The sequence below is a fragment of the Paraburkholderia sp. RL18-101-BIB-B genome, from assembly GCF_046026985.1.
GTDB lineage: Bacteria > Pseudomonadota > Gammaproteobacteria > Burkholderiales > Burkholderiaceae > Paraburkholderia.
The window spans coordinates 1-102,114 of the sequence record NZ_JARESV010000031.1 but is presented as its reverse complement, the minus strand read 5'-3'; the positions used below and the strand labels follow the sequence as shown (position 1 = coordinate 102,114).

General features: G+C 61.6%; 86 protein-coding genes and 2 pseudogenes. 29 read left to right on the top strand and 59 right to left on the bottom strand.

The genetic code is table 11. The features are described from left to right. Positions 1 to 567 (top strand): MBL fold metallo-hydrolase (locus P0D73_RS32030; RefSeq protein WP_408434491.1); only part of this gene is annotated, 567 nt, incomplete at its 5' end. Positions 568 to 965: 398 nt separating this feature from the next. On the opposite strand, the gene P0D73_RS32025 is transcribed toward P0D73_RS32030, so the two are convergent. Continuing rightward, positions 966 to 1,871, bottom strand: coding sequence for a LysR family transcriptional regulator (locus P0D73_RS32025; protein WP_408434488.1), 906 nt, complete (start codon positions 1,869 to 1,871; stop codon positions 966 to 968). Between the two features lie 112 nt (positions 1,872 to 1,983). Here P0D73_RS32025 and P0D73_RS32020 point away from each other — a divergent pair, with 112 nt between their 5' ends. The 3 genes from P0D73_RS32020 to P0D73_RS32010 are packed head-to-tail and all read left to right on the top strand — an operon-like array spanning position 1,984 to position 4,553. Beyond that, positions 1,984 to 3,054: an alkene reductase gene (locus P0D73_RS32020; protein WP_408315677.1), complete on the top strand. Its 1,071-nt coding sequence runs from the start codon at positions 1,984 to 1,986 to the stop codon at positions 3,052 to 3,054. A gap of 11 nt (positions 3,055 to 3,065) precedes the next feature. Next, entirely contained in the window at positions 3,066 to 3,893 is an 828-nt protein-coding gene (locus P0D73_RS32015) for a pirin family protein (protein ID WP_408434485.1), read from the top strand. A gap of 54 nt (positions 3,894 to 3,947) precedes the next feature. Next, entirely contained in the window at positions 3,948 to 4,553 is a 606-nt protein-coding gene (locus P0D73_RS32010; RefSeq protein WP_211701399.1) for an isochorismatase family protein, read from the top strand. Between the two features lie 338 nt (positions 4,554 to 4,891). Here P0D73_RS32010 and ald read toward each other — a convergent pair whose 3' ends face one another. After that, positions 4,892 to 6,010, bottom strand: coding sequence for an alanine dehydrogenase (gene ald / locus P0D73_RS32005; protein ID WP_408294429.1), 1,119 nt, complete (start codon positions 6,008 to 6,010; stop codon positions 4,892 to 4,894). Between the two features lie 625 nt (positions 6,011 to 6,635). Between ald and P0D73_RS32000 the strand changes: the two genes are divergently transcribed. The 4 genes from P0D73_RS32000 (at position 6,636) to P0D73_RS31985 (ending at position 8,805) form a co-directional block, all read left to right on the top strand. Further along, complete coding sequence (locus tag P0D73_RS32000) at positions 6,636 to 7,490, top strand: LysR family transcriptional regulator (protein WP_132381075.1); 855 nt, start codon at positions 6,636 to 6,638, stop codon at positions 7,488 to 7,490. A gap of 184 nt (positions 7,491 to 7,674) precedes the next feature. Continuing rightward, positions 7,675 to 7,998, top strand: coding sequence for a DUF4148 domain-containing protein (locus P0D73_RS31995; RefSeq protein WP_408294433.1), 324 nt, complete (start codon positions 7,675 to 7,677; stop codon positions 7,996 to 7,998). Positions 7,999 to 8,076: 78 nt separating this feature from the next. Next, a complete protein-coding gene (locus tag P0D73_RS31990; protein ID WP_408294436.1) occupies positions 8,077 to 8,274 on the top strand; it encodes a hypothetical protein in 198 nt (65 codons plus the stop codon). Between the two features lie 69 nt (positions 8,275 to 8,343). After that, the gene (locus tag P0D73_RS31985; protein ID WP_408294438.1) at positions 8,344 to 8,805 is read left to right on the top strand and encodes an ester cyclase; all 462 of its coding nucleotides are present in this window, start codon (positions 8,344 to 8,346) and stop codon (positions 8,803 to 8,805) included. 141 nt (positions 8,806 to 8,946) lie between these two features. On the opposite strand, the gene P0D73_RS31980 is transcribed toward P0D73_RS31985, so the two are convergent. From P0D73_RS31980 to P0D73_RS31940, 9 genes are all read right to left on the bottom strand, one after another. Then, on the bottom strand, positions 8,947 to 10,392 hold the full coding sequence (locus P0D73_RS31980) for an NAD-dependent succinate-semialdehyde dehydrogenase (RefSeq protein ID WP_408315574.1): 1,446 nt from the start codon (positions 10,390 to 10,392) through the stop codon (positions 8,947 to 8,949). A gap of 187 nt (positions 10,393 to 10,579) precedes the next feature. Next, positions 10,580 to 11,494: a LysR family transcriptional regulator gene (locus P0D73_RS31975; protein ID WP_408178227.1), complete on the bottom strand. Its 915-nt coding sequence runs from the start codon at positions 11,492 to 11,494 to the stop codon at positions 10,580 to 10,582. A gap of 9 nt (positions 11,495 to 11,503) precedes the next feature. Further along, entirely contained in the window at positions 11,504 to 11,839 is a 336-nt protein-coding gene (gene fdxA / locus P0D73_RS31970) for a ferredoxin (RefSeq protein WP_132381083.1), read from the bottom strand. After that, positions 11,839 to 12,612, bottom strand: a complete 774-nt coding sequence (locus P0D73_RS31965; RefSeq protein ID WP_408315576.1) for an enoyl-CoA hydratase-related protein — start codon at positions 12,610 to 12,612, stop codon at positions 11,839 to 11,841. The genes fdxA and P0D73_RS31965 overlap by 1 nt, the downstream gene beginning before the upstream one ends. After that, positions 12,609 to 13,790 (bottom strand): CaiB/BaiF CoA transferase family protein, encoded by a 1,182-nt coding sequence (locus P0D73_RS31960; protein WP_408293528.1) that lies wholly within the window; start codon positions 13,788 to 13,790, stop codon positions 12,609 to 12,611. Before P0D73_RS31960 ends, P0D73_RS31965 begins: the two co-directional genes overlap by 4 nt. Then, positions 13,787 to 15,172: an FAD-dependent oxidoreductase gene (locus tag P0D73_RS31955; RefSeq protein WP_408293525.1), complete on the bottom strand. Its 1,386-nt coding sequence runs from the start codon at positions 15,170 to 15,172 to the stop codon at positions 13,787 to 13,789. The genes P0D73_RS31960 and P0D73_RS31955 overlap by 4 nt, the downstream gene beginning before the upstream one ends. 37 nt (positions 15,173 to 15,209) lie before the next feature. After that, on the bottom strand, positions 15,210 to 16,049 hold the full coding sequence (locus P0D73_RS31950) for an ABC transporter permease (RefSeq protein ID WP_132381091.1): 840 nt from the start codon (positions 16,047 to 16,049) through the stop codon (positions 15,210 to 15,212). Further along, on the bottom strand, positions 16,049 to 16,882 hold the full coding sequence (locus P0D73_RS31945; RefSeq protein WP_132381093.1) for an ABC transporter ATP-binding protein: 834 nt from the start codon (positions 16,880 to 16,882) through the stop codon (positions 16,049 to 16,051). The genes P0D73_RS31950 and P0D73_RS31945 overlap by 1 nt, the downstream gene beginning before the upstream one ends. 3 nt (positions 16,883 to 16,885) lie before the next feature. After that, entirely contained in the window at positions 16,886 to 17,917 is a 1,032-nt protein-coding gene (locus P0D73_RS31940) for an ABC transporter substrate-binding protein (protein WP_408315679.1), read from the bottom strand. Positions 17,918 to 18,442: 525 nt separating this feature from the next. Here P0D73_RS31940 and P0D73_RS31935 point away from each other — a divergent pair. After that, positions 18,443 to 19,570 carry a porin gene (locus P0D73_RS31935; protein ID WP_408293535.1) on the top strand — a complete coding sequence of 376 codons (1,128 nt, stop codon included), beginning with the start codon at positions 18,443 to 18,445 and terminating at the stop codon, positions 19,568 to 19,570. A 139-nt stretch (positions 19,571 to 19,709) separates the two neighbouring features. Here P0D73_RS31935 and P0D73_RS31930 read toward each other — a convergent pair whose 3' ends face one another. Both P0D73_RS31930 and P0D73_RS31925 read right to left on the bottom strand, forming a co-directional pair. Beyond that, entirely contained in the window at positions 19,710 to 20,498 is a 789-nt protein-coding gene (locus P0D73_RS31930) for an enoyl-CoA hydratase/isomerase family protein (protein WP_408315582.1), read from the bottom strand. Positions 20,499 to 21,072: 574 nt separating this feature from the next. Continuing rightward, a complete protein-coding gene (locus P0D73_RS31925; RefSeq protein ID WP_408178233.1) occupies positions 21,073 to 21,981 on the bottom strand; it encodes a LysR family transcriptional regulator in 909 nt (302 codons plus the stop codon). Between the two features lie 482 nt (positions 21,982 to 22,463). On the opposite strand from P0D73_RS31925, the gene P0D73_RS31920 reads away from it, so the two are divergent. Continuing rightward, positions 22,464 to 23,453, top strand: a complete 990-nt coding sequence (locus tag P0D73_RS31920; protein ID WP_408315584.1) for a M35 family metallo-endopeptidase — start codon at positions 22,464 to 22,466, stop codon at positions 23,451 to 23,453. A gap of 232 nt (positions 23,454 to 23,685) precedes the next feature. Here the strand turns inward: P0D73_RS31920 and P0D73_RS31915 are convergent, their stop codons facing one another. Then, entirely contained in the window at positions 23,686 to 24,663 is a 978-nt protein-coding gene (locus P0D73_RS31915; RefSeq protein ID WP_408315586.1) for an SDR family NAD(P)-dependent oxidoreductase, read from the bottom strand. A 121-nt stretch (positions 24,664 to 24,784) separates the two neighbouring features. Here P0D73_RS31915 and P0D73_RS31910 point away from each other — a divergent pair, with 121 nt between their 5' ends. After that, positions 24,785 to 25,363, top strand: coding sequence for a TetR/AcrR family transcriptional regulator (locus P0D73_RS31910; protein WP_408293504.1), 579 nt, complete (start codon positions 24,785 to 24,787; stop codon positions 25,361 to 25,363). 202 nt (positions 25,364 to 25,565) lie between these two features. On the opposite strand, the gene P0D73_RS31905 is transcribed toward P0D73_RS31910, so the two are convergent. The 21 genes from P0D73_RS31905 to tssB form a co-directional block, all read right to left on the bottom strand. After that, positions 25,566 to 27,368 (bottom strand): hypothetical protein, encoded by a 1,803-nt coding sequence (locus P0D73_RS31905; RefSeq protein ID WP_408178236.1) that lies wholly within the window; start codon positions 27,366 to 27,368, stop codon positions 25,566 to 25,568. A gap of 115 nt (positions 27,369 to 27,483) precedes the next feature. Next, positions 27,484 to 28,617: a type VI secretion system protein TssA gene (gene tssA / locus P0D73_RS31900; protein ID WP_408315588.1), complete on the bottom strand. Its 1,134-nt coding sequence runs from the start codon at positions 28,615 to 28,617 to the stop codon at positions 27,484 to 27,486. Further along, a complete protein-coding gene (locus tag P0D73_RS31895; protein WP_408315590.1) occupies positions 28,614 to 32,804 on the bottom strand; it encodes a type VI secretion protein IcmF/TssM N-terminal domain-containing protein in 4,191 nt (1,396 codons plus the stop codon). The genes tssA and P0D73_RS31895 overlap by 4 nt, the downstream gene beginning before the upstream one ends. A 37-nt stretch (positions 32,805 to 32,841) precedes the next feature. Beyond that, a complete protein-coding gene (locus tag P0D73_RS31890; RefSeq protein WP_408178239.1) occupies positions 32,842 to 33,594 on the bottom strand; it encodes a DotU family type IV/VI secretion system protein in 753 nt (250 codons plus the stop codon). 26 nt (positions 33,595 to 33,620) lie between these two features. Beyond that, positions 33,621 to 34,955, bottom strand: coding sequence for a type VI secretion system baseplate subunit TssK (tssK, locus tag P0D73_RS31885; protein ID WP_408293490.1), 1,335 nt, complete (start codon positions 34,953 to 34,955; stop codon positions 33,621 to 33,623). Positions 34,956 to 35,028: 73 nt separating this feature from the next. Continuing rightward, positions 35,029 to 35,607 (bottom strand): hypothetical protein, encoded by a 579-nt coding sequence (locus P0D73_RS31880; protein WP_408315593.1) that lies wholly within the window; start codon positions 35,605 to 35,607, stop codon positions 35,029 to 35,031. Further along, entirely contained in the window at positions 35,604 to 37,025 is a 1,422-nt protein-coding gene (locus P0D73_RS31875; protein ID WP_408315595.1) for a dicarboxylate/amino acid:cation symporter, read from the bottom strand. Before P0D73_RS31875 ends, P0D73_RS31880 begins: the two co-directional genes overlap by 4 nt. Next, positions 37,022 to 37,732: a cysteate racemase gene (gene cuyB, locus P0D73_RS31870; protein ID WP_408315597.1), complete on the bottom strand. Its 711-nt coding sequence runs from the start codon at positions 37,730 to 37,732 to the stop codon at positions 37,022 to 37,024. Before cuyB ends, P0D73_RS31875 begins: the two co-directional genes overlap by 4 nt. 9 nt (positions 37,733 to 37,741) lie before the next feature. After that, complete coding sequence (locus tag P0D73_RS31865) at positions 37,742 to 39,016, bottom strand: dicarboxylate/amino acid:cation symporter (RefSeq protein WP_408178342.1); 1,275 nt, start codon at positions 39,014 to 39,016, stop codon at positions 37,742 to 37,744. Positions 39,017 to 39,036: 20 nt separating this feature from the next. Beyond that, entirely contained in the window at positions 39,037 to 40,011 is a 975-nt protein-coding gene (locus P0D73_RS31860) for an ABC transporter substrate-binding protein (RefSeq protein ID WP_408293480.1), read from the bottom strand. A 14-nt stretch (positions 40,012 to 40,025) separates the two neighbouring features. Next, positions 40,026 to 40,280: a hypothetical protein gene (locus P0D73_RS31855; protein WP_408293477.1), complete on the bottom strand. Its 255-nt coding sequence runs from the start codon at positions 40,278 to 40,280 to the stop codon at positions 40,026 to 40,028. Positions 40,281 to 40,292: 12 nt separating this feature from the next. Beyond that, positions 40,293 to 40,679, bottom strand: coding sequence for a DUF4280 domain-containing protein (locus tag P0D73_RS31850; RefSeq protein WP_408293474.1), 387 nt, complete (start codon positions 40,677 to 40,679; stop codon positions 40,293 to 40,295). A gap of 3 nt (positions 40,680 to 40,682) precedes the next feature. Then, positions 40,683 to 41,429 carry a toxin-antitoxin system YwqK family antitoxin gene (locus P0D73_RS31845; RefSeq protein ID WP_408315599.1) on the bottom strand — a complete coding sequence of 249 codons (747 nt, stop codon included), beginning with the start codon at positions 41,427 to 41,429 and terminating at the stop codon, positions 40,683 to 40,685. A gap of 26 nt (positions 41,430 to 41,455) precedes the next feature. Continuing rightward, a complete protein-coding gene (gene tssI, locus P0D73_RS31840) occupies positions 41,456 to 43,369 on the bottom strand; it encodes a type VI secretion system tip protein TssI/VgrG (RefSeq protein WP_408315601.1) in 1,914 nt (637 codons plus the stop codon). Between the two features lies 1 nt (position 43,370). Next, on the bottom strand, positions 43,371 to 46,061 hold the full coding sequence (gene tssH, locus P0D73_RS31835) for a type VI secretion system ATPase TssH (protein WP_408315603.1): 2,691 nt from the start codon (positions 46,059 to 46,061) through the stop codon (positions 43,371 to 43,373). Positions 46,062 to 46,082: 21 nt separating this feature from the next. After that, positions 46,083 to 47,228, bottom strand: a complete 1,146-nt coding sequence (gene tssG / locus P0D73_RS31830) for a type VI secretion system baseplate subunit TssG (RefSeq protein ID WP_408315605.1) — start codon at positions 47,226 to 47,228, stop codon at positions 46,083 to 46,085. Beyond that, positions 47,183 to 48,946 (bottom strand): type VI secretion system baseplate subunit TssF, encoded by a 1,764-nt coding sequence (tssF, locus tag P0D73_RS31825; RefSeq protein WP_408315607.1) that lies wholly within the window; start codon positions 48,944 to 48,946, stop codon positions 47,183 to 47,185. The genes tssG and tssF overlap by 46 nt, the downstream gene beginning before the upstream one ends. Before the next feature lies 1 nt (position 48,947). Further along, positions 48,948 to 49,403, bottom strand: coding sequence for a type VI secretion system baseplate subunit TssE (gene tssE, locus P0D73_RS31820; RefSeq protein ID WP_408183460.1), 456 nt, complete (start codon positions 49,401 to 49,403; stop codon positions 48,948 to 48,950). Positions 49,404 to 49,465: 62 nt separating this feature from the next. Further along, on the bottom strand, positions 49,466 to 49,957 hold the full coding sequence (locus P0D73_RS31815) for an Hcp family type VI secretion system effector (RefSeq protein WP_408183459.1): 492 nt from the start codon (positions 49,955 to 49,957) through the stop codon (positions 49,466 to 49,468). A gap of 70 nt (positions 49,958 to 50,027) precedes the next feature. Next, positions 50,028 to 51,524, bottom strand: a complete 1,497-nt coding sequence (gene tssC / locus P0D73_RS31810; protein WP_408183457.1) for a type VI secretion system contractile sheath large subunit — start codon at positions 51,522 to 51,524, stop codon at positions 50,028 to 50,030. A 51-nt stretch (positions 51,525 to 51,575) separates the two neighbouring features. After that, on the bottom strand, positions 51,576 to 52,139 hold the full coding sequence (tssB, locus tag P0D73_RS31805; protein WP_408183456.1) for a type VI secretion system contractile sheath small subunit: 564 nt from the start codon (positions 52,137 to 52,139) through the stop codon (positions 51,576 to 51,578). A gap of 433 nt (positions 52,140 to 52,572) precedes the next feature. Here tssB and P0D73_RS31800 point away from each other — a divergent pair, with 433 nt between their 5' ends. Next, positions 52,573 to 52,881 (top strand): hypothetical protein, encoded by a 309-nt coding sequence (locus P0D73_RS31800; protein WP_408315610.1) that lies wholly within the window; start codon positions 52,573 to 52,575, stop codon positions 52,879 to 52,881. 66 nt (positions 52,882 to 52,947) lie between these two features. On the opposite strand, the gene P0D73_RS31795 is transcribed toward P0D73_RS31800, so the two are convergent. Next, positions 52,948 to 53,514, bottom strand: coding sequence for an ureidoglycolate lyase (locus P0D73_RS31795; protein WP_408434480.1), 567 nt, complete (start codon positions 53,512 to 53,514; stop codon positions 52,948 to 52,950). Positions 53,515 to 53,562: 48 nt separating this feature from the next. Further along, entirely contained in the window at positions 53,563 to 54,507 is a 945-nt protein-coding gene (locus tag P0D73_RS31790) for a LysR family transcriptional regulator (protein WP_408315614.1), read from the bottom strand. Between the two features lie 296 nt (positions 54,508 to 54,803). Here P0D73_RS31790 and P0D73_RS31785 point away from each other — a divergent pair, with 296 nt between their 5' ends. Then, positions 54,804 to 55,958, top strand: a complete 1,155-nt coding sequence (locus tag P0D73_RS31785) for a branched-chain amino acid ABC transporter substrate-binding protein (RefSeq protein WP_408315616.1) — start codon at positions 54,804 to 54,806, stop codon at positions 55,956 to 55,958. A gap of 552 nt (positions 55,959 to 56,510) precedes the next feature. Here the strand turns inward: P0D73_RS31785 and P0D73_RS31780 are convergent. Beyond that, on the bottom strand, positions 56,511 to 57,887 hold the full coding sequence (locus tag P0D73_RS31780; protein WP_408315618.1) for a DUF1214 domain-containing protein: 1,377 nt from the start codon (positions 57,885 to 57,887) through the stop codon (positions 56,511 to 56,513). Between the two features lie 342 nt (positions 57,888 to 58,229). Between P0D73_RS31780 and P0D73_RS31775 the strand changes: the two genes are divergently transcribed. After that, the gene (locus P0D73_RS31775; RefSeq protein WP_408434477.1) at positions 58,230 to 59,855 is read left to right on the top strand and encodes a DUF1254 domain-containing protein; all 1,626 of its coding nucleotides are present in this window, start codon (positions 58,230 to 58,232) and stop codon (positions 59,853 to 59,855) included. A 599-nt stretch (positions 59,856 to 60,454) separates the two neighbouring features. Continuing rightward, complete coding sequence (locus P0D73_RS31770; protein ID WP_408315622.1) at positions 60,455 to 60,706, top strand: hypothetical protein; 252 nt, start codon at positions 60,455 to 60,457, stop codon at positions 60,704 to 60,706. Positions 60,707 to 60,944: 238 nt separating this feature from the next. Here the strand turns inward: P0D73_RS31770 and P0D73_RS31765 are convergent, their stop codons facing one another. Beyond that, a complete protein-coding gene (locus P0D73_RS31765) occupies positions 60,945 to 61,247 on the bottom strand; it encodes a VF_A0006 family four-cysteine protein (protein ID WP_408315623.1) in 303 nt (100 codons plus the stop codon). 364 nt (positions 61,248 to 61,611) lie between these two features. Here P0D73_RS31765 and P0D73_RS31760 point away from each other — a divergent pair, with 364 nt between their 5' ends. After that, positions 61,612 to 61,959 carry a BON domain-containing protein gene (locus P0D73_RS31760; protein WP_408315681.1) on the top strand — a complete coding sequence of 116 codons (348 nt, stop codon included), beginning with the start codon at positions 61,612 to 61,614 and terminating at the stop codon, positions 61,957 to 61,959. A gap of 317 nt (positions 61,960 to 62,276) precedes the next feature. Here the strand turns inward: P0D73_RS31760 and P0D73_RS31755 are convergent, their stop codons facing one another. Next, positions 62,277 to 62,915 carry a dihydrofolate reductase family protein gene (locus tag P0D73_RS31755; RefSeq protein ID WP_408315625.1) on the bottom strand — a complete coding sequence of 213 codons (639 nt, stop codon included), beginning with the start codon at positions 62,913 to 62,915 and terminating at the stop codon, positions 62,277 to 62,279. Positions 62,916 to 63,271: 356 nt separating this feature from the next. Further along, positions 63,272 to 63,775 (bottom strand): hypothetical protein, encoded by a 504-nt coding sequence (locus P0D73_RS31750; protein WP_132381140.1) that lies wholly within the window; start codon positions 63,773 to 63,775, stop codon positions 63,272 to 63,274. 239 nt (positions 63,776 to 64,014) lie between these two features. Between P0D73_RS31750 and P0D73_RS31745 the strand changes: the two are divergent. Both P0D73_RS31745 and P0D73_RS31740 read left to right on the top strand, forming a co-directional pair. Further along, positions 64,015 to 64,148 (top strand): annotated as a pseudogene (locus tag P0D73_RS31745) (divalent metal cation transporter); the annotation flags it as partial. A 167-nt stretch (positions 64,149 to 64,315) separates the two neighbouring features. Beyond that, a complete protein-coding gene (locus P0D73_RS31740) occupies positions 64,316 to 65,029 on the top strand; it encodes a phosphonate utilization associated transcriptional regulator (protein WP_408315683.1) in 714 nt (237 codons plus the stop codon). 19 nt (positions 65,030 to 65,048) lie between these two features. Here P0D73_RS31740 and P0D73_RS31735 read toward each other — a convergent pair whose 3' ends face one another. The 5 genes from P0D73_RS31735 to P0D73_RS31715 form a co-directional block, all read right to left on the bottom strand. Then, positions 65,049 to 66,437 (bottom strand): FAD-dependent oxidoreductase, encoded by a 1,389-nt coding sequence (locus P0D73_RS31735; protein WP_408179465.1) that lies wholly within the window; start codon positions 66,435 to 66,437, stop codon positions 65,049 to 65,051. Positions 66,438 to 66,531: 94 nt separating this feature from the next. Continuing rightward, positions 66,532 to 67,662: a 2-aminoethylphosphonate--pyruvate transaminase gene (locus P0D73_RS31730; protein ID WP_408315628.1), complete on the bottom strand. Its 1,131-nt coding sequence runs from the start codon at positions 67,660 to 67,662 to the stop codon at positions 66,532 to 66,534. 35 nt (positions 67,663 to 67,697) lie between these two features. Then, positions 67,698 to 69,425, bottom strand: a complete 1,728-nt coding sequence (locus P0D73_RS31725) for a putative 2-aminoethylphosphonate ABC transporter permease subunit (protein ID WP_408315629.1) — start codon at positions 69,423 to 69,425, stop codon at positions 67,698 to 67,700. Beyond that, the gene (locus P0D73_RS31720; RefSeq protein WP_408179468.1) at positions 69,422 to 70,513 is read right to left on the bottom strand and encodes a putative 2-aminoethylphosphonate ABC transporter ATP-binding protein; all 1,092 of its coding nucleotides are present in this window, start codon (positions 70,511 to 70,513) and stop codon (positions 69,422 to 69,424) included. The genes P0D73_RS31725 and P0D73_RS31720 overlap by 4 nt, the downstream gene beginning before the upstream one ends. A gap of 121 nt (positions 70,514 to 70,634) precedes the next feature. Continuing rightward, complete coding sequence (locus P0D73_RS31715; protein ID WP_132381150.1) at positions 70,635 to 71,690, bottom strand: putative 2-aminoethylphosphonate ABC transporter substrate-binding protein; 1,056 nt, start codon at positions 71,688 to 71,690, stop codon at positions 70,635 to 70,637. Positions 71,691 to 71,917: 227 nt separating this feature from the next. Here P0D73_RS31715 and phnA point away from each other — a divergent pair, with 227 nt between their 5' ends. From phnA to P0D73_RS31700, 3 genes are all read left to right on the top strand, one after another. After that, positions 71,918 to 73,153: a phosphonoacetate hydrolase gene (gene phnA / locus P0D73_RS31710; protein WP_408315632.1), complete on the top strand. Its 1,236-nt coding sequence runs from the start codon at positions 71,918 to 71,920 to the stop codon at positions 73,151 to 73,153. 14 nt (positions 73,154 to 73,167) lie between these two features. After that, entirely contained in the window at positions 73,168 to 74,622 is a 1,455-nt protein-coding gene (phnY, locus tag P0D73_RS31705; protein WP_408315633.1) for a phosphonoacetaldehyde dehydrogenase, read from the top strand. A 189-nt stretch (positions 74,623 to 74,811) separates the two neighbouring features. Further along, on the top strand, positions 74,812 to 75,306 hold the full coding sequence (locus tag P0D73_RS31700; RefSeq protein ID WP_408434473.1) for a LysR substrate-binding domain-containing protein: 495 nt from the start codon (positions 74,812 to 74,814) through the stop codon (positions 75,304 to 75,306). A 250-nt stretch (positions 75,307 to 75,556) separates the two neighbouring features. On the opposite strand, the gene P0D73_RS31695 is transcribed toward P0D73_RS31700, so the two are convergent. Further along, a complete protein-coding gene (locus P0D73_RS31695) occupies positions 75,557 to 75,733 on the bottom strand; it encodes a hypothetical protein (RefSeq protein ID WP_408315636.1) in 177 nt (58 codons plus the stop codon). A gap of 571 nt (positions 75,734 to 76,304) precedes the next feature. Between P0D73_RS31695 and P0D73_RS31690 the strand changes: the two genes are divergently transcribed. Further along, complete coding sequence (locus tag P0D73_RS31690) at positions 76,305 to 76,523, top strand: hypothetical protein (RefSeq protein WP_132381156.1); 219 nt, start codon at positions 76,305 to 76,307, stop codon at positions 76,521 to 76,523. A gap of 82 nt (positions 76,524 to 76,605) precedes the next feature. Here the strand turns inward: P0D73_RS31690 and P0D73_RS31685 are convergent, their stop codons facing one another. After that, a complete protein-coding gene (locus P0D73_RS31685) occupies positions 76,606 to 77,052 on the bottom strand; it encodes a VOC family protein (protein ID WP_408315638.1) in 447 nt (148 codons plus the stop codon). A 483-nt stretch (positions 77,053 to 77,535) separates the two neighbouring features. Beyond that, the gene (locus tag P0D73_RS31680; protein ID WP_408434470.1) at positions 77,536 to 77,724 is read right to left on the bottom strand and encodes a hypothetical protein; all 189 of its coding nucleotides are present in this window, start codon (positions 77,722 to 77,724) and stop codon (positions 77,536 to 77,538) included. A 393-nt stretch (positions 77,725 to 78,117) separates the two neighbouring features. Here P0D73_RS31680 and P0D73_RS31675 point away from each other — a divergent pair, with 393 nt between their 5' ends. Further along, entirely contained in the window at positions 78,118 to 80,331 is a 2,214-nt protein-coding gene (locus tag P0D73_RS31675; protein ID WP_408315640.1) for a beta-glucosidase family protein, read from the top strand. Between the two features lie 231 nt (positions 80,332 to 80,562). Here P0D73_RS31675 and P0D73_RS31670 read toward each other — a convergent pair whose 3' ends face one another. Further along, entirely contained in the window at positions 80,563 to 80,835 is a 273-nt protein-coding gene (locus tag P0D73_RS31670) for a TolC family protein (RefSeq protein WP_408434467.1), read from the bottom strand. A 175-nt stretch (positions 80,836 to 81,010) separates the two neighbouring features. Beyond that, on the bottom strand, positions 81,011 to 81,952 hold the full coding sequence (locus P0D73_RS31665; protein WP_408434464.1) for a LysR family transcriptional regulator: 942 nt from the start codon (positions 81,950 to 81,952) through the stop codon (positions 81,011 to 81,013). 103 nt (positions 81,953 to 82,055) lie between these two features. On the opposite strand from P0D73_RS31665, the gene P0D73_RS31660 reads away from it, so the two are divergent. From P0D73_RS31660 to P0D73_RS31645, 4 genes and pseudogenes are all read left to right on the top strand, one after another. Continuing rightward, positions 82,056 to 82,895, top strand: coding sequence for an SDR family oxidoreductase (locus tag P0D73_RS31660; RefSeq protein ID WP_408315645.1), 840 nt, complete (start codon positions 82,056 to 82,058; stop codon positions 82,893 to 82,895). A 57-nt stretch (positions 82,896 to 82,952) separates the two neighbouring features. Beyond that, positions 82,953 to 83,426, top strand: coding sequence for a (2Fe-2S)-binding protein (locus P0D73_RS31655; protein ID WP_408179482.1), 474 nt, complete (start codon positions 82,953 to 82,955; stop codon positions 83,424 to 83,426). A gap of 10 nt (positions 83,427 to 83,436) precedes the next feature. Next, the gene (locus P0D73_RS31650) at positions 83,437 to 85,683 is read left to right on the top strand and encodes a xanthine dehydrogenase family protein molybdopterin-binding subunit (protein ID WP_408315648.1); all 2,247 of its coding nucleotides are present in this window, start codon (positions 83,437 to 83,439) and stop codon (positions 85,681 to 85,683) included. A 21-nt stretch (positions 85,684 to 85,704) separates the two neighbouring features. Further along, positions 85,705 to 85,919, top strand: a pseudogene (locus tag P0D73_RS31645) (Crp/Fnr family transcriptional regulator); the annotation flags it as partial. A 411-nt stretch (positions 85,920 to 86,330) separates the two neighbouring features. On the opposite strand, the gene P0D73_RS31640 reads toward P0D73_RS31645, so the two are convergent. Next, complete coding sequence (locus tag P0D73_RS31640; RefSeq protein WP_408315650.1) at positions 86,331 to 88,106, bottom strand: SulP family inorganic anion transporter; 1,776 nt, start codon at positions 88,104 to 88,106, stop codon at positions 86,331 to 86,333. 672 nt (positions 88,107 to 88,778) lie between these two features. On the opposite strand from P0D73_RS31640, the gene P0D73_RS31635 reads away from it, so the two are divergent. Next, positions 88,779 to 89,252 (top strand): ferritin-like domain-containing protein, encoded by a 474-nt coding sequence (locus P0D73_RS31635; protein WP_408291805.1) that lies wholly within the window; start codon positions 88,779 to 88,781, stop codon positions 89,250 to 89,252. Positions 89,253 to 89,312: 60 nt separating this feature from the next. Here P0D73_RS31635 and P0D73_RS31630 read toward each other — a convergent pair whose 3' ends face one another. Then, positions 89,313 to 90,143 carry a 3-oxoadipate:acetyl-CoA acetyltransferase gene (locus tag P0D73_RS31630; RefSeq protein WP_408315652.1) on the bottom strand — a complete coding sequence of 277 codons (831 nt, stop codon included), beginning with the start codon at positions 90,141 to 90,143 and terminating at the stop codon, positions 89,313 to 89,315. An 818-nt stretch (positions 90,144 to 90,961) separates the two neighbouring features. After that, complete coding sequence (locus tag P0D73_RS31625) at positions 90,962 to 92,179, bottom strand: porin (RefSeq protein ID WP_408315654.1); 1,218 nt, start codon at positions 92,177 to 92,179, stop codon at positions 90,962 to 90,964. 1,246 nt (positions 92,180 to 93,425) lie between these two features. Between P0D73_RS31625 and P0D73_RS31620 the strand changes: the two genes are divergently transcribed. Next, on the top strand, positions 93,426 to 94,304 hold the full coding sequence (locus tag P0D73_RS31620) for an alpha/beta hydrolase (RefSeq protein ID WP_408434459.1): 879 nt from the start codon (positions 93,426 to 93,428) through the stop codon (positions 94,302 to 94,304). A 130-nt stretch (positions 94,305 to 94,434) separates the two neighbouring features. Here P0D73_RS31620 and P0D73_RS31615 read toward each other — a convergent pair whose 3' ends face one another. From P0D73_RS31615 to P0D73_RS31595, 5 genes are all read right to left on the bottom strand, one after another. Further along, a complete protein-coding gene (locus tag P0D73_RS31615; RefSeq protein WP_408315658.1) occupies positions 94,435 to 95,505 on the bottom strand; it encodes a porin in 1,071 nt (356 codons plus the stop codon). Positions 95,506 to 95,700: 195 nt separating this feature from the next. Then, positions 95,701 to 96,729, bottom strand: coding sequence for an ABC transporter permease (locus tag P0D73_RS31610; RefSeq protein ID WP_408179494.1), 1,029 nt, complete (start codon positions 96,727 to 96,729; stop codon positions 95,701 to 95,703). Further along, entirely contained in the window at positions 96,726 to 99,203 is a 2,478-nt protein-coding gene (locus tag P0D73_RS31605) for an ATP-binding cassette domain-containing protein (protein ID WP_408315661.1), read from the bottom strand. The genes P0D73_RS31610 and P0D73_RS31605 overlap by 4 nt, the downstream gene beginning before the upstream one ends. Before the next feature lie 74 nt (positions 99,204 to 99,277). Beyond that, a complete protein-coding gene (locus tag P0D73_RS31600) occupies positions 99,278 to 99,481 on the bottom strand; it encodes a hypothetical protein (protein WP_408315663.1) in 204 nt (67 codons plus the stop codon). Positions 99,482 to 100,721: 1,240 nt separating this feature from the next. Beyond that, positions 100,722 to 101,831, bottom strand: coding sequence for a Gfo/Idh/MocA family protein (locus tag P0D73_RS31595; RefSeq protein ID WP_408315665.1), 1,110 nt, complete (start codon positions 101,829 to 101,831; stop codon positions 100,722 to 100,724). Positions 101,832 to 102,114: the final 283 nt, after the last annotated feature.

Sequence of the window (102,114 nt, the reverse complement as noted above, 5' to 3'; positions counted from 1 at the left end):
ACCGCCGTTGCCACGCATACGCACTCGGATCATATCGGTGGACATCATGAGTTCGAGCACACGCTGGTTCACGAGTTGGAGGCAGAGAATCTGCGCTCGCCGCGTGAGCCAGGCACCCTTCTCGCGTCGGTATTGGGCGACGAAGCGATTCGCCGGTATCGCGAAGCAGGTTATCCGTTCGACGGCGATCTGATCACGGCCCTTCCCAGCGCAGATTACTCGATGTCCGACTATCGCGTGCGCGCCGCGACGGTCACGGAAATCGTCAAGGAAGGGAACATCGTCGATCTCGGCAACCGGCATTTTGAGGTCCTGCATCTACCCGGCCACTCGCCGGGTAGCATCGGCCTATGGGAAGCGGCATCCGGCACGCTGTTCTCGGGCGATGCGATCTACGATGGCCCGCTGCTGGACGAGATAGGCGGTGCTGATATTCCGACTTATGTGCGCACGATGAAGCGCTTGCGTGAATTGCCCGTGCAAGTCGTCCATGCTGGACACGACGGGAGCTTCGGGCGGGAACGACTGGTCGAGTTGGTCGATGCCTATCTGGCTAAACGCACCTGATCGTTGGCCGGGTCCGCCGTTCGGTGCGTTGCCGGCCGGACTTCGCGCGCAAAGGAAACCGTTGGCGTATGTCGGCCCAGTTTCGGACAATCGACCGCGGCCTATAGATCGTCGACAATTAACGCTCGCGACATAAGGGATACCGAGAAGGCGATTGACTGCTCAGGGTCTTGAGTGTGCCTTCGAATCAGCCGTGACCCTGACATCCTCACCGGCGGCGTCGCGAGCGACAGGTAAGAGGCGTGCAGCGGCCGCATCACGGTTGACTGTCGAACGGCAGGAAAGGCACCCCATCAGGGACATTCGCGGCAATCCATAGCGGACGCTCAAGTGGTCTTGCTGCGAACTTCGTTGGAAAGCGGCGTCGGGACCACCGCGATTCCAAGAATGGCCGCACTTCAATTTCGAAGCTTGCTGACAGGCACTCCTCCCCCTAGGTGCTCTCGCAGAAATTCAATAAAGCGCTGCGTCTTCGCTGGCAACAACCGTGTCTCGGTGATGGCGTACACGGGAATAGGTGGGGCCTGCCATGCTGGCATCACCCGGCGCAAGAGCCCAGTGGCAACATCATCGGCCGCGATTTCTTCCGACAGCACAACGATGCCCAGATCCAGGGTCGCGAGTCGCCGAACCATGCCGACGCTGTTGAGCAAGAACCGACCACCCACTGTGACCTCTGCCGTTTCACTTTCGCTGTGCAGCGTCCATCCGTTGACCTCTGCCGGACTGAGGCGCACGCACTCATGTCGCAAGAGGTCGGCCGGTTCGGCGGGCTCGCCATACTGTTCGATATAACGCGGCGATGCATAGAGATAACGCGGTAGTCGGGCAAGCTGTCGTGCGATCAGATTCGAACTAGGCGGCTCACCCATGCGGATCGCGACATCGAAGGGCTCAGCTACCAGATCGACGCGGCGCGGCGTCAGATCGAATTCGAAGGTGATGCCGGGATAGCGGCGAGCGAATTCCGCGAGCAGCGGCGCGAGGAAGATATCCGCAAAATCCACCGGCAACGACGCATGTAACACGCCAACTGGCTGGGCTAGCATCTCGCCGAGTTGCTCGTGCGCAAGCCGCGCTTCGTCCACGATGCGCCTCGCGCGCTCGAAATAGAGCTGGCCTGCTTCGGTCAGCTCGATCTTGCGGGTCGTGCGATGCAGAAGGCGCAAGCCGATTGCCTTCTCCAGCGCACTGATCCGGCGCGACAGCGTCGAGTTCGGCACTCCGATCGCCTCGGCCGCGCGGCGGAAACTTTTCGCCTTGACCACCTCCACGAACAACGCCATGTCGTTCAGGAACTCCATCCCACTGCTCCATAAATGGCCCAATGACTTCCATTTTGCCATCTTTATCCCGTCAGTGGTTTGCCGGATGATGACTCCATCTGATGAACACATCACCACTGAGGAGCACAACATGAGTCAGCTTTTCACCCCTGTTCGCATTGGCGGCCTGTCCCTTCCGAACCGGATGATCATGGCCCCGATGACCCGTTCGCGCGCCGATGATGCAGGCGTTCCAGACGACGTTGTCATCACGTACTACGCCCAGCGCAGCAGCGCGGGTCTGATCATTACCGAGGGCGTGTTTCCCTCCGCGACCGGTAAGGGCTATGTGCGTACGCCCGGTATCCACAGCGATGCACAGGTGAGCGTATGGAAGCGGGCCACCGAAGCCGTGCATGCCCGCGGCGGACGTATCTTCATGCAACTGATGCACAGCGGGCGTATCTCGCATCCGTCGCTGCAGCCGGATGGCGCGCTGCCGGTGGCACCGTCGGCCATCAAGCCGACGGGCGAGACCTGGACCGACAACGGCATGGAGAAATTCGTGACGCCGAGAGCGCTGCGCCTGGATGAGATCGCCGGTGTGGTTGATGAGTACCGTAGGGCGACGCGTCGCGCTCTGGAAGCCGGCTTCGATGGCGTCGAGTTGCATGCTGCTTCGGGCTATCTGCCTGAACAGTTCCTCTCGTCCGGCAGCAATCAGCGTGAGGATGAATACGGCGGTTCCGTTGCGAACCGTGCCCGTTTCGTTCTCGAAGTGCTGGAGGCGATGGTGGCAGAGGCCGGTGGTGAGCGGGTCGGCATCAAGATCTCGCCGGAGATGAACTTCAACGACATTTTCGACACTGCGCCGCAGGAAACCTACACGTATCTCGTCGACCATCTGCGCGGCACCAATCTCGCGTACCTGCACGTCGCCATGTTCGGTACGAGCGTCGATTACCACGCACTGTTGCGACCGCGTTTCGATGGCGCCTATCTGGTCGGAGGAGGACTCGACCAGGCCGCGGCTGAAAACCTGCTGGCAGAGGGACGCGCTGACGCCACGGTCTTCGGCGGTGCCTTCCTCGCCAACCCGGACCTGCCGGAGCGGTTTCGTGTGGGTGCGCCGCTCAATGCCCCCGACAAGAACACGTTCTACTCGCCCGGCGCACAGGGCTATATCGACTACCCCGTGCTGAGCCCAGCCGGTAACGCCTGAGGACTGCCGTCATGTCGACAGTCACTGCGCGCATGCAGCGCGCCAACCGGGGAAGCCATTTCCGCGCATACAGCCTGCACGGTTCCGATCCCTCGCAACTCGATCCTTTTACGGGCGTCGACCACGCCTGGATGAGCGCGCCAACGTTCCTACCGCATCCGCACGCCGGCTTCTCCGCGGTGACGTACCTGTTCCTCGACTCGGAGACGGGCATTGCCAACCGCGATTCGCAGGGGAACAGCACACTGATCGAGCCGGGCGGCCTGCATTGGACCGCTGGCGGAAGGGGTGTCGTCCATGAAGAGAATCCCGCGGTGCCGGGAAGTACCACCCACCTGCTGCAGATCTTCATCAACCTTCCTCGGGAACGGCAGAACGCGGCGCCGTTCGCGCTCAGCCTGGCCCCGCAGGACGTACCGGTGGTGCAGCGCCCCGGTGTCCGGGTCCGCGTCCCCCTGGGCAGCTTTGACGGCGTGCGCTCCCCGCTGATGCCGCCAACCGAGGTCACTTTGCTGGACATCACGCTGGAGGAAGGCGCTGAACTGCTGCTATCGGTGGCCGCAGGCAAGCGCGCCTTCTTCATGCCGATCTTCGGCAGCGCGGAGCTCGATGGCGAAAGCTTCGGTCTCGACGACCTTCGTGTCCCGATCCTGCCGACCGCGACTGAAGCGGTGATGCACAAGCTCGCTGCCAAAGCTGGCGGCGCCAAGGTCGCCGTGTTCATCGGCGAACCGTTGCGCCAACCCGTGTTTTCAAATGGACCGATGGCTTTTTCGAGCCGGGAGAGCCTGATCGCGGCAACCGCCGCCTACCAACGTGGCGAGATGGGAAGCCTGTAACAGGCCGCCACACACCCCGGGGCATGCGCCCCATCACCACTTAGGAGCTACCTCATGAAGGTTGAACGATTCACTGCCGACAACACCGCCTTGCTGCTGATCGACCATCAGGTCGGCACGATGCAACTGATCAAGAATATCGACCGCGAACTCGCCGCCAAACAGTCGATTGCGCTAGCCAAGATGGCGAAGATCCTCAATCTGCCGGTCGTGATCACGTCCAGTCAGGAAGATCGCGCACAAGGCCCGATTCTTCCGGAAATCGCCGCGATCCTGCCCGAAGCGCACGCGGCACGAATCAAGCGCCCCGGCGTCGTCAACGCGTGGGCCTATCCCGACTTCCGCGATGCGGTGCTTGCCACGGGGCGCAAGAACCTGATCATGGCGGGCGTGACCACCGACGTTTGCCTGATCTTCCCGGCAATCGACGCTGCGCTCGAAGGTTTTGGCGTGCAGGCAGTGATGGATGCTTCAGGATCGCCCAGCGATCTTTCCGAAGAGTTTTCGCGTCAACGGATGCACGATGCGGGCGTGGTGCTCACCGCCACCAACACGCTCATGGCGGAAATCGCGCAGGACTGGTCCACCCCGGCCGGACAACAATTGATCACTTTGCTGTTTACCGACGTGTTTCCGGCACTCGGCGCCGGCATCGCATAAATCCGGAACCACATCCTGTTATCCGGAGTGCATGGCGCTTCGGATAACAGATCAACTCATGTTTGGAGGCCTCGTGACATCCCGTGTCCGAGGACGGCTTTCGCCACGTATTATCTTTAAGTCACGATTGTTCAACGATTCGTGGATTACCCTCGAACGTCTCAAACTGGACCGATAGTCGACGACCAGCCAAATACAGTTCGGCAAACCGGAATTTCGCGCAATACAGATGTTCGCAGTGGGAACCTGACCAAGTCTGATTGGGCGCGACTCTCGCCGCCATGTTGGCTCGAGAGCGCGACGGGATAAGCCCCCCGCGCTTCGTCTCGATGTTTTTGCTATTCAGTGGCGATGGCACCTGCATCCTCGCAGGGGTAGCCCAGTGCTTCAGCGACCTCGGGACAGGTCACTTTGCCGAACGCGACATTCAGGCCGCTACGCAGATGTTCGTCGTCGGTAAGCGCCTTGCGCCAGCCCTGGTCGGCGATTTTCAGGACAAAGGGAAGCGTCGCGTTATTCAACGCATACGTGGACGTGCGCGGCACACCGCCAGGCATGTTTGCGACACAGTAGTGTACGACTTCGCCAACCTTGTACGTGGGGTCCGCGTGAGTCGTAGGCCTCGCGGTTTCGCAACACCCTCCCTGGTCGATCGCGACATCGACGATGACGGAGCCGGGGCTCATCGCATCGACCATCTTGCGCGTGACGAGTTTGGGCGCAGCGGCGCCGGGCACGAGCACGCCGCCGATCACGAGGTCGGCATCGAGCACTTGTCGTTCGATGTTGTCCTGATTCGAATACACGGTGATCACGCGTGCGCCCAGCAGCCGGTCCATGCGTCGCAGCGCGTCGACATTGCGGTCGATTACGACGACCTGCGCACCCGTGCCGACAGCCATCTGCGCGGCATTGGTGCCGACCACGCCGGCGCCGAGGATCACGATCTTCGCGGGGGGCACGCCCGCCACGCCGCCAAGCAGGATGCCCTTGCCACCGTGCGCGCGTTCCAGGCTGAACGCGCCCGCCTGAATCGACATGCGGCCCGCAACCTCGGACATGGGCGCGAGCAGAGGCAGTCCGCCGCCGCGTTGCGTGACGGTCTCATAGGCGATGCAGACCGCGTTGCTTCGGACGAGATCGGCGCACTGCTCGGGGTCCGGCGCGAGGTGCAAATAGGTGAAAAGAATCTGTCCTGGGCGCAGCATCGCACGCTCGGGCGGCTGGGGCTCTTTCACCTTGACGATCATGTCGGCAGCGGCGAACACCGCTTCTGCGCTGGGCGCAACCTGCGCGCCCGCCGCCCGGTACGCGTCGTCCGCTGCGCCGATGCCTGCGCCAGCGCCTGTCTCGACGTCCACGCTGTGTCCATGCGCGACGATCTCGCGCACGGAAGACGGCGTGAGACCGACACGATACTCGTGGTTCTTGATCTCCTTCGGAACGCCTATGTGCATATTGCCTCCTGTATGGGACTGCCAATCAGCCGCGAAATGATCTGATTCCTCAGACGCCCAGCACGAGCGTCGAGCGTTGGCGAGGGAGGCATTGACGACGCTAACGCACGCACGCGGCATCGCAAGAAACGATCGCCACCGTCGACCCGATTTCACCTGTTGGCGACGCCATTGCCGGGCGCCTGGCCAGTAGCAGGGTGTGACGGGTACATCGGAGCGGGATGCATGCGGGAATCGAGCGTGACGTAGGTGCTATATCCGGCTACGAGTAGTGATTTCCACAATACTATCGGCGGTGTGGTAGATGTTGTTAATGTAATTGTCGCGAATTTTGGTTGAAACACCTGAATTAGGCGACATGCGTCCATCATCCTGCATCGTAGGCGCAAGGGTTTATATCTAGACCCGTCTCCTCCATGTCACCTTCGCTGCCATCGATGTGCAAACGACAGGAAGGTGCCCTGAAGCTGCCCGCCATTCCGCAAAGATGCATAGGTCATATGCACCGATGCACATACCCTTCACAACGCAATTTCTGTGACGTCTGTCATGTTTGCTTCTAATATGCTTGTCCAGTTATCCCAACCTGGGGATTTGCAACGATCAAAGCGACAGGAGAAAACTCATGTTCGACTGGGAGGATTTACGCCACTTCGTCGCGTTCAGTCAGGAACAATCGCTCGCGAAAGCAGCTCGGCATTTGAAGGTCGATCATGCGACCGTCGCGCGCAGAATCGCCTCGCTCGAACAGTCCCTCGAACTGAAGCTGGTTGATCGCCGCCCACGCGCCTATGTGCTGACGGCAGACGGCGAACGCATCGCCGAACGGGGCAAGCGCATGCAGGAAGAGTCGTTTGCCGTGGAGCGGATGTCGGTCGGCGGACAGGAAGTCGTTAGCGGCGAAGTGGTGATCAGCGCGCCGCCGTCGATGTCCAGCAGTGTCATTGCCCCTCACTTAGGCAGGCTGCGCGTGCAGCACCCCGCGCTTCACGTCCGCTTGATCGCCGACACGCGCAATGTGTCGCTGATACGAAGGGAAGCGGATATTGCCGTTCGTCTGAGCAGGCCGACCGAGTCCGATCTCGTCGCGCGCAAGATCGGCGTGGTTGCGTTCGCGTTTTATGCGTCGCCGGAATATCTGGCGTCGCATGCGCCCGAAGACTACGAATTCATCGGATATGACGACAGTCTCGACGGATCCGCTCAACACATCTGGCTGGCCACGCAGGCGAAGTCACGTCCTGTGATTCTGCGCAGCAATAGCCTGGATGTCCAGGCAGCGGCCGCGCGGGCAGGTGTCGGCGTGGCCATCTTGCCCTACTTCCTCGGGGACTGGGACGAGAGTCTCAGCATCGTCGAGGGGCCGGGCCAGCCGTTGCAGCGCGAGATATGGCTCTCCATTCACAACGATCTGCGGCACGCTCCTGCGATCCGCAGCGTCATGCAGTTCATTGCAAGCTGCTTTCCTGGTAACGGCTGACGCGGGCAGCGCGCAGCAACAGCTTGTGCATTTTCTCCTGGACGGTACGCACATTTCGGGAATTGGCGGATAGAAGGCCGGTGGCAATAATGCATTCACCGATCGACGAACAAGCAAACGGCAGATCGCAGATTAGCCGCTTGATCGCCGAACAGCTTCTCATCTATCCGCCAAGGAGCACGAAATGAAACGCTTTCTGATCCCCGTCGTCATTGCCGGCGCCATCGTATCGTCGTCTGTGTTCGCCGAACCTGCCGCCCATGGCAAGACGCGCGAAGAAGTTCGGGCCGAGCTCGTTCAGGCCCGCGAAGCTGGCGTGTTCGACGCGCCCGATGCCACCTACCCCTCCGCTCAACTGCGCGCAGCCGCCGCGCTCCAGAACGCCAACACGAACGCCGGGAGCGCCCGCACCTCTTCCTTCGGCGGCGCCGTGACGGGCCGCTCGCAAAGCGGGCGCCGTACCGTGACCGAGCCGGAAGCACGGGACAGCATCTATTTCGGTCAATGACCGTGGCAAAGCCGTAGCATCGACGCGCTCCTACGGATCGCTTTGCCCGCGGCATCCGCACAGCAAGTGGATGAATGCATGTCGTGGATCGAGATAGGAGCGGAACTGCTCGAACTACAAAATGCTTCGCGCACCTCATGGATTTCGAGCCTCATGCATGACACGCGCGGCTCATTGCGGCAGATGCTGAACCTCACCGCACGCAGCGCGCGGATTGCTGAGATCGCCTCGTTGTTGAAGCACGTTGTCGTGGCGGGAACCATGCCCGCTCATTGAAGCATTCCGAAGGCCGGACAGGGTCAACCAGAAGCGATTTTTTTGTTGTCAATGAACAGGAGATTTGAAATGGCACGGCAGAATTCAATCCAGATCGTCGAGACGTTTTGGCGTGAGGTTTGGCAATTACGCAATCCACACGCAGCGGACCATCTGGTCTCTGACGATTTCACGGTAACCTCGGGCGGAGTGGAGATCAAATCGCGCGAAGCGTTCAAGAAGTGGGTCGCTGCATTTCTCGCCAGCATCGATGAGTTCGAGTTCGATGTGATCGAGACGTTTCAGAACGAAATAGGCGACCGGGTCGTCAGTCGATGGCGGGTTACGGGAAAGAACAACGGCTTTATGGGTTCGGAACCATCGGGCTTACCGATCGATATGACGGGAACTGCTGTCCTGCACGTCGGCGAGGACGGGCTGCTGCGGCATAACTGGGTAGAGCGAAGTGCGCTGGAGGTTCTGCGCAGTTCGGGTGGGCAAAATGGCATCGCCGGACATTTCAAGCCTGCATCAAGCGAGTCTGGCCGATAAGCTTCCGAGCGTTGTGATCATGGGGCGCGTCATTAAGGCCGATAGCGGCAAGGGCATTATCTTATGGCTGCCGTCAGGGCTATCGACAACTAGCCCTTCCTCGACGCGCCTCGTTTCAAAGCGGGTGCCGACCGGTCAGCGCTATGCAGCAGTGGTCGACACGGCCTTGGTCACCAGATAAGCGTCCATGGCTTCCGGGCCACCTTCCGAACCGTAGCCCGAATCCTTCACGCCGCCGAACGGCATTTCCGGCGACGGCGTGGCCGGCTGGTTGATCCACAGCATGCCGACTTCCAGCTGCTGCGACAGCAGATGCACGTTGGTGAACGACTTCGTGAACGCATAACCCGCCAGACCATACGGCAGACGGTTGGCTTCGGCGATCGCTTCCTCGAGCTTGTCGAAGCCGCGAATCGCGGCGATCGGGCCGAACGGCTCGTTGTTGAACACGTCCGATTCGAGCGACACGTTGGTCAGCACGGTCGGCGCAAAGAAGTTGCCTTCCGAGCCCACGCGCTCGCCGCCGGTTTCGACCTTGGCGCCGGTCTTGCGCGCGTCGTCGAGCACCTTGCTCATCGCCGTGAGACGGCGTGCGTTGGCGAGCGGGCCGAGCGTGGTGCCTTCGGCGAGGCCGTCGCCGAGCTTGAGGCCTTCAGCGTGCTTGACCAGCGCCGCGGCAAATTCTTCGCGGATGCTGTTGTGCACGAGAAAGCGCGTCGGCGAGATGCAGACCTGACCGGCATTGCGGAACTTCGCGCCGCCCGCGGCTTTCACGGCGAGCGCCACGTCGGCGTCTTCGGCCACGATGACCGGCGCATGACCGCCCAGTTCCATCGTCGCGCGCTTCATGTGCGCGCCGGCCAGTGCCGCCAGTTGCTTGCCGACCGGCGTCGAGCCGGTGAACGTGACCTTGCGGATCACGGGATGCGGAATCAGGTAGCTCGAAATCTCAGCCGGATCCCCGAACACGAGGCCGACCGTGCCCGCCGGCACGCCGGCTTCGACGAAAGCCTGCAGCAGCGCGGCCGGCGATGCCGGGGTTTCTTCCGGCGCCTTGACGAGGAACGAGCAGCCGCACGCGAGCGCGGCGCTCAGCTTGCGCACCACCTGGTTGACCGGGAAGTTCCACGGCGTGAAGGCGGCCACCGGGCCGATCGGTTCCTTGAGCACCAGTTGCTGCGCCGCGAGGTTGCGCGACGGCACGATCCGGCCATAGACACGGCGGCCTTCGTCGGCGAACCATTCGATGATGTCCGCCGCCGCCAGCACTTCGACGCGTGCTTCGGCAAACGGCTTGCCCTGTTCCAGCGTCATCAGGCGGCCGATGTCCGAGGCGCGCTCGCGCACCAGCGCGGCGGCCTTGCGCATGGTGGTGGCACGCTCGTTGGCCGGCACTTTGCGCCAGGCTTCGAAGCCGCGCTGCGCGGCGGCCAGTGCCCGGTCCAGATCGGCGATGCCGGCGTGCGCCACTGTGCCGATGGCCTTGCCGGTGGCAGGGTTGATGACGTCGAGAGTCTTGCCGCTGGCGGCGTCGCACCACTCGCCGTTGATCAGAAGTCGGGTATCCGTATAGCCTGATGTGACCATGTTGTGTTCCTGATAGTTGGGGGACCATCTACCGCTATCAGGATGATGGCGGGCGGTCGTGAATGAAGGGCCAAAATGCAGCCCGTCACTTAAGATGACTAATTACATGCACGCGAAGGCGCGCGATCACTACCGAACGCGGCGTCGCCCTGCCCACGGCAAAGCGCGATCAGCGACAACGCGGAGATCAGGCGTCGCGCAGCGACAAGTCGACGTGCTTCAGGCGTCGCACGATACGTTCAACGAACTCCAACGTTACGTGAGGCAGCGCGCGCTGGTTCGGTGTGATGACGCCGACGGTGAGCGCGTTGACGTTCACGTCGTCGAGCGGTCTCCATACCACGTCACCGCGCGCCAGTTCGTCGAGAAAAGCCAGCTTGGAGAAAAACGAAATACCTCGACCGGACGCAATGAGCCGCTTGAGCAGCGTCGTCGAGTTACACGTGACGCTCGGCTGTAGCGACTCCCAGTACTCGGGAAAGTCGGTGGTGACGACGCCCTGGATCGGCGATCGTCCTTCGAGCCGCAGAAACGCATGATTGCGGCATTCGTCGAAGCTGATGCGCTCCGTCTTCGCTAGCGGATGCGACGATGCCATGACCACGCCCGGCGGCAACGATACTTCGGTCACGACATCGAGCCCGGCGGGCAGCTTCGTGATATACGAAATGCCGACGTCATATTCGCCACTGACCAGCCGCGTCGGTACGTCATGGGGCGGCACGGCGGCGATCGAATAAGTCACAGCCGGATAGGCGTCCGAAAACTCCTCGACGGTCGCCGGTAGAAAGTCGACGAAAAGCGAATCCATTGCCACCACTGACACGTGCCCCTTGCGCTCGCCTTTCAGGTCGTCAAGTTCGCTGCGCATCAAATGGAAGTCGTTCAGCGTCGCGCGAATGTGTTGCAGCATGCGCTCGCCGGCCGCGTTCAACCGGATACCGTTCGGCAGCCGGTCGAACAGTTCGGTCCCCATCTCGGCTTCGAGCTTCAGGATCTGCCGGTTGACCGCGCTCGACGCGACATAGAGATTCTGCGCGGCCTTGCGGATCGAACTGCACCGAGCCACTTCGACAAAATATTTCAGGACATTCGCATGCATCGTGTTTTCTCAGTTCATCGGCCGCACCGTCCATGCCGCGACCACGGGATGATCGCAGGCTACCTTGCCTACGTCGCACGCGCCACCCGGGGAACCGAGCGCACTGGCGTCCGGCCCGAAGAAATCCCGGTTCACAGCGGCGAACATGGCCTCCGATTGCGGGAGTTCTTCATCGTGAAAGATCGCCTCGGTCGGACACACTGAGACACACACCCCGCAGTTGATGCATTCCTCAGGGTGGATGTAGAGCGTGCGCCCGCCCTCGTAGATACAGTCAACCGGACAACATTGCACACACGCACCGTCTTTGACGTCGATGCAGGGCGAAGTGATGACATAGGCCATCAGCGTGCGCTCCAAACCGGTTTGCGCTTCTCCTGGAACGCGCGCACGCCTTCGTTCGCGTCTTCGGATTGAAGTGCGGCCACCAGGGCGGGCAGTCGCAACGCCTGAGCGTCCGCCGGCGAGAGTGTGGCCGTGCGCTTGACCACCTGCTTGATCGCCTGCAGCGACAGCGGAGCGCACGCGAGCAGCGCCTGAACCCAGCGCTCGACGGCGGCATCCAGTTCGGCACGCGGCACGACTTCATTGACGAGGCCCATGTCGAGCCCCTCGCGTGCCGAAATCCGGCGACCGGTCATCAGCATCGCCATTGCCTGGCGGTACGGAATCTGGCGTTGCAGCAGGGTCATGCCGCCGTCGAGCGGCATGCGCCCGACGAGCGCCTCGGGCAGCCCGAAGCTCGCCTCGTCACAGGCGACCACCAGATCGCACCCCAGCACCATTTCGAAGCCACCGCCCAAAGCATAACCGTTGACCCGCGCAATCACCGGCACGTTCAGCGTCTCGCGCAGCGCAATGCCGCCGAAGCCGCCCGGGCGCGGCGCCGCCCAATATTCAACACCGCTCACCGACGGGTTCTTCAGGTCCGCGCCGACGCAGAACGCGCGCTCGCCCTCGCCGGTTAGGACCACGACCCGCACGTCGCGGTTATGCTCGAGCTCGGTCCACACGCGTTGCAGTTCTGCTTCAGTGGCAAGGTCCACGGCGTTGAGCGCTTCCGGCCGCGCCAGCGTCACCGTGGCAACGTGCCGGTCGATGACAAGACGTACGCTCATACAGCCTCCGTGGCGACCTTGCCGCGTAATTGTTGCAGGACCTCTTCGGTATGCTGGCCGAGGCGCGGCGGCCCGCGCCGCAGGGCAACCGGCGCGCGCGAAAGCTCGATCGGGCTGCCGATGAAGCGCACCGGCTGGCCTTCGCCCTCGCCTTCCAGAATCAGCTGGTTATGCAGCGTCTGAGGATCGACCAGCGCTTCACGCAGATCACGCACCGGCGCACACAACAGGTCCTGCTCTTCGAGCCGGGCGAGCCAGAAGTCGCGCGTGTTGCTCGCAAAGCGCTCGCGGAAGATCCGCTGCAATTCGGTCTTGTGAACGAACTGCTGGTTGAGATTGCAGAAGCGCGCGTCGAGCGACAGGTCTTCGATCTGCAGTGCGGCGCAGATGTCGCGCAGCGGATTCGGCTTGAACGCACCAACGAGTACCAGCGCACCGTCCTGGGTATCGAAGACACCCGAAAGCGGCATGGCGGCCCAGTTCACTTCCGAGTCGGCCATCATGATCATGGCGGCTTCCTGCATCTGCATCGCGAGCATCGAGTTGTACAGCGACACGTTGACCTTTTGCCCTTCCCCCGTGCGCTCACGATGCAGGAGCGCGAGCAGGATGCCCTGCACCATGTGCATGCCCGCCGAATAGTCGGCGAGCGCTGTCGGGTACACGGAAATCGGCAGCGACTCATCGGCGCGGCGCGCCATCACACCGCTCATCGCCTGGGCAAGTACGTCCTGGCCACCCTTGTGCGCATAGGGTCCGGTTTCGCCGAAGCCCGTGCCCACCGCGTAGATGATCCTCGGGTTCAACCGGCGGCAGTCTTCGTAGCCGACACCCATACGGTCCATCACGCCCGCGCGGAAATTGCTGACGACCACATCCGCGTCCGCGATCAGTGCCTTCAAATCGGCCAGTTGCTGCGCGTCGCGCAGGTCGAGCGCCACGCTGCGCTTGTTGCGATTCAGACTGCAGAAGATCGGATTGTCCGCGCCGGCTACCGGCTCGAACGTCGAGCGGCTCAAATCGCCCGCGCCTTTTCTCTCGACCTTGATCACGTCGGCGCCGTAATCGGCGAGCATCTGCGTGCAGACCGGGCCCATCATGACCTGTGTGAGATCGACGACACGCACGCCGGCAAGCGGCAGGTCAGGTGTCTTGGCAATGTTGTCTGCGACGCTCATGCGGCCTCCCGCTTATTGATGTGCACGGCAAGCGGCGGCACGTCGGCATTACGGCCGGTCTGGTCGCCCGGGTCCGCGCCTTGCGCACGCAAGGTTTTCTGCAGCGCGTGCACATCGACGTCGCGCACCCGCACCCCCGCATCGAGCGCGAGTGCGGCAGCCACACCAGCGGCTTCGCCCATCGCCATGCAAGGCGGGATTTCACGCGACATCTTCTGCGCCTGCGAGGTCGCCGAATAGTGCCGGCCGGCGACCAGCAGGTTGTCGATCTGCTTCGGCAGGAGCACGCGATACGGCATGTAGTAGTCACGGCCACGCGCGATGCTGTCGTCGAAGCGGGTACGCTGCGCGAGGTCATCCTTCGTCATCACGTACTCGCCTTCGAGCAGGCGCGTCTGGCGCACGCCCGTTTGCGGCGCGACATCGATCACGTAACACTGCTCAAAACCAGGGAGCTTGCCGCGCACGAAATCGACCACCGCGTGAATGTGCTGGCGGCCCTGCACTTCCGCGCGTGTCAAGTCCTCAGGCTTGAGGCCATCGAGACCCGCCATATGCGGGCAGTTGCACCAGACCACGCCGGGCAGCGGTGTCTTCAACCACCAGTAGCCCCACGAACCACCCAGAATGCGCTTGATCTGGCGATCCAGCGCCGCAAACGCCTCAGGCTCTTCGGCTTCGAAACGCTCGGCCGCCTCCGTATCGACGCCGCCGAGTCGAAATACGGTCGTTGTGATATAGGTGCCGCCAACATGCGGCACACCCGCCGACGCCGCGACATCCAGGTCTCCCGTCGCATCGATCACCACGTCGGCGAGGATCGCTTCACGGCCGCTCTTTGTCTCGCAGATCACGCCCTTCACCTGACCGTCCTCGACCAGCGTGCGCGAGAACCATGAATGCAGACGCAACTTGATACCGAGCGATTCCACCATCTCCAGCGCGACGCGCTTCATCGCATCCGGATCGAACGCCGCGGCGAAACATACCGGGTGAGGTGTCTTCTGGCTGTGAAAGTCGAAGGTTCCCCAGCGCCCCCACTTGCGATACGCAGCCGGATCCTCGCCCCATTCGTCCGAGCGCGGGAACATCGCCAGCTTGCGCGCCGCCATTCTTTCGATGAAGGTCATGCAGACGCCACGCACCGAAATTTCCTGCAGGTGGTTGTCCCACATGTCGTCGAGTACCAGCACCATGCCGCCGGATGCAAGGCCGCCCAGGTGGTTGTAACGCTCCAGCAGAATCACCTCGGCACCGTTGCGCGCCGCCCCGATCGCTGCCGACAGGCCCGCGGGGCCGCCGCCCACCACCACGACGTTTGCCTTGGCCGCCACGCGCACATCGCGCGCGCTTTCCTGAATCCAATCGCTGATCATGTTCATTTTTCGCCTCTGAGAATTCGGGTGTTTCGTGTTCGGTTCAATGCGTGCTTTCGGGTTGCCATCTGACCACCAGGCGTTCGACAATCGCGATCACCAGAAAAAACAGGCCGGACAGCACGGCGCTCATGATGATCGCCGTATACAGCAAGGCCGAATCGAAGCTGTAGGTCGCCTGAATGATCATTGCGCCGATACCTTGCGTGGCGCCGATCCATTCGCCGACCACCGCGCCAATCACCGACATCGACGCGGCAATGCGCAATGCGGAGAACAGATACGGCAGCGAAGCGTAGAGGCGCAGCTTGAAGAAAATTTCGCGCTTGCTTGCCGAGAGAATCTGCATCAGTTCCATCGCCTGCGGGTTCACCGCCTGCAGTCCGCGGACCATGTTCACGAGCGTCGGAAAAAAACAGACGATCGCCGCGATCGTGATCTTCGGCTCAAGACCGTTACCCATGATGAGAACGAGGATCGGCGCCTTCGCGACCACCGGAATCGAGTTGATCATCACGGCGACGGGATAGAAGATGTCCTGCAGCGTCTTGTTATGCACGAAGACGGTGGCGATCAGGATCGCCGCCAGGTTGCCGAGCAGGAAACCTCCCACTGCCTCGATCGCCGTCGGCACCAGGTTCTGCAGCAGCACATCGCTCTTGCTGAATAGCGTCTCCAGAACCAGGAACGGCGACGGCGCGATAAACGGCTTCACATGAAAGCCCGCCACGACCGCCCACCACGCGAATAGCAAGCCCGCGACGCCGAGTACCGGCAGGAGGCGCGCCCGCCACAGGCGTTGACGGCGACGCGCAAGCCAGGCCTGCGCTTCAGGATCCGCCGCTTGCGACGACAGATTCAATTGCATTTCGGACGTGGTCATTAGCAGGTCTCCAGTACGCGTCGCAGATAGGCAGCGAGTTCGACGAATTCGCGGGTCTCGCGGATATCGAGCGTTCGATCTTCTGGCAGCCCGACCGGGACGATCTCCTTCACACGCCCGGGATTGGCGGCCAGCATCAGCACTCGCTGGCCGAGAAACGCCGCCTCATAGATGCTGTGGGTAACGAAGAGCGTCGTGAGGCCCATCTCTTTCCAGACGCGACGCAATTCTTCGTTCAGACGGTCACGCGTGATTTCATCTAGCGCGCCGAACGGCTCGTCCATCAGCAGGACTTTTGGGTCGCTGACGAGGGCACGCGCAATCGCCACACGCTGGCGCATTCCGCCTGACATCTCGTGCGGGTAAGCGTCCTCGCGACCCTTGAGGCCGACCAGTTCGAGCAGTTCACGCGGTGTCGCCCGGCCCGCGCGGGCCTTGCCGCCCGCGACTTCGAGCGGCAACTGCACGTTCTGGATAGCCGTGCGCCACGGCAGCAGGGCCGCGTCCTGAAACACAAAGCCGATGTCCCGATGCTCACGCGCAATTCGGGGCGCCGCGCCGAGCACGCTGATCTCGCCGCGGCTCGGCTTGATGAGGTCCGCGACGACTCGCAGGAACGTCGACTTCCCACAGCCCGATGGACCGAGGAGCGTGAGGAATTCACCGGCCGCGACATCGAGGCTCAAGCCCTCGATCGCGGTGACACTGCGCCGGTCGGTGAAGAAACGCACGTTGATATTGCGGCAGCTAATAGACAGCGGGGTGTCTTGCAGCGCGGCGACGGACGAACCGACCCCTTCCGCGCGCGGCGGATTGATAGTGGCAGCATGCATGGATTACACCTTGAGGCGAGAGGAACGGGTAGCGTTGAGAACGTCCATCGTCATCACGTCATCGACTTTTGGCTGACTTCCGCGGAACTGGCCCAGTCGACCGTACATCGTGATCTGCTCTTCCCAGACCTTCGCGTCCATCGTGCCCCAGCCCTGCGTCTGCGTGGTTTGATCGAACGCGTAGCCCATCAGCGAATCGATCGCGACACGCTCGTCGGCGCGGTTCAGGTTCGGATATTCCTTGATGAGCAGATCGACGGCCTGGTCGCGATGCGCGTTCGCGTATACCCAGCCACGCGCGGTTGCGCGCAGAAACCGCGCGACGGTGTCGGGATGGTCCTTGAGCGTCGCGGTGTTCGCGTAGTACGGCAGCGCGTAGAGGCGCACGCCGGTGTCCCACAGGCGCAAGTCGACGCGATCTACCCCGAGCGGCTTGAGCGCCGTCGTGTTGGTTTGCCAACCGGTTACCGCGTCGACCTGCCCACTGAGAAGCGGCATCATGTCGGCACCGATCGGCACGATGTTGACCTGACTTTCCGGAATTTTGTTCTTCGCGAGCAGCGCCTTAAGCAGCACCATGCCCGTCGACTGAATTCCGATACGCTTGCCGATCATGTCGTGCGGTGTGCGTACGGGATTTTTCTTGAGCGAAAAGAAACTGTAAGGATGTTGCTGCAACCCGACCGCGATGCACTTGATCGGCAAGCCTTCTGAGACGGCCAGCATGATCGACGGACTCGAGGAAATCTCGCCGGCCTCGGATCGGCCGGAGGCAACAATCGCGACGCCGTCGATGTTCGGTCCACCCGGCTGGATGCGGAAATCGATTCCTTCCTGCTCGTAATATCCAAGCCGCTTTGCCGTCACCTCACCGACCTGGTTGCCACCCGGAATCCAGCCCAGTTGCATGTTGACTGTTGTCCTGTCGCCTGCAAAGGCACGCACCGAAAGCAGTGCGCCCGTTGCAGCCATGCCGCCCGCCGCAAGCGTTATCCGCAGCAAACGCCGACGTCCGGCATTTTCGATTACTGACATCATCTCCTCCGTTGGTCCTTCCTGGATACAAGGGGCAGGTCATCTAACGCTGAGTGCTGCCGGTCAAATCGATTATTAAGAACCAAAAGTGTCCCCGCAAGCATCAATTTTGAAGCTGAGTGATGCCGAAATTAGAGCGGCTATCTGCGCAGGCTTTCTGACAAAGCGCCCAAATGTGTGCGCGATTCGCGCACCAGTTCGGCCTCGACGCGCTAAAAATTCGATCACTGGTAGTCAAATTCAGTGCTAGCTGTCGCGAATTTTGTTCCGCAAGAATCGCCAGCAATCGCACCAAATTCGCATCAGCGCCTGACGAGCGCCGAAAGGCATTTGTAATGACAGGCGATCTCGATGCGGGAACGCGGTGCTGAGTTGCCAATTAACCGGAGAAAGCTGAGACCGTCATCGGTGGAACAAATACTTCGCTTCCCATTGTCTTTGCTTCGTGATCCTAATTACAAACGGCTTCAGGCCAGCTTCAAGCATTCGCTTTCACTTTCCCAAAACAAGCGTTCAAAGGAAATCATGAATCGACGCATCTTTGCTCTCGCCGCCCTGGCTCTGTCCTGTCAGACGGCATCCGCCCAAAGCAGCGTGACCCTGTACGGCCTGATCTCGACGGGTATCGTCTACGCGAATAATCAGAAAGGGGCAGACAAGCAAGGCCACGCGACGTGGCAATTCGCTAGCGGGCCGATGCAGACGCCTCGCTGGGGCATGAAGGGTGTAGAGGATCTGGGCGGGGGCTTGAAAGCCATCTTCACGCTGGAAGGCGGCTATAGTGTGGCGACTGGCGCACTGTCGCAAGGCGGTCGCGAGTTTGGCCGGCAGGCTTTTGTCGGTTTGTCGTCGGATACCCTCGGGACGGTGACGCTAGGACGTCAATACGACGAGGCCGTCACACTGTGTGTCTTCTCGTCGGCCTGTCAGTTCGCGGCATATGGTGCGCACATTGGCGACAGTGATAACGTGTTCGACACGTTCCGGATCAACAACGCGGTCCAGTACAAGAGCATCGACTACAGAGGTCTTCAGTTTGAAGGGCTCTACGGCTTCTCGAACAAGCCGGGCGGCTTCTCCGACAACAATGCCTATAGCGCCGCGGCGCAATATCGCAACGGGCCGCTGTCAGCCGGTGTGGCGTTCCTTCAGGTCAATACGCCGAACGACGCCAACAATACGAACGGCGCGGTGGTGAACGACTATGGCTTCACGTCACCGTTCATCACGAATCCGGCGACCAACGCGGGCGTCAGCAAGCAAAGGATGTTTGGAGCGGGCGGCGCTTACGCGTTCGGACCGGCAAACCTGTCGCTGCTTTATACCAACGCGCGATTCGACTACCTCGACACGTCGCGCCTGACACTTCAGAATTTTGAGGTTTCGCTGACCGACTACGTGACGCCGCAGCTCATTCTTGGCGCCGCGTATATCTTCACCACCGGGCAATACCACCCACAGGACAACAGTCCAAAATGGCATCAGGTGAATACCGGTGTGGACTACCTGCTCAGCAAGCGCACCGATCTCTTTCTCGTCGGCATCTATCAGAAAGCGGCGGGTGACGCGCAGTACGCGCAGATCTATTCGCTTTCCCCCTCCACCACCAAGTCGCAAGTCTCAGCGGTGATCGGACTACGGCATAAGTGGTGAACGGTGGTTGCGAATGACCGGTCTCACCGAGAATTACGAAAGTGCGCTTTCTTGCGGACTGGAGTTAGTCGGCTTCAGTCGTCCTGATGCGCATTCTTCGTTAGCCTCCTGCTAGTGCCTTGGCCGCGAACCCGCAGAACTATCGTCCAGTGAATACAACGGGCTCTGGCTCGACCCCACGCTTCATCGCTTCGACGCGTGCGGTTCGACCCTTACGTGCGTCTTCCGTACCGTGCAGCCCCATTGTGACGTCCAGCAAAACGGAGTCGGCAGCGGGCACGCCGCCCCCCGCCCATGCCTTCAGAAGTGAACGGATGGCCGCATAAGAACGGGTCGGCCCATTGGACAGCCGGGTCGCCAGTAATGCTGCAGTGGTGTCGACGTCCGTCTCGGGATAAACGAAAGCCGCTACGCCAAGTTCGCCGGCCGTCTTGCCGGTCATTGGTTCGCTCAGCATCGTGTAGCGAGCGGCCATCGCACGGCCGGCGCGTTCTGCCAGGCGCTGAACCCCGCCTGCCACCGGCGCAGAACCAACCGACGCTTCGAAGTGGTGAAAGACCGCGTTATCGGCAGCGACGATGAAGTCGCAGGCCAACGCAAGCTCGAACGCTCCACCGAAGCACGCACCGCGAACGGCTGCGACGGTTGGAATCTGCAGCGCCTCGATAGCGCGGTAAGATTGGTTCATCTCAGCGATGAAGGTGCGCCATTCGTTAAAGTCCTTATCGATAAAATCAAGGACGTCTCCGCCATGACTAAAATTCGCGCCTTCCGCGCGTACCAGTAGAGCCCGAATCTCGGAGCTACTCGCCTCGTGTACGGCGTTTTTAAGTGCTTCACAGAACCGGTTATTGATCAGGTTTAATGGGGCATCGGCTAGAACGATGTGTCCAACATTCCCCTGGCGTTCGAATCGGATAACAGACATGTGAAGTCTCCTGAAAGTTGGAGTGAGATGAAGATCGATGGAATAACTGTCTGCAACTACCCGGAGCGAGGCGTCAAAATGCATAGCATGCCTACTGCCTTCGAGACTGCGAACTCAGCGATAAACGATCGCGGACTTTTCCGGGCCGTGCAATTTTGTGTGCGCAGAGATCCGTGAAGCGTTTTTACTTCTGCTAGCGCGTGCTTTTAAATCCCGATCCTGCGGTGGATCACCGTTAGTGACGTTGGGCACCGATTCGTTCTGGAACGGAGTTACTGCGACGAATGAATAAAAACCGTCAACTCGTTCGTGTATCTTGAAGTCTGAAACCGATACTCAGACCTCGAAGGTTTGACGTGGCATCGGGCATCTTGTTGGTCAGCAAATTGGTGGGCATAACATCTCCTTCGCATCTCGCTCGATGCACGAGCCGCAGCCGGTTCTGCGCCGGGTGGACTTGCTCTAGGAGCGGGTTAGGAGAGTGTCGCGCCAAGGCGGACATTCGACAATCCGATTTCACAAATAACACTCTTCCACAAGCCTGATAACCCGAGTCGGGGCGCCACGGAGGCAATCAGTCAGGTACCGGCGTGAACAGTTCTCTGACGAGGCCTCGCAGCCAGCGGTTACCGGGATCATCATGCTGCGAGCGGTGCCAGTGTTGCTTGACGTCAAACTGCGGCATCCGGTATGGGGGTTCCAAAATCGCGAGATCGGCGATGCGCGCAAATATCTCGCCCACATCGCTGGAAACCGTGACTACCAGATCGGTCATTGCAATGGTCATCGGGATGCTTAAAAAATGCGGAGTATGGAGGACCTCTCTGCGCTGGATACCGTGCTCTTTCAGGAATTGTTCAACGATTTCCTGGCGACGGCCCTCTGCCTCAACCACCGCATGTGGCAGTTCGCAAAAAAGCTTCTTTGTCAGCCGGCCCTGTACGGCCGGATGATTCCGCCGCACGAGGCACACGAACGAATGTCGAACCAGGCGCTGCTGAAAAACGTCGACACCATCAAGATCAGGGAAATAACCGATCGCGAGATCGACCTCACTTCGCTGAAGTGCGGACAATAGCTGTCTGGGAGACAAAGACGTTGTCTTCACATTGACGCTGGGAGCGAGACTTGTAACCCGCTGCAGCAATCTCGGCAAGGAGACCATCTCACCGACATCTGACATTGCGATAGTGAACGTGCGCTGAGCTTTGTCCGGCACAAAATTCGGCGCCGTCAACACTCGTTCACGAATATCGGCTAGTACCGACTGAACCACGGGGGCTAGCTGCATCGCGCGTGGCGTCGGTTGCATGCCGGACCTGGTTTTGACGAAGAGCGCATCTCCAAGTTCTTCACGCAAACGCTTTAAGGCGTAGGATGCAGCGGGCTGACTCAGATTCAGTTCCACGGCCGCCTTACCAAGATGTCCGTGACGCTGTAACGCATCAAAGACGCGCAAAAGATTGAGGTCAAAGTTATCCATTTGGCAAATCGACGGGATCGAGGAAATCCATTTGTTTAATCATCTTCCATTTCCGACATTTGTTCCACGTACAGGCGCTTGATCGCGCAGCATAGTGGTCCGGCATTCATACATGCGTTGGCAAAGATCCGTGGTGCCAGAGGGCAACTCTGATACGATAGTGATCGTTAAATCTGGCCGTTTTTTTACATGACTTTTAGAAGTCGAGACGTATAAAAAGATACTTGCGCACCAGTGGCAGCGCGCGCGTGACCAGCGTCAAAACGGACTATGCCGAGATACCTCCCGACTCTGTGTCCTGTGTCGTACCTAAGGCCGTTCAGCGGTGTCGATGAACCTCGTACTCGGACGCCACAATTCGTGCGTTGGTACAACCTCGAACACAAACACAGCGGCCTGAAATTCGTAACAAGAGACCTACCCCCGCCGGCAAGCAATACCGACACATCGAGCCAGCCAATCCAAACAAAGGAGTTTCGCTGATGGCTATCATGTCGCACGACGAGTGGAAGCGCCGCACCAGCCTGGCACTGAAACCGAGAAGCAAGCCGCTCAAGTTTCTCGATGCCTGCCTGAAGGAATATGACAAGAATCGCGGCTCGCGTCCCCATTTCGACGCCATCGTGGTCGCCTATCAGGCGTGGGCGGCAACCAAGGCCAGTGCAGAAGGCAGCGAACGCAATGCAAAGGGGGCGGTCAGCGACCTGCTGGCCCAACTCGTCGAATTCCGCGACCGGCACATGCCATTCGCGCATCGCGGCGGCGCACCGCTGCGGCCCAACGCGCTGCTGCTCGACATCAAGGAGGGCGCCAAGCTGCTTGGCGAGGGCAATCTCAGGCCGCAAATCAAGGTGAACATTCCGGTCGGCATCAAGGATATCGGACGTGGCACGGTGATCTGGGAAGAGTTCGACGACACGCAACTGCCCAAAGCGCGCCAAGGTTGGGCCGATGCCTTCGAATGCGCGGAGAAGGCCGTCGCTGCCATCGCGACGGTAGACGGCAATGCCGCCGAAGAGCAGCGCTTCCAGCGTTGGTTCGGCGCACCGACCCCGCAGGCGGTGGCCACGGTCAAGCAAGGCCTGCAGCAGATGCTGGATGCATTCAGCTCAAGCCCGGTGACGATCGTGCTGCGCGAAGATGTGACCGTCCACATCGTCAACGGCAACGATCCGTTCGACGAGATGGAGCAAGGCTTCAAAGGCGACGGCGTGTATGGCTATGTGTGGAACCATCATGCCGGGAGTGGCTATCGCATCATCATGGGCAAGTGGTTCCTCGCCGACCCGGATCCGCTCGAAGGGGCCGCGCAGACCATCTACCATGAACTCACGCATAAGGTGCTGAAGACCCAGGACCACGTCTACGGCAAGATCAAGTGCCGCGGTCTATCCGCGACAAACCAGGCGCATGCGTTGACCAACGCCGACAGTTGGGCCTTCTACGCGCTCAGTTTCATGAAGAACATCTGAGTGCCCGTTCGAAAAATGCGTCTGAATGGATGCTTTGAAGAAGCGTTGGCTGGACCTGAAGGATTTCATTGCGGATGGCACCGTGACCGACTGACTATCTCTCACGGCCGCGCTGGGCAAGCGCGGCCGCTACTCCAGTTCCAGGTCCAGCATCAACACTATGTCGTGCAGCGTGTACGAAAGTGAATTAGTGGCGTTGGAGAACCGTTGCAATGGCGTTCGACGCGCCATGTCAAAACGATTCACCAACCATCTCTTCGCTTTTGCGCCAAAGCGCGTCAGCGTTGGCGGCATCGAGCGCATAGCGTCGAACACCTTCGCTGACGGGCGTGATGACAACATCGTCGGCGACGGTTTCGCTCACGTGGCAGTTCTCGCAGTACCTGCCTCCGACCTCTTCGGCCGACGCCGCCACTGCGGCCCAGACCGAAGTCGCCGCCCCTTGTGGAACAGTCTTGAACTGAAACGGTCCTTTCCCTTCTGATGCAAGTTGAGTGTTGATCCTTTCGAGCAGCGCCGTCATCTGGCTTTCGTCCATGTGACGGGCGAGTTCCGTGTGAATCCCGCCCGGATGAACCGCGGCTGCGCGCACTCCACGCGCCCGATGTCGCTGATCGAAAGCCACCGCAAAGAGGATATTCGCCGTCTTGGCGCGCCCGTATGCAACGAACGGATCGTAAGGCGTACGCTCGAAGCTCGGGTCGTCGAGATCCACATCCGCGAAACGGTGCCCTGACGACGCGAGCATTACGACCCGGCCGCCAGCCGGAATCAGCGACGCCAGGCGGTTCACCAGCACGAAATGCCCCAGATGATTCGTGCCGAACTGCGTCTCGAATCCGTCCGTTGTCTTGCCAAAGGGAGTCGCCATCACGCCCGCGTTCGCGATGATGACGTCGATGGGTTTGCCGTCCTCTTGCAGCCTGTCGGCGCAAGCCCGAACACTCTCGAGGCTCGCGAGATCGAGCGCAATCAACTCGATGTCGCCGCCTGCGGCACCGGCCTCGCGCCGCGCGCCGGCAATCGCCTGCTTTGCCTTTTCCAGGTCTCTGGCTGCGCCGATAACGGTGGCCCCGCGTGCTGCGAGCGCCCGCGCAGTCTCCACGCCCAGTCCCGCGGACACGCCCGTCACAAGAATTCGCTTGCCATGAAGATCGACGCCCGCGAGCACGTCGTCCGTTGTCGAGGTCGCACCAAATTTCTCAGTCATTTCCGCCGCTCCAGCACAATCAAGGTTGACGTCATTCCCAGCCCGGGATAAAACGGAGCTTGCCTCCGTTTTTACGATACTAAACGGAGTCACCCTCCGTTTGCAAGCCTTCAACGTATAAATGAACGATCCGACGCCAAAAGAACGAAAACCTAGAGCCGACGCGCTGCGCAATCGCGAGCGCATTCTTGACGAAGCGAAAACGGCGTTCACGCGCGCCGCAGGCGAAATCAGCATGGAGGACGTCGCCCGTCAGGCGGGGGTCGGCGTAGGCACGCTCTACCGGCATTTTCCGACGCGCGAGGCACTGCTCGAGAGTGTCTACCGTGCCGAGGTCGCGAAACTCGCGGAAGAAGAGCGCAGACTGTCCGATTCACTGCCCCCACTCGATGCGTTGCGAGCCTGGATGTTGCTCTTCGTCGACTACATCGCCACGAAGAAGATCATCGCGCCAGCATTGAATTCGATCGTCGGAGGGCCGACGAAGCTATTCGAATCGTCCGGCGCGCAGATCAAGGACGCAATCCAGTCGCTCGTCACGCGCGCTATCGCGAGTGGGGATATCCGCCCTGATCTCGAGCCATTGGATCTGCTTCGCGCGCTCGTCGGCGTGTCCAATGTCGCGTCGGCTCCGGACTGGCAGCAAAGTGCAAAGAGGCTGGTCGATATACTTTTGCTTGGATCCAGGCGCCCCGACTAGTTTCAACAGCCAACGCCGCCGCACGGACAGCTCACGGACGACATGCCTGCCCTGAATCTTCGCGATGATCGAATTGAACGCCTGGCCTGCGCTGAATTTGAGTTTCTGCGTCACCGTTTCAGCCTCTCCTCTCAAGGTTGAAATCACGTGACGGGCGGCGCCATGAATCGGCGCCGTCCTCTTCAACTCAGGTCAGGTCAGGTCAGGTCAGCGGGTTATGTGGGTCATTCGTGAGATGCGTCCACGTGCCGCCCTGCCCGAAAATATTGGTGCCGACGCGATGATGTTTCGCACCGTAGCATTTGGTGCCCGCGTGGCGGCAGTTCTGATGACCATCGTCCTCGCGAAGCCATTCCGACACGCTCTGCTCCATCTTTTGCCAGAGGTCGTGTTCTTTTTCGCTCCAGTCGTAGCACTGCTTGCACAGCACATCGACGATACCGACGCAGGGGCCGGCGTAACGGCTCACCTTCTCCATCTGGGCGATGATTTCCGCGGTCTTGGTGGTGAACGCCATGGCGTCGTTGCACGATTTGATTTCCTGCGGCGACTCGTCGAGCGCCTTGAGCGCTTCGGCCGCCTTTTTGAAGTGCAGCATCAGCTTGGGCAACAGTTTTTCGATCCCGGCGCCCGCTTCCCGAATCTCGTTCGTGGCGTGCGCGTCCACCAGTGAGTGATCCAGCAGACTGGAACGGATGGGAATGCCATCCGCGCCCTTCAGCAAATTGAGGCCGATCTTGTCGCCCGCCAGCACCGCCGTGGAGACGCTGCCGGAAACGGCGCTCGCGCCGATCTTGGTCAACGCGCTCGCATCGCCGATGAACGGCATGAAGATCGAGCCCACCGAGAGCATTTCACTCAGCAATGCACCGGCTTTCTCGCTGCCTGTATTGCGGGTGTACCAATGCCCGGCCCGCCGTGTTGCGCGTGAGAAATAACCCGGGCGGTCCACCTGACGCCACACGGTATCGAGCAGCGCATCGAGACGGCGTCTATGCATGTTGTCGACGACCGACACACCGCCGGACCTCGCACGGGTCGTGACGGGCCGCTCCGCGCTGTAGTTCCAGGTCGCGCCGCTGGAAGCATGCATGCCCGCGACGATTTTATCGCGGGCCGCAATCATGCCCTCGAGCAGCGTGCTGATCTGCACCGCGCCCGGCGAGCCGGGCGCCGGCGCGACAGCAGCGAATGCGGCCGGCATGGTGGAACTCGCCTCGGCATGCCGCTTGGCAGGCATCGCCGCCGCGCCGCGTCTAACCGTCAAACCGCTGAACGGCGCGTAGCAAACGTCGTTACGGCCACCGCCCGGACAGCAGCTATGCTCGCCATGTTTTTCGAACCAGGTTTGCAATGCAGCGCTGATCTTCGCCTCGGCCGTACCCCATTGCTCGGTCAACTTCTTGTATTCGCCGAGATAGAAAATCAGCAGGTCGAGCACGGGCAGCGTGTAGTTGCGCACCTTGTCGCTGTGGTGAATGAAACGCGACAACGCCTTGACGTAGTTGATCGCTTCCTCGCAACTGATGAACTCGGGCACCGCCGCCGTCTCCACTTCCTTCACGATGGTGCGCATCATGGTGAAGTGATCGACCGCCCGGCGCAATGAGTCGCTCGCCTCGACCGTCAGGAACGCGCCGAGATCCTTGCCGGCGGCCGCCGTTGCAGCCGGATAGCGTTGCAGCCAATTGCGGTTCACGCGTCGCTCATTCGCGCCGATACTTTCGATGGCGTTCTTGATTGCATAGCTGCCCGCCGCGATACCGATCAACACCGGAATCGCAATGCCGCCGGTCGCGACGCCGGCAATCGCCACGCCCACCGTGATGGCTACGCCCACACCCAAGCTGACCTGGCTTTCGGTCTGCCAGGTCGAGACGAACGTTCTGGCCTGGTTGGACAGATAGTGCTTGGTGAGGCCCGTATGCGCCTTGGAAACAGATTCGAAGGCGTCGTGCATCATCATCCTCGCCGATCGCGTGGCGACTTCTGTTGAGTGAGGCATGACAATTCCTGAATAAACGGCGTATTGAATGAAGAAGAATGAAAACCCGTCCGCAACCGGCGACCTGCCCGGCGGGATTCACGCGACAAGGCGCGCCTTGCTCAACCGACCAATGTCACGGCAACCCAAGCATGGCGAGATAGCGGCTCAGATCGCCTTCCTGATGCACGACCTCGCGCAGCAGATCGGGCAACGGCATGCCGCCCCACGCCACGGCGCGACGCAGCAGATAAGGCGTCGGACTGTGCGGCTCATGCCTGGACAGATAGTCCGCGACGTCCTGCAACAGCCGGTAGGCGTGAACGCGATCGCGGATCGGACCGTGCGCAACGGCAGACGCCGCCGAAGCGAGCCGGGCATCGTCCCCGGACGCGTGCGAGGTGTGAAGATCGCCATCATGCGTATCGCTGAAGCCGGACGCGCTCTGAGCCGATTGATCTTCACCCGCCTGCGCGGCGTCGACGAAATGAGCCGACCCGGTTTGACGATCGCCTCGCAGCGACCGCGCCGCCCGTTGTAAGTCCATGAGTGCCTCCATGACACGCGAAAAACCCGGAGCGTCGGGACCCAGACGCTCGTCGAGGCCGCGCTCCAGCGTCGCGGTGATGTCGAGCGCCGCGCCGACGCACTCCTCCAGCCGCAGCAGATCGGCGAGGTTGCTGCCTTTATCGACCTCGCCATCCAGGAACTCGCGCGTGAGACCCTCGTCGCGCTCCGAAGGACGTCCCGTGATACGCGACCAGTCGTCCAGATTGATCGACGACGGCTCGATGCTCAGACTTAGAAGCGGGATTTGCAGCCGCAACACCAGCGCGAGCGTGTGGTTGATCCACACGAACGGCGCAACCCGCGCGTCGGCATCGCCGTCTTCGAGTTGCGGATAGCCGTGCTCCCAGAACTGCCCGGCGAGCGCATGCATAAGCCGCATGCCGTCCACGAAACCGTCCATGCGGCGTTGATGCGTCCACGCCTCGCACAGCCACGCCGCGAGCTGGAAGTCCTTGCTACGCGTGCGCAGCGCATCGCTCGTGAGCGTCGCCACGGTTTTCCAGTCGGCTTTGGTTAGCGGACGCTCCCACTCGCGCATCGGCAGCGTGGGATCGTCCTGACGCCGCGCGTCGCGGATCTGCTGGTACACGGGATCGTTGCGCAGCGAAGTGCCCACGCCGTCGCCATGGTCGAGCGGCGCGAGCAAGGCGTCGAAGCCGGCGCTGGCCGGCGCGCGTTCCAACACAAGGGATGCGTTCATAGCGAGGTCCATTCAGGCGCACGGGTCGGAAAACTGGCGGGCCACGGCAGCGCGGTTTTCTTACCTGTCGGGCTCAGCACGAGCCGCACGAAAACCTGGCCGCGCGCCTGCTTCGGCAGCAGGGCTTCGTCGGCGACATTCACCACGCCGAGAGGAAACTCGAACTTCAGCAGTTGCGAGGTGTTGCCGCCGCGCGCGCCCGCATCGGCCATCCGCTGCCGGGCGATGAAAGACATCAGCGCCCACGGATCGCTGAACTGCCAGGTCAGCGTGCGGCCGTCAGTCGAATACGCGCGCTGCTGCGGATCGCTAGCCGCCTGCAGCGGCGAATCCTTCGCGAAGCGCAGCGAGAGCGAGACCGGCATGCCGTATTCCCAATGCAGCGGATGCTGCGCGTCATGCAGGGAAACGCTCTGGTCGCCCACCTTCAAAGTCCAGTCGATCACCTGATTCGCGGCGATTTCCCCGCTGCGGTTGGCGCGAAAATCGACACTGACGTCCAGTCCCGCCGGCGCACCATCGGTGGCCGGATACAGCGGCGAGAGCAAGGCATCGACCTGGTCGAAGTTGTCGACGAACTGGCGGATTGGCGTGTTGCCGCCCATCACCCGCTCGCCCGCGCCGTTGCGCGCCTGCTGGAACACATGCGAGACGCGCTCGTAATGGCGCAGCGCCTGGCCCACTTCGTTGAAGTCGGCGGTGCCGACGTCAGCCGTCGTGCCGCGCGTCGGCACGCCAAACGGCGCATGTCCGCCCACGCCCTGGTTGAACGCGCTGGCAAAGCCGGCCCATTGCTGACTCAGGTCCGCGACATAGCCCTGACCGCAGCGCGCGAGCAGCGCATCGTACAAACGCGCATGCAGCGTGCTGAAGTAGTCGCCGGACGCGAGCCCGGACGGCCGTGCCGGGAAACGCCCGAGACAGTCGCCCGCGCCCGGATCGGCCGCCACTGTCTGCACGAACTGCTCGAGTGCGAACAGGCTGCTATTCGGGTTCTTCAACTGATAACGATCCAGGTCGCGCACGATCGCCTGCCAGCGCATCGCGAGCGGCGAGCCGGTATCGCCCGGCCCGAGCGCCGCGAGATACACTGAGGCCTGACGGCCGAGCGCAATGGCGCGCGTCGCCTGTTGATCGAGATACGCGCCGAGCGAGCCCGCGTCGTTGATGCCGAACGCCGCCAGCATCGTCGTGCGCGCACCGCTCACGGCGAGCGGCGCGGGCCGCGTCGAATACAGTTCCGAGCGCGCCAACGCATCGTCGACGAGCCGCAGATGCGCGAGCGCGTCGCGCGACACGAGCGTGTCGAGTTCGTCGAGTTGCGTGCTGGCGCCCATGTCGGCGAGCGCGGCGCGAATCTTGACGAGCCGCAGGCGCGCGGCCTCGAACGCGGCACTGTCGCCTTCGCCCTGCGCGGGCGCCACCGCGGCCGCCGCGGCGACCTGATCCGAGATCAGCCGCGCGAACTGCGCGTCGAGCGCCTGCTCGACGGCCGGCTGCACCGCTTCGGGCAAGCTCGCGAGACCGTCGGCGAGGAAACGCTTGCGCACGTCGCCGAGTGCCAACGCCTGATCGAGTTGCGCGCGATCCCACACGACGATTGAACCGTCCGGCACTTCCGGTAGATTCAGGTTACGCGGCGCGACCATGAACGGCTGATTGAGCAGCTTGCCGAGTCCGTCGCGCAGTGCGATACGCTCGGGCGCGACTTCGTAGCGCGCGCCTTTATCGGCCCACACGATGCCGCTATCCGGGCCGCCGAAGCTCAACACCATCTGGCTTCGGAATGCCTGGAACCCGCTGGCCGAGCGTTCGCGCGTACGGCCGACGAGGTCCGGGCCGAGCAGACGGTTCTGTGCCGCGCGTGCAAAAGTACGGTCGTAGACCGAGCCCGGCGCGAACTGCGTCTGGCGCATCCATGCACCCTCGCCGGTGGCGAGCAGATCCTGCTCCGTACCGATGCCCGCGGCGATCGCGCGGTAATTGCCGGTGACCTTGGCAAAATCCGCCGTGCCCGCGTCCGCCACGGAGAGCGTGTTCAGATGCGAACTCACCGATTGCTCGGCGGCCAGCAGCGGATTGGACGTGAACAGCGCGTCGTCGACCTGTTGCGCGCCCTTATCGAAAGAACAACGCAACGCTTGCTGCACGGTCGGCAGACTGATGCCGCCGGTGCCGTCGGTGGCATACGCGCCGCCGTGACGTGCGTTGCGATAGAAATACGGCAGGCTCGCCGCCACGTTGCCTTGCAGTTCGGCGCCGAACGCGTAGCGCACCGCGAGCCGCAATGCGTCGGCGTTCTCCGGCGAAGGCTGCTGCAAGCGCTCCATCGCCTGCAGCGCGGCATCGAGCTGATCTACCGAGCCGACATAGCGCTGCAGCGCCCGCATCGACGGCTGGTCTTCGGGCGCGAGGCTCGCCGCCAACGGCGTGTCCGCGCCAAGCATCTGCGGGGCCGCGCAATCGTCGCCGACAATCAGTTGTCCCGTGCCGGGATCGCGCGCGACGTCGGTCAACTGCCCGACATGCGCGAGTATTTCGCGCTCGAGCGCCGTCACCGCGATGCCGCCGAATTCACGCTCGAAGCGTTCGCGCACGCGCTCGTTCAGATCGTCGACGATGCTCCACGAGCCGGGCATGAACACCGTCCACGCGGTGCCGGTTTGCAGCCGGTCGTTCAGACCGATCAGCGCCAGCGCCTTGCGGCGATACCAGTCAGCCGGCAATTGCACGCCGCCCTGCTCGGCCGCCGCGCGCTCCTGACCATCCTTGCTCAATTCGCCGAGCGCCGTGACCAGCGCGACATTGCGATGACTGAGCTGAACCGTCGCGACCACCAGACCGAGCCCCCAGCCGCCGAGCAGCACGATGCCGCCCCAGCGCAACGCGCGATGCAGCACCGGGCGCGTGAGATGCTGCGAGCGCGAAGGACGCGTCAGCCCGTATTCGAGGAAAATCTTCTTGTCGAATAGATCCCGCAGGAAGGCCGGGCGCAGCATCAGATCGTTCACGCTGCGGCCGGCGTCGTAGCCCTGTGTGCCGCCGTCGGCAGACGCCTCGCGAGCGACCACCAGCGCCGTGCCGCTGTCACCGTCGGCAGTTGCGTCCGATCCGACGAGCGCGGGTTCCGCGCCACGCCCATAGGCGTCCGGTTCGCCGTTCAGATAATCGAGTGCCGGCGCGGCGACGCTGCGCTGCGCAAGCTCGCTGCTGTCGCCGGTCAGATAAATGCCGCGGAAGAAGAACGGCTCGTGATAGGCGCTCGGGCGCAGCAACTCGTCGATATAGAGCTGCAATTGCGCGCGCATCGCGTCGATGCGTGCGGGCAGCAGCAGACATTCACGCGCGTCGAGATCGCCGGTGTCGAGCGTAAACAGTTCGGCACTGGCGTCGGAGACTGCCCGTTCGATATTGCCCAGCGCCGTATCCACCCAGTCCGACTGGTAGGTAACCGAAAGATCGAACGGCGAGGACCAGCCGAGCATGCTGGCGCGCAACGGCTCCGGCAATGCGCGGGCAAAACTCGCGAAACCGGTGAGCGCTTCGCAGCCGGTCACGACGACATACACCGCGAAGCGCATCGCAAAGCGGTTCTGCGCGAGCCACAGCCGGCGATGCGCGAGCTTCGCGTGGCGCACGAGTTCGAGCTGCGCGTCGGTATTGTCGGCGAGCAGCATGGCGGCCGGCACTGTGATCACAACCGAATCGAACGGCCGCTGCGGCCGGTAGTTGCGGCACAGGCTGAGAAATTCGTCCCACGGCTTTTCGTCGCCCTCTTCATCCGGCGAGCCAAGGTAGGCCGCCTTGATGTCGACGACAATGCCGCGATCGAAGAACTGCCACGAGATGCCTTGCGTCGCCGCGGGACTCGCGGCTTCGGCACTCAGCACGCTCGCCACGCCCGACTGCGCGATCGGCAAAGGCCGTGGGTCTTCGCCTTCGTTGAGCACCAGCACCCAGGGAATGTTGTAGCGCTCGGCGCGCGACGCGATGTTGCCCTCGACCAGTTCGACCGCCTGACGAAACGCGTTGCGCAGCGAGTCGGCCCGCAGACGCACGATCTTGCGTTCTGCCTGCGGCTTGGCCTGCGCGCCATGCAACGCGAAATACACCACCACGCCGAGCACCGTGCACACCACGATGATCAACAGCGCGAGCGACAATAAAAACAGATTGCTGGTCAGCATGCGCACACTCCCGCCGACAACGAACGATTCGCGCGCGTCATGAACTCACTCCCGTCACCGCGTCGCCGCGCAGCGCCGCGCGCACCGGCCACGACTGCCACAGCCACAGCATCTCCGAAATCGCCAGCAGCGCGGCGAGCGCTAGCAGGCCGATCACGGTCCAGCGGCTCACCGACGGCAGCTTGCGCGGCGCGATGTGCGAGATCGTATTGCCGTAGGCGGCGTCCGCCAGCACGCGGTCGCGGCCGCCGAGATCGGCGCGCCGTTGATAGACGAACTCGTACAACTCTTCGCGGTAGCTGCGCAACCGCGCAGCGCCGTCCGCGCCACGAAAACGGCCCTGAAAACCCATGGCGAGCGCGAATAGGCAGATCCGCGCGACATCGCGGCGCGACGGTTCGCGATCGGACAGCAGTTGCTCGATCTTGCGAAACACGAGGTCCCCCGCCACGTTGGTGCGAAACAGCGTCGATTCGAGCAGATAGGCCGTCCACCGATCGCGACCCGTCCACGGCGTGTTGAGCAGGATCTCATCGGCGAGCACTGCTTTCAGGTAACGCGCGTCCGCGAGATTCTCCATGTCGAAGCGCGTGCTGTCGCGATGCGACTGCAAGGTCTGCACTTCCAGCAGATTCAGCAAATGCCGGCTCATGCCTTGCGCGGCGAGTTCCCCATCTGCCTCGGGCGCTTCCGAGAAGCGCTTCTGCGCTTTCGCGAGCTCGTCGAGAAAGACGCGAAACTGCGTGACCACCAGGTCGTTTTCTTCAGATTCGATTCGATTGCGTGCCATGCCCGCCTACCTTTATTCCCCGACCATCAGCCTTTGACGAACAGCAGCATTTCCTGCGGCCGCTGCGCGCTCGCGCCTTCATTCGGATTGCTGATGACAAGTGTTTCGCTGGCGACCACGAGAGCCGGGTCGGCCTGAATCTCGAACAACAGATAACCGGAGCCGGAGCGGATGCCCAACTCTTCCGCGTAGTCGACCGCACGCCGCGTCGCGCCCAGCACACGGCGGCTGCGCAGCGACGCATAGACCGACTGCGAACCGACCACGGCACCTTCCATCCACGCGAGTAAATCGCGGTCGGACTGCCCGCGCAGGCCGACCACCACGCGCTCGCCCAGCCATTCCGGGTTCAGTGCGATCTCGAATGCGTCGTGACGGAATTCGAACTTGTGCTCGCGATACCCTTCCGCGACTTCGGAAACCGCATCGCGCAAGGTGCGTAGCAACGGCGTGAAGACCGTCAGCGGATCACCGTGGTCGTAGTCGGGCGGCACCGGCGGCAGGCCACCCGGCACCAGCATGCTCAGCGTGCCGCTCAGCGACGCGAGCGCGTGATAGAGCGCCAGCGGATGCAGATGCGGCGTGCGCAACACCGCTTCGGCAAACGGCAGCGCGGCGAGCAGGCTGCGCAGCCGGTCTTTCAGTTCGAGCTGCGTCAGCCGGTCGTCGACCTTCGACGAAGGATTCGCCGTCTGGCGCGCGACGAAAGCCGCCTTGCCGCGCAACTGGCCGAGCAGCGCGGACACGTTGGCCCATAGCGGCGTGTCGCGCGAGACTTCGATCAGCGGCGGCAAACGCTCGGCCAGACGCACCACTTCGTTGTCGCGGTACACGGTGCCAAGGCGCAGCGACACCATCCGCGCCGGCGGCAACTCGCCCGCGCTCAGCACGAGGTTCGGCAGCAGGCGCGGCACGTCGGCGGGCGGCGCCTCCGAGATTTCATCTTCCACGGGCGCGCCGAGCGTCGAGCGGAAGCGGCGAGCTTCGCCGTCGCGCCGCATCGACGCCGTAACCGGCAACGTTACGTAGAAATCGACCGGCCCTTTGGCCAGTGCTTCGATATACGGTTCGAGCGACAGATCGAGGCGTCCGTGCTGGCTTGCATCGGCGGAGTACGAAACGGCCGTGCCGTCGGGCATGATCGCGTCGAGCGCGAGCACGCGCACCATGCCGGCGGGAAGCAACCCCGTGTCCAGCACAAGGCGCCGCACGCCCCAGCTGAACGGCGCCGCGGCCAGTGTCTGCCACGCGACCAGCGAATCGACCCGCGCGCTCATCAACTGGAAGTGCTGCGGCGAGAGCAGCATGCCCTCATGCCACTCGACACGGTCGACAACCGGCATCACACGATCGGACATCATGCCTGCTCCGGTGCTGTGCCGCGGGCATACGCCGGCGCGGATTGGATTGAATTCATGGCGAGTCCAGACGCTGTCATTTCACAGCCGATACGGAAAATGTGTGGTTATCCAGTTGCACGGCGACGACGCCGTTCAACGGTTCGATCCGCACGCGATGCGCGCCCGGATCCGCATAATTGGCAAACAGAAACGCGGCGAGCACCCGCGGCCGGCCGAAGACATCGCTCGGCACGTCGATCCGCTGACCGGGCACCAGCTCCCAACTCTTGTACTGGACCGATTTCGGGAACGTGCTCGCCAGATCGGCGCGCGCCGCGAACCATTTCGAAGCCGGCAATTCGGCGATCCTCGCGAGCAAGGCGTCGTCGGTGACGAACACCACGTCGACCGCGACGGGGCTGTTGTTGTTGACGTCGTCAGTTGCGACGAGGCTCAGGCGATCCCAGCTCACCTTGTCGCCCTTGCCGCCGAACATCGTGCAGCCGCTCATGAGACCCATCACGCAGCACGCGAGCAACGCGAAGCGCAGGCGCCGTGCGATGCGGCGAATGCCGGCCAGCCATGCGAATTGCGCCACGCGCTTTGCCGCCATGCCTGCCGCCTCGCCCAGCCCGCGTGCGTTGCCGTTCAGAACCGCTCGCCCCTTCGTCATTTCGCTCCTACTCCCACGCCCATCAGGACAATCAGCGACGCCGCGAGCAACACGCAGCCCGTCGCCAGCGCGAGTTGCCCGCGCGTGAATGCAAAGCGCAGCACCGCCGCGCCTTCCTGCTGCACGCCGATTTCGACGAACGGCGTGCGCTCGGCCGGCAAACCCGCCGACACCAGCGCGACCACCGTGCAAACCGACAGCAGGCTCAACAGATTGCGCGGCCCCTCGCAGATCAGATCGACGGCGATCAGCAACACGCCCGCCGCCTCGACCGGCAATTGCAGCATCGACAACACCATGCCGACGTAACCAATCCCCGCCACCCCGCTGCGTCCCGCCGACACGAACGCGGCCACCGTGGCCGCCGCGCCGGTCAGCACCAGTTCGCCAACCCCGAGCGGCCGCTCGTACAGGTTCGCGATGAAGACGGTGGCGAGCGCGAAATACAGCGCCGAGCCTGCGCGCACGAACACGCTGCCGAACGGCACCACGAGTTCCGCGACGCCGCGGCTGAAACCCAGCCGCGTGCTCATCGCTTCGATCGCGTGCGGAATCGGCGCGGTGGCGCTGCCCGACATCAGACCCACGAGTACCGACGGCTTGAGCGCCGAAATCACCCGGCCAAGCGGCTCGCGCGTGCGCGACGCGATCACGAGCACGGCGGCGCCGCACAGCAGCACCGCGCATAGAACAAAACTGAGCAGGAAACCGCTCATCGCATCGAGCGTCGCGTGCTCGGTCTGCGCGGCGATATGCGCGGCGGTGCCGAATGCAAGCACCGGCAGCAGCAGGTTGGCGTATTCGATCAGATTCTCGAGGGTCCGGTAGATGCCCTCGAATACGCTGTGCAGCACCCGTGTCTGCTCGCTCGACAGTGCGGCGAACGCCATGCCGAACAGGATCGTGCCGGTGAGAATGCCAAGCGCGTGCCCGCCGGCCAGCACGCGATAGAAGTTGTCCGGAATCACGTCACGCAGCGCGAGCGCGCCCGCCGCGACGCTTGCGGGATCGCTGCCGAACAGTTTCATGCGCATGTCTTCGGCGTCGCTCGCGCTTTGCAGCACGAGCTGACCGAGCTGCCGGTGCGCCGCGTCGGACAGATGCAGACCGGGCGCGGCCACCAGACCCGCCAGCGCGCCGCCCGCCGCGCACACGACGACGATGCCCACCGCGAGCGCCAGCATCGTGCCGATCCGCCAGCCCGGATGCGATAGCAGCATCAACTGGCGCAAGCCGAAGAACATCGCCACCATCAGGAGCGGCACGGCCGCCATGTTGACCAGCGCGAGATAGATTTGCCCGACAAAAAACGCAAAGCCACCGACCGGCGCCACGAATGCGCCCGCCAGGCCGCCGAGCACGAGGCACAGCAGCAGCATTAGCGTGCTGTTCGAAAGACGCTTGAGCGTACGCATCATGAGCGCATGTTCCAGCCGCGCGTCATCCCGTACGACACCGTGACGCGCGCCAGTTCGAGCGTGCTGTCGATCAGCATCATCGGGGGCGTTGCGATGCGGCGGGCGGCAAGCGGAATTTCCGTGCAGCCCATCACCGCGGCTTCGGCGCCACGCGCGGCGAACTCGGCGAGTGCCGCCGCAAGTTCGGCCGCCGACGCGTCGAGGTCGCCCGCCTTGACGGCGTCGATACAGGCGTCGATATGTTGCTGGGTTGGTCCGCTGGGCACGAGTGGCTCGATGTCATGGCGCTCGAGGATCTTCTGATACAGACCGGCTGCCAGCGTGCCGCCCGTCGCCAGCACGGCGGCGCGGCGCGTGCCGCGTGCGATCGCGGCGACGCAGGCTTCGGCGATGTGCAGGATCGGCGCGCGGCTGCGTGCCCGCATCGCGTCGTACCAGTAGTGGGCCGAATTGCAAGGAATGGCGATCAGATCGACTTCGTTGCGATTGAGCATGTCGATGCCGGCCAGCAGCGCGGGCAACGGGTCCGCGCCACTCTTCAGCATGGCCTTCGAGCGATCGGGAATGTGCGGCAGATTCGCGACCAGCAGCGGCAAGTGTTCCTGGTCGCACGTCGCGCCCGCCGCACTGGTGAGCTGGATCACACGGTCGAAGAAGTCGACCGTTGCAAGTGGGCCCATGCCCCCGAGAATGCCAATCAGCCCCATTTGGGATTCCTAGATCTTCAGCGGACGCGGACAGATCACCGTCACCGCGGCCGTATTGCCGATCACGAGAATCAGCGTGCGCAGCATGTCGCACAACGGATCGACGGCGAGGAACAGAATGAAGGCTGCTTCGAACGGCAGGCTGAGATAGACGCAGGTCATGCCGACCAGCGACACGGTCACGAGACCCGTCATGCCCGCCGATGCAAAACCGGCCAGCACCGAGGCCAGCAGCACCGTGCACACCTCGGCGACGCCGAGCGGGTGGCCGTACAGTTGCGCGATGAAGAGCGTCGCGCACACGTAATACACCATCGGCCCGACCCGCAGCAGCGAGACGGTCAGCGGCACCATCAGCTCGACCCGCGAGCGGGCGAAGCCGAGCCCGTCCACGAGGCTTTCGATCATGCTCGGCATGCAGGCCGCGCTGTTGCGCGTGGCCAGCGCCAGCGCGAACGGCGCGCGCAAGGCGTCGAGCGTCGTGCCGAGCGAGTGGCTGGAGCGCTTCCAGATCACGACGGCGGCGAGCGAGATCAGCAACAGCGAGACCACGAAGAACGCGATCACGAATTGCAGCATCGCGTGCAGCGGCCCGACGCCTGATTTGCCGAGCTGCGCGGCGCTCATGCAAAAGAGAATCAGTGGCAGCGGATAGCTCAGCCAGTGCATCAGTTTCTGGCACGCGTGATAAACGGTTTCAAGCGCCTGGCTCAGGCCGACCGAGATCCGCTCCGGCACGCGGCCCACCGCGAGACCGAACAGCAGCGCGAACACCAGCGCCTTGAGCGCGTCGCCGTTGGCGAGCGCGGCGAAGATATTGGTCGGCACGAGGCTGGTCAGCACGTCGTAGAGGCTCACGCCTTTCTCCGCCGCGTCTGTGCCGTACAGGTTCATCACCGTTTCGTTCGAGGTCGATTCGTTGCCGACCATCAACCCGAACGTATGCATGGTCGCGGTGGAAAGATTCACGCCGGGCCGCATCACCAGCAACACCAGCGCGCCCACCACGGCGACCGTCAGCGAGGCGCCGATAAACACCGTGACCACGCGCAGCAGCAGCTTCGAGGTGCCGCCGTCGCGGAACAGCCGCTGCAGACTGAAGATCACCGCCGACACCATGAACGGCAGCGTCGTCATCTTCAGCAAGTTCACATAGATGTCGCCGACAATCGCGAACTTCTGCGACAGTTCCGGCAGCAGCAAGCCGAACGTGCCGCCGAGCGCGAGGCTGCCGATCACCGCCCACGGGTTCACAGCCAGCGCGTAAATCCTGTTTGTATTGATCATGTCTGTGTGAATCCCGGTTAATCGTTGGACGCTTGCAGCAGCGTCATCACGTCGATCTTGTTGGTCCGCTCGGCAAGGAACTGATTGACGAACGCGAGCAACGCCGGGTTGCAGACATTCACGCCGATCGAGATGGTGTCGTCCAGATCTTCGAGCGTCACCACACGCAAGCGCAGCGAAGCGGTCGGATCGACCTTGAGCACATGCTTGACTTCGAATTCGTCGCGATAGGCGGCCGTGACCTCGCCCGCGTCGAGCGCCTTGAGGAGCGCATCCCAGCTCGGGTAGCTGATCACCTTGGCATGCGGGAAATTGCTCACCACATAGGTCGCATACGACGAGTTCGTCACCACGCCGATCGTGCCGTCATAGACGCGCACCACGTCAGGCACGGCGCGGCCGCGCGCGAGCTGCGCGAACTTCACGCGGTTGAGCAGCAAGGCGCGATGCAAACGGATGTACGGCGTGCTGAAGCTGACCACTTGCGCGCGTGAAAGCGTGCGCGAGAGTTTGCTGATCGCCATGTCGGCGTCGCCGTTCGCGAGCAGGCTGACCACGCTGTCGAAGGTTTTGGCGTCGCGATTGAAGCGCACTTTCACGCCGAGCTTCGCGGCGATTTCCTTGGCCATATCGATATCGATGCCGACCAGTTGACCGTGCTGCTGTTCGAAAAACGGCGGCTGATCGACGCCGAGCACCGCAACCACGAGTTCGCCGCGCGTCACGATGCGTGCGAATTCCGGCGCGAGCACCCGGCCGTCGGGCATCCGCACGAGTCCGGTCGAGGTGGTCGGCAAGGCCGCGACTCCGCTCACCGCCACCTGAGGCGGCTGAGCGGCGGCGGACGCCGTGGACGCCGCCCAGGCCGGCGCGGCAACCAGCGTCAAACCGGCCGCGAGCGCCGAACTCCAGCGGGACAGCCCGCGTAGCGCACGCGTTACGCGCGAACCGCACGACGGCTGCGAAGAAGCAAAGAAAGACGGAAACGACATCTCGTGTACCGGGATTAATTGGTGGAGGAATCGGAGGCGGGCGATGCAGCACTCATCTGGTTATCGGCCGGCGCGGCGAATGGCGTAGGGGGCGGCGCAGGTATCGCAGCCGGTACGGCGCTCATGGCAACCGCCGCAGGCGCCGCAGGCGGTGCCACGAAACGCGCGCCGATCTCGAAACCAAGCGCGAACAGCAGCAGGCACAACAGCAGCGCGCAGCCGAGTGCGATGGTCACCATCCGCGAGGTCATCGAAAAAACGTATTGCATGCTGTGTCGTCCTCAGGGAACCAAGGTTGTGAACTGCGCCGGCGCGACGATCGAAATCACCCCGCCCCATGCGCACATCAATTTGGAAGAATTCTGCAAGGCCGGCATGTTGCCGATCAGGACGGTCGGCGAGCCTGGCACCCACGGCGCCACCGTCATCGGCACACAGGGCATCGGGGTCAACGCACCGAGCGCGGCCGCGGTCGCGGCGGCCACCACCGGATTGCCCATGCACGTGCAGGTGCCAAATGGCATCACGTTGACCATCGGCGCGTGATCCATCACGGTGGCGGCCGGCGCGCCGGCCAGCACGCCCGTGGTCGGCAGCACGTTCAGCGTCCCGGGCGCGGCGCCGAAACTGCACTGGATCGTCGTGCCCATGGTGACCAGAATGCCCATGCGTCAGCCTCTCATCCATTTTTCGAGCTGCTTGACCATGCGTGGCGGACCATCGGCGCGCGTGGCCGCCGAGGCTGCCGGACTCTGCCAGGCGCCGAGCGGCTTGCCGTCCGCATAGCGGCGCTCGGCGCTCACCTGGCCGTCCGGCGCAAAGCGGCGCACCGTGCCGTGCAGCAGGTCGAGGCGATACGGCGAGCTTTGCACCAGCGTGCCGTCGGCGGCGTAATCGCGCGTCTCGCCTTCGAGCAGACCGTTGCGGTAGCTGGCGCGCCGCACCACTACGCCGTCGTGCAGAAACACCGCTTCGCGCGAGAGCTTGCCGGCCTCGTAGTTCAGACGCGAGGTCACGAGACCGGACGGCGCATAGGTCACGCTCTCACCCTGCAGCACGCCCATCGCGTATTGACGGCGCGCGCTGGCCCGGCCGTTCGCGTAAAGCGTCGTGGGGCCGTGCAGCACGCCCGCCTCATAGGCCGAATCCTGAATCAGCACGCCTTGCTCGTCGAACACGCGCAGCGGGCCGCACAGCTTGCCGGCCACGTAATGCGCCTGAAACACGCGCACGCCGCCCGCACCGTAGCGCAGCGCTTCGCCATGCGGCACGCCGTCCAGCAGCGAGGTGCGGGCGATGCACTGGCCCACCGCGTCGTGCTCGTCCACGATCGTGGGCACACTCGCAGCCGCGCCCGCGCTCACGCCGTCGGCTTGAGGCGCGGCGGAGAGTGGCGCGAGTGGGGAGAGTTCGGTCATGGCGGGCATCGATGGAAGTGGGTCGGTCAGTTCGCCTTGATCAGGCCGCCCTTGAGCGTCAGCATCGCGCCGCCGTCCACGGTCTGCATGGCCGATGCCTTGCTCTGGATTTCCACGCCTTCATTGCTGAGCGTGGTGCCGGCCTTGTTGCCGAGCGTCGTGCCCGCCTGGTTGGTCAGCGACGTCCCAGCCTGACTGCCCAGCGAGGTGCCCGCCTTGATGCTGATGGAACCGCTCACGTCGATCACCAGATTGCCGCTGATCTTCAGCGTGTAGTCGCCCGTGGTGGTGTGCTTGAAGGTGGTGTGGCTGGTGTGCGTCTCGTCGCCGGTGACATCCACGGCGCGGGTGCCCTTGACGGTATGCGTCTCGTTGCCGGTCTCCACTGTGAGCGAGCGGTTGCCCTTCTTGACGAGGTGCGTCTCGTCGCCCGCGATGACGGTCGTGCTCAGCGCGTTTTCGATCGCGACATTCATGTCCTTCTGCGCGTGGAAGTACAGCTCCTCGCTGTTGAGCTTGTCCTCCATGCGGATTTCGTTGCCCGCCGTGCCGCTTTTGGACGAACGCGAACGCATCACGCTTTGCGTCTGCGAAGCCGGCAAGCCGACCGGCGGCGACATCTGGCCGTTGTAGACGCTGCCGGTCACGAGCGGCCGGTCGGGATCACCGTCGACGTAGCTGACCACCACTTCCTGGCCGACTCGCGGCAGGAACAAATGCCCCCAGCCCGCCCCCGCCGATGCCTGCGCGACACGCACCCAGCACGAACTGTTCTGGTCGGCGGCGCTCACGCGATCCCAATGGAATTTCACCTTGATGCGGCCGAGCGAATCGGTCCAGATTTCCTCGCCCGACGAGCCGGTGACGATCGCCGTATGGGTGCCCGCCACCACCGGCCGCGGCGTGACGCGCGGCGCCCGGAACGCGACCGCTGCGGGGAACACGTCGGCATCGTTGTCGTACTGTCCGTCCGACGCGCGATGCTCCACGCGGCGCACCACGTAGGACACATTGAATGCGCTGTTTGCGTGGCCCGCGAGGCTCACCTGGGTGCCGGCCACGAGCGCGTAGCAGGCGCTCGTGGCCCGCCCGGTCTGCTGGTCCATCTGCTGCGCGGCGAGCTGCAGCGTGGCCGCGCGCTCGCCGTCCGCGGCCGCCGCATAGCGGCCAGGAAAGGCATAGCGGATGCCGCTCGCGCCATGCGTTTCCGCGGAGGTCTGCGCGCTCAGCGTGCTCGCGCTTTTGTAGTCGTAATCGCCGACCACATAGGTTGCCGCTACGAGCCCCGTCGACATCTCGAAGCTGCTCACGCGCTCGCTCGCGTCATGTCCGACAGAATCGCCGGAAAACCGCAGCGTCGGGACAGCGCCGGGCTGGTGTGCCGACGGACTATCCGCGAGCACCATGGTGTGCGCGCCGTTCGCGAAGGTGAAGAAGTAAAAGATGCCCTCCTCTTCCATCAGCCGCGAGATGAATTGCAACGCGCTTTCGTCGTATTGCACGCAATATTCGCGCTCCGTATAGCTGCCGGTCACGCGCGATTGGACCGCGATGTTGAACGTGGACAACACCTGCTGAACGATGGCGAGCGCGGTCATGTTCTGAAAGATCGCGCGGTCGCTGCCGAGCGAGAGCAACCAGAGCCGCGGCGCGAGTTCCGCCGAGTAATAGCCGTACTGCGCGTTCGCGCCGACCTGCGCGAAGCGCGTGACGATGCCGTTGAAATAGCGCGGCGCCGCGGCCGGCCCCTCGATCGTCACCGTCGCGTTCTGCCCGATGATGGTCTGCGCATCGAGCGCCGGGTTCGCCGAGCGCATGCGCAGGTTGAAGCGAAACGGCGCCGAGATCGCCTCGTGTCCGCCGAAGCCGTCGAGCAATAGCACGTCGGCGCCGAACGGCGAAGTAATCGAGAGCAGGCAGCCGGTTTGCGTCACAGCCACGTTACTGGTCTCCCCGCGGCGCGAACCGGAATGTCACGCCGCCGGCCGGGTCGAAACCGAGATGCACACCGCCGAACGGTTCAGCGACGGAAATGCGCTCGAGCACCTCGCGCGCCAGTTCCGGCAATACGGATTGCGTGAGGATGTGATCGACGTTGCGCGCGCCGCTGTCGACTTCCTTGCAGCGCTCGGTGATCGTGCTGCCGAACGCATCGTCCCAGGTCAGCGGCGCGTGATGATTGTGCTCGAAGCGGGCGGCGAGCCGCGCGAGCTTCAGGTTGACGATCGAGGTGATCTGCGCGTCGCCGAGGTGGTAGTACGGCACCAGCACGAGACGGCCCAGAAACGCCGGACTGAACTGCCTGAGCAGAGCCGGGCGCAGACGCTCGATCAACTCGGCCGGCGGCGGGCGGCGGCCGCCCTGGCTGGCTTCGGTGATCACGTCCTGCGCGGCATTCGAAGTCAGCAGGATCAGCGTGTTGCGGAAGTCGATCGGCACGCCTTCGCCGTCTTCCATCACGCCTTTGTCGAACACCTGGAAGAACAGCTCCAGCACGTCCGGATGCGCCTTTTCCATTTCATCGAGCAGCACGACGCTATACGGGCGGCGCCGCACGGCTTCGGTCAGCACGCCGCCGCGCCCATAGCCGATATAACCCGGCGGCGCGCCCTTGAGTCCCGAAACGCTATGCGCTTCCTGGAACTCCGACATGTTCACGGTAATCATGTTGCGCTCGCCGCCATACAGCGTGTCGGCCAGCGCCGCGGCGGTCTCGGTCTTGCCGACCCCGCTCGGTCCGATCAGCAGGAACACGCCGACCGGTTTGCCCGGATCGTCGAGATCCGCGCGGAAGGTGCGCACACGCCGCGCAATCGCATCGAGCGCTTCGTCCTGGCCGACCACGCGCTCCGCGAGCTTGTCGTGCAGATACAGCACCGTGTGCAATTCGTCGGCGAGCATGCTGCCGACCGGGATGCCGGTCCAGCCGGAGATGACCTTGGCGACCATTTCCGAGTCTACGCACACCGGCACCATCGGCTCATCGCTGCGCACGGCTTCGAGGCCTTTTTCCAGTCTGCCGAGATTCGCGGCGAGCGAGGCGCTGTCATCTTCGTCCATGGACAGTTCGGTGCCCGCCACATGCTGTGCGATCTTGGCGCGCCACGCGAGAATCTCGCCGACCGCGTGCCGTTCCGTCGCCAGCTTGTCACTCATGCGCGCGTGCTGCGTGCGCTGGTCTTCGAGCTGGCGTGCGAGCGTGGCGATCGCTTCGGCGCGCTCGGCGCCCGTCGCCGCTTCGTGACGCAGAATGCGCAACTGGTTTTCGGCGGCGTCGATGGCCCGTCCCAGTGACTCGATCTCTTCGGGCACACCGTTCTGCCCGATCGCGACTCGGGCGCAGGCCGTGTCGAGCACGCTGATTGCCTTGTCCGGCAATTGGCGCCCGGAGATATAGCGCTGCGAAAGTTTGACCGCGTCGCGCACCGCTTCATCGAGAATCTCGACACCGTGATGCGCGGACAGCTTCGCCACCATGCCGCGCAGCATCTCGATCGCGACCGCTTCGGCCGGCTCTTCGACCTTGACCACCTGGAAGCGCCGCGCGAGCGCCGGGTCGCGTTCCACATACTTCTTGTATTCGGCCCAGGTGGTGGCCGCGATCGTGCGCAACTCGCCGCGCGCGAGCGCCGGCTTCAGCAGATTGGCCGCGTCGCCCTGTCCTTCGCTGCCGCCCGCGCCGATCAACTGATGCGCTTCGTCGATGAACAGAATCACCGGCACCGGCGAAGCCTTCACCTCGGCGATCACCGACTTGAGACGGTTTTCAAACTCGCCCTTCACGCCGGCGCCGGCCTGCAGCAACGCCAGGTCAAGCGAGCGCACCGAGACGTTGACGAGCGCGGGCGGCACTTGACCCAGCACGATCCGCTGCGCGAAACCCTCGACGACCGCCGTTTTGCCCACGCCCGCTTCGCCCGTGAGAATCGGGTTGTTCTGGCGACGGCGCAACAGCACGTCGATCAGTTGACGGATTTCCGCGTCGCGTCCGTAGATTGGATCGATCGCGCCCGAGCGTGCTTGCGCGGTGAGGTCGATCGTGTATTGCGCGAGCGCGGACGCGCGGCCGCCGTTGTTCAGATCGGCGGACGGCATCGCCGAAGACTGGGCCGCTCCGGCCGGTGCCTTCGACGCGCCGGCGCCAGTCGCCACGCTGCCTTCGGACGATCCCGCGAGAATATCGGATAGTCCATCACGCAGCGCGCCACGCGCGATCTTGAGCAAGGCCGGCGCCGAGTCCATCAGCATGCCGCGCAGGCTGTCCACCTCCAGCAGCGCCAGCACCAGCGTGCCCGAGCGGATCTGCTGCTCGCCGAGCAGCATCGAACTGAGCAGCCACGCTTCCTGGAAGAGCGGCGAAAAGTTCGGCGACAACGCCGGCGTGCGGCCATTGCCGCGCTTGAAATGGTCCACGGCGTTCTGCAACTGCGCGGTGAGATCGGCGGCGCGGATTTCAAAGCGTTCGAGAATCGCTTTCAGATCCGGTGCATCCGATTCGATCAACTGCAACAGCAGATGCTCGATGTCCACGTTGTAATGCGTGTGCCGCACGCACAGTTGCGCGGCCTGTTCCATTGCCAGTTTGCAGACCGGGTCGAGCCGGCTCAGCAAGGTTCGAATGTCGATATCCATGGGGTCTCAGTGGCCTTCGTCTTATCCGCGACCCATGGCCGCGGCCATGGAGTTCGCTGCTGCTCGCGTGTTGGTGTGGGCCGCCGTGGCGGCATGGAGCGGCGCCTCGGCCGTGCGCATCGCCAGCCGGACCGCTTGAGGCCGGGCATTGGCGGCGCGCGAAGTGTCACGCTGGCCGCCCACCCACGAGGTCCAGCCCAGCCGTGCCGCCGCCGCGCCGCCCAGCGTGCCCGCGCTCGCCGGTTTCGCGCGATGCAGCACGAACGACACCTCATGGTCCTGTTGCAGATAACTGCGCACGAGCCACGCCGCGAGTTCGTGCGCGTCGCCGCCCGGCAGAAGCGCGGTGAACAGCGTCTCGGACAGATCGAAGAATTCGATGCGCAGCCCCGCCGACTGACTCCACGTGCGCCGCCCGAGCACCGCGAGTCCGCCGAGTCGCGGTGCGCGCGTGCCGGGACGCGCGAGGCGCAGCGAATCGGCTGCATCGACCGTATGCCAGCCGCCGACGAATTGCGCACCGCGCACCGTCACGCCGAGCCGGTCGGAGAGCAGCGCGAGCAGGCCCGTCATCGAACGCGGCGCGCCGCCGAGCAAGCCGGCATGACGCAGCCACAACGACGCGCCGCGCGGACCACGCGGGCCGCCGTGCAGTCCGAGGTTGCCGAGCGCATCGAGGCACGCGGCAAGTTCGGCGTCGCGCGGCGAGCGGCTCGCCAACGACGGCGCAAGCTTCTGCCGGCTGCGGTAGAGAAACGACAGAAAGCGATGATTGAAGATGTCGAGCAGGTCGCCCATCGCGGTTTCGCGCGCGGCGCGGCGGGCCAGCACCATCTCCGTGAACGGCATCGGCAACGGACCGTTGGCACCGGCGAGCGTCATCACCGGCGTGGTCAGCGTGTAGGTTTCGCGCGGCTCCTGCGCGTCGTTCGCGTGCGGATGACACTGCGCGCTGCGGATATCGCTCGCTTCGAACGCGAGCGAGACGAAGCCGCGCAGACGCACTGCCTCGTCGGTGCCGTCGCCATAGCCGAGTGCGCGCGTCCACGGCTGCGCGCGTTCGAGCAGGTGGATCGCCTGAAACAGGTCGAAGCCTTGCGGCTGCGCGACGAGACGAGCGATCAGAGCGTTTGCTGGCTGCCGGTCATCGGCGCCCATTGCTTCCATGTCTCGTCTCCGCGGCGCACGACCAGCCGCACAAAGGAATTGACCGACGTGTACATCGCGAAGAAACGCGCGAGTACCGCACCCATCAGCAACGGCGAGCCGCCGACGAAGGTATCGGCGTCGAACTCGATGCTGACCTCGGTGCCACGACAGTAACCACGCCAGGCTTCGGTGCCGACGTGCGCGGTGATCGGGCGCGCGTCGATACTACGAATGCCGCGGATCTGTGCCTCTTCGCGTGGACCGTCGGATGCGAACAGCCGCAGCATGTCCTGCAGCTCGCGCCGGCCGGTCGCGCCGCCCACCAGCGAGTGATAGTTGCGCGTCAACAGCGACACCAGCCGCCACAGCGTCGCGCTGTCGAGCGGAGGATTGCGCTGCGAAGTCGGCTCGTACAAACAGCGCGCCCGCGCATTCTGTGAGACGCGCTCCACCAGCATGCGCGCGCCGACCGGCACCTGTTCGGCCAGGCGCCGGTTGGTGCACAGCACGTTGGCATATACCACCGGCGTATCCGGCTGGCCGGTCACGTTGCCGGCGTCGACGAAACCGAGATACAGATCGATGCCCGGCGCGTTGCTGCGCACGCTCTGTTCGCGGCGCGCCGACCAGTACATCGTGTCGGCCGCCGCGCGCGGATCGTCGAGGCGATCCGCCGCTGTAAAACACGGCAAGGTGACGGCGCGATCCTGCGCGGGATCGGAAGCGATCACCGACAGGATCGAATGAATTTCTGTGATCGCTTCGCGCTTCTGGTCCGCGACGAGACGGTACTCGTAATGGCGCCGGTCGATCACGATCGGCTCGCTCGTCTGCGAGAACAGGTTGACGATGGGCGTGCAGCCGAGCCGGAAATGCTGGGCGCCGAGCATGCCGAGTCCGCGCGGAACGCGATCCAGATGCAGGACGATCTCGCAGGTGCGCCCGGTGCCGAGCTTGCCGGCGGGCACGTGCAGATCGAAGAAATGAAACTTGCGCGGAAACGCGAAATACTCCTGCATCAGCGTGTACGCAGGATGCGCGTGCGAAGGCTGCGGCAAGACGGTGTCTTCCGGCGCATAACCGACTTCGCGCCACGCCGAGGGCGGCAGCATCGTGGCCGGTCCTTGCTCGGGACGCACGCCGACATCCGTCACGTTCGCGACCAGCAGTTCATAGAGCGGCATGGTCACGACCCAGTCGCCATGCAGATGCACGCGCAATTGCGTGAGTTCGAGTTCGGAAAAATCGACGCCCGCGTCGCATTCCAGCGTGAGCCGCAGCGTGGAGTCGTCGCCGAATGCAGCGCGGCTGATTCTGAGCGGCCACAACACGGTTTCCCACGCGGTACGAAAGCGGCAGGCATCGCCCGTCTCCGTCATCGCGGCAAGGCCGGTGTGGCGCGGTACGCGAAAGCCTGCCGTCACCTTGCCCTGCGTCGGATCGAGCTCGAACTGCGCGACGGTCATGGACGGCACCGTCTGAATCATCGAGGGGCACACGTTGTCGAGCAGCGCGCTGGCAATTTGCGGCGCGGCCTGGTCGAGGTCGCGATGCACGCGCGCGGCGAGAAACGCGGTCGCCTCGATCAAGCGCTCGGTGTGCGGGTCGAGCGATTCGGTGCCATGCAGCGCGAGGCGCGACGCGACCTTGGGATAACGCTGCGCGAAATCGGAGCCCTGGGTGCGCAAGTACGACAGCTCGCGCTTGTAGTACTGGAGAATGTCTTCGGCGGCCATGTCAGTCTGCGTCCTTCCAGCGTGCATCGGCGCTGCCGCGCGCGCCGCCCTGCAATTCGAAGAAGACGTGTTCGACCGACCGGTTCACGCGCATCTTGCCGTCCACCGTTAGCACGGCGTGGCGCTCGTCGCCGGATGGAAAGTTGAAGTCCACCTTGACGTCGGCCAGTCTCGGCTCGAAGAACGCGATCGCCTGGCGCACGGCGGCGACGATGGCGTCGCGGTCGCGCTGCGAGCGCAGCGACAGATCGGAGAAATCGGGCAGCCCGTAGTCCAGCACGGTTCCGTCGCTCATCGCGAAGGTTTCCATCGTCAGGCTCGAACGCGCATTGAGCAGACGCGACAACTCCCGCGCGACGGATTGCCGAAGCGCGTGCTCGCCTTGCAACCACGCGTCAGCGTCTTCTACAAGACGCTCGAACAGAGGAAGGGGAAAGCCGTTGGCGATTGCCGACATACGCAAAACCGGTTGAACCCTGACAGAGCGAAAACGCCCGCCTCGCGGCGGGCGGCGAAGCGTTACGCAGCGGGGCTGATCGCCTTGTTGGTGGTCAGATCCCAGCCGAACGGCGCGGTGCCGGCCAGCGTCGAATCCGCGTTCTGCTGGGTGTATTGCGAGGTCATCGCCGTGAAGTTGATGGTGAACGAGTCCATCATGCTCGAGCCGCCACCGCTCGTGGTGATGTTCGCAATCATCGCGTTGGTCAGCACGTACTTCATTTGCAGCATGAACTTGCCGCCTTCGTTACGGCCGATCGAGATCGTCGCGTTGCCGAGCTTCGTGCCGGCCGTACAGGCGGCGTACAGCGCGGGCGTCGACTGATCGGTGTCCTTGCTCAGATTGAATTCGCTGAACGACGGACGGCCGAGGGTGCGCTCGGTGTTCGACGTGTCGGGGTTCATCGTGATCGCCACGCTTTGCGAGAACGACGTCAGCTGAATGCCGTCCTTGAAGCCGTCGATCAGCGAGTTGCCCTTGACGTCCTTGAATTGCAGGATGATGGTATCCATAACTTGCCTGAATCAGATAGGTGAATGAAAGCGGTATGACGCGCGCGTGGCGCGCGTCATACATCGACGATTAAGCAGCCGCGCCCGGCAGATCCGCCACGAGGCGGATCGAGGCCGTCAGCTCTTCCATCTGGAAGTGCGGCTTCAGGAAACACGTGGCGCGATACGCACCGGGCTTGCCCGGTACTTCGGTCACGTCCACGCGAGCCTGGCCGAGCGGATAGCGCGCCTTCTGCTCATGCGAGGCCGACGCGTTGATCAGCACGTACCCTGCAATCCAGTTGTTCAGATAGGTCTCGACATCGGCGCGGGTCTGGAAGCTGCCCACTTTGTCGCGCATGATCACCTTGATGTAATGCGCGAAGCGCGACGCGGCCAGCACGAACGGCAGACGCGCGGAAAGTTGCGCGTTGGCGTTGGCTTCGTCCTTGTTGTAGGCCTTCGGCTTGTTGACCGTCTGGCCGCCGAAGAAGGTCGCGAAGTCCGAGCCCTTCGAGTTGACCAGCGCGATAAAGCCGAGATCGCTCAGTTCCTTCTCGCGGCGATCGGTGATCGTGACTTCCGTCGGGCACTTCAGCGTGATGTCGCCTTCATTCGTCTTGTACGCATGCGCCGCAATACCGTCGACCTTGCCGCCGCCTTCCACGCCGCGAATCGCCGTGGCCCAGCTGTACTTTGCGTAGGCGTCGGTAATGCGCAGGCCCAGTTGATAGGCGGAGTTCGCCCACAGGTACTTGCTGTGATCCGTACCGTCGACGTCCTCTTCGAAACCGAACGATTCGACCGGGTTGGTCTTCGCGCCGTACGGCAGACGCGCCGCGTAGCTCGGCAACACGAGCGACACGTAACGCGAGTCTTCCGATTCGCGGAAGCTGCGCCAGGCGGCCAGTTCAGCGCTTTCAAACGTCTTCGACAAGTCGCGCGCGACGCCGAGTTCAGTGTACGACTTCAGGTCGAACAGGCTCGGTGCGGCAGCGGCGATGAACGGCGCATGCGCCGCGGCGGCCACGCGCGAGATGCGCTCGAGCAACGCCATGTCTTGCGGATGACGGCCGAACGAATAGTCGCCGACCAGCAGCGAGAACGGGTGGCCGCCGAATGTGCCGTACTCTTCTTCGTAGATCTTCTTGAACAGCACGCTCATGTCGTGGTCGACAGCCGTCTCGAGGTCCTTGTGCAGTTCCTTCTTCGTGACGTTGAGCAGTCGCAGCTTCAGGTTCGTACCGGTCTCGGTGCCGAACACCATGTCGTGCAGGCCGTACCACGACGCTTCCAATCCCTGATAGGCCGAGTCATGCATGATCGCGTTGAGCTGGTCGGTCAGCAGCTTGTCGATTTCGGCGACGCGTTCGTTGATCATTGCCACGACGCCCTTGTCCGGGCTCGTGCGCATGCCTTCGTCGAGAATCTGCGAGGCGAGCTGGCCGATGAGCTTTCTCGCGTAGCCGCCTTGCGACGGCTCGACGGCCATGTTGCCTTCCTGAACGATGCGCTCGAGCAGGCTCAGCTCGGCGACTTGCGTGCCGGCGTGTGCGCCCGCGGCTTCGGCGGAGATATTCGTTTCCATCTGGGTCAGTCCTGAGAGGAGTGTCGCTTCAGCGACGCTGAAAATTGGCCGTCACTCGGACGGGGTGTCTTCCGTCGTCGGTGTGACTGCGCTTGCCTGGGCCGCCGTGGCCGCCGGCGCATCGCCGACGTAGGCCTGGCTCTTCAGCTTCTTCAGTTCTTCCGAGTTCTGAACGATGCGCTCCAGCATCGAATCGAGTTCGTCGTTGCCATCGAGCTTGGCAAGCAGATCGCGCAATTGCTGACGCGCTTCGAGCAGCTTGGCCAAACGCGGCACCTGACGCACGAGGCTTTCCGGATGAAAGTCGGCGAACTGCTGAAACTTCAGCTCGACCTTCAGATTACCTTCGCCTTTCATCGTGTCCGGCACCGACAGCTCGAGGCGCGGTTCGATCTTGCCCATGATCTCGTCGAAGTTGTCGCGGTCGACATCGACAAAGCGGCGCTCTTTCAGCTTAGGCAGCGGCGTGGCCGGGTGGCCGGAAAGATCGGCCATCAGCCCGACGACCATCGGCAATTCACGCTTCTCGATAGCGCCGCCGAGTTCGACGTCGTACGTGATCTGAACGCGAGGCGGACGATTGCGGCCGACCCATTTCTGCAAACTATTGGACATGAACATCCCCGAGATAAAGAGAACTCGAATTACGTTTTGACAAGGCGTCCAGAAGCACGCCCCTGACTCGATTCAGGTGCAACACATAGCGGGGATAAGTTGTAAAGCGAAGGACTCGCACTACGTCCTTAGGGTAATACCGAATACGCGCATTACTTCGGACTGCGCCCTACTGGTCCGCCCGTTGCCGTGTATCCGGTATGGTTGCAAGTCGATGCGAATCCCCGTCACGCATCAGCTCACGAATAGCAAATAAATTAAAAAAGTCCGGGAGGTTTATGACACGCGTTGGTCACGCGCGCGACATTTTCCTTTTGTCTGATGTTAGGCCTGGTTTATTTTTGATTACCAATTTTTTCCGATACTTAACTTTTTTTGATAACCGCCGCAAATAGCGCTGCAGTGGCGACGTATCGAGTCTCTCTCAGGCTGTTTGACTGAGAGCGCCAATTCTAAAGAGAAATTTTTAGGATTCAAGGAGAATTTATTCCCGCTTATCACACCGTCTCCCCCCTGTTTTCGGCACGGCGCGCGAATCCTGAAGGCCTGGAGTGCTAATCATTTTCGGCACGGCCGTTCTGAAAAAAGCGAGCGAGCCGACGTCTATGCACTTGCTGTTTATCAGAAAGCCAGTGGCGTCGATTCGACCGGCAAGGCTGCGGTGGCTAGCATTGCTAGCGTCACGGCGGCGTCTGGGAATCACGCGGTGCTGGCGCGTGCGGGGTTGCGCTTCAAGTTCTGAGGATGAGAGTTGGGACCGGCGGGGATATAGCGCTCTCCGCCTTCCCCGCGTGAGATGATGGACACTTCATCGAGATATAGGCGTCTGTTCGAGACCAGACGCGCCCACAACGCAATGAGGCGGAATCTGCCGGATCGCGCTTTCACCGGCGGGCGCACCTGTCAGCAGATGAACCGCCAGGTCGAATGTCGTGGACCGGCGCGTCAGCACCAAGCAGGTCACTTCGCTCTGCAATGCACGCGTGGCATGCCAACAGCGCGGCCGCATGCAGATTCCTTCGCCGACCGGCACTTCGAATGCCGCCAGTGAATCGAGGTCGGGGTGTCCATCCGAAGTACACGTCGCGACGATCTGAACGATTGGCCCCGTAAGCGGCACGACGGCCTGCTCGGTCAGCCGATGCGCTTCGAGTCTCGCCACCTTGGGTTGACGATCGCGATATCTGACCCAAAGAATCTCCGGATCTCCAGACACGCCAGCATCGAACAAATGCTCGCGCCAGAAATCGGAAGACGGGCTGCTGAACGATGGCGCCGCGCCATCCTCCGGGAACGGTTTGCCCAACATCCGGCCATAGGGGGCGAACGCGTCGGGGACAAGCGGCTGAACGGAAAGCGATGCGGTAACCGACATGTAATAACACTCGTTGATGATCGAAGGAAAAGACGCCCACTGCGGCGCTTATTGACGCGACAGCGCTTCGTCGGTATCTGGAAAGAGCGCTATATCCGGCCCGTACTCGAGGCTAAACTCCCGCATGACTTTCAACGCAAGATGCGTGATCGACTCGCATAGCAAACTATCGGGACTTCGGCGGAAGGATGCGAAGAGCGGAAGTTCCGGGACTCGATGCGTCACTTTCAGCAGTTGCAGATGACCCGACTCCAGTTCTCGCGTCACGAAAGCTGTCGGCAGAACCGCGATACCGAAGCCGTCGAGCACAAGCCGGATGATCGCCGCGACCGACGACACGCAATTGATCTGCACGCGCGGTTCGCCAGCGGCTGCGAACAACCCTGCAACGAACACATGTGGCGACGAATGGCGAGCAAAACTCACGATCGGAAAGCTCGCCAGTTCGACTTCCGATAGCGCTTCCGCCGACAGATTCAGCGACGGACTCGCCACCCATCGCATGGGCAATGCGCCGAGCGAAACATTTTCCGAGTCGGCTCCGGCGACCGCCGTGCTCAGGAAGGCGATATCCACATTCCCATTGACCAGTTGCACGGAAAGGTTCGTCGAGGTGTCGCAGGTCAGTTCGATCGTCAGGTTCGGGTATTCATCGCGCACTCTGCGCAGCAACTCGGGTAGCCATGTGTGCACGACTGATTCGATCACGCCGACCCGTAACAACCCGCTCACGTCCGAGCGGTCGCTCACGCTCGCGAGCATGTCGTTAGTGAGTTTGAGAATCTGCTCGGCAAAGACCAGCGCTTTGGTGCCTTCCTGCGTCAGCTTGACGTCGCGCGGGCCCCGATCGAATAGACGCACGCCGAATTCCTGCTCGAGCGCGGATATCCGACTGGAGATTGCGGCTTGGGTCGCGTGCAAGCGTTCCGCGGTCAAACGAAAATTGCGGAGCTTGGCGAGCCATACAAAGGTTTCCAGAAAGCGAACGTTCATCAGATACTCAGTGTAGTTACCGGACCTACCGACACATTCGACATACCACGCGGCATCAACCGAACTTCCTGAGCGCGCCAACGGAGTTTAGCGCTGCAAAATCGCTCGCGTGACAATAAAAACTGGCCGCCTGCGTCAACTTTTCGTTGTGACCGTTCCCGCTCAATCGCTGAGGTCAATCACGGGTAATCCCGCAGACCATCAAGTTTTATCTATTGCCGGTCAATAGAAAAAATCGTTGGACGGAAGAATTTGGCGTTCGAATACTGGCTTCACTGAAAAAACGGAGCCGCGTCATGTCACTCTCTTTCGACAAATTCAACCTGACACTGAAGGTCACCGCCGTGACGCTGCTGCTGACCAGCGGCGGCAGCTTCGCCGCGGAACCTGTCGTGGTTCTTATCGGCCATGCCGCTCCGTTGACCGGGCAACTCGCTCATATGGGCAAGGATAGCGAAAACGCCGCGCGACTCGCCATCGACGAGATCAACAGCCAGCATCCGGTCATTGGCGGCAAGCCGGTCCGTTTACAACTCGACGCCCAGGACGACGCCGCCGATCCGCGCACCGGCACGCAGGTCGCGCAAAAGCTCGTCGACGACGGCGTGGTAGCTGTGGTTGGCGATATTAATTCTGGCGTGTCGATTCCCGCGTCGAAGATCTATAGCGAGGCCAGTCTCGTTCAGATTTCACAGGGCTCGACCAATCCCGCCTACACGTTGCAAGGCTTCAAGACGACCTTCCGTGTCGTCGCAACGGACACATTGCAGGGACCGGCGCTGGCCCACTACGCGATCGATTCGATGCACGCCAAGCGGATTGCCATCGTCGACGATTCCACCGCGTACGGTCAGGGTCTTGCCGATGCCTTCGAGAAAGCCGCAAAGGCGCGAGGCGCGACGATCGTGACGCACGAATCGACCAACGACAAAGCTGTCGATTTCCGTGCGATTCTCACGAAAATCAAAGGAATGAAGCCGGACGCAATCATGTACGGCGGCTCCGATGCGACTGCCGGCCCGCTAGTGAAGCAGGCCGCGAACCTGGGCATTGCTGCAAAAGTACTTGGAGGCGACGGCGCGTGTACGGACAGCATGATCCAGCTCGCCGGTAGTGCGATCGGCAACGTGACGTGTTCTGAAGCTGGCCTCGCCTTGTCGAAGATGCCCAAGGGTCAGGAATTCGACAAACGCTATGTGGCACGTTTCGGGACGACGATAGATGCCTATGCGCCATTTACCTACGACGCCGTCTACGTGATCTACGACGCCATGAAGCGCGCGAATTCGGCCGAGCGGGCAAAAATTCTAGCGGCGATGCCCTCCACCAGCTATGAAGGCGTAATTGGACGCATCGCGTTCGACCCGCATGGCGACCTCCGCGACGCCGCGATCACGATCTATCAGTTCAAGGACCGAAAGAAAACCGTGATGGATGTCGTTCGGATGTGATTGCGGCCTAGTGGCTGCAAACTGAAGCCGCGTTTCACCGATTTCCTTGGTATGGGTTGAAGGACCGCGGGAATACGAGTCGATCATCAGTTCGTCCAATGTCGCTCGTAACGCAAGGATCATCAGGGATTTTCCAGACGACTGTTAGCGGTTGCTCGAGGCGTATTCACGGTGCTCGCTTTCGCCAGATAATGCCTCGACCTCGCAACGGCGGCACAGCGCTGCCCGGCAAGAAACGGCGGGCAGACGGCGAAGGGCGAATGCGAGCGCACAACCGAAGGCAGTCCCGGATGACGATCCGACTCATACAAGCGACACGAGAACGGCCATTGTCTGAGTTGCAGGTGACACTCGAACATCCGTAACTGGCCCCGGTGCCGCCTCATGCACTGGACGCTCGCGGCCGCTTCCGGCGCCGAAATCCCTACGAGCCGACCCCCGTGTCATTCCGGCTTGCAGCAGTGACCCCCGCCTGGCAAACGACAGAGACATCCGGTTCAGTCTATCGAAGTCGCACCTCGACAAACTGAACCGCGATTGCACGTTGCGTCGTTATTTCACGTTCACGATCGGTGCCGGAAACCACTGACCTTGCTGGACCTCGTCTTTCGGCACATAAGTACGGAAGTTCAATGAGAATCCCTTGCCATCCGGCGTAGGCAGCCAGTTGCCTTGCGGCACATTTTTCGGTCGAACGGGTGCGAGCCAGATACTCGTGCTTCCATCCGAATTTGCCTTCAGATGCGATACATTGTTCAGGTTATACCGATGCAGCGCGTTGGACACCACGCGATAATCCGGCACGCTATACAACGTGATGGACCAGAATCCATTGACATGTGCATCCGGCCTTTCACCCTTCGGAAAACGGATCTCGTAGGTCTTGCTACCGTCGAGGGGATGGTTATCGCTATCGTTTAGGCCGACAAAGTAGATTGCTTCACTGATGACATTGGCCCACAGGCCACCGTAGTTGACGATGTCACGTGCCACGTAATCATTGCCGAACTTGCCCGCGACATAAGTGACCGACCAGCCGCCCTTCTGCGTCCCAAATCCTTTGGCATGCTGTAAGAAGCCCGGAACCGCCTTTGCCTTGACGACCTCGTTCACCCGCTTGCGTGCCGCGTCACTGCTCTTCGCATAGTTAGCGACGTTGATTGCCGACGCCTGAAATGCGGCGGCCTTCGGCATGGCGTCAGGATACGTGGCCAGTGCTTCGCTCACGTGATCGAAGATCTCGGCTCCAATGGGCGCGGCCGGCGTGAAGGACGGCACGGGAAAAGGCGCGTCGATCTTTGCGTCCGGCGACGCAACGACAGTGAACTGATGTTGCAACTTCACGGCCGTTTTTGGCGAGCCTTTGAGTTCCACTCGCGCCAGCAATTTGGCCTTCGCCGACGGCAATTCGATCTTGACCGCGTCAGGCGGCACCGGCGGATTGGTACCCTTGATCACGAGCGCAAACTTGCCATACGGATGATCGGGATATGTGCGCTCATTGATGTTGGTAATGACTTCGCCCCACCCGTCTAGCAACTGCGCCGTGTAGTAGCGGCCCGTCACTTTGGGCACGTTCAGGATGACTGCGTGATCCGGATCGGCCGCCAGCCAGGCTTCCAGATAAGCCACGTCGAGATTCGGATTGACAAACTGGGCCGAGCCAAGCGGATTGTATTTAATTTTGTTGTAACCCGCCTTCTCGACGTTGATGTCGTAATTCTCCTGCTGCAACACCAGATAGCGCCCATACAGATAATTCCATGCGGCCACGATCTGTTCATCAGTCGGGGCGCTCGCATTCGCAGTCGTGCTTGCGGCCGGTGCCTGACTTCTACCCGGCGAACTGCAGGCCGCCACGCCCATGCCAATCAAACCTGCTGCAATTACGGAGAACGTCAATCTCGTCGCATTGGTAGTGCTTAGCATTGAACTAGTCCTCTTCTGGATGGATGACGGAAAGCTTACATTGATTAAGAAAATCTTGATAGAGTGTCACGGCAGTGAGTGCCGATATCCAGATCACACTATGCGACTCAGCTAAATTCGCAAAAACATCAAGCTGCGGGCGGGATCGGTGTTAATTGAACGACAGTGTTCTTTGCACTGCTTTCATGATGGATAACGCAACGGTGATAAGGGGTGCCCATCGAGCTTCAGTGCTGATCCGGCAATGCTACGAGTCCCCGTAATCCGAAGGGCGGCTTGCCGTTAGCTGCGGACATGACGACGCCTGGCCTGGCGTTCCAACATTCTCAACGAGGAGTCAATGTGAATCTGAGGCATATGATCGTGGGCTTAGGTGTGGGTGTGGGCGTTTCAACGATGTGTGTGGCGGCTGCAGCGCCGCCCTCTGTTGCGCAGTCCGCGTCCGAAATCCTTGGGACGCCCACCGGCACGGTGATGACCAAAGAGTATGTCGCTACGGTTGGCCGGTTCGCCTATCTCTGGGGCTGGGCGCTGGTGAATAACTACAACCGCTCGCTTGCCGTGAAAGACCTGCCGGAACCCGGCCGGATAGGCGGTGTGATTCCCGGTTCGCCGCACAACCAGGTTTCCATGCTGACTGATTACATTGATTCGGCCGAGAATTTTGTCACGTGTCCCAATCAGGATACGGTGTATGGCGCGGGATTTATGGAACTCGACAAAACCCCCGTCATTATCCAGGTTCCGGATTTCGGCAAACGCTTTTATACCTATCAGCTCTCCGACGCGAGAACTGATTCATTCGGCGAAATCGGCACGCAATACAGAACAAAGCCCGGGCTCCATTTACTGGTTGGCCCCGAATGGAAAGGGAATGTCCCGAAAGGGATTGTCGCGGTTCACCGTGCACCCACCAATCTCGTGGCCATATTTCCCCGGGTTTTTCAGGACGACACACCCGAAGACAAAGCAGCAATTCAACCTCTGTTAAGTCAGGTCATGGTGTATCCATTAAGCGAATACACCGGGAAGATGAAGATCAAAAACTGGAAGAGCACCCCCTCTTTCCCGCCGCCGGCTACCGACGGCAAGGGCGAAGTGAAGTGGGTCATCCCGGACAAGTTCTTCGACGAGCTTCCTCTGGTCATGAAGATGGTACCGCCTCGGCCCGGCGAGCAAGCGCTCTACGCGACGATCCAGTCTGTGCTGGACGCTGCGGCAAAAGACCCGCAAATCAAGGCAATGTTGAACGAGACGGCGGCGGCCTCGGAGGCCGATCTGATCAGCCCGCTCTTCGAATTTCGCAACAACGGCCGGCCGGTAGGCAACGGCTGGACGTCTCCGCCCAACGGGGCGCGCTGGGGTACCGACTACCTGTCGCGCACGGCATCGGCAAAGTCGAATATGTACGACAACGCGCCGCAGGAAACCCGCTATATCTATACGGACTTTGACGCGAGCGGACAACGCCTGGCGGGGGCGAATCGCTACACGGTGACATTTCCGAAGGGACAGTTGCCTCCGGTAAACGGATTCTGGTCATTGACGGTCTATAACAAGGAGCATCTGTTCGAGGCGAACAGATTGAACCGCTTTTCGCTCGGCACGAAGAGCAAATCACTGAAGTACAACGACGACGGCTCGCTCACGCTCTATTTCCAGAACGACTCGCCTGGCGAAGACAAGGAATCGAACTGGGTTCCTGCGCCGAAGGACGTGTTCTCGCTGTACATCCGCGCCTACTGGCCCAAGGCCGCCATACTGGATGGATCGTGGACGCCGCCACCGGTGGTACGCGCGAAGCGAGGTTCACGGGGCGCGTCGGCGCCTCGTGAACTTGTTGAACGTCCGCTTCCGGTCGCGAAGGTTGACTGTCTGCTCATGGCCGCCTTGGACGCGCGATCAGTTATCGCTCCGCCTGTTGCTCTCTCCGATGTCGAATCAGCACTGCCGCTAGCCGGACAATGATTGTCGCTAAAACGAAGATCATAACGAGTAACGCGCCGCGCAATGCGCTTTCTTCGCCCTCAGAACCGATGACGCCAAATAGATCGAACACTAGCGTCAGCGCAGCCCATACGGCATCACTACTGCCCCGAATCCGCTGCCTACGAGCGTCGAGAGCTTCTGGCCGTTGAGTGCAAAAGTACAGTGCCCTGGCATACCGATCCTTTGAGCCTGTGAGTGCCGTAAATTATGACAAATTGCGCGGTTTGCGCATTTGGTGTGTCGCGGTGCGCGAGAATATGCAGGGCGCATTGATAATCTACCGGCTACGAGACCACGCGACTCGATAGAATCGGCCTGAGGCGCCTTTCCAATGGCCGTTTTCGGGAGATGCAAAGGACCGGGGCGGGCCGTGAGCGGTAGGTCGCCCCCAAGGGCGCGGGCACTCAGACGCTGCCGGTAATTACAGGCCCGGGTGTGAGCATGAACGGTTTCTCGCTATCCATGGCGGGCGTCTGCTGACGAGCGGGCGGGGCGCGGCCATCCTGTACGGGAGCGGCGTTCTCAAGCAGTCCGGCTGACTATCGTGCGTACCAAACTTATGTGGGAAAACTAAAGTAATGAAGAAGACGAAAATTTCGATCATTCTGTTTGCGTTGACCCTGCTTAGCCCGCTGGCGTATGCGAGCCTGGCTACAGGCGCTCACGAGTTCAAGAACGATGTCAAGACGGCAGGAAAGAAGAGCGGCCACGCTGCGCGCGATGCCGCGCACGCGGTCGGCCACGGTACGAAGAAGGCCGGTCATGCCGTTGCCGATGCAACAAGGCACGGCTATCACGCGACGAAAAAATTCGTGACAGGGCACGGATAAAAGTCGCTTCGCGGCAACTGAGCCGGTGACTGCGGAGGCGGCCACAACCGCCAGCTTCCGTGGCATTAGGGGCCCTGCGGCTACGTCTGGTGGGGTTGGGTGCCCTGCAGTTGGTTGTGGCGGCGTCATCGGCAAAAGCCGACCCTCACCAGACCTTCGATTCCGCCGATAGCGATCGTTCAAAATCCTCTCGCGGGTCCCTTCCCCGTCTGGCGCTGTCCATCCCGGCTGACATAACTCACATCTGATTCTGGCGCTGGCATGCTCGCAGGATCTGGTTAACCGCATATGCGGCTCTCACGTTCTGCATATTCTGCAAAACACACACGTGATACGACTTTTCGCGCGGCAAGAGCAGCGCGCCGTTTCTGTAGAGCGCTTCGCACGAGCGTCTGATCACGTTTGCCGCAATGTTGCTTTGGCTGTTCGCCAGCGATTGCAGGATGCATTGATCGTAGTCTGGATTTTCGGTGCCCAGCGCCAGCGCCGAGAGCGGCGAGGCGAGCGTGATCGAGAGAAGCAGATAGGCGAGGTTGCGCATGATTGTGGGCAAGACGCAGGGATGACGGCGGCCAATCGTACCATGTCGCATTTTTCGATGCGAAGGGTGCAATTTAGACGACGCGAATGTCGCTCTCACTATTGAAATGCTGTGTCACCGTCATCGCTTCATCGGACAAGCATTGTGCGATTGTCGACAATTCATGCGACAAGGCCGACCGGCCGGAGCCGGCCGAACTGAACAACAAACTCACCTCGGAGCATGAACAGACTTGGACAAGTCGGCGCGGTCAAAGTTCACCACTCTGCACTATCATGGTGGACTCAAGGAGGGCGCACATGTCTACCTGCCAAGCCAACCCGAACGACGCCCGTTGTGCACGAATCGGGATGTCATAACCGACATGCGAAACGGTCGATACACCAAGAGCCGGTTGCTGATCGTCGCGGCGTTCGCGTTGCCCGCGTTCGTGTTCATCAACGGCTGCAAGTCGACGACGACGACGCCTGCCGTGACCGCGCCGGGGGAGATCGCCACTGACGACGCTGCGCTCGCCGCCCGGGTGAAGCAGGCGCTCGTCGCGGACCCGGGGCTGAGATCGTTGCCGATGAGCGTCGCGACGTATCGAGGCGTCGTGCAGTTGTCAGGATACGTGGATTCAGAGGTACAGATTCAGAAGGCGCTTGCCGTGACGCGCGGCGTGCCGGGGGTCCAATCCGTGAGCAACGATCTGCACCTCAGGCCGAAATGACGCGCATTCGCCGGAACACAGATGACGAACGAGTGCCGCAGAAGAGCGTGTCGAAGCGGGGGCTGCTTCACAATTAACAGAATTCGCGAGCGAGGTATCGATACCCGAATTGCGCGTGATCGGCAGTCCCGCCTTCGGCTTACTGCATCTGCGCGTTGACGACCATTCCCCCGCGCCATCACAGTCACCGGCATCAGGGCCGACCGTGATCGGCCCACAGCGGACAATTCAACAATTGGGAAGCAGACATCCAACGCTCCGGTTCAGCCGCGGGCCGCGCAGCGGACCGCCCGCTGCAACCGATTGTCAGGCCCCCCTCACTGACGCACATAGCGCAAGTGTGTGGCAGCTGGGCCATCAAGAACCTTGTCGATGCGAAACTGCGGCCCGGGCTCGCGTAGGTTCTCGAAGAGACGCCGCCCACCGCCGAACAACACGGGTGACAAGGCGATTTCCAGCTCGTCAACAACACCCATGGTCAGGTACTGCTGGATCACATCGGCTCCTCCAGCGATACGAATATCACGACTGCCTGCGGATCCCCGAGCCAGCTCAAGAGCACGCTCCGGCCCGTCATTGATGAAGTAGAAGGTCGTCTCACCCGGGCGCACCCAGGGTTCGCGTTTCTCATGGGTAAGAACGTATACCGGTGTGTGAAACGGAGCCTCCTCTGGCCAGGCGCGCTCGCCTTGGTCGAACATTCGCTTGCCCATAATGTTGGCACCGATGCGCTCCGTGGTGCTGCGAAGCAGGTCATTGACCGGGCCGGTCTCTCCCCCTGGTCCGAGCTTGAGGTTCTCGCGGAAGTACTGTTGATTGAGGATCCACGCCATCAGGGCACCCCACTTGGCACCCCAGCTCTTGTACTCAGGCGTGTCCCAATTCTCCATGGTCATTCCTTCCGGTGCCATGTAGCCATCGAGGCTAAGTCCAATGTTGACGAATACTCTGCTCATGATTCTCCTCTCGCATGTTCGGATGTCGGCCTAACTTCGACGACTGCCGGCTAACTCGGCAGCTAGAACTAGAGATATATTGAATTGGATTAGATCGCTGCGCGATTTTTGACTTCTGCCAAGTCCACTAAATGAAATGCATAAAGCAACATATCGGAGAATGGTCTGCAAATCATCCCTATATCCGCTCTGGAGCGATTGACTGAAAGCCGCCTGGTGGCCCGGTTGCTGCCACACTGTCTACCGACCCCATTGCGGTCGCCCGACAAACCAGCCTCACCGTGACAGAAGCTTTTCCGTACGAATCAGGCGCTTCGTGTCACGGCGGGCATTCGGGCAGCAGATCCCGCACTGGCCTATTGCACTTTCTTGTCTTCGCGTTTCGCGTCCTCCATGGCCTCCGGCTCTAACTCTTCCGCGGACCGATTCAGGTGGACGAACAGCCCCCATGAGGCAAGAAGCAAGGCTGTCGAAGCAAGCAGCCCGGCCGCATACCGAAGCTGCGATGGATCCTGGTGCAGCGCTTTGAACGTTGCCACGAGCCCTTCGATGGCAAGCGCGACGACGACAACCACTAAGAATCGCGACATGAAACGTCGTACCCGCGTCGGCGCGCTCACGTCAGCCTCCCGTATGACCTCTTCCTCTACGATGGTCTCGGCGATCTGCAAAGCGACAACGGCCCCAGCCAGCAGCCCCACAGCTTCAATGACGGATTGCGCGCTTGCCTGGTCCCATTGACTCGCAAATGCAGTCGAACCGATGCGAGCAGCAATCGCAATCAACATCAGCGCCGCGCAGGCGAAGAGAGCAGCCATCAGCCCATGGACGATCGTAAAGAACCGCAAAAGGAACTTCATTTCTTTTGGCTCCCTTGAATTGCAAGTGGGTGATTCGTGCCGTGTTCCATACATTCCTGAAAGTCGCGGCGACGACGGCTGATTGTAGAAGCGGACCGGATGGCCCTGGCAATGGGGCCAAACCCGCGCTTGGCAAATTATCGTGCCGGGGCGCCAGCGCCTGGCACAGGTCTCGGGCCTTTCCTCGCGTGCGCCCGATGCGCACCAGAGTCATCTGCCGTGCCAGTCTGGGATCAAACCAGGCGGGTGCCGACTACGGCTACGCGCTGCTGTGGGTGGCGACCGCACCAACGTCCTGGCGATGCTGGTCCGGTCGGTGTCGGCCAAACTCGGTCTCGTGACAGGGCGCAATCTCGCCGAACTATGCCGCGAGCAAGCCGCGGCGCAGCTCCCTTGCAGGCCGTCACGCCGACATCTTCGAAGATAAACGCATCAGTAGAAAATTGTCGTCCGATGGTTGTTGACAATAAACAACTTGCCACGCTATGTTCAGGAGACTCGATATATGCCCCTCCATTCACCGTTGCCAACCGCTCATCAATGACCACGCCAACTCCATCCAGCGCGATTGACTTGCTGCAGCGGCACTCCCTTGCCACGCTTGTCCAGGAAACACTCGAACGCGGCATCGTCTCTGGCGAATTCGCCCCGGGGGAGAAATTAAACGAAGTCGAAGTTTCCGCCCGGCTAAACGTGTCTCGCGGACCATTGCGCGAAGCGTTTCGTGCGCTGGAACAGGCGGGCTTGCTAAAAACCGAAAAGAACCGCGGTGTCACGGTGCGCGCGCTGTCGCTGCGCGAGGCGGAAGAAATCTACCAGGTCCGCGCGATGTTGGACGAGTCGGTTGCCCGCTCGTTGGCCGAACGGATGACACCCGAAACGCTTGCAACGCTCAAACGCATCATTGCTTCGATGAAGGCGGCCAAGAAAGATCACGACCTCACCTTGTACACGACATTGAATGTCCAGTTGCATGACGCGATGGTGTCGGGTGTCGGCAACCAGCATCTGATCGAAACGTACCGGCATCTCGTCCGCCAATTGGGTCTGCTGCGTCAGGCCGCCATCGAATCGGAAAAAAGCGCGCTGGCTACGTCGGTCGCGGAACACGAGAAGATCGTCAACGCGCTCGCAAAAGGCGACGCCGAGCGCGCGGTCGCCCTCGTGCGCGAACACGTTGCCCACGGCCTCGCCAGAATGCGGCGTGCCCACGAACGGTGGGCCGCATCCGTGGGCGGGGCAGCCAAAAGTTGAAACAGACTGAACGGCTGCGCTACGCTTTATCCGACTTGCCGGCCGCGTTGGCCAGCTTGCTGAGTAAGCGATCGACAAGCCACGGCTGACGGTCTTCGTCTTCCGCGCGCTCTTTGCGCCGAATGGCGTCGCGCACGGTAATCGAGCCCACGAAGCGAATCGGTTCGGGCGGGAAATAGCCCAGAGGACCGTTTGTCAACGGACTGCGCGTCCACTCATTGTCGAGTTCGAGCACCAGCGACGACAAAATCTGGCCGCCCATATAAGTCGGTCCCACTCCGTTGCCGGAATAGCCGAAGCCGTAGAGCACGTTTGGCGCATTCTCCAGACGCCCAAAAAATGGAAAGCCGGTGACCGACCGATCCGACGGCCCGTTCCAACTCGCCGTCACCGGCACGTCACGCAGCGCCGGGAAAAAATCGTGCAGACCGCGCGTCAGATCGGTTTCATAAGGCGAGCGTTGATCGAACACCGGCGCGATCCGGCCGCGCCAGGCAAACGTATTGCCGCCCTTGCCCAGCATCAGTCGACCGTCCGGCGTGCTGCGATAGTAGTAGACGAAGATCCGCGAATCGAGCACCGACACGCCATCCTTCAAGCCCATTCGATGCAGCAGTTCGGGGCATTTCTCGGTGACAATCATGTCGCTGGAGACGACTGCCAGCGTGCGTTCGAACTGGCGGAAGCGGCTCGCCATCCACGCATTGATCGCGAGCACCAGTTTCGGCGCAGTCACGCTGCCGGCCGGCGTGCGTACGGTCACACGGTCACCCGCGGCAAAGTCGAGCATGGGCGTGCGTTCATAAATGCGAATACCCATTGCCATTGCGACACGGCGCAGTCCGCGCACGAGCTTGCCCGGATGAACCGTTGCGGCGACCGGCGAATACACGCCGCCGAGATTGCGCGCGGATCCGGACCGGCTCGCCACTTCGTCCGGTGAGAGATGTTGGTACGAGTTGATGCCATGCTCCTTCAACGCGGCTATGACCGGATCGAGCAAGCCGATTTGCGCGCGTGAAGTCGCCGTGTAGAGCGTGCCGTCGAGCCGAAGTTCGGCGTCGATCGCATGCTCGCCACAGAAGTCGCGAATCCGCCCGACAGCCGCTTCGGACGCTTTCACGAGACGGATCGCTTCTGCTTCGCCGAACAGACGACGCAGCGTGAAGAACTTAGTCGACCACGTGAGCAGACAGCCGCCGTTGCGGCCGCTTGCGCCCGCGCCACACAGATCGCTCTCGATGATCACGATGTCGAGATCGGGTTTTTTCTGCTTGGCCTGGATGGCAGTCCACAAACCGGTGAAGCCGCCGCCGACAATGCAAACGTCGGCAGTCGTGGCGCCTTGCAATGCGGGCGCCAATGAACCATCGGCAAAGAGTGCTTGTTCAATCCAGAAGGGACGCATAAATGGCTCACATTGATACAACGGTTTGACTCCGGGCACGAAGTCGGAGGCTTCTTCGCGTTTCACGCGCAATGAAGCCTCCGCGTCGGCTCGTTCAGGCCAACGCTTTCGCGGACACCCGCGTGATTCCCATCGCTTTCAGCGTGTCGGCAATCGCCGCGACCGCGCCCGGAATGCCGGACTCGCCGAAATGTCCAATACAGCCGACGCGGAATGTTTCCAGCTGCGTCAGCTTGCCCGGGTAAAGAATGTAGCCACGCTTTTTCACTTCCGTGTAGAACGTCTTGAAGTCGTAATTAGGATCGTCGGGAGCATGAAACGTGACGATGATCGGCGCCTGGATCGACGGATCGAGAAAGGTCCGAAAACCGAGTTCGGCCATACCTTCGATGAGCGCCCGGCAATTGCTTGCATAGCGGCCACCACGCGCTTCGAGGCCGCCCTCTTCCACGTATTGCGCAATGGCCTGATCGAGTGCCGCCACGACGTGCGTGGGCGGCGTAAAACGCCATTGTGTCGTGCGGTTCATGTAGACCCACTGGTCATATAGATCCATCGCGAGCGAAGGGCTATTGCCCTCGCAGCGCTCCAGGACGCTGCGGCGAATGATCACGAATCCCATGCCGGGCACGCCCTCCAGACATTTTCCGGAAGCGGCCACGACGGCGTCGAACGGGGTTCGGCGCGCGTCGATGTCGATTGCGCCGAAAGAACTCATCGCGTCGATGATCAGACTGCGTCCATGCTTCTCGACAACCTCGGCGATCTCGTGAAGCGGATTGAGCACCCCCGCGCCTGTTTCGCAATGCACGAGCGCGACGTGCGTGATGCCCGGATCGGCCGCCAGCGCGCAATCGACGTCGATCGCTTTGACCTGCGTGTCTTCAGGATAGTCGATGGTCTGGTGACGACGACCGAGCGCCCGGCAAATCTTCGCAATGCGCTGGCAATACGCGCCGTTGTTCGGCACTAACACGAGACCGTCACGCGGGACCAGCGTGCCGATCGCGGCTTCGACGGAGAAAGTGCCGCTACCTTGCAACGGTACGCATTCATGCGTGTCTTCGCCATGCACGATACGCAGCGTCTGCTGGCGGATACGGGCGGTGATCTGATTGAAGTCGCCGTCCCACGATCCCCAGTCACGCAGCATTGCCTGACGCGTGCGCTCGGAAGTCGTGAGAGGACCGGGTGTAAGCAGAATGGGTGCGGACGGCAGATTCACGGTGGCTCCTTGTAGATTCTGATAGAAGATTTGTTTCAGGCGCGGCGGGATGTGCGCCATGCCTGGGTTCTACGCAACACGCCATGCGACACGCCGGCAAACAGCAGGCACGCGAATGCCGCCGTCACGAGGACCAGCGTGGCCATCGCCGCGGCCGGTCCGATCTGTCCAGCGTCGTCGAGATTGAGAATGGCAACCGAGGCCGGTTGCGTGTCCGGTGAATAAAGGAACGCGACCGCCGACACCGTCGTCATACCGTTGACGAACAGATAGCGCGCGATCTGCAGGATCGATGGCAGGCAGACCGGCACGGTGACGCGCAAAAACGTCTTGTAGAAAGGCACTTTCAAGGATGCCGAGACCGCCTCGAACTCGTTGTCGATCTGACGAAGCGCAGTGACCGCCGTCAGGTGACTCGACGAGTAGTAGTGCACAACCGTGACGATAGCGAGCAACGCGAGCGTGCCGTACAGGCCGTTCAAAGGATTGGCGGGCGAGTTGAACAGAAAGATGTAGCTGATACCCAGCACGAGCCCCGGCACGCCCATCGGCAGAATCGCGCACAGATTGATAAAGCCACGCAACCAGCGCGGCCCACGCGTCTTCTCGACGAGATACGCGCCGCCGAACACGATGACGGTGCCGCCAATCGCAACGCAAGCGGCCATTTTCAGGCTGTTCTTGTACGCATCGAAAATCCCCGCGCCGATCAGCCCCATCTTGTAGTGCTGCAAGCCGAGGCTCATCTGATACGGCCAGAACTTCACGAACGAGGCGAACACCGAAATACCGACCACCGCCAGCAGCAAACCGCACACAACGCCGCAGTAGCCGAGCATCGCCATGTCGAATCCACGCGCGGGTTTCGGCTGATACGGCGTAGAGCGCGCACCGAGTTGCGATTGCTGCTTGCGCCGAATGAAGAAGTCGACGGCGAACGCAACCAGCGCCGGACAGAGCAGAAGCAGGCTGACCACCGCGCTTCGGTTGAAGTCCTGCAAGCCGATGATGAGCTTGTAGATGTCGGTGGAGAGCACCGAATAGGGTCCGCCGATGACGACCGGCACGCCGAAGTCGTTGATGCAGATCGTGAATGACACCATCGTCGCGCTGATCAACCCGTACTTCGCACCCGGCAACGTAATCGTGAAGAACTTGCGCGCGCGGCGTGTGCCCATCGCGTCCGCGGCCTCATAGAGACGGCCATCGGATAGCGACAGTGCCGTCACGAGAATCATCAGCACATGAGGAAATGCGGCATAGACCAGACTGCAGACGATCCCCGGCAGCCCGTAGATGGAATGGCCTTGCAGCAACGGTTTCAGAATGCCCGAGTTGCCGAACCAGTAGATGAACGACACTGCGGAGAGCAACGTCGGCGCGAGCAGCGGCAGTAGCGCAATCGTGCGGACGGCGTTCTTCATCGGCATGCATGAACGGGTTAGCGCGTACGCAAACGTGAAAGCCATGGGAATCACGATTGCCGTCACCAGGCATGCGACCGTGACCGAATGCAAGGTCGATTTCCATACGCCTGAATCCACCAGATAGCCCGTGAAATTGGCCATTCCAACAAAGTGACCGTCCGCATCGACGAAACATTTGCCGACGACCAGAGCAAGCGGCAATAGCAGAAACACGCCGAGGAACGCGGACATCAGTACGAGCGCCAACTGCGCGACACGGTCATGCCAATGGCTTTTCTGGCGTACCTCGGCGTGACTTTCGTCGCCGCTGCGACGCTCTATCAGAACGGCACTCATTGAAGTCGCTCCTTCGCGGCGGAAAACACGCATACGTGTTCGCGGTTGATGGCCAGATTGAAGCGCGCGCCTGCCCGCAGACTCGTGCGATGCATTTCATGAAACGACAGATCAGCGACGATCTCCTGCCCGCCTAGTCCGTCCACCTTGAAGCTGACCCGGCAGAACGCGCCGAGAAATTCCAGCTTCTCCACGGAGGCCGGTAGCAGATTGTCCGCTGCGCTGCCCGGTGCGCTGATATGAATGTCCTCAGGGCGCACGAAAGCTGAGACCTTCGAACCGAGCAGTGCTCGCTCCGTTCCGCACCCGTAGCGCAGCGCGACGGAGCCGGCTTTAAGACTGCCGTCGAGCGTCACCTCGGCGGGAATCAGGTTGACCTTGCCAATGAAGTCGGCAACGAACGGCGACGCCGGTTCGCGATAGATTTCGTGTGGCGTGCCGATCTGCTCGATCACGCCATGATTCATCACCACGATCCGATCGGCCATGGAAAGCGCTTCTTCCTGGTCGTGCGTGACCATGATCGTGGTCACGCCGAGCCGCTGCTGTAACTGGCGGATTTCCTGACGCAACCGCACACGCACGCGCGCATCCAGCGCCGAGAGCGGCTCGTCGAGCAGAAGCAATCCCGGCGACGTGGCCAGCGCGCGCGCCAACGCGATACGCTGCTGCTGGCCACCCGATAGCTGGTTCGGATGTTTGCGCTGCACATCGGGCAAGCCCACCAGCGCGAGCAGCTCGTTCACCCGATCGGCGATCGCCGCGCGCTTCATCTTGCGATTCACGAGACCATAGGCCACGTTGTCGAAGATGGTCAGGTTCGGGAACAGCGCATACGACTGAAAGACGATGCCATAGTCGCGAAGCTGCGGCGGGAGCCGCGAAATATCGCGGCCGTCCTGCATGATCTGGCCGGCGCTCTGCGTTTCCAGTCCGGCGATAATGCGCAGCAAAGTGGTCTTGCCACATCCCGACGGCCCGAGGAAGCAGAGCATTTCGCCCTTCTTCACGCCAAGATTGATGTCCTCCAGAACCGGCGTGTCGTTGAACCGCTTGTAAACGCTCTGCACGCTCAAATACGCTGTCATATGCTCCTCCGCTTGCCCTGCCTGCATGGCGGCGATGCACCGCCGAGCGCTGCTTCACCGTATCGATTGGGACGCGCGCGCGGCGCGCCCGGCATTCGTCAAGACCCGGCTGAATCCGCCCTCACTTCTGCTCCTTGCTGCCGTAGCGCTTCTGCCAGTCGCCGAGAATCGCGTCGCGGTTCTTCGCCGACCACGTGAAATCGTTCTTCACCAGAAGTTCCGAATAGTTTTCAGGTATGCCGGAGAGCTTCTTCGCGACACCGGGGTAGGCAACGATCGCCCACCATTGCGCGGTAATTTCATTGGCTTCCTTGCTGGCCATGAAGTCCGCGAGCTTTTTGGCCGCGTCCGGCTGCTTGGTGGTCTTCATGATGCCGGTCGCTTCCATATCCCAGCCGAGCCCTTCCTTCGGGAAGATCAGGTCGATCGGCGCGCCCTGGGCCTGCAATTCGTGTCCACGGAATTCGAACGAGATACCGATCGGAAACTCGCCGGTGCCCGCCAGCGTGCAGGGCTTCGATCCCGAGTGGACGTATTGCGCGACGTTTTTGTCCAGCGCGTCCATGTACTTCCAGCCTTTGTCGTCGCCGAACGTTTGCAGCCATGACGTCACGTCCAGATAACCCGTGCCGGACGACACCGGGCTCGGCATCACGATCATCCCTTTGTAGACGGGCTTAGTCAGGTCTTCCCACGAAGTCGGCTTAGGCAGGTGGCGCTTTTCCGCTTCGACGCGGTTGTAGCAGACTGTCGCGCCCCAGACGTCCATGCCCACCCAGTGCGGCGGCGTGTTGGCGTCGCTGTATTTGCGCGTCAGGCTGTCGAAGCCCTTCGGCGCGTACGGCATCAGCATTCCCTGCAGATCGAGCAGCGTGAGACTGGATGCCGCGAGTCCGAGCACCACGTCGGCGCGCGGATTGCTCTTTTCGGCGAGCAGCTTGGCGGTGACAGCGCCGGTCGAATCGCGCACCCAGCGGATTTCGATATCTGGATTGGCTTTTTCGAAAGCGTCCTTATACGGCTTCATGGCCTCGTCCTCGAGCGCCGTATAAACGAGCAACTGTGTTTTCGCATGCGCGAACTGAACCGCGCCGAGCGTGACGGCGGCGGCAACGAGCCAACGCAGCGCCACGTTCAGACGATTGCTGCAACCGTTCAACCCCTGCTTTTCCTTCATTTCCAGACCCCTTGAGAAAGTGGCGTCGCGGCCAGCGACGAAAACGACCGGTGCTGCGGGACTACTGCCTATTGCGAGCTTCGTGACGACTACTTTTTGTGGACTCGAGAATGTTGTCTGTTGTTGACAATCTACAAAGCATCAATTTTAATGTCAAGTATTGCCACACTTTGCCACATAACGCCTCACTCACAACACCCGACTTACCCTAGCCCAGAGGACACGTCATGAGCGAAACACCGGTTTCCATCGAAGTGAACGGCCGCAGCTACAACTGGATGCATCGACCCGTCGTCGTGGTCTGTGTGGACGGCTGCGCATATGAATATCTGGAGATGGCGGCAGCGGCGGGCGTTGCGCCGTTTCTCGGCAAACTGCTGGATTCCGGCACTGCGCTCAAGGGTGAGTGTGTCGTGCCGAGCTTCACGAACCCGAACAATCTGTCGATCGTGACCGGCGTGCCGCCCGCTGTGCATGGCATTAGCGGCAACTACTTTTTCGATCGCGACAGCGGCACGGAGGTGTTGATGAACGACCCGAAGTACCTCGTCGCTCCGACCGTGCTGGCCGGTTTCGCCGAAAAGGGTGCACACGTCGCGGTGGTGACCGCAAAAGACAAACTGCGCCGCCTGCTTGGTAAGGATCTCGCGGGCGTGTGCTTCTCGGCGGAGAAAGCCGACGAAGCGACGATCGAGGAAAACGGCATCGACAATCTGCTGGAGTTGGTCGGCAAGCCGGTGCCGAGCGTGTATAGCGCCGAGCTGTCGGAATTCGTCTTCGCGGCCGGTGTGCGTCTGCTCGAAACCCGCGCAATCGACCTGATGTATCTGTCGACCACCGACTACGTCCAGCACAAATGCGCGCCGGGTACGCCCGGTGCGAACGCGTTCTATCAGATGATGGACGGCTATCTGCGACGGCTCGACGAGCTGGGGGCGATTGTCGCAATCACGGCCGATCACGGCATGAACGCGAAGCACAACGAAGACGGCGAGCCCAACGTGATCTATCTTCAGGAACGCTTTGACGAGTGGCTCGGCAACGACGCCGCCCGCGTGATCCTGCCGATCACCGACCCGTACGTCGTGCATCACGGCGCGCTTGGATCGTTCGCGACCGTCTACCTGCCCCCTTCAGCCGAAATCGAAGAGATGCGCCGACGGCTTGCAGCAGAGCCCGGCATCGAACTGGTGCTGACGGGCGCCGAAGGCTGCGCACGTTTCGAGCTACCTCCCGCGCGCATGGGCGATCTCATCGTGATCTCGACGCGCGATGTGGTGCTCGGCACGCGGCGCATCAAACACGATCTGTCCGGCCTCGACGTGCCGCTGCGTTCGCATGGCGGCCTTGCCGAACAGATCGTGCCGCTTCTGTTCAACCAGCCGGTCGCGAAGTCGGTCGCCCAGCGCGCACGGCTGCGCAACTTCGACATAATCGACATCGCACTCAATCACCTTCAATGACCGGGGAAACGGAAATGAACGCCATTGCGGAAACGAAAACTCAATTGCAGGTGCGTCATGAAGCGCTGCGCATCGGCGGCGAAAAAATCTTTCGCGACGAAGTGATCGAAGTGCGCAACCCATACGACGGCACGCTTGTCGGCACAGTGCCAAAAGCCACGCTAGAGGACGTGCGTCATGCGTTCGAATTCGCTCGCGCCTATCGCCCCGCGCTGACCCGTTATGAGCGCGCCGCGATCCTTAGGCGCGCAGCCGATGCAGTGCGCGCGCGCACGGAAGAGATCGCCGCCGTCATCACCGCGGAAGCCGGCCTGTGCTGGAAGGATTCGACGTATGAGGCCGGCCGCGTGGCCGACGTGCTGGTTTTCGGCGCCGGCGAGGTGCTGAAAGACGATGGTCAGATTTTTTCTTGCGACCTCACACCTCACGGAAAGAAGCGGCGTGTCTACACGCAAAGGGACCCGCTGCTCGGTGTGATCTCCGCGATTACGCCGTTCAACCACCCGATGAATCAGGTCGCGCACAAGATCGTGCCGTCGATTGCGACGAACAATCGCATCGTGGTCAAACCATCGGAGAAAGTGCCGCTGTCCTGCTATCTGCTTGCCGACATTCTCTATGAAGCCGGTTTGCCCGTGCAGATGCTCCAGGTGTTGACGGGCGACCCTCGCGTCATCGCCGACGAGTTGATCACAAACCCCGCGATCGATCTCATTACCTTTACCGGCGGTGTCTCGATCGGCAAATCGATCGCCTCGCGCATGGGCTACCGTCGCGCGGTGCTCGAACTCGGCGGAAATGATCCGATCATTGTGATGGAGGACGCCGATCTCGACGAAGCCAGTTCACTCGCCGTGTCGGGCTCTTATAAGAATTCGGGCCAACGCTGCACGGCAATCAAGCGCATGCTGGTCCACGAGTCGGTCGCCGATCGCTTCACCGACCTCGTCGTGGACAAAACTCGCGCGTGGAGATATGGCAATCCGGCGGATAGTTCGGTGGACATGGGAACGGTCATCGACGAGGCTGCCGCGCAGTTCTGCGAACGCCAGGTCAACGACGCGTTGTCGCGCGGCGCCCGACTGCTCGCGGGCAATCGTCGCGATGGCGCGCTCTATTCACCGACCGTCGTCGATCGTGTCACGCCCGATATGCCACTCGTCAAACACGAGACATTCGGCCCCGTGTCGCCGATCATGCGTTTTTCCAATATCGACGAAGCGATCCGCATGTCCAACTGCACCGACTACGCGCTGTCGTCGTCGGTCTGCACGAACCGCTTCGATTACATTACGCGGTTCATCACCGAATTGGAGGTGGGGAGTGTGAACGTGCGCGAAGTGCCGGGTTACCGGCTTGAACTCACCCCGTTCGGCGGCGTAAAGGATTCGGGGCTCGGCTACAAGGAAGGCGTGCAGGAGGCGATGAAGAGTTTTACCAATACGAAGACCTACTCCTTGCCATGGTGAGTGCGAAACGCTAATGCGTCTCTCGTGACGAACTGTCTCTGCGCGCTGCGGACCACGAATATCGGTCGCTGCGGGCAGGGACATTAATTGATTTTGGAGGCTTACGCAGACTGAGACACGGCAAAGGCCTGCGCGACAGACCCGTTCGTTGCGCAGGCATCAAGCCTCGCCGGGGATCGACTGCTAAAATTGCGTCCCATCGACACCTATCACGACGACCGGTTGCGCGACAATGGCATAAAAGAGTACCGACATGCCCTCTTCAATCGGAACACTCGCGGGCTCAGCCTGACCGAAGCAGGCGAGAACTACTTTCAACGGATACTGCCCGCAGTGCGCGAACTCGCGCTGGACTCGGAGGAACTGGGCGCCGTCGCCGATCGCCCTGCCGGGCTGCTACGCATCAACGTAGCGCGCGCCGGGCATATGATCGTGCTTCAGCCTGTTTTGCGGCGGTTTCTGGATCGATACCCGGAGATACCGCTCGATGTCTGTATCGAGAACTCACTCGTAGATATCGTCGGTCGAGGATTTGACGCTGGGATCCGTTTCGGTGATCTGGTCGAGCGCGACATGGTGGCGATCAAGGTCGGGCCGCCGATCCGCGCCTGGATTGTCGCATGCTTGCAGCGCGCGGCGATGCGATCAGCGCATCCATCTGCTCGCGCGAAGGGATCGCCTTGAGCGCGCTCAAGGCGTACTTCCGCGAATTCGTGACGCCGCAGTTTTCGTTGGCAAGCGAGACAGCGGGACTGATGCTGTCCTCCGCAATGACATCGATGCACCGCCAATGATTCCCGCGTTCGCAGCTTGAATCATCGGCATGGAGCGATTCCCTACGCCGTATCCGTCGGCAACGGATTCGATGGTTTTTCCAACCCGAGCCGAGCGGCTATGTCTCGTAGTTCAAATCACAGGTGCCACGGCTACCACACTAGATCGAATTATTCTCGGGTCGTCGCTCCGCAGCTTCCCGATTCTCCGTCACGACTCGGCGAACGGCTTCCAGAAGGTCGGGGCGCGCCTCGGGGTCGGGGACTTCGATCAGCTTGCGTGGAGCCTTGGCGTGGGGCTTCAGCGTCACACCGTCAAGTTTTTGCGGCGCAGTCATAGTTCGTCTCCGGCTTCGATCACAGCTAATTCGGACGGCAGGCTCGGTCTTGCTTCTGGTTTCCGAAAATCACGCCTTCGGATCTTTACTGACTGGGGAACTGTGGACTCCGTGCGTCGCGCGTCTCCAGGCTTCGTCGGCGCGTTGCTGGGCCGATCTCACGGTATATGCGACCCCTTGCTTGCCTTTCGGAGCTGGCGAAAACGTCGAAGTCAGACCGGAAAATGTCCGGCGGACGGTCTTGCTGACCATGGCGCGCTCCGCGTTTGTGTCGGAATGGTAAGTCTAGGCCTTTACGCGCAACTCGCGATACTGTACGTTTACACAGTGCTTTGGCGAGTCCACTTTGGACGCGAGGGAACGCCTCAAGCGAAACCGCACCCGTACGATCACGTTGCGCCAAGGGAGTTCGCGTCAATCCACTACGCCCTTAAGAGAGTGCTAATGGGAATCAGGGAAGCTCGCCGGATTATCCGCAGCCTTTGGCATCAGCAACGAGAGTCAGGCGCACTGGAGTCGGTGGAGCGTGTCCAGTACGAAGAGGATGCGTTCGTCCGTCGGGAGGATTGAAATGACCGATGAGTTGCGACGGCAACTCCGCGAAGTTGAGCAAGCCCTGGTGGCGCTTGAAGGCGTGATTGCAGTGCGACGAGAGTACATCTCGCTGCTTCAGCGTCTGGGATCTCGTGAGAAGGAGCTCGCGTCCCTCGACGCGCTTTTGACCGCCTGGTCACGTCTGCAGTCGCAGCGAGACTGCCTTGCCGCCGCTATCGCCAGTGGGGCCCGGTGATTAGCGTCGGGGATGTCCAGGTCGCATGTCGATTGATATCGATTGCGGTTGAGCGCAAGGTGATGGCATGCGCGCCCCAGGGTTAGGCGCCATGCCCGAGCTCTTGAGCGAGCCCGATGAGGATTCCTTCGGGGCCCCGGATGTAGCAGAGCCGATACGTGTTTTCGTACCGGGTCACTTTGCCGACGAGTTCCGCGCCGCGTTTACCGAGACGGGCGAGCGTATCGTCGATGTCCTCCACGGTAAACATGACGCGTAAGTAACCAAGGGCGTTCACCGGGGCGCGACGGTGATCGGCGACCACAGGTGGCGCAAGGAAGCGGGACAGCTCGAACCGGCTGTGACCGTCCGGCGTACGCATCATGGCAATTTCGACGCGCATGCCGCGCAATCCAGTGACGCCATCTGCCCAGTCTCCTTCGATTGGGGCGCGCCCCTCCAGCTCAAGGCCAAGTTCAACAAAAAACTCAATTGCGGCATCGATGTCTTCAACCACGATGCCGACGTTGTCCATACGCTTCACCGTCATGATGTCTCCTTGGCGCCTGGCTCAAGCGCCGATCGTAACGCTGCAGACCTGAGCTACCGCTCAAGCCCTAGGGTATCCACGCGAGTGTCCTTCGGCTCACCGCCAGGCATCATCAGCAGAAACGTGTCGCCAATATCGATGTTGCGACAGTTCCCACAACTCCAATACTGAGCGTAGGGCTCGTTGTTATTGACACGGTAGATACCATCCGCTTGGTCTACCCAAGTCCGCCTTTTTGGATTCCAAGTGAAGATATATGCAGCCATGCCTTATAACCTTTGTTTTGATTTACCGTTTTACACGTTTTAATTACGAAGGCAAATGATCAATCCATCGTCCGCACTTTCGTGTGCATTGTCCCTCGAACCATGACGACATGCCTCACGCCGGATTTAGCATCGCCTTTAAGCCAAATGCGGCCCCAGACCGAATCTCCATCTCCGATTCATATGCACGTCTGCTTGTCTCGACGACAGCATATTGCTATTCAAAGTTACGGTGTATGTATGCCTTGGTTAGCCCTTCCAGCGTATTTTCACCCGACGCGAACTTTCGCAACTCGTCCAGCCGCAAGCTTGGGAGAACAAGTCGATTCGCCACATAGACGCAGAACTGGACGCCACTGAGCCGCCCTGACGCGTGACTTGTCAGCCGTTCGATGATTTCATTCATTTCGAATCTTCAAAGTCAACGGAATAAGGCGTCTCTGCTCATAACCTTCGCCGTCGCATTCCTCTTCCCTAAGTCTCAATCAGTACTCGTCGTGCTGAATGCACTGGGCTTTGTGCGTTTAACGCATTTAATCCCCAATAATTTTTAACGGCGACCATCATTCAGCATAAAAACGCATCGTATTAGTAAAAGTACTGATGCTGTAGTCAGACTACATTCCTACATTACTCAGCACGGAGAGTCGCTACAGTCAATCAGATGGTCCCGATTTCGTTCGGGCCGGCAAACGTTTGCGCAGCCACCCTGCGTCGCCAGCCTTCGTGTCCGGTATGAACCTATCGGACTCGCTCCGCTTCCGCATTCCAACAAAAGCAGAATCTCGGAGAGACACATATGCAGAAGAAAATATGGCCAGCGGTCGCGTTAGCGGCCGCCGTGTGCGTCGCGGCCCGTGCGGATGCACTCGACTTTCCACTCGATTTCGCGCCCACTTCAAGTGCGGTGAACGCGTTCGGATCGGCGGCCGCGCATCGGCGCGCCGACACCCTCGTCAGCAAGATGACGCTCGACGAAAAGCTGCAGTTCATTCATTCGGAATACGCAATGTCCGCCGTGCCGGGAGGCGGTGCGGGCTTCATTCAAGGGGTACCGCGCCTCGGCATTCCCGACCTGAACATGGTCGACTCCGCGACGGGCTCCGGCAGCACATCGCAGGCCAGCACGACCTTCCCGGCAACGATCGCACTTGCGGCAAGCTGGGACCGCCGCCTGTCTTCCAATTTCGGCAGACAGGTTGCGATAGAACTGCGTGCACAGGGCTTCGGAATGGGACTTGGCGGGGGCACGAATCTCGCGCGCGAGCCGCGCGGCGGCCGGCTGTTCGAGTACCTCGGCGAAGATCCGGTGCTCGCCGGCGAGATGCTCGCCGAGCGCACTGACGGCACGCAGCGCGAGAAGGTCATCGCCACGATCAAGCACTACGCCGGCAACGAGCAGGAACATAACCGGGGCGGCGGCAATAGCCAGATCGACGAGCGCACGTTGCGCGAACTCTATCTGTTGCCGTTTGAAATTGCCGCAAGACGCGCGCAGCCGGGCAGCGTGATGTGCAGCTATAACCGGCTCAACGGCGACTATGCGTGCGAGAACGCGCATCTGCTCAACGACGTGCTGAAGAACGATTGGCACTTTGAAGGACAGGTCCAGTCGGATTGGGGGGCGACGCATAGCACGGCGAACGCGATCAACGCCGGCCTCGACGAGGAAGAGGACGTCGGTTCCACCGTCTATCTGACACCCACGGCAGTTCGGCAGGCGATCGCGAGCGGCTCGGTTTCGACCGCGCGCCTCGACGACATGGTGCGACGCAAGCTGTACGTGATGATCCGCATCGGCGTGATGGACGATCCTCCGAAGGGCGGCGCCACGATCGACTTCGCTGGCGCGAACGCATTCGTGCAGGCGGTCTCCGAGCAGTCGATGGTGCTGCTCAAGAACGACAACAACCAGTTGCCGCTCTCCGCGGCCTCGCTTTCACGGATTGCGGTGATCGGCGGACACGCTGATGCGGCGGTGTTGACGGGCGGCGGGTCAGGCAACACACGTGATCCGGTCACGGGGGCATTCGCGGGTTGCGGCGGCTTGACGTTCGGCACATCGACCGGGTGCAGTTGGTGGACCAATCCGTGGCTGAAGCTGAACACGCCCATTGTTGCGGCGATTCGCGCGCTCGCGCCATCGGCGCAGGTGAGCTTTGCCGGCAATAGCGATCAGCAGACTCCCTTCCGTGCATACACTCAACAGGAGATCAACCAGGCTGCGGCGCTCGCGGCCCGCTCGGATGTCGCAATTGTCGTCGTCGCGCAGCCGGCGGGTGAAGACTTTGGCGATTTGCAGAGCCTGAGCCTTGCGAATCCGTCGAACCAGGATGCGCTCGTCGACGCGGTCGCGCACGCCAATCCCCGCACGATCGTGGTCGTGGAAAGCGGCAATCCGGTGCTGATGCCGTGGAAGGATCGCGTGGCGGCGATCGTGGAAGCCTGGTATCCGGGTGAAGGCGGCGGCAATGCGATCGCGAACGTGCTGTTCGGTAAGGTCAATCCGTCCGGCAAGCTGCCCGTCACCTTCCCCGTGCGTGACCAGGATACGCCGACGTGGGGACAAAGCGGCGCGTTCGAGCCGGATCCCGTCTACGCGGAGAAGCTGAACATGGGCTACCGCTGGTACGACGCGAAAAACATCACGCCGATGTTCGAGTTCGGTTACGGGCTGTCGTACACGCATTTCTCGTACTCGGGGCTATCCGTCAAACATCGTCCTGACGGCGCGATTGACGTGTCGTTCACGGTGCGCAACGACGGCCGCATGGCGGGCGCGGAAGTGCCGCAGGTGTATCTCGGCGTGCCCTACCGCGACGAGCCGCCGCGACGTCTGGTCGGCTGGGAGAAAATCGGCCTGAACCCCGGCGAAGCACGCCACGTTCGCGTCACGGTCACGCCGCGCATGCAGAGCGTGTGGGACACGTCGCGCAATGGCTGGCGGTATGTGCCGGGCGGGACCGTGTACGTCGGAGCGTCGTCGCGTGACATTCGGCTGCAAGGGAGCTGAAACTCATACTACCGTCACGAATCTGGGCGCATGCTGTTCCGCGCCTGGGAACATGGGCTGACCCGCTCGCCAGCAGGAGTTGGCGAGCGGCGCGCGGGCCGTCAACGATTTGGCTCACAGTGCCAACCGACCGTTCTTGGTTCACCATGACAAATTTCGACTCGAACCCGACACGGGACGGGCAACGAACCTGTCATCCGTGAGCGAGAGAACCCGCGCGGCTCATCGCGATTATGACTGCGCGTCGACTGCCGCCTGATAACCACCGCCCAGCGTCTTCGTGAGCGCAATGGACGCTTGAAGACTCTGGCCCGTCAGTTCAAGCAACGCAAGTTGTTCCTGAATCGCCGACTCGCGCGCCTCTTCCACCTGCAGCCTGTCGACAAGTCCGCGCCCATAGCGGGCCGATGCGCTGTCGAAAACAAACCGCACGTCCTGGAGCTTTTTCTGCTGCATCGCGGTACGCTCACTCAGGTCTTTCAACGCACTTCTAATGTGTTGCATCCACCGGATGAATCCGCCGGGCAAATCGGCCATTCGAATTTTGCATTCCGAATCGAATGGCCGTCGATACAGTCGGCGGTTGTTCCACTATCTAATAGTCGCGCGATGCTTACCTCCGTACGCGATCTATCGGCCCGACGCGGACTTTCGGCCGCCGAAAAAAATGGGCGTGCTACTACACGTCTTTCGCCGGCACCGTTGCTGACGTTCCAATCGTATCGGGGCTGGAATGCGCCAGCACGTAGTTCACCAGCGCCTTCAGCTTGGCAGGCTGTTGGCGTCTGCTGGGGTAGTACAGGTAGAACCCCGGAAAAGTCGGTGAGAAGCTGCTCAAGACGCGCTTTAACTTCCTGGCCCGGATGTGAGGAAGCGCGAGCTGCTCGAACGTATACGCCAGGGCAATCCCATCCAGCGCAGCCTCAACCGAGAACAATGAGTCGCTGATAGTGAGATTGCCGCTGATCTCGTACTCGACGATACGGCCATCGACGGCGAGCTCCCACTTGTAAATTGCCCCGCTGCCTGAAAACCTGAATCGCACACAGTTGTGATGGATCAGATCGGATGGGTGCCGTGGCACGGGATGCTTCTTGAAGTAACGGGGGGATCCGACGATGGATACGCCAACCGGCCCACCGAGAGGCAGAGCGATCATATCTTTCTGAACACTCTCTCCCATTCGAATGCCAACGTCGAACCCTCTTTCGACGATGTCCACGTAGCCCTCATCATTCGTCAGCTCCACGTGGACGTCCGGATAGGCCTTCAGGAACCCGGCCAGCAGCGGCTGGAGGACCATGGCAGTCGAGATTCGCGCTGCGTTGATGCGCAGGATGCCCGATGGCCGACCCTGAAGCTCATGAAGCTGCTCCCCGGCTTCCAGCACGTCGCTCAACGCCGGCCCGATCCGGGACAGATATGCCTGTCCGGCTTCAGTGAGACTGACGCTGCGCGTGTTCCGGTTGAGAAGCCTGACGCCGAGCCGGGCCTCCAGGTGGCGGATCGCCTGACTGAGCGCAGAAGGCGAGACCTCGAGCGCTGCCGCGGCGGCAGAAAACCCGCGGTGCTCTGCGACCTTCCAGAATGCGAGCAGTCCATCAAGCTGATTGAGTCTCATACTTTGAAGAATATCTTCAAAGCGTGTTCAGTACCAGGGTGTTTTTCTTCTCAGTCAATCTGCCTAGAGTGAAGGGCAATGACTAAGGACTGGGAGTTTGAGCATGAGCAAAGTGTGGTTTATCACGGGTGCTGGCAGCGGGATCGGCGCTGGTACGGCCAAGGCCGCATTGAAGGCGGGTGATCGAGTCATTGCCACAGGCAGGAACCTGGACAAAGTGGGCAATGCCCTGAGCGACCTGGCCGGCGAGAACCTGGAGATTCTCCGGCTGGACGTCTCCGACGAGGTCCAGGTAACGGCGGCGGTCGAAGAGACGCAAAGAAAGTTCGGTCATATCGATGTGGTCGTGAACAGTGCCGGGTACAGCCTCTTGGGCAATTACGAGGAACTGGGAACGCAAGACATTCAACACCTCTTTGCGACGAACTTCTGGGGCGTGAGTCATGTCATGCGGGCAGTGCTGCCGGTCATGCGCAAGCAGCGGTGCGGGCACATCATCAACGTCAGTTCCGTGGCAGGCGCTGTCGGCCTGATGCACTGCGGCGCCTACAGCGCGAGCAAGTTTGCGGTGGAGGGCCTTTCGCTCTCTGTGGCTGAGGAGGTCGGAAAGTTCGGCATCAAGATTACGGTGGTCGAGCCGGGATTCTTCCGCACGGATCTGCTGGACGCCGCCAACGCCAAGTGGCCCGACAAACGTATCGACGATTACGCAGCCGCCGAGGTCGGCGCCGAGGCGATGTGGTCTCCCTACGCCGGCAAGCAACCTGGCGATCCGAACAAGCTCGGCCACGTTTTGGTAGAGCTTGTGGGCATGGACACTCCGCCCAGAGTGTTCGTGGCCGGAAGCGATGCACTGGCGGCGGTCGGGCCAGCTGTCGAGGCCCGATTGAAGGCAGTGCACGCCCATGAGGCGCTTTCCAGGTCCACGGACGGCAGCTTCTGATCGCGAAGCGAGGTGCCCTTGCCGCGACACACCTAACCTGCGAAGGACTGACCCATCATGAGCACGCTCCACGTCAACGGTGGTGAGCACACGGTCGACGTCGCCCCGGACACGCCCATTCTCTGGGCCTTGCGCGACACGCTGGGCATGACCGGCACGAAGTTCGGCTGCGGCGCCGCGCTGTGCGGCGCCTGCACGGTGCATCTGGACGGGCAGGCCATCCGCTCCTGCATTACGCCGATATCGGCGGCCCAGGGCAAGCAGATCACCACCATCGAAGCCACCACCGACGGCAGCGACAAAGTCGGCGCCGCCGTGCATGCAGCGTGGGTCAAGCACGACGTAGCGCAGTGCGGTTACTGCCAAAGTGGCCAAATCATGAGCGCCACGGCGTTCCTGAAGTCGCTGCCCCGCGGCGAGCAGCCTACCGCCGTCGAGATCGACTCGGCCATGGCCGGCAACATTTGTCGCTGCGGCACCTACGCCCGCATTCGCGCCGCAGTGGCCGATGCCGCCAAGGCCCTGACCTGAAGGAGCCACCATGTTGCCTGAATTCGACTACAGCGAAATGCCACGCGCCCTGCAGCACCTGCTGACCAGGTGTCGGGCTGGGGAAGCGGCCACGCTGCCGCGCCGCAGCTTCCTGAAGCTGGCGGGTGCCAGCGGACTGGCGCTTGGCGTGTTTCCCTACCTGGCCATAGGCCAAACCACCGGCAGCGGCCGGGCGGCCAGCGCCTTGAAGCCGACGCAACAGCCATCGGCCTTCGTGCAAATCGGCCCCAAGGGCGAGGTCACGGTAACCATCAACCGCCTGGAGTTCGGCCAAGGTGTGCAAACCGGCTTGCCGATGATCCTGGCGGAGGAGCTCGACGCGGACTGGAATCTGGTGCGCAGCCGGCAGGGCTCGAACGACCCCGCCTACGTCGACCCGCTCTTCGGCATTCACCTCACCGGTGGTTCCCAGTCGATCAAGAACAGCTTCACGCAGTACCGGGAGCTCGGCGCGCGTGCCCGGGCCATGCTGCTGTCCGCGGCGGCAGCACGCTGGAAAGTGGACGTGGCCACGCTGCGCACGCGGGCCGGGACTGTGCTGGGCGCCGGTAACCGCAAGCTGAGCTACGGCGAACTGGCAGAAGCTGCGATGGCGCTACCCGTGCCCGAGAAGGTCACGCTGAAGAGCCCCAAGGACTTCCGCATCATTGGCCGCCCCACCACGCGCCTCGATGCGCAGGCTAAGAGCAGTGGACATCAGGAATACGGCATCGACACGCATCTGTCCGGCCAACTCACCGCCGTGGTGGCGCATCCGCCCGTGTTCGGCGCGCGACTGACCACGGTGGACGACAGCGCCGCGCGCGCCATCAAGGGGATTAAGGCCGTGCTGCGCGTGCCGCTGGATCGCGGTGGTGAAGGTGTGGCCGTGGTGGCCGACGGCTATTGGCCGGCAAAGCAGGGGCGCGATGCGCTGAAGCTACAGTGGGACACGGCATCGGTCGAGAAGGTGGATAGCGAACGGTTGCTGGCCCAGTACCGCGAGCAGGCTGGTCGCCCGGGCGCGCGCCAGTTCGACGCAGATATGGCACCGCTAGCTACTGCCCCGCACCAGTTGGAGGCCGAGTTCGTGTTCCCCTACCTGGCCCACGCGCCGATGGAGCCACTGAACTGCACCGTCCAGCTGTCCGACGGGCGAGCCGAATTGTGGGTCGGCAGCCAGTGCCCCGGCCTGGACGCCGTCGCGGCCGCGCGCGTGCTGGGTCTCAAGCCCGAGCAGGTGAAAATGCATGTGCAGATGGCAGGCGGCGGCTTTGGCCGGCGTTTCGTGGGCACGAGCGACTACGTGGTCGAGGCATGCGAGGTCGCCAAGGCCGTCCGTTCCGCCGGCCTGAATGCGCCGGTGCGCACGCTCTGGAGCCGCGAGGACGACATCAAGGGCGGCTACTATCGCCCCATGCACCTGCACCACGCACGCATCGGCTTCGACGAGCGCGGCAAGGTGCTCGCCTGGGACCATGTCATTGTTGGCCAGTCCATTACCTCGGGCACGGTATTCGAGGAATTCCAGGTGAAGAACGGCATCGACGCCACGGCCACCGAGGGCATGCGTCACCCCTATCCGCTGCCGATGCGCCTGACCGTGCATCACCCCAAGACCAACGTCCCAGTGCTGTGGTGGCGCAGCGTGGGTTCCACCCACACTGCCTACGTGATGCAGACCCTGCTCGACGATATCGCGCGCGCCACAAAGCAGGACCCGGTGGCCTACCGTATGAGCCTGTTCGGTGACAAGCACTCGCGTCACCGCGCTGCGCTGAAGCTGGCGGTGGACAAGAGCGGCTACGGGAAGAAGCAGCTTCCCACCGGTCGCGCATGGGGCGTGGCTGTGCACGAGTCCTTCGACTCGGTGGTGGCCTATGTGGTGGAGGCCTCTTTGCAAGAGGGTCGTCCCGTACTGCACCGTGTCACGGGTGGGGTGCATTGCAACCTGGCCGTGAACCCGCGCAGTGTGGAGGCACAGGTGCAGGGGGCAGCGGTCATGGGGCTGTCGATGTGCCTGCCAGGCTCGGCCATCACGCTAAAGGACGGTGTCGTCGAGCAGAGCAACTTTGGCGACTTCACGGTGGCGCGCATCACCGACACGCCCACGTTCGATGTCCACATTGTGCCGAGCGCCGACGCACCCACCGGCATGGGCGAGCCCGGCCTGCCACCGCTGGCGCCCGCGTTTGCCAACGCCATTGCGAGCCTTACCGGCAAGCCGCAGCGCCAATTGCCGTTCAACCTGGCCTGACCCGACATAGTCAGCGGCGGATACACCCAGGCATTGATCACGCAGATGGCCCAGACGGTCGTTCGCAACCGGCATCACTCGATAGACCAGCAAATGTGCAGATGGCTCCGCTCACCGTCGACCGCCTACCGCTGAACGAACAGAAGATGACCCTTGAATTCATTGTGAACATGCTTGGGGTCCCAAGAGCCGGCATGACCGAAGCACCCGATCTGGACGACGTCATTCGCTTCAACGAAGCGATCGATCAGGCACTTGCAGAATCAGTTGCCTTTTTCAGCGCACAGGCGGAGCAGAGCCGTAACCTCCTGCTTGGCAGGCTGGGGCACGACATGCGCAGCCCTGTCCAGGCGATTCAGGTCACTGCTTCGTATCCGGCAGCCTTAATGCCGGGGAGCGAGTATCGGGAGCAGCAGCCCGCATGCAGGCGTTGCTTGACGACCTCACCGTTTTCAATCCGACAAACCTCGGCTTGGGCATCAACGTAACGCTCACGAGTGTCAATCTGGCGGATGTGCTTGCCGACGAGCCGGAGGAGTTGCGTGCAATTCATCCTGACAGGCAGATCGAGTTACACGTGAATGGTGCAACGGCCCACGCGACGCCAGCCGTGCCGGGACCCATGCAGCCGGGAACGCGACGACCGATCATTTCTTGCCCGACGGCGCGGGGCCGGCATCGCCGTTATGCTCCTCGGCTGCAAGATTGCCGAGATGGTCATCGACCGCACTGCCTATCGTGGGATGGAATTGCGCGTCCCCGAGAAGGTCCGTCATTTCGAAGCGCGTGAGCTTGTCCCGCACAGGGTCCTTAAGCTCGGCGAAGTGCAACTCGATGCCACGCGTTCCCAACTCGCGGATCAACTCGCGAAGCATATCGGCCGATGTCACGTCCACGCTCGTCACCGGCTCTGCCGCCACGACCACTCTGCGCACGCGTGTCGGCGATGCCGCGATGGCCTGTGACAGACGCTCCTGAAACAGCTCGGCGTTGGCAAAGAAGAGCGGGGCATCCCAGCGGAACAGCACGAGACCGGAAATCTGTTCACCGTGCGGATAGCGCTCCAGGTCATGGTAGCCGCGCAAGCCAGGAACGCGCCCGAGAATCGCGAAATGCGGTCTCCAGCCATCCCACAGAAATTCGATGATCGCTATCGCCACCGCGAGGCAGATACCGGGGATGGCGCCGAAGACAGCGACGCCTGACAGGCACGCGATGGATAGCCAGAATTCCCATTGCTGGATGCGGAAAATGCGCTTGAGGTCGTTGATCTCGAAGAGGCCGATGGCCGCGGCAATGACCACCGCGGCGAGCGCGCTGGTGGGCAGATAACGCAGCAGGTCCGGTGCCACCAGCAGCAGCACCGCGACCGCCACGGCGCCTACGACGCCCGTCAACTGCGTCTTCGCGCCTGCGGCTTCCGCGACGGGGGTGCGGGAGGAGCTGCTGCTGATCGGGAAGCCGTGGAACAGTCCCGCCGCGAGGTTGGCGGCCCCCAGGCCGATCATCTCCTGGTTCGGATCGACCCGGCTGTTTGCGCGCGCAGCGAAGGTTCGCGACAGCACGCTGGTATCGGCGAAAGCGATGAGCGCGACCGCGCTGCCGCCGAGGACGATCTTCGCCAGATCAGCGCCGCTTGCCCACGGCAGTGCGAACGCCGGCAGTCCTTGCGGAATCTTGCCGAGCACCTTGACGCCAAGACTGTCGAGGCCGAATACGCTGACACACAGCGTCGCCAGCACGACCGCGATAAGAATGCCCGGAAGCTTTTCGAAACGCTTCAGAAAGAGGATGAGTACGAGGCTTCCTGCGCCCACCGCGAAGCTGGTCCAATTGGCCTTGCCCGCGGCTATGGCCTGCACAAGGCTGGTGAGGTCCCGAAGCGGTCCTTGTTCTTCGATGGAGATGGCGAACAGCTTGGGCAACTGGCTGATCAGCACCGCGAGCGCAATGCCGTTCATGTAGCCGTAGCGGATCGGCTTGGACAGCAGTTCCGTGATGAAGCCCAGCCGCAAGATTCCCATCACGATGCAGACCACACCGGAGACGATGGCCATCATGCTGGCAACCGCGATCGCGCGAGAGGGATCGCCGGCGGCGACCTGCGCAACCACCGCCAAAATGGGTGCGGCGAGCGCGGAGTCCGGCCCGAGCACCAATATTCGGCTGGGCCCGAATACCGCATAGGCGAGCAGCGGAACAATCGTCGCGTACAGGCCGCACACCCCCGGAACGCCCGACGCCTCCGCGTAAGCGATCCCGACCGGCACTAGCATCGTGGTCAGCACCAGACCCGCGGCCAGATCCTTCGGCAGCCAGCTTGCCCGATACCCTTTGACGACCTGAATGACGGGCAACGAGCGAAGCCATCGTTGTGCGCGTCCTGCGTTGCGCTCCGAGTGGATGGGGCTATCGGTTCCCATGATTCGCACCTTCAGACAATTGAGAGGCATGGATGGCGACAGTATGCTCTTGACCCTGCAGCCAGAATGGCACTTGCATTAACGGCGAGTTGAACCGACTCCGTGCCGGGCATCTTCCCGGACACCATTATTCTTTGCCGGGTGCGTCTGAAGGGGAATAGCTGACTGCAAAAGGGCCCGGACTGAAGCCAATGGCTGATTGCAGCATCGGCAGCTCCTTACTTGCTGAATCAGCAGCCCCCGGTTCTGTTGACGGGGTGCGAAGTTACCGCGTAGTACATTCCGATAGACGGTTAGTTGCGTTTCTTGATTCGCGAAAAAGGACCGAGAGGTGAGCTAACACGGGAAGCAACATTGCTCCTTCTGTCATGCCTGAATCGGACCCGGCAGATTCCCGATCCGGCTATCGGCGATTCCTTCGGTCGCAGCCATCAATGCCTCCCGCGCCGGAATACCGGCGGCCGGTCAGCTTACGTAGACTGCGTTCTAGCCCTGCAACAGATGCCCTTCCCTCTCGCCACTGGCCGACGCAAACGCGTCCGTACGAACTAACACCTTGCGCGATCGCCTTGCGGGACTACATTTAATCAATATCCGTCAAGACCATGTGACGTGATACGAGCGGCGAATCTCGGAATGTGTCTGCGGCGGTGCGATAAAAGGAGATACCAAATGGCAGAGATAGACAAGGAAGACGTCGTTGCGGTGCTGAACCGGATTCTCGAATCCGAGCTGGCCGGCGTCGTTCGATATACGCACTACTCGTTTCTTGTTTTCGGATTCGGACGCATTCCGATCAGATCCTGGCTGCGCGAGCAGGCCGACGAATCGCTGTTGCACGCACAGCAGGTCGGAGAGTGGATTACCACATTGGGCGCCTATCCGTCGCTTGCGATCGGTCCCCTCCTCGACTCGCACACGTTCGATATCTCGTCGATCCTCCGCGAATCGCTGCAAGCCGAGAACCTAGCGCTGACGCTTTATCGCGAACTGCTCGCGCTGGTCGAGGACCGCTCCGTTGCACTCGAGGAGTTCGCCCGCCAGATGATCCATATCGAAGAGATGCACGCGGGCGAAGTCGACAAGATGCTGCGCCGCCCTGGAGAAGTGACGACGTCGACTGAACGTCAGGCGGGCCAACCCTGATCAAACGGACTATGGCGGCATGTGCGGGGCGCGCCACGGACGGTGGCGCGCCCCTTCGGGCTATCTGGCAGGAAGACCCAGCATGACACGCGCATGGGCGGCGCTCGCCACCGGCCGGCCATATTCGCCGCACAACGAGGCCACCCGCGCAACCAGTTGCGCGTTGCTCTTCGCCAGCGTGTCCTTGTCCCAGCGCACATTGTCTTCCAGACCCGTGCGGCAGTGGCCGCCCAGTTCGAGAGTCCAGTGATTGACCTCCAACTGATGCCGTCCGATACCGGCGGCGGTCCACGTTGCATCCGGCAGTAGCGCCTTGAGTTGTTGCACCTCGAACTCAAGAATCTCGCGACGCGCGGGCAGCGCGTTTTTTACACCCATCACGAACTGAACGTGCACGGGAGATTTCAGCAGCCCTTGTTGCACGAGGTCCCCTGTGCTGTACAACATCGCCAGATCGAAGATCTCGATCTCCGGTTTGACATCGTGGTCGAGCATCATTTGCGCAAGCGCACGCACAAAGTCCGGCGGATTTTCATAGACAGTCGTCGGAAAATTGACAGAACCCGTTGCGAGCGATGCCATATCCGGGCGCAGATCGAGCATCGCGCCGCGTTGCTCGAACGAACGGCCACGACCGCCTGTCGAAAACTGAATGATGATGTCAGGACAGTGTTTCCGGATGCCGTCCTGAAGAGAGGCGAAGCTCGACCGGTCGGAACTGGAGTTCTCCTGCTCGTCACGCACGTGCAGATGAACCAGCGATGCTCCGGCTTCGTACGCTTCGTGCGTGCTTTCAATCTGCTCGGAAATCGTGATCGGCACAGCCGGGTTATCCTTCTTACGCGGAACTGAGCCTGTGATGGCAACGGAGATAATGCACGGTTCGCTCATGGCTCACACTCCAGTTCAAGGTTTACGTCCCGCCTATAGGGCGAGGGATCATGACCGCGTGCCCGGCGAAATGCCCGTACACCACGTGTTCCAAGTCTAGTTCAAATGCGCGCGATGAGGACCGCGTATTGGGGACAGACGGAACGCGAGAACGCCCGGCAGCGTGTCCGCGTTACCACAACTCATCAAGGTGCATCCCGTTGAGATGGCATTTGAACAGCAAAAGGTAGCGCATGAAGTCGCTTCGTCAAGCCTATCGCCGACAGGCCTGGCTTAGCGAATCTGCCAAAGTCAAACCGCCGGCGACACGCTTCGCCGCCGTGAGTGTTGTCCCAACCTCGCATCCAGTTCGAGCGACTCGGCGAGTCTGCGATTAGGTACCTCGAGACCCTATGGAATGCCCGGAGGCAAGGCCTCGATAAACTCGCGCAGCAACAAGCCACCCTCGCCCGGCAACAGACGGTCATAGCGTGTTTCTTCGGAAATGGCCGCCGTAGTCGCAGGCCCCGTCGCGCTGGCGTCACAGAACTGCGCGTCCCGGATTCGTGCCAGCAACGCGAGGCTTCCAGACCTCCTCTAGACAATCCCCCTCGATAATTTTCTTTAGCAACACCCGCCTGCACGTCAGTCACTTAAACCGGCCCGGATTGGGCAGGTTCACTCCGCAAGCAGTCGTAACGCACCTCGTGCATCACAACTGCCCGCGCCCTCGATGTCTCAAGGAAAATCCCTTGCCCGCCGGTAGCACAGATGCGTTATTGCCTGGCGTTTCGCTTGAGGGCCACTCTAGGCATGTCCTTCGCACCGCAGTGGCGAATCTAGAAGCGGTGCGATACCGCGATGGCGCATGCAAACTGGCTGCGACTCGACGACGGCGCCGCGTTGAAGCCGTCGCCGATCGTCGCGGTCGCATTGATGACGTTGCCGGCGCCGGCGGTGCCCAGTGTCTGGCCATGCGCCCGCTGGAAGCCCTGCAGCGCGTACAGCATCGTGCGCGCCGATAAGTTGTACGATTCCGCCAGATTGAACTGCTCGTACTGTGCCGCGCTGGTGATGCTGTTCGCTTTGGTCGCCCGCGTGATGCTATAGCCCGCCGCCAGGTCGGCTGCCACGGTCGCGCGAAAATGCAGCACGGCGCCGACCGTGTTGAAGATCGCCTCATCCCGGAACGCCGAGCCCGCGCCAGGAATGTATTGAACGTTCGAATAGGATACCGACACATTCCACGCCGCCGAGAACGCGTAGGAGCCTGCGACCGCGACGCGCTGCTGGGCGGCCGCCGTCTGATAGCCATTGGTGAGCGCCGATACGCCAGGCTGGCCGCCCGAGTTCAAGGTCGAGTTTGCCCCCCAAGCGCCGCCTCCCAGCGTCGAGTTGTTGAATCGCTCGACGCCTGCGGCGACGCCCAGCGGCCCGCTTGAATACCGCAGCGCCGCGCTCCAGCTCGAACCCCGGCTTAAACTGCCAGGCACCGCGCCAGGCGAGTACGAGCCGCTGACGGTGAGGCCGTAAAACGCAGGCGACTTGTAGACAAGGGAGTTATTGACGCGGTATATCACGTCCAAATTGTCGATGTCACCAGCGTGCGCTCCGAAATAACCGGTTAGCCAGGTCGTGGGGCCATACGGACCCACCAGGGTGTAGTACGAGGTGTACTGACGGCCTGCAGTGAGCGTACCGTACCTCGCATTGGTCAGGCCCACGAACGCCTGTCTGCTGAACCCGGCATTCGCGAACTGCTGGGTGCCGCTAAGGAGGTTAAACCCGGACTCAAGCGTAAACACGGCCAGTGTGCCACCCCCAAGATCCTCAATCCCCTTGAATCCAAGGCGATTGCCATTCCAGATATTCTGACCAAGCTTGACGTTGGAATGGCCGTTGACCGTCGAGCCGAGCGACGTCTGGCTGCTCTGGTAAACGAGCCCTGCATCGACAATCCCGTACATCGTGACACTGCTCTGCGCGAACGCGGGTGCGGCAACGCATACGGTGCCGAAGATAAAAAGCGCGCTGATATAGGCACCGTTGCTTTTCATTCAGATCCTTTTGCGGCGGAGGTATCTGTCTAGGCGCGCTACCGTAGGCCTGCGGCAGATCAGGAAGGGCGCACTGCATGATAGGCAAGTTATGCAGCGGGTGCTACCGGCGAAACAGGCGAATGTCGCGAAATTGGCGTAAGAAACGAGCTGCACGAGGCGCGAGTTGCCAGGGCGACATTCCAACATGCGCTGCGCTGCCGATCGCGACTTTAGGCTGGCGGCAGTCAGTTTGGGGAAGTTGATCGGAACAATCGCGCGGCAAAACCGTCAGTCGCTCGAATTGCGGACATCTCCATCGCGACCGAATTCCATCACAGTCAATGTCATACGCATGCCTCCCAACCATACGAATGATTCGCTCAATTCCGGGTTGCCGCAATAACACAGAGGATTGTCAGCGCGCACAGCCTATCGGCATGAACAAGAGATCAACCGGAGAGTGGTCCTCGCGGTGGGTTCGGCGCTCTTCCCTTGTCCGTCGACAAACGTCCTCCAGGTAAGGCAAAACGATACATCAATTGGTTGCACCACCTTGCATCTCGGAAGATGTCGATGTGACAACAGGCAGGGAAAACCTGACCTGCTCTCACGTCTCGATCTCGCAAACAGGCGACAGGAAAACCACGCATTCTGTTGCTGACCCGGTGGCGTTACTGTGTTTTCCACATCTAGCAAGGCTTTACCGTACAACTCGGCTCCAATAGCCGGAAGGACAATCGCACGACGAGCCACAGTATTCGAATCGCGCCACCAGCGTTGGACCGGACTTGCTTCACAAGCGCATCACCGTACGTCACCACCCGTGCCACAACGCGCAATCCCATGGCGGATGCAAATCGTCCGATGCGCGAAACGAAGCTTCCCAATTTAGTGACTTGTCACCTGGCTGCCCCCATGGCCAAATGACGTCTATGATTTCAATTGATCCGCTGCCGCAGGTGAGCGCCGTTGTCGATGCAAGCGTGTCGCGCCAGCTCGCTGACTGCAACGGAGACGTTCGGACTGGAAGGAGCACCGAGTTTGTCCTGAGTTCTCACCTGAGGTTCCGCGTGGCCGCTCCCGGCAATTGCTAGTTGAGGAAAAACGCCAAGGCGCGGCGACGAGAACCGGTTGTGATCGGCAGGACGATCAATGGATCTGTGTATAGGAACTGAACATGCAAAATTCATCCAATGGCGATCTGTCGAGCGCTTTCATCGTGACACACCCGCTTGACCCGGAAGACGGGAAGATCACCGAGGCAATGCGCGCCGTGACCCGTTCCGCCAAAGGCATGCAGCGGGGAGTCGAGGGACGTGGCGCGTTCGATGCGATGATGGAACGCGTTTTACCCTACACGGGCGTGACGTTTGAATCCGGATCGGTCGGCGGCATTCCTGGGCTCTGGGTCAACCCTGAAAATAGCCGGCCTGACGAAGCGATACTCCATCTTCACGGCGGTTGGTTCAACTTTGGATCCGCCAACGCATTCCGCCACCTCGTCGCCCAAATCGCCGGGAGGAGCGGAGTCAAGGCATTCGTCCCAGATTATCGGTTGGCGCCTGAACATCCTTTCCCCGCGGCAGTGGATGACGTGCTGTCCTGCTATCTTGGGCTCGGCGAGAGCGGCATTTCCCGGATTGCGGTTACCGGCGACTCGGCGGGTGGCAATCTTGCCTTGATCCTAGCTTCGCGCATCGCCAACGGAGAAGTCGCCGCGAAGGCGACACTCGTGGGCGCGGTTGCGTTGTCACCCGTTACGGATTTGACGCTCTCCGGCCCGACGTACGAAACCCGTGCGGACGCCGATCCGCTTTTCACGCGCGCGCAAGTGTCGGAACTCGTCCATGCCTACTTGCGAGACGCTGACCCCAAACATCCCTTGGCTTCGCCGCTTCACGCGCCCGTGACCGGCTTGCCGCCCGTCCGCGTTCACGTGGGAGACGATGAAGTCCTGCTGGACGATTCGCGCCTGTATGTCGAGCGTGCGGTCGCCGCAGGCGTCGATGCGCGAGTTGATGTCTGGTTGGGCATGCCGCACGGATTCCATGGCAGCATCGGAACGTTGAAGGCCTCGGCACAGGCTCTCGATGCCATCGGCACGTTTCTTACGGAGAGACTGCAGTTGGGTAGAGGCTCGTGAAGGGGCACCCGCGTGGATTGATCGACCGGGGAAGCCGCCACTTGAGAGACCATGTCTGCGCCCCGGATCGTGACCTCGCGAACGTCGCGCCCATCGACCGCCGGCCGCGCGTCAAGGTCATCAATTGCACTCAGAAGAAGTGCATGATGCCAAAGTAGCCACCTTGCTGGTTGTGCCCCGGCAGCGGTTGCGAATCGGCCGTTTCAACTGGGAACGCTGACGGCTTTCCGTTGAACATGGCCCCGACCGTCAGGTAGAGGAACGTCCGCTTGGACAGGTTGTAGGTTGAGCCGATGGCAGCAAGATTTCCGGTGCCGCCGCCGTGATTCACGTTGCCGTGATACCAGCCAGCCTGCAAGGCGAGTGCAGGGGTTGCCTGATAAGATGCACCAATCCACTCTTGCTGGCTCCGCGTCGCCGCGTAGGGGTTAAAAGAGTCGGCAACCGTATCCTGCCCTGACGAGACAAGTTGCTGATAGCCCGCGTACAACTTCAGCCCACCGAGCTGGTAGGTGGCGCCTGCCATGTATTCACGCGACGCGGTGTACAGCCCCGAGAACTTTCCGTTGTCGTCGCGGAGTTCTTCGTACACTCCGTACGCAGCAAAGTTCACGAGCGTGTACTGTGCACTCACACTGAACTGACGTCCGCCCCGGAAGTTACCTGCCTCGTTGCCAAAACCGTCTTGTACCCGGAAAGAGAAGCCAGCCCAGATCGGCGAGTTGTAAGTAATGACGTTCGATCGGGGACCCCACGCCCGTCCGAAAGCGAAGTTTGCAATGCCTGTTCCCACCTGTTCTCCGAGCGGGTCAATGTACCAGCCAGTTTCGTCGGTGAGACTCATCGCCCGTCCAAACCAGATGCTTCCAAACTTGTCGTTGGACAGGCCTACATACGCGTCACGGGTAAAAAGCGAGTTGGGAAAAATCTCACCGGTTCCGGAAGTGAAGAGGCTTTCGAGTTTGAAGACTGCATGCAGACCTCCTCCGAGGTCTTCGTCGCCTTTCAGGCCGAACCAGCTGTATCCATACTGATTGCTGCCGAACCTGAAGTTGTTTTTTGACTGACCGTTCGGCGTCGCAACGTTGGTCACAAAGTCAATGCCCGATGCGACGCGTCCATACAGGGTCACGGTGCTCTGCGCGTAACTATTGCAGACACCGAGTGCCATGACAGCCGCGCAGAAAATGATCTTTCTCATTTCGTCATCCTTACTTTAAAAAAGAGTCTCCAAAAATCGCTTGACGACCTCTTTCGGGTCGCTGCAATCGGCTTGCAACGGCAGGCTGGTCGTAACCGGCTTCCCGCTCCAAGGTCCCAACCCCGAAACTGCCGCTTTTCGAGCTACCACGGGCACCCGGAACATAATGGCGCGGACACCCGCTACTACTTTCCGCTACGACCTCTTGCGAAACGTTTTTATCGCGGATGGCAGATGGCGGACGGTGGTTGCGAGCAGAATCGCGCAGGCCTGAACGAGGAGCTGAGCAGCGGGGCCCGCACCAAGCGCCAGCACGAGCTGACCGAGTTGCGCCATGAACAGTGCGGCCACCGCACTCGCGACGACGCTGCCTCTGCCGCCCGTGAACGGCGTGCCTCCGACCACCACGGCCGCGACCGCCGGCAGGAGATAGTCATTACCCGACGTCTGCGAAGCGCTTCCGATGAATCCGGCGAGCAGCACCCCCGCCGCGGAAAAGCAAACGGCGGAGGCGAGGTACGCCCCAATCTTGTACTTCAGCACGTTGACGCCTGCGGCTTCAGCCGCGCGCGGGTTCACCCCCACAGCGACGAACCTGCGCCCTACCGTGGTCTTGCGGGTAATGATCCACGCGGTCGTCACGAACGCGAAGGCGAACCAGACGTTGGCCGGGAGCCCAAGGAACTGGGCGTGCGAAATGGTTTGCATGACGGTTGGGACTGCAACCGGAACGTTACCGGTCAACGAGCGGGCGCAGCCGATCAGCAGCGCGTTGACGGCAAGCGTCGCCACCAGCGGCGTAATCGCGACCCTCGAGATGAGCGCACCATTGATGATTCCGACGATCCCGCCGACGCAAACAGTAAAAATGACGGCAAGGACGATGGAATTGAATGCGAATCCCGTCCTGGCCATGACAATGCCGGCGAGCGAAACCATACCGATTGCCGACATGTCCAACCCGCGCTGCTGAATGACCAGCGTTTGGCCCGTCGCGACAATCGCAAGAATGCCAGCGAACGGAAGCATGGCCAAAATTGAGCCTCGCGTCATCGTGCCCGGCGCGACGATGGAACTGCACGCAAAGAGCAGGATCAGCCCGACCCAGATCCATGAGAATTCATCAACCGCTGGTAGCCGTGCCGGCTTTGCTTTTGATTTCGACTTAGAGGGCTCAAGGAATTCCGACATAACTTCCGCCTGATTGTGCATTGCGTTTTTCATTTCGCCACCACCATTTCTCTGCTCTTGGAATAGAGCGCGACTGATGCGAGGATCATCCCGCCCAACAGGTACGACTGCCACGAGTCGCCAATATCGAGGAATGAGGTGACGACATTCACCTGAATGATGAGGAGCGCGCCCAGCAGCGAACCGACGAAGGAGCCGCGTCCGCCAAACAGGCTTGCACCGCCGATCACCACCGCTGCGACGCTTCCGAGCGTGTAGTTGATGCCGGCGCTCGGGTCGCCAGTGCCGACCTGCGCCATCATGGGCACGGCAGCGACGCCCGCAAGAAACGAACACCCCATGTACGCGGCGAGCGACGTCAGTTGCGGGCGGGCACCGGACATCCGCGCAGCTTCGACGCGGGAGCCCACGCCGCGCAGCGTGAGACCGGCCCTCGACTTGAACAACGCGATTTCGAGCACCACGGCAATCACGATTGCCACGATCGCGACAATGGGCATGACGCCGAGCTGGGCACCGATCGACTCCACGATGGGATCCGCGATCAGGCCGCCCGGAACCGGGCGCAGGAGCAGCGACACCGCTTGAAGCGCCATGTACGTCGCGAGTGTCGCCACCATCGGATGCAACCGGAACGGGCCGACAAGCATCCAGTTCACGAGTCCGACGGCAAGGGCGACGAGCAACACGATCACCCACCCAGAGAGCTGATGGCCTAGCGAGGCGCCATCCGTCAGGAAGAACGACTGTATGACGACGATCAGCCCCATGAGCGGCCCGACCGAAAGATCGATCCCGCCAACCAGCATGAGCATCTGCTGCCCGTATGCGACGATGGCCAGTGTCGCCACGAGCGCCAGCATGCCGCTGAGGTTTCGCGCAGAAAGGTAGGTCGGATTGACGTGCGCCGCATACATGCCGAGCGCACAGACTGCAACGGCAAGCATCACGAGCGGCGCCCAATCCCCAGCAGCCCACTTCCAAACGCCGGAGGTTCGGGAAGCGCCCTTCTCCCGCTCAGTCGTTGCGGTCAAGACGGCAGACGTGATGTTGTTCTCACTGACGGCGTCGTCGTCCAATTCCTTGACGACATGGCCGCGCGAGAAGATGAGCACACGGTCACAGAGTCCCGCCACCTCGTGCGCATCCGACGAAACGACAATCACGGCGGTGCCTGCGGCCGCGGCCTCGCGAAGCACCTTGTAGATTTCCATCCGTGCGCCAATGTCCACGCCCTGGGTCGGCTCGTCGACCAGCAACACCTTGGGATGACTGGCGAGGACACTCGCCAGCACAAGCTTCTGCTGGTTACCGCCCGACAAGGTACGAATAGGCGTGTCAATGGACGGCGTCTTGACAGCGAAGCGCGTCACGGCGTCCCTGGCGCGCTTTGCTTCGCTGCGCTGGCTCACCCATCCCTTGATCGAATCGAATGGGAGACTACGGATCGAAAAATTTTCGCGCACCGACAATTCGCCGAAAATTCCCTCTCGATGACGATCGCCCGGCAGATAACTGATGCCCGAATCGGCGGCAGCCTGCGAGTTGCGAAGCTTCGCGGGAATGCCGGCCACCGTGACGCTACCGCGGCTTCGCGTCTGTCCCGCGAGGGCTCGCATGAACTCTCGCTGGCCGTTGCCGTCGATCCCCGCGAGGCCGACAATCTCGCCTTTCCTGACCCGAACCGATATGTCGGTAAAGCCGGCACCACGCAGCTTCGTCACGTCGAGAACGACGCTTGCGCCACCATTGTTGCCCTTGGCCGGGAAGTCGCGGTCGAGCGCACCGCCAACGATCAGTTCGACGATCTCCTGTTCGCTGAGGCCCGCGGCCTCATAGGTGCCCTGACCCTGACCGTCGCGAAGAACCGTCAGGCGATGCGCAATTTTCTGCACCTCGCGGATCCGGTGCGAGATATAGACGACCGAACAACCCGAAGCCGTTATCTTGCGGATGCGCTCGAACAGACGTTCGACGTCTTCCGTCAACAGATGTTCGGTAGGTTCGTCGAGGACCAGAACCTTGGGCTTTGCAGCAAGCGCTTTGACGATTTCGACGATGAACCGCTGCTCGGGGCCCAAGCTCACCACGCGCTCGTTCGCATCGATTGCAACATCGGCGCTCCATTGCCTCAGGAGGCCTCGCGCCCATTGCGCGACCTCCATCAAGGACGGACGCTGCTCGGCAGGCACGCCGAGATAAAGGTTTTCCGCTACGGTCAGGTCAGGCATGAGCGCCGGTTCCTGCCGTACGATAGCCAACCCCAACCGGCGTGCCTGCTCCGTGTCTCCTCGCGTTTCCGTGCCGTCGATCACGACGCGTCCCTTCTCCGGAACAAGGGCGCCGGACGCGACGGCCATGAGCGTGGACTTGCCTGCCCCGTTCTCGCCAACGAGACCGTGTACCTCGCCTTCGACCACCGAGAACGTCACGTCGTCAAGCGCCCGGACTCCGGGGAAGATCTTGGTGACACCATCGACCTGCAGCAGCGTTTTCTGGTCATTCATGATTCGTCTCGAACAATTACTGTGCAAATACTTCCTTGAACTTGTCGGTAGGAAGCGCGGAGGAGAGATCTGCGTCAGGCGGAGCGGCTCTGATGGTTGGTCGCGGAGTCGCCCGCCGCATATGCGGCCGTCCCGAAGACGCAGGCGCTAAACGCCGTGGCAATCTTCGCGAGTGCGCCGCCGAATCGGTACGCTGCATCGACTTCAAACCTGTCGAAGGAGGCCTTCATGAAATCGCGCGGGTCTTCCGTGTTTTGCGTGCCAGTTATCCAGGCCATAGGCGAGTCGAACATATTGATCCTTGATTCCGTTGTTGAATGTTGCCAATGCGCCCACTAGTTGCATTGCTATGTCCTACGAACTATTGACAAGAGAACGTGCCTTTCTGGTTCTTTTTTTTGTCTGCATGAGATTTATTAAGTAGAATTTGAATTCCGGCAGTGAGTGCGGATTGCTTCGAGAGCGGAATGCAATAGTTCGAAAACGAACAGAGGAATGCGGGGCGAGGTGTGACTTGCCGGCATAGCCCAGGATTCGACTGCTGAATTGCATCGCCTTTGCCTCCACCCGGAGCCTTGCAAACACGGAGACCGGATAGGCCGTCCTCCGTTTGGGCCACTCGAAAAGCACGAATCCACTGCGGGCCGGACGACCAGCCTGAATTTCTTTCTGCCCGACAGATTCTTGTCGGAATTACAAATAAGTAACTAGCAATACCGACACACAAGAGGACCGACGGCAGTTGGTCAACGAGAAGCCATCAGGATGCGCAGCATCACATCCGTGCTCTCGGCATATCATTTCAAATACGACGATGCTATCTACGATCGATTTATATAGGATGATGTGTTTCGGAATGAACAAAGTCAAGGGCCCTAGGGAATCTCCCTACCCATGTCGCATGGGTCACGGATTTCACATGGGTGTCGTCTCAAAGAGGGCGCGACTGCGAGCGGCGATGCCGCAACTGACCGCGTGACGCATCTTCGCTGCACTCCGTGATCGCCTGGTTATTCTTGAGCGTGGTGCAAAGCAAAGACGGATGAGCCCGCCAGCAGTGTGGGCTCGCGGGTTGGCGTGCAGATAGGGAAGATGCGCAAGTCGTAACTGGACACGCTCGCGGGAGCGGTGCCAGTCGATCGTCGAGCGGGCGACGACCGAGACGGCGACAGTGTTCGGGCTATCGCAGATATCGTGTGCACGCGCTGTGCGAGGCTCGGCGGTTCGCCGCGTTGACGACCAGGTAGCGGCATTGCCCCTCCTGGACCTCGAATATCATCTCGTGCCGTGCGCAATCGTTCCGTTCAGGCCGGCTACGTGCTCAATGCCATTCAAGGCAACAGACGTCCTCCCTCTCCCGGCACGACACGATGGCATCGCCGAATCTTCAGACATCAAGCAAACGAGGATTGAGCTCCCGTCAAACAAGATCGTCGATCCTCTTTTCGAGGATCTCTGTCATTTCTGATAAAACCATTCTTTGCCGACCGCTCAACGAATCCACGATCTGGACGCCGGTCATTCGATTCGCACCTGCTTGCGCGTCTGATCCGACCTCTCGATGGCATCAATCACCTTGTGAAGGGCTACCGCGGCATCAAAATCAGGGGCAATGTTGGTTCCCTGAACCAGATCCTCGGCCATCTGCCGATAGATGGCCGCCACGTTCCGCGCAAAGTCCGTGTCCGCGAAATCGAAGTAGTGGGACTTCGCAACCTCAACCTCGCTATACGCCTGTTCGCCCCTGCGGCCAGCCTCCACGCGCAATGGCGAGATATTAATGACGGGAGCCTGGTCATTCGTCGCGGTAATGCGCAAATCGCCCAGCGTTCCGTTGATTTCCCACAGCAGGCGCGTGCCGCGCGGCAGGCCCCCGCGAAGCTCCAGGGACAACGGTGCTCCCGACTTCAAAACGGCATTGACCATCACATGATCGTGTGTTTGCATCGGGATCGAGTCGCCCGTCTCGACGATGCGCACGGTCTTCCGGCGCTGCGACACCACGCCCTCCATCTCGTAGACGGGGCCGAGCACACTTTGCACGGCAGCAAGCGCATGCCCACCGATGATCGACAGCATGGTTGCGCCGTTGCGCGAATCCATGGCGTACGAGTCGCCGCGCGTGACTTCGTCACCCCAGGTAGGGCCGCAGCCAAGATAGGTCGACGACAACACGTCGCCTACGTATCCATCAGCCACGATCTTGCGCACGAATTCGACCTCGGGCGACGCAGTGGCCTGGGTGCCCACCACCGCCCGTACCTTGGCCTGCTTGGCGAGCTCTGCAAGCTCGATCGCTTCTGCAAGGCCGTTTCCGAGCGGCCATTCACAATAGACATGCTTGCCCGCCTCCAAAGCCGCAGTGACAACTTCACGATGATGGGGAACTTTGACTGTTACGGCCACGACGTCGATATCCGGGGAGGCCACCAGCTCCGCCACGTTCGCGAACGCGCGCGGAATGCCGAAGGCAGCAGCGGCGGCCTTTGCGCTCGCGAGACTGGTGTTTGCCACGCCGGCGGTCTCGAATACATCGGACAGCGCACGCAACGCAGGAATATGAGCTGTCGTGCCCCAACCGCGCTCCGTGCTCACTCCCACGATTCCCACTCGAAAACGTTTTTTCATTGCATCCTCGAAACCATTCAGTCATTTGTAGAAAGGCCGTCCTTTTTTTGTCAGGTACGGCTCGAACAGAATCCTGCTCGATGCAGACCTGAAACAGCGGGATAAAGGCTTAACGAATTAACTTCACTCATTCAAGACGGCTGATGGTGCCTTCAATGGTGCATCGCATGTCCGAGCGTCTGGGCTGTTACGCCTCAAGGACATCGACGCGTAACGTCACACCGGTCATTTGCCCACACTCGGATGCGGCCGGTATTGTCCCGTCTCCATCAGCTCCGAAGCG

What these genes read in the sequence shown, in the direction of transcription:
- P0D73_RS32025 (WP_408434488.1), bottom strand. Translation starts at nt 1,871, where the DNA reads ATGGAGTTCCTGAACGACATGGCGTTGTTCGTGGAGGTGGTCAAGGCG.
- P0D73_RS32020 (WP_408315677.1), top strand. Translation starts at nt 1,984, where the DNA reads ATGAGTCAGCTTTTCACCCCTGTTCGCATTGGCGGCCTGTCCCTTCCG.
- P0D73_RS32015 (WP_408434485.1), top strand. Translation starts at nt 3,066, where the DNA reads ATGTCGACAGTCACTGCGCGCATGCAGCGCGCCAACCGGGGAAGCCAT.
- P0D73_RS32010 (WP_211701399.1), top strand. Translation starts at nt 3,948, where the DNA reads ATGAAGGTTGAACGATTCACTGCCGACAACACCGCCTTGCTGCTGATC.
- ald (WP_408294429.1), bottom strand. Translation starts at nt 6,010, where the DNA reads ATGCACATAGGCGTTCCGAAGGAGATCAAGAACCACGAGTATCGTGTC.
- P0D73_RS32000 (WP_132381075.1), top strand. Translation starts at nt 6,636, where the DNA reads ATGTTCGACTGGGAGGATTTACGCCACTTCGTCGCGTTCAGTCAGGAA.
- P0D73_RS31995 (WP_408294433.1), top strand. Translation starts at nt 7,675, where the DNA reads ATGAAACGCTTTCTGATCCCCGTCGTCATTGCCGGCGCCATCGTATCG.
- P0D73_RS31990 (WP_408294436.1), top strand. Translation starts at nt 8,077, where the DNA reads ATGTCGTGGATCGAGATAGGAGCGGAACTGCTCGAACTACAAAATGCT.
- P0D73_RS31985 (WP_408294438.1), top strand. Translation starts at nt 8,344, where the DNA reads ATGGCACGGCAGAATTCAATCCAGATCGTCGAGACGTTTTGGCGTGAG.
- P0D73_RS31980 (WP_408315574.1), bottom strand. Translation starts at nt 10,392, where the DNA reads ATGGTCACATCAGGCTATACGGATACCCGACTTCTGATCAACGGCGAG.
- P0D73_RS31975 (WP_408178227.1), bottom strand. Translation starts at nt 11,494, where the DNA reads ATGCATGCGAATGTCCTGAAATATTTTGTCGAAGTGGCTCGGTGCAGT.
- fdxA (WP_132381083.1), bottom strand. Translation starts at nt 11,839, where the DNA reads ATGGCCTATGTCATCACTTCGCCCTGCATCGACGTCAAAGACGGTGCG.
- P0D73_RS31965 (WP_408315576.1), bottom strand. Translation starts at nt 12,612, where the DNA reads ATGAGCGTACGTCTTGTCATCGACCGGCACGTTGCCACGGTGACGCTG.
- P0D73_RS31960 (WP_408293528.1), bottom strand. Translation starts at nt 13,790, where the DNA reads ATGAGCGTCGCAGACAACATTGCCAAGACACCTGACCTGCCGCTTGCC.
- P0D73_RS31955 (WP_408293525.1), bottom strand. Translation starts at nt 15,172, where the DNA reads ATGAACATGATCAGCGATTGGATTCAGGAAAGCGCGCGCGATGTGCGC.
- P0D73_RS31950 (WP_132381091.1), bottom strand. Translation starts at nt 16,049, where the DNA reads ATGACCACGTCCGAAATGCAATTGAATCTGTCGTCGCAAGCGGCGGAT.
- P0D73_RS31945 (WP_132381093.1), bottom strand. Translation starts at nt 16,882, where the DNA reads ATGCATGCTGCCACTATCAATCCGCCGCGCGCGGAAGGGGTCGGTTCG.
- P0D73_RS31940 (WP_408315679.1), bottom strand. Translation starts at nt 17,917, where the DNA reads ATGTCAGTAATCGAAAATGCCGGACGTCGGCGTTTGCTGCGGATAACG.
- P0D73_RS31935 (WP_408293535.1), top strand. Translation starts at nt 18,443, where the DNA reads ATGAATCGACGCATCTTTGCTCTCGCCGCCCTGGCTCTGTCCTGTCAG.
- P0D73_RS31930 (WP_408315582.1), bottom strand. Translation starts at nt 20,498, where the DNA reads ATGTCTGTTATCCGATTCGAACGCCAGGGGAATGTTGGACACATCGTT.
- P0D73_RS31925 (WP_408178233.1), bottom strand. Translation starts at nt 21,981, where the DNA reads ATGGATAACTTTGACCTCAATCTTTTGCGCGTCTTTGATGCGTTACAG.
- P0D73_RS31920 (WP_408315584.1), top strand. Translation starts at nt 22,464, where the DNA reads ATGGCTATCATGTCGCACGACGAGTGGAAGCGCCGCACCAGCCTGGCA.
- P0D73_RS31915 (WP_408315586.1), bottom strand. Translation starts at nt 24,663, where the DNA reads ATGACTGAGAAATTTGGTGCGACCTCGACAACGGACGACGTGCTCGCG.
- P0D73_RS31910 (WP_408293504.1), top strand. Translation starts at nt 24,785, where the DNA reads ATGAACGATCCGACGCCAAAAGAACGAAAACCTAGAGCCGACGCGCTG.
- P0D73_RS31905 (WP_408178236.1), bottom strand. Translation starts at nt 27,368, where the DNA reads ATGCCTCACTCAACAGAAGTCGCCACGCGATCGGCGAGGATGATGATG.
- tssA (WP_408315588.1), bottom strand. Translation starts at nt 28,617, where the DNA reads ATGAACGCATCCCTTGTGTTGGAACGCGCGCCGGCCAGCGCCGGCTTC.
- P0D73_RS31895 (WP_408315590.1), bottom strand. Translation starts at nt 32,804, where the DNA reads ATGCTGACCAGCAATCTGTTTTTATTGTCGCTCGCGCTGTTGATCATC.
- P0D73_RS31890 (WP_408178239.1), bottom strand. Translation starts at nt 33,594, where the DNA reads ATGGCACGCAATCGAATCGAATCTGAAGAAAACGACCTGGTGGTCACG.
- tssK (WP_408293490.1), bottom strand. Translation starts at nt 34,955, where the DNA reads ATGATGTCCGATCGTGTGATGCCGGTTGTCGACCGTGTCGAGTGGCAT.
- P0D73_RS31880 (WP_408315593.1), bottom strand. Translation starts at nt 35,607, where the DNA reads ATGACGAAGGGGCGAGCGGTTCTGAACGGCAACGCACGCGGGCTGGGC.
- P0D73_RS31875 (WP_408315595.1), bottom strand. Translation starts at nt 37,025, where the DNA reads ATGATGCGTACGCTCAAGCGTCTTTCGAACAGCACGCTAATGCTGCTG.
- cuyB (WP_408315597.1), bottom strand. Translation starts at nt 37,732, where the DNA reads ATGGGGCTGATTGGCATTCTCGGGGGCATGGGCCCACTTGCAACGGTC.
- P0D73_RS31860 (WP_408293480.1), bottom strand. Translation starts at nt 40,011, where the DNA reads ATGTCGTTTCCGTCTTTCTTTGCTTCTTCGCAGCCGTCGTGCGGTTCG.
- P0D73_RS31855 (WP_408293477.1), bottom strand. Translation starts at nt 40,280, where the DNA reads ATGCAATACGTTTTTTCGATGACCTCGCGGATGGTGACCATCGCACTC.
- P0D73_RS31850 (WP_408293474.1), bottom strand. Translation starts at nt 40,679, where the DNA reads ATGGGCATTCTGGTCACCATGGGCACGACGATCCAGTGCAGTTTCGGC.
- P0D73_RS31845 (WP_408315599.1), bottom strand. Translation starts at nt 41,429, where the DNA reads ATGACCGAACTCTCCCCACTCGCGCCACTCTCCGCCGCGCCTCAAGCC.
- tssH (WP_408315603.1), bottom strand. Translation starts at nt 46,061, where the DNA reads ATGGATATCGACATTCGAACCTTGCTGAGCCGGCTCGACCCGGTCTGC.
- tssG (WP_408315605.1), bottom strand. Translation starts at nt 47,228, where the DNA reads ATGGAAGCAATGGGCGCCGATGACCGGCAGCCAGCAAACGCTCTGATC.
- tssF (WP_408315607.1), bottom strand. Translation starts at nt 48,946, where the DNA reads ATGGCCGCCGAAGACATTCTCCAGTACTACAAGCGCGAGCTGTCGTAC.
- tssE (WP_408183460.1), bottom strand. Translation starts at nt 49,403, where the DNA reads ATGTCGGCAATCGCCAACGGCTTTCCCCTTCCTCTGTTCGAGCGTCTT.
- P0D73_RS31815 (WP_408183459.1), bottom strand. Translation starts at nt 49,957, where the DNA reads ATGGATACCATCATCCTGCAATTCAAGGACGTCAAGGGCAACTCGCTG.
- tssC (WP_408183457.1), bottom strand. Translation starts at nt 51,524, where the DNA reads ATGGAAACGAATATCTCCGCCGAAGCCGCGGGCGCACACGCCGGCACG.
- tssB (WP_408183456.1), bottom strand. Translation starts at nt 52,139, where the DNA reads ATGTCCAATAGTTTGCAGAAATGGGTCGGCCGCAATCGTCCGCCTCGC.
- P0D73_RS31795 (WP_408434480.1), bottom strand. Translation starts at nt 53,514, where the DNA reads ATGTCGGTTACCGCATCGCTTTCCGTTCAGCCGCTTGTCCCCGACGCG.
- P0D73_RS31790 (WP_408315614.1), bottom strand. Translation starts at nt 54,507, where the DNA reads ATGAACGTTCGCTTTCTGGAAACCTTTGTATGGCTCGCCAAGCTCCGC.
- P0D73_RS31785 (WP_408315616.1), top strand. Translation starts at nt 54,804, where the DNA reads ATGTCACTCTCTTTCGACAAATTCAACCTGACACTGAAGGTCACCGCC.
- P0D73_RS31780 (WP_408315618.1), bottom strand. Translation starts at nt 57,887, where the DNA reads ATGCTAAGCACTACCAATGCGACGAGATTGACGTTCTCCGTAATTGCA.
- P0D73_RS31770 (WP_408315622.1), top strand. Translation starts at nt 60,455, where the DNA reads ATGAAGAAGACGAAAATTTCGATCATTCTGTTTGCGTTGACCCTGCTT.
- P0D73_RS31765 (WP_408315623.1), bottom strand. Translation starts at nt 61,247, where the DNA reads ATGCGCAACCTCGCCTATCTGCTTCTCTCGATCACGCTCGCCTCGCCG.
- P0D73_RS31760 (WP_408315681.1), top strand. Translation starts at nt 61,612, where the DNA reads ATGCGAAACGGTCGATACACCAAGAGCCGGTTGCTGATCGTCGCGGCG.
- P0D73_RS31755 (WP_408315625.1), bottom strand. Translation starts at nt 62,915, where the DNA reads ATGAGCAGAGTATTCGTCAACATTGGACTTAGCCTCGATGGCTACATG.
- P0D73_RS31750 (WP_132381140.1), bottom strand. Translation starts at nt 63,775, where the DNA reads ATGAAGTTCCTTTTGCGGTTCTTTACGATCGTCCATGGGCTGATGGCT.
- P0D73_RS31740 (WP_408315683.1), top strand. Translation starts at nt 64,316, where the DNA reads ATGACCACGCCAACTCCATCCAGCGCGATTGACTTGCTGCAGCGGCAC.
- P0D73_RS31735 (WP_408179465.1), bottom strand. Translation starts at nt 66,437, where the DNA reads ATGCGTCCCTTCTGGATTGAACAAGCACTCTTTGCCGATGGTTCATTG.
- P0D73_RS31725 (WP_408315629.1), bottom strand. Translation starts at nt 69,425, where the DNA reads ATGAGTGCCGTTCTGATAGAGCGTCGCAGCGGCGACGAAAGTCACGCC.
- P0D73_RS31720 (WP_408179468.1), bottom strand. Translation starts at nt 70,513, where the DNA reads ATGACAGCGTATTTGAGCGTGCAGAGCGTTTACAAGCGGTTCAACGAC.
- P0D73_RS31715 (WP_132381150.1), bottom strand. Translation starts at nt 71,690, where the DNA reads ATGAAGGAAAAGCAGGGGTTGAACGGTTGCAGCAATCGTCTGAACGTG.
- phnA (WP_408315632.1), top strand. Translation starts at nt 71,918, where the DNA reads ATGAGCGAAACACCGGTTTCCATCGAAGTGAACGGCCGCAGCTACAAC.
- phnY (WP_408315633.1), top strand. Translation starts at nt 73,168, where the DNA reads ATGAACGCCATTGCGGAAACGAAAACTCAATTGCAGGTGCGTCATGAA.
- P0D73_RS31695 (WP_408315636.1), bottom strand. Translation starts at nt 75,733, where the DNA reads ATGACTGCGCCGCAAAAACTTGACGGTGTGACGCTGAAGCCCCACGCC.
- P0D73_RS31690 (WP_132381156.1), top strand. Translation starts at nt 76,305, where the DNA reads ATGACCGATGAGTTGCGACGGCAACTCCGCGAAGTTGAGCAAGCCCTG.
- P0D73_RS31685 (WP_408315638.1), bottom strand. Translation starts at nt 77,052, where the DNA reads ATGACGGTGAAGCGTATGGACAACGTCGGCATCGTGGTTGAAGACATC.
- P0D73_RS31680 (WP_408434470.1), bottom strand. Translation starts at nt 77,724, where the DNA reads ATGAATGAAATCATCGAACGGCTGACAAGTCACGCGTCAGGGCGGCTC.
- P0D73_RS31675 (WP_408315640.1), top strand. Translation starts at nt 78,118, where the DNA reads ATGCAGAAGAAAATATGGCCAGCGGTCGCGTTAGCGGCCGCCGTGTGC.
- P0D73_RS31670 (WP_408434467.1), bottom strand. Translation starts at nt 80,835, where the DNA reads ATGCAACACATTAGAAGTGCGTTGAAAGACCTGAGTGAGCGTACCGCG.
- P0D73_RS31665 (WP_408434464.1), bottom strand. Translation starts at nt 81,952, where the DNA reads ATGAGACTCAATCAGCTTGATGGACTGCTCGCATTCTGGAAGGTCGCA.
- P0D73_RS31660 (WP_408315645.1), top strand. Translation starts at nt 82,056, where the DNA reads ATGAGCAAAGTGTGGTTTATCACGGGTGCTGGCAGCGGGATCGGCGCT.
- P0D73_RS31655 (WP_408179482.1), top strand. Translation starts at nt 82,953, where the DNA reads ATGAGCACGCTCCACGTCAACGGTGGTGAGCACACGGTCGACGTCGCC.
- P0D73_RS31650 (WP_408315648.1), top strand. Translation starts at nt 83,437, where the DNA reads ATGTTGCCTGAATTCGACTACAGCGAAATGCCACGCGCCCTGCAGCAC.
- P0D73_RS31640 (WP_408315650.1), bottom strand. Translation starts at nt 88,106, where the DNA reads ATGGGAACCGATAGCCCCATCCACTCGGAGCGCAACGCAGGACGCGCA.
- P0D73_RS31635 (WP_408291805.1), top strand. Translation starts at nt 88,779, where the DNA reads ATGGCAGAGATAGACAAGGAAGACGTCGTTGCGGTGCTGAACCGGATT.
- P0D73_RS31630 (WP_408315652.1), bottom strand. Translation starts at nt 90,143, where the DNA reads ATGAGCGAACCGTGCATTATCTCCGTTGCCATCACAGGCTCAGTTCCG.
- P0D73_RS31625 (WP_408315654.1), bottom strand. Translation starts at nt 92,179, where the DNA reads ATGAAAAGCAACGGTGCCTATATCAGCGCGCTTTTTATCTTCGGCACC.
- P0D73_RS31620 (WP_408434459.1), top strand. Translation starts at nt 93,426, where the DNA reads ATGCGCGCCGTGACCCGTTCCGCCAAAGGCATGCAGCGGGGAGTCGAG.
- P0D73_RS31615 (WP_408315658.1), bottom strand. Translation starts at nt 95,505, where the DNA reads ATGAGAAAGATCATTTTCTGCGCGGCTGTCATGGCACTCGGTGTCTGC.
- P0D73_RS31610 (WP_408179494.1), bottom strand. Translation starts at nt 96,729, where the DNA reads ATGAAAAACGCAATGCACAATCAGGCGGAAGTTATGTCGGAATTCCTT.
- P0D73_RS31605 (WP_408315661.1), bottom strand. Translation starts at nt 99,203, where the DNA reads ATGAATGACCAGAAAACGCTGCTGCAGGTCGATGGTGTCACCAAGATC.
- P0D73_RS31600 (WP_408315663.1), bottom strand. Translation starts at nt 99,481, where the DNA reads ATGGCCTGGATAACTGGCACGCAAAACACGGAAGACCCGCGCGATTTC.
- P0D73_RS31595 (WP_408315665.1), bottom strand. Translation starts at nt 101,831, where the DNA reads ATGAAAAAACGTTTTCGAGTGGGAATCGTGGGAGTGAGCACGGAGCGC.